The 115,343-nt window shown below is 50.9% G+C and carries 111 protein-coding genes, 1 rRNA gene, 2 pseudogenes and 1 riboswitch (1 of these 115 running past the window's edge); of the genes and pseudogenes, 27 read left to right on the forward strand and 87 right to left on the reverse strand.

The window, feature by feature from the left end:
- The 5 genes from ACLB09_RS06650 to ACLB09_RS06670 form a co-directional block, all read right to left on the reverse strand.
- Positions 1 to 125: ribosomal RNA gene (locus tag ACLB09_RS06650) — 16S ribosomal RNA — on the reverse strand; the annotation flags it as partial.
- Positions 126 to 704: 579 nt separating this feature from the next.
- Positions 705 to 1,673 (reverse strand): NAD-dependent epimerase/dehydratase family protein, encoded by a 969-nt coding sequence (locus ACLB09_RS06655; protein ID WP_410769021.1) that lies wholly within the window; start codon positions 1,671 to 1,673, stop codon positions 705 to 707.
- Between the two features lie 72 nt (positions 1,674 to 1,745).
- The gene (locus ACLB09_RS06660) at positions 1,746 to 2,267 is read right to left on the reverse strand and encodes a TetR/AcrR family transcriptional regulator (RefSeq protein WP_410769022.1); all 522 of its coding nucleotides are present in this window, start codon (positions 2,265 to 2,267) and stop codon (positions 1,746 to 1,748) included.
- A 179-nt stretch (positions 2,268 to 2,446) separates the two neighbouring features.
- Complete coding sequence (locus ACLB09_RS06665; protein WP_410769023.1) at positions 2,447 to 2,872, reverse strand: VOC family protein; 426 nt, start codon at positions 2,870 to 2,872, stop codon at positions 2,447 to 2,449.
- Positions 2,873 to 2,922: 50 nt separating this feature from the next.
- Positions 2,923 to 3,189: a hypothetical protein gene (locus ACLB09_RS06670; RefSeq protein WP_410769024.1), complete on the reverse strand. Its 267-nt coding sequence runs from the start codon at positions 3,187 to 3,189 to the stop codon at positions 2,923 to 2,925.
- Between the two features lie 206 nt (positions 3,190 to 3,395).
- Between ACLB09_RS06670 and ACLB09_RS06675 the strand changes: the two genes are divergently transcribed.
- Together ACLB09_RS06675 and ACLB09_RS06680 are read left to right on the forward strand one after the other, a co-directional pair.
- A complete protein-coding gene (locus ACLB09_RS06675) occupies positions 3,396 to 4,625 on the forward strand; it encodes an aminopeptidase (RefSeq protein ID WP_410769025.1) in 1,230 nt (409 codons plus the stop codon).
- A 152-nt stretch (positions 4,626 to 4,777) separates the two neighbouring features.
- Positions 4,778 to 6,094, forward strand: coding sequence for a glycosyltransferase family 2 protein (locus ACLB09_RS06680; RefSeq protein ID WP_410769026.1), 1,317 nt, complete (start codon positions 4,778 to 4,780; stop codon positions 6,092 to 6,094).
- Position 6,095: 1 nt separating this feature from the next.
- On the opposite strand, the gene ACLB09_RS06685 is transcribed toward ACLB09_RS06680, so the two are convergent.
- Together ACLB09_RS06685 and ACLB09_RS06690 are read right to left on the reverse strand one after the other, a co-directional pair.
- Positions 6,096 to 6,299, reverse strand: coding sequence for a hypothetical protein (locus tag ACLB09_RS06685; protein ID WP_410769027.1), 204 nt, complete (start codon positions 6,297 to 6,299; stop codon positions 6,096 to 6,098).
- Between the two features lie 32 nt (positions 6,300 to 6,331).
- Positions 6,332 to 7,093 (reverse strand): hypothetical protein, encoded by a 762-nt coding sequence (locus ACLB09_RS06690; protein WP_410769028.1) that lies wholly within the window; start codon positions 7,091 to 7,093, stop codon positions 6,332 to 6,334.
- Between the two features lie 201 nt (positions 7,094 to 7,294).
- Between ACLB09_RS06690 and ACLB09_RS06695 the strand changes: the two genes are divergently transcribed.
- A complete protein-coding gene (locus ACLB09_RS06695; protein WP_410769029.1) occupies positions 7,295 to 9,925 on the forward strand; it encodes a glycosyltransferase in 2,631 nt (876 codons plus the stop codon).
- 111 nt (positions 9,926 to 10,036) lie between these two features.
- Here ACLB09_RS06695 and ACLB09_RS06700 read toward each other — a convergent pair whose 3' ends face one another.
- The 8 genes from ACLB09_RS06700 to ACLB09_RS06735 all read right to left on the reverse strand — a co-directional run bounded on the left by ACLB09_RS06700 (position 10,037) and on the right by ACLB09_RS06735 (position 18,691).
- A complete protein-coding gene (locus ACLB09_RS06700) occupies positions 10,037 to 10,786 on the reverse strand; it encodes a glycosyltransferase (protein ID WP_410769030.1) in 750 nt (249 codons plus the stop codon).
- Positions 10,787 to 10,808: 22 nt separating this feature from the next.
- Positions 10,809 to 11,504: a galactosyltransferase-related protein gene (locus ACLB09_RS06705; RefSeq protein ID WP_410769031.1), complete on the reverse strand. Its 696-nt coding sequence runs from the start codon at positions 11,502 to 11,504 to the stop codon at positions 10,809 to 10,811.
- A gap of 33 nt (positions 11,505 to 11,537) precedes the next feature.
- Positions 11,538 to 12,659, reverse strand: a complete 1,122-nt coding sequence (locus tag ACLB09_RS06710; RefSeq protein ID WP_410769033.1) for a class I SAM-dependent methyltransferase — start codon at positions 12,657 to 12,659, stop codon at positions 11,538 to 11,540.
- 3 nt (positions 12,660 to 12,662) lie between these two features.
- Entirely contained in the window at positions 12,663 to 13,247 is a 585-nt protein-coding gene (locus ACLB09_RS06715; protein ID WP_410769034.1) for a class I SAM-dependent methyltransferase, read from the reverse strand.
- 25 nt (positions 13,248 to 13,272) lie between these two features.
- Positions 13,273 to 14,229, reverse strand: a complete 957-nt coding sequence (locus ACLB09_RS06720; RefSeq protein ID WP_410769035.1) for a glycosyltransferase family 4 protein — start codon at positions 14,227 to 14,229, stop codon at positions 13,273 to 13,275.
- 373 nt (positions 14,230 to 14,602) lie between these two features.
- Positions 14,603 to 15,991, reverse strand: a complete 1,389-nt coding sequence (gene hemG / locus ACLB09_RS06725) for a protoporphyrinogen oxidase (RefSeq protein ID WP_410769036.1) — start codon at positions 15,989 to 15,991, stop codon at positions 14,603 to 14,605.
- 140 nt (positions 15,992 to 16,131) lie between these two features.
- Positions 16,132 to 16,899 (reverse strand): MerR family transcriptional regulator, encoded by a 768-nt coding sequence (locus tag ACLB09_RS06730; RefSeq protein WP_410769037.1) that lies wholly within the window; start codon positions 16,897 to 16,899, stop codon positions 16,132 to 16,134.
- 811 nt (positions 16,900 to 17,710) lie between these two features.
- Positions 17,711 to 18,691 carry an aldo/keto reductase gene (locus tag ACLB09_RS06735; protein ID WP_410769038.1) on the reverse strand — a complete coding sequence of 327 codons (981 nt, stop codon included), beginning with the start codon at positions 18,689 to 18,691 and terminating at the stop codon, positions 17,711 to 17,713.
- Between the two features lie 252 nt (positions 18,692 to 18,943).
- Here ACLB09_RS06735 and ACLB09_RS06740 point away from each other — a divergent pair, with 252 nt between their 5' ends.
- Complete coding sequence (locus ACLB09_RS06740; protein WP_410769039.1) at positions 18,944 to 22,303, forward strand: DEAD/DEAH box helicase; 3,360 nt, start codon at positions 18,944 to 18,946, stop codon at positions 22,301 to 22,303.
- Positions 22,304 to 22,504: 201 nt separating this feature from the next.
- Positions 22,505 to 23,308 carry a helix-turn-helix domain-containing protein gene (locus ACLB09_RS06745; RefSeq protein WP_410769040.1) on the forward strand — a complete coding sequence of 268 codons (804 nt, stop codon included), beginning with the start codon at positions 22,505 to 22,507 and terminating at the stop codon, positions 23,306 to 23,308.
- A 75-nt stretch (positions 23,309 to 23,383) separates the two neighbouring features.
- Here ACLB09_RS06745 and ACLB09_RS06750 read toward each other — a convergent pair whose 3' ends face one another.
- Both ACLB09_RS06750 and ACLB09_RS06755 read right to left on the reverse strand, forming a co-directional pair.
- Complete coding sequence (locus tag ACLB09_RS06750; protein ID WP_410770043.1) at positions 23,384 to 23,788, reverse strand: discoidin domain-containing protein; 405 nt, start codon at positions 23,786 to 23,788, stop codon at positions 23,384 to 23,386.
- Positions 23,789 to 23,809: 21 nt separating this feature from the next.
- Positions 23,810 to 25,117, reverse strand: a pseudogene (locus tag ACLB09_RS06755) (glycosyl hydrolase family 8); the annotation flags it as partial.
- A 203-nt stretch (positions 25,118 to 25,320) separates the two neighbouring features.
- Here ACLB09_RS06755 and ACLB09_RS06760 point away from each other — a divergent pair.
- Positions 25,321 to 25,503, forward strand: coding sequence for a hypothetical protein (locus tag ACLB09_RS06760; protein WP_410769041.1), 183 nt, complete (start codon positions 25,321 to 25,323; stop codon positions 25,501 to 25,503).
- Between the two features lie 136 nt (positions 25,504 to 25,639).
- Positions 25,640 to 26,506 carry an SDR family oxidoreductase gene (locus ACLB09_RS06765; protein WP_410769042.1) on the forward strand — a complete coding sequence of 289 codons (867 nt, stop codon included), beginning with the start codon at positions 25,640 to 25,642 and terminating at the stop codon, positions 26,504 to 26,506.
- 14 nt (positions 26,507 to 26,520) lie between these two features.
- Here ACLB09_RS06765 and ACLB09_RS06770 read toward each other — a convergent pair whose 3' ends face one another.
- From ACLB09_RS06770 to ACLB09_RS06835, 14 genes are all read right to left on the reverse strand, one after another.
- On the reverse strand, positions 26,521 to 27,201 hold the full coding sequence (locus ACLB09_RS06770) for a M14 family metallopeptidase (RefSeq protein WP_410769043.1): 681 nt from the start codon (positions 27,199 to 27,201) through the stop codon (positions 26,521 to 26,523).
- Between the two features lie 731 nt (positions 27,202 to 27,932).
- The gene (locus ACLB09_RS06775; protein WP_410769044.1) at positions 27,933 to 28,586 is read right to left on the reverse strand and encodes a phosphatase PAP2 family protein; all 654 of its coding nucleotides are present in this window, start codon (positions 28,584 to 28,586) and stop codon (positions 27,933 to 27,935) included.
- Between the two features lie 200 nt (positions 28,587 to 28,786).
- The gene (locus tag ACLB09_RS06780) at positions 28,787 to 30,076 is read right to left on the reverse strand and encodes an MFS transporter (RefSeq protein WP_410769045.1); all 1,290 of its coding nucleotides are present in this window, start codon (positions 30,074 to 30,076) and stop codon (positions 28,787 to 28,789) included.
- A gap of 33 nt (positions 30,077 to 30,109) precedes the next feature.
- On the reverse strand, positions 30,110 to 30,568 hold the full coding sequence (locus tag ACLB09_RS06785; RefSeq protein WP_410769046.1) for a MarR family winged helix-turn-helix transcriptional regulator: 459 nt from the start codon (positions 30,566 to 30,568) through the stop codon (positions 30,110 to 30,112).
- A gap of 90 nt (positions 30,569 to 30,658) precedes the next feature.
- Positions 30,659 to 31,756, reverse strand: a complete 1,098-nt coding sequence (locus ACLB09_RS06790) for a GerAB/ArcD/ProY family transporter (RefSeq protein ID WP_410769047.1) — start codon at positions 31,754 to 31,756, stop codon at positions 30,659 to 30,661.
- Positions 31,757 to 31,773: 17 nt separating this feature from the next.
- Positions 31,774 to 31,995 (reverse strand): hypothetical protein, encoded by a 222-nt coding sequence (locus ACLB09_RS06795; protein ID WP_410769048.1) that lies wholly within the window; start codon positions 31,993 to 31,995, stop codon positions 31,774 to 31,776.
- A gap of 15 nt (positions 31,996 to 32,010) precedes the next feature.
- Positions 32,011 to 33,228 (reverse strand): Ger(x)C family spore germination protein, encoded by a 1,218-nt coding sequence (locus ACLB09_RS06800; RefSeq protein ID WP_410769049.1) that lies wholly within the window; start codon positions 33,226 to 33,228, stop codon positions 32,011 to 32,013.
- On the reverse strand, positions 33,225 to 34,682 hold the full coding sequence (locus ACLB09_RS06805; RefSeq protein WP_410769050.1) for a spore germination protein: 1,458 nt from the start codon (positions 34,680 to 34,682) through the stop codon (positions 33,225 to 33,227). The genes ACLB09_RS06800 and ACLB09_RS06805 overlap by 4 nt, the downstream gene beginning before the upstream one ends.
- Before the next feature lie 121 nt (positions 34,683 to 34,803).
- Complete coding sequence (locus ACLB09_RS06810; RefSeq protein ID WP_410769052.1) at positions 34,804 to 35,220, reverse strand: PaaI family thioesterase; 417 nt, start codon at positions 35,218 to 35,220, stop codon at positions 34,804 to 34,806.
- Positions 35,221 to 35,280: 60 nt separating this feature from the next.
- Entirely contained in the window at positions 35,281 to 36,972 is a 1,692-nt protein-coding gene (locus ACLB09_RS06815) for a long-chain-fatty-acid--CoA ligase (protein ID WP_410769053.1), read from the reverse strand.
- A 31-nt stretch (positions 36,973 to 37,003) separates the two neighbouring features.
- Positions 37,004 to 38,773: an acyl-CoA dehydrogenase family protein gene (locus ACLB09_RS06820; protein WP_410770044.1), complete on the reverse strand. Its 1,770-nt coding sequence runs from the start codon at positions 38,771 to 38,773 to the stop codon at positions 37,004 to 37,006.
- A 102-nt stretch (positions 38,774 to 38,875) separates the two neighbouring features.
- Positions 38,876 to 40,057 carry an acetyl-CoA C-acetyltransferase gene (locus ACLB09_RS06825; RefSeq protein ID WP_410769054.1) on the reverse strand — a complete coding sequence of 394 codons (1,182 nt, stop codon included), beginning with the start codon at positions 40,055 to 40,057 and terminating at the stop codon, positions 38,876 to 38,878.
- A gap of 19 nt (positions 40,058 to 40,076) precedes the next feature.
- Positions 40,077 to 42,473: a 3-hydroxyacyl-CoA dehydrogenase/enoyl-CoA hydratase family protein gene (locus ACLB09_RS06830; RefSeq protein WP_410769055.1), complete on the reverse strand. Its 2,397-nt coding sequence runs from the start codon at positions 42,471 to 42,473 to the stop codon at positions 40,077 to 40,079.
- Positions 42,474 to 42,542: 69 nt separating this feature from the next.
- Positions 42,543 to 44,720 carry a (Fe-S)-binding protein gene (locus ACLB09_RS06835; protein WP_410769056.1) on the reverse strand — a complete coding sequence of 726 codons (2,178 nt, stop codon included), beginning with the start codon at positions 44,718 to 44,720 and terminating at the stop codon, positions 42,543 to 42,545.
- Between the two features lie 183 nt (positions 44,721 to 44,903).
- On the opposite strand from ACLB09_RS06835, the gene ACLB09_RS06840 reads away from it, so the two are divergent.
- The 4 genes from ACLB09_RS06840 to ACLB09_RS06855 all read left to right on the forward strand — a co-directional run bounded on the left by ACLB09_RS06840 (position 44,904) and on the right by ACLB09_RS06855 (position 49,498).
- Positions 44,904 to 45,485, forward strand: a complete 582-nt coding sequence (locus ACLB09_RS06840) for a TetR/AcrR family transcriptional regulator (RefSeq protein WP_114498120.1) — start codon at positions 44,904 to 44,906, stop codon at positions 45,483 to 45,485.
- Between the two features lie 45 nt (positions 45,486 to 45,530).
- Positions 45,531 to 46,301, forward strand: a complete 771-nt coding sequence (locus ACLB09_RS06845; protein ID WP_410769057.1) for an electron transfer flavoprotein subunit beta/FixA family protein — start codon at positions 45,531 to 45,533, stop codon at positions 46,299 to 46,301.
- Between the two features lie 34 nt (positions 46,302 to 46,335).
- On the forward strand, positions 46,336 to 47,310 hold the full coding sequence (locus ACLB09_RS06850; RefSeq protein ID WP_410769058.1) for an electron transfer flavoprotein subunit alpha/FixB family protein: 975 nt from the start codon (positions 46,336 to 46,338) through the stop codon (positions 47,308 to 47,310).
- 349 nt (positions 47,311 to 47,659) lie between these two features.
- The gene (locus ACLB09_RS06855; RefSeq protein WP_410769059.1) at positions 47,660 to 49,498 is read left to right on the forward strand and encodes an SgrR family transcriptional regulator; all 1,839 of its coding nucleotides are present in this window, start codon (positions 47,660 to 47,662) and stop codon (positions 49,496 to 49,498) included.
- 39 nt (positions 49,499 to 49,537) lie between these two features.
- Here ACLB09_RS06855 and ACLB09_RS06860 read toward each other — a convergent pair whose 3' ends face one another.
- The gene (locus tag ACLB09_RS06860) at positions 49,538 to 50,134 is read right to left on the reverse strand and encodes a nitroreductase family protein (RefSeq protein ID WP_410769060.1); all 597 of its coding nucleotides are present in this window, start codon (positions 50,132 to 50,134) and stop codon (positions 49,538 to 49,540) included.
- A gap of 229 nt (positions 50,135 to 50,363) precedes the next feature.
- Here ACLB09_RS06860 and ACLB09_RS06865 point away from each other — a divergent pair, with 229 nt between their 5' ends.
- Positions 50,364 to 51,518 (forward strand): DUF4062 domain-containing protein, encoded by a 1,155-nt coding sequence (locus tag ACLB09_RS06865; RefSeq protein WP_410769061.1) that lies wholly within the window; start codon positions 50,364 to 50,366, stop codon positions 51,516 to 51,518.
- Positions 51,515 to 51,706, forward strand: coding sequence for a hypothetical protein (locus ACLB09_RS06870; RefSeq protein ID WP_114498127.1), 192 nt, complete (start codon positions 51,515 to 51,517; stop codon positions 51,704 to 51,706). Before ACLB09_RS06865 ends, ACLB09_RS06870 begins: the two co-directional genes overlap by 4 nt.
- A gap of 140 nt (positions 51,707 to 51,846) precedes the next feature.
- Here ACLB09_RS06870 and ACLB09_RS06875 read toward each other — a convergent pair whose 3' ends face one another.
- Complete coding sequence (locus tag ACLB09_RS06875; protein WP_410769062.1) at positions 51,847 to 52,161, reverse strand: DMT family transporter; 315 nt, start codon at positions 52,159 to 52,161, stop codon at positions 51,847 to 51,849.
- A gap of 3 nt (positions 52,162 to 52,164) precedes the next feature.
- Complete coding sequence (locus ACLB09_RS06880; protein ID WP_410769063.1) at positions 52,165 to 52,500, reverse strand: DMT family transporter; 336 nt, start codon at positions 52,498 to 52,500, stop codon at positions 52,165 to 52,167.
- A gap of 99 nt (positions 52,501 to 52,599) precedes the next feature.
- Positions 52,600 to 52,703, reverse strand: a riboswitch (guanidine-I (ykkC/yxkD leader).
- A gap of 178 nt (positions 52,704 to 52,881) precedes the next feature.
- Between ACLB09_RS06880 and namA the strand changes: the two genes are divergently transcribed.
- Genes namA through ACLB09_RS06895 form a run of 3 tightly spaced genes read left to right on the forward strand, consistent with a single transcriptional unit; the run spans position 52,882 to position 55,485 of the window.
- Entirely contained in the window at positions 52,882 to 53,892 is a 1,011-nt protein-coding gene (gene namA / locus ACLB09_RS06885) for an NADPH dehydrogenase NamA (RefSeq protein WP_410769064.1), read from the forward strand.
- 49 nt (positions 53,893 to 53,941) lie between these two features.
- Positions 53,942 to 54,655, forward strand: coding sequence for a futalosine hydrolase (locus ACLB09_RS06890; protein ID WP_410769065.1), 714 nt, complete (start codon positions 53,942 to 53,944; stop codon positions 54,653 to 54,655).
- Positions 54,652 to 55,485 carry a 1,4-dihydroxy-6-naphthoate synthase gene (locus ACLB09_RS06895; RefSeq protein ID WP_410769066.1) on the forward strand — a complete coding sequence of 278 codons (834 nt, stop codon included), beginning with the start codon at positions 54,652 to 54,654 and terminating at the stop codon, positions 55,483 to 55,485. Before ACLB09_RS06890 ends, ACLB09_RS06895 begins: the two co-directional genes overlap by 4 nt.
- A 470-nt stretch (positions 55,486 to 55,955) precedes the next feature.
- Here ACLB09_RS06895 and ACLB09_RS06900 read toward each other — a convergent pair whose 3' ends face one another.
- The 3 genes from ACLB09_RS06900 to ACLB09_RS06910 all read right to left on the reverse strand — a co-directional run bounded on the left by ACLB09_RS06900 (position 55,956) and on the right by ACLB09_RS06910 (position 58,347).
- Positions 55,956 to 56,840 carry a radical SAM/SPASM domain-containing protein gene (locus ACLB09_RS06900; RefSeq protein WP_410769067.1) on the reverse strand — a complete coding sequence of 295 codons (885 nt, stop codon included), beginning with the start codon at positions 56,838 to 56,840 and terminating at the stop codon, positions 55,956 to 55,958.
- A gap of 123 nt (positions 56,841 to 56,963) precedes the next feature.
- Complete coding sequence (fosB, locus tag ACLB09_RS06905; RefSeq protein WP_410769068.1) at positions 56,964 to 57,383, reverse strand: metallothiol transferase FosB; 420 nt, start codon at positions 57,381 to 57,383, stop codon at positions 56,964 to 56,966.
- A gap of 115 nt (positions 57,384 to 57,498) precedes the next feature.
- Positions 57,499 to 58,347 (reverse strand): DUF4183 domain-containing protein, encoded by an 849-nt coding sequence (locus ACLB09_RS06910; RefSeq protein WP_410770045.1) that lies wholly within the window; start codon positions 58,345 to 58,347, stop codon positions 57,499 to 57,501.
- Positions 58,348 to 58,785: 438 nt separating this feature from the next.
- Between ACLB09_RS06910 and ACLB09_RS06915 the strand changes: the two genes are divergently transcribed.
- Together ACLB09_RS06915 and ACLB09_RS06920 are read left to right on the forward strand one after the other, a co-directional pair.
- On the forward strand, positions 58,786 to 59,199 hold the full coding sequence (locus ACLB09_RS06915) for a DUF4183 domain-containing protein (RefSeq protein WP_410769069.1): 414 nt from the start codon (positions 58,786 to 58,788) through the stop codon (positions 59,197 to 59,199).
- Positions 59,200 to 59,317: 118 nt separating this feature from the next.
- Complete coding sequence (locus ACLB09_RS06920; protein ID WP_410769070.1) at positions 59,318 to 60,409, forward strand: chymotrypsin family serine protease; 1,092 nt, start codon at positions 59,318 to 59,320, stop codon at positions 60,407 to 60,409.
- Positions 60,410 to 60,506: 97 nt separating this feature from the next.
- Here ACLB09_RS06920 and rpoD read toward each other — a convergent pair.
- The 3 genes and pseudogenes from rpoD to ACLB09_RS06935 all read right to left on the reverse strand — a co-directional run.
- Positions 60,507 to 61,367: pseudogene (gene rpoD / locus ACLB09_RS06925) on the reverse strand (RNA polymerase sigma factor RpoD); the annotation flags it as partial.
- Between the two features lie 292 nt (positions 61,368 to 61,659).
- Positions 61,660 to 62,310 carry a DsbA family oxidoreductase gene (locus tag ACLB09_RS06930; protein ID WP_410769071.1) on the reverse strand — a complete coding sequence of 217 codons (651 nt, stop codon included), beginning with the start codon at positions 62,308 to 62,310 and terminating at the stop codon, positions 61,660 to 61,662.
- Positions 62,311 to 62,347: 37 nt separating this feature from the next.
- Complete coding sequence (locus tag ACLB09_RS06935; RefSeq protein ID WP_410769073.1) at positions 62,348 to 62,503, reverse strand: hypothetical protein; 156 nt, start codon at positions 62,501 to 62,503, stop codon at positions 62,348 to 62,350.
- Between the two features lie 451 nt (positions 62,504 to 62,954).
- Between ACLB09_RS06935 and ACLB09_RS06940 the strand changes: the two genes are divergently transcribed.
- Positions 62,955 to 63,872: a hypothetical protein gene (locus tag ACLB09_RS06940; protein WP_410769074.1), complete on the forward strand. Its 918-nt coding sequence runs from the start codon at positions 62,955 to 62,957 to the stop codon at positions 63,870 to 63,872.
- Between the two features lie 130 nt (positions 63,873 to 64,002).
- Here the strand turns inward: ACLB09_RS06940 and ACLB09_RS06945 are convergent, their stop codons facing one another.
- Entirely contained in the window at positions 64,003 to 64,656 is a 654-nt protein-coding gene (locus ACLB09_RS06945; protein ID WP_410769075.1) for a bifunctional 4-hydroxy-2-oxoglutarate aldolase/2-dehydro-3-deoxy-phosphogluconate aldolase, read from the reverse strand.
- Positions 64,657 to 64,776: 120 nt separating this feature from the next.
- Here ACLB09_RS06945 and ACLB09_RS06950 point away from each other — a divergent pair, with 120 nt between their 5' ends.
- Complete coding sequence (locus ACLB09_RS06950; protein ID WP_410769077.1) at positions 64,777 to 65,475, forward strand: metal-dependent hydrolase; 699 nt, start codon at positions 64,777 to 64,779, stop codon at positions 65,473 to 65,475.
- A gap of 88 nt (positions 65,476 to 65,563) precedes the next feature.
- Here ACLB09_RS06950 and ACLB09_RS06955 read toward each other — a convergent pair whose 3' ends face one another.
- The 6 genes from ACLB09_RS06955 to ACLB09_RS06980 form a co-directional block, all read right to left on the reverse strand.
- Positions 65,564 to 66,778: an MFS transporter gene (locus tag ACLB09_RS06955; RefSeq protein ID WP_410769079.1), complete on the reverse strand. Its 1,215-nt coding sequence runs from the start codon at positions 66,776 to 66,778 to the stop codon at positions 65,564 to 65,566.
- 120 nt (positions 66,779 to 66,898) lie between these two features.
- Entirely contained in the window at positions 66,899 to 68,869 is a 1,971-nt protein-coding gene (pulA, locus tag ACLB09_RS06960) for a type I pullulanase (protein WP_410769081.1), read from the reverse strand.
- A gap of 112 nt (positions 68,870 to 68,981) precedes the next feature.
- Positions 68,982 to 69,590 carry a TVP38/TMEM64 family protein gene (locus tag ACLB09_RS06965; RefSeq protein ID WP_410769082.1) on the reverse strand — a complete coding sequence of 203 codons (609 nt, stop codon included), beginning with the start codon at positions 69,588 to 69,590 and terminating at the stop codon, positions 68,982 to 68,984.
- Positions 69,587 to 70,132 (reverse strand): GNAT family N-acetyltransferase, encoded by a 546-nt coding sequence (locus ACLB09_RS06970; RefSeq protein ID WP_410769083.1) that lies wholly within the window; start codon positions 70,130 to 70,132, stop codon positions 69,587 to 69,589. Before ACLB09_RS06970 ends, ACLB09_RS06965 begins: the two co-directional genes overlap by 4 nt.
- A complete protein-coding gene (locus ACLB09_RS06975) occupies positions 70,113 to 70,406 on the reverse strand; it encodes an antibiotic biosynthesis monooxygenase family protein (protein WP_410769084.1) in 294 nt (97 codons plus the stop codon). Before ACLB09_RS06975 ends, ACLB09_RS06970 begins: the two co-directional genes overlap by 20 nt.
- Before the next feature lie 17 nt (positions 70,407 to 70,423).
- On the reverse strand, positions 70,424 to 71,344 hold the full coding sequence (locus ACLB09_RS06980) for an NAD(P)/FAD-dependent oxidoreductase (RefSeq protein WP_410769085.1): 921 nt from the start codon (positions 71,342 to 71,344) through the stop codon (positions 70,424 to 70,426).
- 151 nt (positions 71,345 to 71,495) lie between these two features.
- On the opposite strand from ACLB09_RS06980, the gene ACLB09_RS06985 reads away from it, so the two are divergent.
- Positions 71,496 to 71,852, forward strand: coding sequence for a DUF2512 family protein (locus ACLB09_RS06985; RefSeq protein ID WP_410769086.1), 357 nt, complete (start codon positions 71,496 to 71,498; stop codon positions 71,850 to 71,852).
- A 102-nt stretch (positions 71,853 to 71,954) separates the two neighbouring features.
- On the opposite strand, the gene ACLB09_RS06990 is transcribed toward ACLB09_RS06985, so the two are convergent.
- The 6 genes from ACLB09_RS06990 to ACLB09_RS07015 form a co-directional block, all read right to left on the reverse strand.
- Positions 71,955 to 72,752, reverse strand: a complete 798-nt coding sequence (locus tag ACLB09_RS06990; protein ID WP_410769087.1) for an ABC transporter ATP-binding protein — start codon at positions 72,750 to 72,752, stop codon at positions 71,955 to 71,957.
- A complete protein-coding gene (locus ACLB09_RS06995) occupies positions 72,752 to 73,666 on the reverse strand; it encodes an ABC transporter permease (protein ID WP_410769088.1) in 915 nt (304 codons plus the stop codon). Before ACLB09_RS06995 ends, ACLB09_RS06990 begins: the two co-directional genes overlap by 1 nt.
- Before the next feature lie 47 nt (positions 73,667 to 73,713).
- Positions 73,714 to 74,787, reverse strand: coding sequence for an ABC transporter substrate-binding protein (locus ACLB09_RS07000; RefSeq protein ID WP_410770046.1), 1,074 nt, complete (start codon positions 74,785 to 74,787; stop codon positions 73,714 to 73,716).
- A gap of 297 nt (positions 74,788 to 75,084) precedes the next feature.
- Positions 75,085 to 75,597 (reverse strand): metallophosphoesterase family protein, encoded by a 513-nt coding sequence (locus ACLB09_RS07005; protein WP_410769089.1) that lies wholly within the window; start codon positions 75,595 to 75,597, stop codon positions 75,085 to 75,087.
- Positions 75,598 to 75,602: 5 nt separating this feature from the next.
- Positions 75,603 to 76,532 carry a DUF7916 family protein gene (locus tag ACLB09_RS07010; RefSeq protein WP_410769090.1) on the reverse strand — a complete coding sequence of 310 codons (930 nt, stop codon included), beginning with the start codon at positions 76,530 to 76,532 and terminating at the stop codon, positions 75,603 to 75,605.
- Positions 76,533 to 76,722: 190 nt separating this feature from the next.
- Entirely contained in the window at positions 76,723 to 78,411 is a 1,689-nt protein-coding gene (locus ACLB09_RS07015; RefSeq protein WP_410769091.1) for a glycoside hydrolase family 13 protein, read from the reverse strand.
- Between the two features lie 146 nt (positions 78,412 to 78,557).
- On the opposite strand from ACLB09_RS07015, the gene ACLB09_RS07020 reads away from it, so the two are divergent.
- The 4 genes from ACLB09_RS07020 (at position 78,558) to ACLB09_RS07035 (ending at position 83,142) form a co-directional block, all read left to right on the forward strand.
- The gene (locus ACLB09_RS07020; RefSeq protein WP_410769092.1) at positions 78,558 to 79,790 is read left to right on the forward strand and encodes a multidrug effflux MFS transporter; all 1,233 of its coding nucleotides are present in this window, start codon (positions 78,558 to 78,560) and stop codon (positions 79,788 to 79,790) included.
- A 42-nt stretch (positions 79,791 to 79,832) separates the two neighbouring features.
- On the forward strand, positions 79,833 to 80,156 hold the full coding sequence (locus ACLB09_RS07025) for a hypothetical protein (protein ID WP_410769093.1): 324 nt from the start codon (positions 79,833 to 79,835) through the stop codon (positions 80,154 to 80,156).
- Between the two features lie 50 nt (positions 80,157 to 80,206).
- A complete protein-coding gene (locus ACLB09_RS07030; RefSeq protein WP_410769094.1) occupies positions 80,207 to 81,889 on the forward strand; it encodes an RNA polymerase sigma factor in 1,683 nt (560 codons plus the stop codon).
- A 65-nt stretch (positions 81,890 to 81,954) separates the two neighbouring features.
- Positions 81,955 to 83,142 (forward strand): outer membrane protein assembly factor BamB family protein, encoded by a 1,188-nt coding sequence (locus ACLB09_RS07035; RefSeq protein WP_410769095.1) that lies wholly within the window; start codon positions 81,955 to 81,957, stop codon positions 83,140 to 83,142.
- Positions 83,143 to 83,246: 104 nt separating this feature from the next.
- Here the strand turns inward: ACLB09_RS07035 and ACLB09_RS07040 are convergent, their stop codons facing one another.
- The 8 genes from ACLB09_RS07040 to ACLB09_RS07075 all read right to left on the reverse strand — a co-directional run bounded on the left by ACLB09_RS07040 (position 83,247) and on the right by ACLB09_RS07075 (position 90,835).
- Positions 83,247 to 84,179, reverse strand: a complete 933-nt coding sequence (locus ACLB09_RS07040) for a hypothetical protein (protein WP_410769096.1) — start codon at positions 84,177 to 84,179, stop codon at positions 83,247 to 83,249.
- Positions 84,180 to 84,270: 91 nt separating this feature from the next.
- Complete coding sequence (locus ACLB09_RS07045) at positions 84,271 to 84,831, reverse strand: hypothetical protein (RefSeq protein ID WP_410769097.1); 561 nt, start codon at positions 84,829 to 84,831, stop codon at positions 84,271 to 84,273.
- Complete coding sequence (locus ACLB09_RS07050) at positions 84,828 to 85,724, reverse strand: hypothetical protein (protein WP_410769098.1); 897 nt, start codon at positions 85,722 to 85,724, stop codon at positions 84,828 to 84,830. The genes ACLB09_RS07045 and ACLB09_RS07050 overlap by 4 nt, the downstream gene beginning before the upstream one ends.
- 120 nt (positions 85,725 to 85,844) lie before the next feature.
- Positions 85,845 to 86,777, reverse strand: coding sequence for a Gfo/Idh/MocA family protein (locus ACLB09_RS07055; RefSeq protein WP_410769099.1), 933 nt, complete (start codon positions 86,775 to 86,777; stop codon positions 85,845 to 85,847).
- 175 nt (positions 86,778 to 86,952) lie between these two features.
- On the reverse strand, positions 86,953 to 87,375 hold the full coding sequence (gene arsC / locus ACLB09_RS07060) for an arsenate reductase (thioredoxin) (RefSeq protein WP_410769100.1): 423 nt from the start codon (positions 87,373 to 87,375) through the stop codon (positions 86,953 to 86,955).
- Positions 87,376 to 87,414: 39 nt separating this feature from the next.
- The gene (locus ACLB09_RS07065; RefSeq protein ID WP_410769101.1) at positions 87,415 to 88,707 is read right to left on the reverse strand and encodes an arsenic transporter; all 1,293 of its coding nucleotides are present in this window, start codon (positions 88,705 to 88,707) and stop codon (positions 87,415 to 87,417) included.
- 19 nt (positions 88,708 to 88,726) lie between these two features.
- Positions 88,727 to 89,044, reverse strand: coding sequence for an ArsR/SmtB family transcription factor (locus ACLB09_RS07070; protein WP_410769102.1), 318 nt, complete (start codon positions 89,042 to 89,044; stop codon positions 88,727 to 88,729).
- Between the two features lie 474 nt (positions 89,045 to 89,518).
- Positions 89,519 to 90,835, reverse strand: a complete 1,317-nt coding sequence (locus tag ACLB09_RS07075; RefSeq protein ID WP_410769103.1) for an MFS transporter — start codon at positions 90,833 to 90,835, stop codon at positions 89,519 to 89,521.
- Between the two features lie 279 nt (positions 90,836 to 91,114).
- Here ACLB09_RS07075 and chrA point away from each other — a divergent pair, with 279 nt between their 5' ends.
- Positions 91,115 to 92,365 carry a chromate efflux transporter gene (gene chrA / locus ACLB09_RS07080; RefSeq protein WP_410770047.1) on the forward strand — a complete coding sequence of 417 codons (1,251 nt, stop codon included), beginning with the start codon at positions 91,115 to 91,117 and terminating at the stop codon, positions 92,363 to 92,365.
- A 16-nt stretch (positions 92,366 to 92,381) separates the two neighbouring features.
- Here the strand turns inward: chrA and ACLB09_RS07085 are convergent, their stop codons facing one another.
- The 24 genes from ACLB09_RS07085 to ACLB09_RS07200 form a co-directional block, all read right to left on the reverse strand.
- Positions 92,382 to 93,137: an SDR family NAD(P)-dependent oxidoreductase gene (locus ACLB09_RS07085; protein ID WP_410769104.1), complete on the reverse strand. Its 756-nt coding sequence runs from the start codon at positions 93,135 to 93,137 to the stop codon at positions 92,382 to 92,384.
- A gap of 19 nt (positions 93,138 to 93,156) precedes the next feature.
- Entirely contained in the window at positions 93,157 to 94,047 is an 891-nt protein-coding gene (locus ACLB09_RS07090; RefSeq protein ID WP_410769105.1) for an NAD-dependent epimerase/dehydratase family protein, read from the reverse strand.
- Positions 94,048 to 94,163: 116 nt separating this feature from the next.
- Positions 94,164 to 94,562, reverse strand: a complete 399-nt coding sequence (locus ACLB09_RS07095; protein WP_410769106.1) for a hypothetical protein — start codon at positions 94,560 to 94,562, stop codon at positions 94,164 to 94,166.
- A 34-nt stretch (positions 94,563 to 94,596) separates the two neighbouring features.
- Positions 94,597 to 95,394, reverse strand: a complete 798-nt coding sequence (locus tag ACLB09_RS07100) for a DUF817 domain-containing protein (protein ID WP_410769107.1) — start codon at positions 95,392 to 95,394, stop codon at positions 94,597 to 94,599.
- Between the two features lie 155 nt (positions 95,395 to 95,549).
- Complete coding sequence (locus tag ACLB09_RS07105; RefSeq protein WP_410770048.1) at positions 95,550 to 96,053, reverse strand: nucleotidyltransferase family protein; 504 nt, start codon at positions 96,051 to 96,053, stop codon at positions 95,550 to 95,552.
- A gap of 477 nt (positions 96,054 to 96,530) precedes the next feature.
- Positions 96,531 to 97,751: an MFS transporter gene (locus ACLB09_RS07110; protein WP_410769108.1), complete on the reverse strand. Its 1,221-nt coding sequence runs from the start codon at positions 97,749 to 97,751 to the stop codon at positions 96,531 to 96,533.
- Positions 97,752 to 97,787: 36 nt separating this feature from the next.
- Positions 97,788 to 98,630, reverse strand: coding sequence for an aldo/keto reductase (locus ACLB09_RS07115; protein WP_410769109.1), 843 nt, complete (start codon positions 98,628 to 98,630; stop codon positions 97,788 to 97,790).
- A 415-nt stretch (positions 98,631 to 99,045) separates the two neighbouring features.
- Positions 99,046 to 99,495: a VOC family protein gene (locus ACLB09_RS07120; RefSeq protein ID WP_410769110.1), complete on the reverse strand. Its 450-nt coding sequence runs from the start codon at positions 99,493 to 99,495 to the stop codon at positions 99,046 to 99,048.
- 102 nt (positions 99,496 to 99,597) lie between these two features.
- The gene (locus tag ACLB09_RS07125) at positions 99,598 to 100,089 is read right to left on the reverse strand and encodes a sigma-70 family RNA polymerase sigma factor (RefSeq protein WP_410769111.1); all 492 of its coding nucleotides are present in this window, start codon (positions 100,087 to 100,089) and stop codon (positions 99,598 to 99,600) included.
- 11 nt (positions 100,090 to 100,100) lie between these two features.
- Positions 100,101 to 101,033, reverse strand: a complete 933-nt coding sequence (locus tag ACLB09_RS07130) for a D-alanyl-D-alanine carboxypeptidase family protein (RefSeq protein ID WP_410769112.1) — start codon at positions 101,031 to 101,033, stop codon at positions 100,101 to 100,103.
- 223 nt (positions 101,034 to 101,256) lie between these two features.
- Positions 101,257 to 102,237, reverse strand: coding sequence for a sensor histidine kinase (locus ACLB09_RS07135; RefSeq protein WP_410769113.1), 981 nt, complete (start codon positions 102,235 to 102,237; stop codon positions 101,257 to 101,259).
- A gap of 118 nt (positions 102,238 to 102,355) precedes the next feature.
- Positions 102,356 to 103,051 (reverse strand): response regulator transcription factor, encoded by a 696-nt coding sequence (locus tag ACLB09_RS07140; protein ID WP_410769114.1) that lies wholly within the window; start codon positions 103,049 to 103,051, stop codon positions 102,356 to 102,358.
- A 105-nt stretch (positions 103,052 to 103,156) separates the two neighbouring features.
- The gene (locus tag ACLB09_RS07145) at positions 103,157 to 104,239 is read right to left on the reverse strand and encodes a HAMP domain-containing sensor histidine kinase (RefSeq protein WP_410769115.1); all 1,083 of its coding nucleotides are present in this window, start codon (positions 104,237 to 104,239) and stop codon (positions 103,157 to 103,159) included.
- Positions 104,236 to 104,913: a response regulator transcription factor gene (locus tag ACLB09_RS07150; RefSeq protein ID WP_410769116.1), complete on the reverse strand. Its 678-nt coding sequence runs from the start codon at positions 104,911 to 104,913 to the stop codon at positions 104,236 to 104,238. The genes ACLB09_RS07145 and ACLB09_RS07150 overlap by 4 nt, the downstream gene beginning before the upstream one ends.
- Positions 104,914 to 104,919: 6 nt before the next feature.
- On the reverse strand, positions 104,920 to 106,683 hold the full coding sequence (locus ACLB09_RS07155) for an ABC transporter ATP-binding protein (RefSeq protein ID WP_410769117.1): 1,764 nt from the start codon (positions 106,681 to 106,683) through the stop codon (positions 104,920 to 104,922).
- A gap of 104 nt (positions 106,684 to 106,787) precedes the next feature.
- Positions 106,788 to 107,504, reverse strand: a complete 717-nt coding sequence (locus ACLB09_RS07160) for an MgtC/SapB family protein (RefSeq protein ID WP_410769118.1) — start codon at positions 107,502 to 107,504, stop codon at positions 106,788 to 106,790.
- Between the two features lie 105 nt (positions 107,505 to 107,609).
- Positions 107,610 to 108,626 (reverse strand): potassium channel family protein, encoded by a 1,017-nt coding sequence (locus tag ACLB09_RS07165; protein WP_410769119.1) that lies wholly within the window; start codon positions 108,624 to 108,626, stop codon positions 107,610 to 107,612.
- Between the two features lie 27 nt (positions 108,627 to 108,653).
- Positions 108,654 to 109,046: a DUF350 domain-containing protein gene (locus tag ACLB09_RS07170; protein ID WP_410769120.1), complete on the reverse strand. Its 393-nt coding sequence runs from the start codon at positions 109,044 to 109,046 to the stop codon at positions 108,654 to 108,656.
- Positions 109,043 to 109,666 (reverse strand): signal peptide protein, encoded by a 624-nt coding sequence (locus tag ACLB09_RS07175; protein ID WP_410769121.1) that lies wholly within the window; start codon positions 109,664 to 109,666, stop codon positions 109,043 to 109,045. Before ACLB09_RS07175 ends, ACLB09_RS07170 begins: the two co-directional genes overlap by 4 nt.
- Complete coding sequence (locus ACLB09_RS07180) at positions 109,667 to 110,860, reverse strand: glutathionylspermidine synthase family protein (RefSeq protein ID WP_410769122.1); 1,194 nt, start codon at positions 110,858 to 110,860, stop codon at positions 109,667 to 109,669. It abuts the gene before it with no gap.
- On the reverse strand, positions 110,857 to 111,576 hold the full coding sequence (locus tag ACLB09_RS07185; protein WP_410770049.1) for a hypothetical protein: 720 nt from the start codon (positions 111,574 to 111,576) through the stop codon (positions 110,857 to 110,859). Before ACLB09_RS07185 ends, ACLB09_RS07180 begins: the two co-directional genes overlap by 4 nt.
- Before the next feature lie 29 nt (positions 111,577 to 111,605).
- Positions 111,606 to 111,821, reverse strand: coding sequence for a hypothetical protein (locus ACLB09_RS07190; protein WP_410769123.1), 216 nt, complete (start codon positions 111,819 to 111,821; stop codon positions 111,606 to 111,608).
- A gap of 95 nt (positions 111,822 to 111,916) precedes the next feature.
- Entirely contained in the window at positions 111,917 to 113,602 is a 1,686-nt protein-coding gene (locus ACLB09_RS07195; RefSeq protein WP_410769124.1) for a M20/M25/M40 family metallo-hydrolase, read from the reverse strand.
- Between the two features lie 92 nt (positions 113,603 to 113,694).
- Complete coding sequence (locus ACLB09_RS07200; protein WP_410769125.1) at positions 113,695 to 114,195, reverse strand: metal-dependent hydrolase; 501 nt, start codon at positions 114,193 to 114,195, stop codon at positions 113,695 to 113,697.
- Positions 114,196 to 114,510: 315 nt separating this feature from the next.
- Here ACLB09_RS07200 and ACLB09_RS07205 point away from each other — a divergent pair, with 315 nt between their 5' ends.
- Positions 114,511 to 114,837 carry a hypothetical protein gene (locus ACLB09_RS07205; RefSeq protein WP_410769126.1) on the forward strand — a complete coding sequence of 109 codons (327 nt, stop codon included), beginning with the start codon at positions 114,511 to 114,513 and terminating at the stop codon, positions 114,835 to 114,837.
- A gap of 60 nt (positions 114,838 to 114,897) precedes the next feature.
- Here the strand turns inward: ACLB09_RS07205 and ACLB09_RS07210 are convergent, their stop codons facing one another.
- Positions 114,898 to 114,993 (reverse strand): YjcZ family sporulation protein, encoded by a 96-nt coding sequence (locus ACLB09_RS07210; RefSeq protein ID WP_410769127.1) that lies wholly within the window; start codon positions 114,991 to 114,993, stop codon positions 114,898 to 114,900.
- Positions 114,994 to 115,168: 175 nt separating this feature from the next.
- On the reverse strand, positions 115,169 to 115,343 hold the end of the coding sequence (locus ACLB09_RS07215) for an FMN-dependent NADH-azoreductase (RefSeq protein ID WP_410769128.1). 452 nt of this gene lie beyond the right edge of the window; the window shows 175 of its 627 coding nt (coding positions 453-627); its start codon lies beyond the right edge, outside the window; its stop codon occupies positions 115,169 to 115,171.

Genomic DNA, 115,343 nt, shown 5'->3' on the forward strand with positions numbered 1-115,343 from the left:
ACGTGTTACTCACCCGTCCGCCGCTAACCAACGGATTCCCGAAGGAATCCATTAGTCCGCTCGACTTGCATGTATTAGGCACGCCGCCAGCGTTCGTCCTGAGCCAGGATCAAACTCTCCAATAAAGGATGAACAAATCATTCGATCAGAGACCGAAGGATTTTTCATCCGAGATGGAAGGATCTACTCTCCCGAAGGGGAGTGGCTTTCCATCAAAGTGTTTGACTTGCTCATTTAGAAAAACTGACGAGAAAATTAATTCTCATTTAATACTCACTCGTTGTTCAGTTTTCAAAGATCAACTTCGTTTTCGTTCATCACTGCGTTTCAGCGACAACTCTTATAATATATCACATTCAATTGCATCTTGGCAAGAAGAATTTCTTTCCAAGTTATTCAGCAACCCGCCGTTTTTGCGGCCGGAATAATAATTTACCACGGATACTCCCGAATAACAAGTGATAATTATTTCCAGTCCGGTTCGCTCAAGCATGAAGTCGATAGAATCAAATGGTATTATGCCTGTTCATCTATCGAATTAGCTCAACCGGACATTCATCATACCACCCCTACGTACAAATGGCTACTTGTAATAAAAACCACCTTCAAACTCGAATCCTAGGGAGAAATAAATGCAATTGTAAAAAAACCAGTGCCCCGGGCACTTATTCCTCCGGGGCAACTTCATGATCTTCAATGCACCCTCAGCCCTTCAACTCGTCATTCGTTCTTTTCAGTGCGGAAATCGTAGCTCCTATCGCTTGTTCATGTGGCGTCCAGACTAACGGTCCGATGCAACGCTCATATTTTTCCCCGCTGAGTACGAAGGGATCTTCAGTCAAGTAGAGCATTTCGACGACTTCTTTCATAACCGGGTTAAACCATCCGGCCATGGTTAGGCCGATCCGCCCCATCGGAAAGACCGCTTTGCGTTTTCCGCTGGCTTCCTGGGCAAAGCGTACCAAATCGCGTCCGGAAATCAAGTCCGGTCCCGGGATATGCCAGTTTTGCCGGTATGAATCTTCCCGTTCGGCAATATTCACGATCATGCGTGCCGCATCCGGCAAATAAACGTATTCGCGCGGTATCGTCATGTTTCCGATGAAAGCCGTACTTTTTCCTGCCGCAATCGCCTCCATCGTGAGTGACAAATACGAAGCTTGCGCCGAAGGACCATAGTAATCAGGGAGCCTGACGATGAGCGGCTTCGCCTTTTGCCAACGGCTGCTAAAAATCAGTTCCTCATAAGCAAGGCGCGTTTTTCCTTTCCGGGTGTGGGGCAACTTGGGATGATCCTCGGTAGCTCTGTCCATGGTCCTTCTTCCGTAAGGATAAATTCCGTCCACAACCACGACCTTTACTCCCATTTTCTCGGCGGCTGTCATTACGGATTCCCCTAACGGCAGTAGCCGGGATTCCATTTCATGATAGGGGATATTGGCACTGTGAAAAATTACATCCGCTCCGTCCGCCGCCTTGATGATATCCTTTGCAGAAAACGCGTCCCCTAATTCCAGCCGAAGCAAGTCTTGACGCCCGATTTCATTGGCCAAAGCCTTCAATTTATCCTCCGACCTGCCGAAGGCCACGGTTTGAACGCCTCTGCTTACCAACTCGGCCGTCAATGGATTTCCTACGCCACCTGTAGCCCCCAATACGATTGCTTTTTTCATAAAAACCACTCCTATCCAATTTGTTAGTGATTGATCAATTACATTGAATGAAAAAAATTTAGCTTACTCTCTCTATTTGTTTTTCTTCATCAACTCCGGCAACTCCAGCGCCATAGACACATTACACAGCAAACCTCTGGCCAGGAAAACCTCGCTTCTACCCTGCGGGTCGCCAATCTCCGCTGCCCGGAACGCCTCATACACCATTTGATGAATTTCCTGCATTCCTTTTTGCATCGCTTTCCGGATCGGTTCTTCCCGAATCGTCTGGGCTTGCATCTGGAGCAAAATCTCGCTGCGGTGCTGATCCATTATCGTTTCGTATTCCCGGATCAACCCGGTCTCCAGTTGTTCCTTCCCGGTTGTCTCGATCACATTCCGAAAAGCCCGTAAAATCCGCTGGAAGGACACTTCCAATGCTTCGACCATCAATGATTCCTTTGTGAAAAAGCGAAATACGTAAGGCTGCGAAATTTCCGCACGCTCTGCAACCTGGGCAGTTGTAGCCCGGTAATAGCCAATTTCCGCAAATACTTCGATGGCCGAGTTGACGATATCGGTGCGCCGATTAACGGAAGCAGTCCCTTTTGCCATAGCCAATTACTCCTTCTGCTTTCAAATCAGTTAGTGATTGACCAATCACTAACATGGATTCATTCTATATCATTTTCACCGGTTCCGCAACAAGATTATTTAAAATTTTGGATTTCGCTGCAACTGACCATAAAAAAATCCGCGCGTTCCGCGGATTAAGGGATGATATCCGGCTCTGTTTAATGCTGCCCTTTAGTGAAGACTTGAAACACCACGCCGAATTTGTCAGCTACGATTCCGTAATTGGGACTGAAGAAGGTTTCCTGTAAAGGCATCTCGACTTTACCGCCCTGCTTCAAGGCTTCGAAATATCGGCCTGCTTGTTCCGGGCTGTCCGTCGTAACGCAAATGGACAACAGATTCCCGCTTTGGGGAGATTGGCCGGGAAATGAGTCGGAAAACATCAGTTCTGACTCCCCTATTTGTAAAGTGGCGTGCGAGATGCGGCCTTTCATTTCGGGAGATAACGGGAACTCGGGGTTTTCCGGCATTTCCTCAAACGTTTGTATAAAGAGTATTTTAGCTTCCAACGCTTGCTGATAAAACTCGATGGCTTCCTTTGCATTTCCATCCATGGTTAAATAAGGGGTCAGATGCACGGCCAATGAATTCCACTCTCCTGGTCGAATAAGATTTTGTGCACGGTATCACCGTATTAAGTTAAATGATTTTCCACTTGGGACAAATTCATACGATCTTCTTCCAGGCTTTCTTTTGCCCGTTCAATCGGCTCCGGGTTCATGCGTCCTTCGGCTTGGGAAATCGCCTTTTCAGCTTTATGCAGCGCGTTGCGTGCATTTTGCACCGTTTCTTCGCTAGGATGAGACTGCGCTTGCTTCACGGCCCGGTGGACATTCTCCACGGATTGCTGAGCAAGTGAAATCGGATTTTGGGATTGCATGCTGGAAAATGGATTCTGCACGGTCATGGCCTCCTTGATGAGTCATTCATTTTTCGTTCCTACGGTTCTAATTTGTGGCTAAGCCCCGGATATTATTCTTTAAGTATCGTTGACTGAATACTGACCGCTGTCGGACTCCTCGCTGCAAGTGCTCGTTGTCTTTGCTCCCGTATTCTCTTTCCATGTATAATCTTTAGATAAACCATTTTGTCAGGGAGGACATTACGTTGAAAGATTTCGATGTTTTATTGGAAAAATACGCTGAACTGGTCGTAAAAGTGGGCGTAAACATACAACCCGGCCAGGTGCTGATCGTTCAATCCCCTTTGGAAACCGTGGAGTTCACGCGGCTGATCGTTGCCAAAGCTTATGAAGCCGGAGCGAAATATGTACAAGTCGAGTGGGATGATGAGATGATCTCACGCATCCGTTACGAAAAAGCTCCGGATGACTCTTTCGGATATTATCCGAAATGGCAAGCGGATATGATGGAGCAACTGGCTGAGGGCGGCGGCGCTCTGCTACATATCAAGGTACCCGATCCGTTGCTGTTAAAAGGCGTGGATGGAACGAAGGTCTCCACCGCCATCAAGGCGGCGGCTGTCGCCCGCGAGAAATTCCAGGGTTACGTCCGCACCAATAAGGTAAGTTGGTCTCTGATCAAAGCACCGACCCGGGCCTGGGCGAACACCGTTTTTGCGGATCTGCCGGAGGAGGAACGGATTGAAGCCATGTGGGAGGCTGTATTTTCAATGAACCGGGTAGGCAATAACGATCCCGTTGCCGCCTGGCATGATCATATCCGCGACCTCAAACAAAGACAGGAATACATGAACAACAAGCGCTATAAGAGTCTTCACTACCGCGCTCCGGGCACGGATCTGAAAGTGGAACTTCCTGAAGGCCACCTATGGCTTGGCGGTGGCGATAACAATGAGGCTGGCATTTATTTCGTCGCCAATATGCCGACCGAAGAAATCTATTCTATGCCTCATCGGTCGGGTGTTAATGGAACTGTGACAAGCACGTTGCCGCTCAATTTGAACGGACGGCTGGTGGAGGGCATTCAGCTTACGTTCAAAGACGGAAAAGTGACGGACTATGCGGCAAAATCCGGCCGAGAGCACCTCACCTCACTGTTCGCTACCGATGAGGGCGCTTCTTATCTTGGCGAAGTTGCGCTAGTTCCGCATAACTCGCCGATATCGCAAATGAATCGCATCTTTTACAATACAGGTATCGATGAGAACGCCTCCTGCCATTTTGCATTAGGCAGCTCTTATCCTGTCAATATCGAGGGAGGTACGAAGCTTTCCAAAGAGGAGCTTTTGGCGAAGGGAGCCAACGTCAGCTTAACTCATGTCGATTTCATGATCGGCTCTGCGGAACTGGACATTGACGGAGAACTGCTAGACGGTACGATCGAGCCGGTATTTCGGAATGGAAACTGGGTGTAATTCACACTCCCGAACATTAAAAGATCATTGTCATTCCTGATCCAAGAGATCGATGGAGACAATGATCTTTTTTACTTCCAAACAAAGGGACCACTTAGGCCATAGCCGCATATACTTAAGCGTAAACTCCAACCATTCAAGGGTGATGCTTGATGATCGCGTTTATCCTTTCCAGACATGCCCCGCCGCACCTTAAGCAGCTTACCGAACATTCACTGCTCATGTCCTTTCCGGATCTTGATATCGTTCATGTCCAACCGAGGGAAATGGCCGAGCAGATGAATTCCATTCTGAGCATAACCTGGGACCCCTGGTTCCTTACGCTTGAGGCTGGAGAAATAGTAGGCCAGGAATTGCACGAAGAATTAATCTCTCTGCTTCAAGATCATACGGAAACCGTTGCGGGAGTAACCATCCAATCCAACAACTTGCCGTTCCCGAAACCCGGGGCATCGCCGATACCCCGCGGTCCGCTGCTTTGGTCCAGAGACGCCGTCATGGCTAGTCCAAATGCAGGATTTCGGGAAGCAGATTGCTTCCCGTTTGAAAGATATCTGTTGCTTGAAAAAATGTATGAACTGGCTGGCTGCTACAAATGGCTGGTAATCGGAAGCGAGTTCTTAATCTCAAGCCCCGTCCAGACACCTTTTTGGAAAAAAGAATCGGAAGAATGGAAATTCCTTTTTCCTTTGTTACAAGCGGCATCATCCTCTGCATCCGGTGCCGGCACGGATGCCTTGCCGGAGGAACCAATTGTCACTATCGTCATTTGTTCGCATAATGATAGCGTTTATCTGCCTTGGGCCGTACGTTCCGTAATGGCACAGTCTTTTCACCGCTGGGAACTCATTGTGATCGATGACGGTTCCACCGATGATACGAAAAGCGTCATTCAAGAGCTGCCTCAAGACCTGAGAGTCCGTACTTATCTGCTTGAGCGGAATTTCGGAAAAGCCCTCGCCTTGAACTATGCTCTCGACAAGGCGCGCGGCCATTGGCTTCTTGAACTGGATGCGGACGATTGGCTTGCCCCTGCGTGCGTGGGCACATTGCTCGAAGCCACTCAAAACCGGCCGGACGCCGTAGCCGTCTGCGCCGGCCATGTGGAATGGACCGAACGGATGAACAAGCAATTGCTTTATAAAGGAATCAAGCTGCCTGTTCCCCCGCTTTCCCCCAGAAGCCTAATCGATGAAGCTATGCCGGTCGCCCCGCGGATGTTCAAAATCTCCACCTTGCGGGAACATTCCGGCTGGAATGTGGAGGCACCTTATGAAGGACGCTTATATGAGGATCTTGAGATTCTGACCCGATTGGCGCTTCACCATGAAATTCATTTCGTTTCCGAACCGCTGTACCACCGGCGGATCCGAAGCACCAGTATTACTCACCGTCAGCAATTCGAAACTTACCGTCATTGGCGGAGCTGGATGCTGGATCAGCTGGCGAAATCCGGTTTAGCTCCATAAATTATCCTGGCGGAATCCTTACGAATGTTACGTTCTCCGTGAATATCGTAACCTCTCTGGGCTCAGGGATATAGTTGGAACTTTCCGCTTGTACTGCAAATACTCCATTGGCTACCCGAAGCAGTCTGCCTTGTATAAATTGATTCGAATATACGACCTCTATGACTCTCCCGACAAATGCGCCGAGCCTTTCCTCAAAATTCATAGTAAATCATCCCTCCCTTATTTTCAGTCAGATTATGATACGGATTGTATCTGGCTAAACGGAATCAGAACGATGCTTCCGTCGGGTTCAAGTATTTCAATATAATCCTCTCCCACAGCCACCAAAGTGCCAAATACGGGGCCAGCGGCGGTATCTATCGTTATGTTGGTATTTAATCGCGGCGTTAAGGATTCAATTAGTGCGTCCCACTCTTCCGTATAGGAACCTCCGACTTGCTGCAATTGTTGTCTAAGCGCGCTGATATTGCCTAATGCATCATCAATCTGCTGTTGTTGCGAGTTAATGCGTCTGAGAATGCTGTCCACCAATTGATGCAACGAGCTGATACGCGCGTTTACGGCCTCAATCGTATCCTGAGGCACGCTTCCGCCTCGCGGGGAAGTTTCGGTCACGGACTGCTGGACCGTCGTCGAGTTCGTTGTGTTCGAGTTTTGTTGAATCGTCGTATTGGCGGGCCCCGTCGGCGGATTCAGAGGTGGCGGGCTTGGAATGACCTGTACGGGCGGGGGGGGTTGCTGGTTAGTGCCAATGCGGGCGGTAACCGTGTCCACCTGTTTTTGCAGATTATTTACTTGCGATGTTAAATGATTCACGCTTCCGCTGAGACGGCCAATCTGCAGCTTTAGGCGTACAAACTTTTTCTGCCAACTATGCCGCAAAATGCTGAGCTTCACTGACCACAATTTCGTTCTTTTTACTCCGGATCCTCTTTTTTTCTTATACGCAGGTTTCGGGCAGTCCGGGACCCGTTCTTTTTCCCACAAGGTCGTCACTTAACCTACCTCCTTCTATTGATACTGGTAACATATGTCATCCGCCTCCCAGCGGTAACCCAGCCAAGCTAAAGTTAATAAAATGGCCTACTGACACCCTGTTCAAATTCATTTACATAGGTGTTAGGCATTCTACCCAAGCGGAACTCCTATTTGAATCATATTTTGTAGATAGACAATAGCATAGGGAGGAGAGCACAGTTGAAAAAAGCCAAAAACCGGCCCCGGAAAAAAAACGCGGCTAAAGGAAACTCAATATTTCTAAAGCCGCTTAAAAGCAATACGTTGTACCGGGCGGACCATGCTCCATTAAAAGAGGCTGATCCGTTGGAATTCGAGCTGCAGGCTGGGGCCTGCGAACTGATTCCGTCGGTTGCTGCCCCCTTGGACTCTTCCACACTGCAAATCGCGGAGCCACGTCCTCTCAGCGCCAACCGCCCCCTGGTTGGCGACACGGGCGAATATCCCGCCAAGCCCGGAGTGTATGATATTTTCCGGTTTCCGGTGATTGACTGGGATTTCAGATGGCAACGGCCGCAACAAATCTCCACGCAATTTGCGTTACACGGACAGCGCGTTTTTTATATTACAACCGATATGACCGCCGTTTCGAAGGAAACGTTAACGAAAGATGAAGTGGCCCGTTATGTAAGAATCAAAAAAGCAGCCCCGGGCGTTTGGCTCGTCACTCTCTGCACAAACCGCAGGCTGAACCTGTATCAGGATGAAGTGAGTGCCCAGGATATAACCTTTCTGCGTTGGTCCATCGAGCACGTGAAGGCCAAGTTCAACGTATCCCAGATGATTTCGATCGTCGATCTTCCCTTCTGGACTCCATTGGTCGAGAACCTGGAACAAAATAAAATCATTTACGACTGCATGGATGACCATTCCGGATTCTCTACGAACTCGCCTTCCATGCTGCTTCAAGAAGATCGGCTGATCCGAAGTTCCGACCTGGTTCTGGCATCGTCGCAGTTGCTTTACGATAAATTGAGCGCCATTCATTCATCCGTATTTCTGTTGCGCAATGCGGCGGACGTTCAGCACTTCAACGCGATCGGCGTCGCGCCTGCTTCCGAACTGGAGGGGGTAAAAGGGCCGGTCATCGGATATTACGGCGCGATCTCGGACTGGTTTGATATCCACTTGATTCAAGAACTTGCTTTGAGACGCCCAGACTGGAATTTTGTGCTAATCGGCCATACCTTTGGCTGTGACATTTCGCTTGTGGAAGGAATGGACAATGTAATGCTGCTCGGTGAACAGCCTTATCACCGACTTCCCTCTTTTCTGTGCCGTTTTGATGCCGCCCTGATTCCTTTTAAGGAAAACGCGCTGACCAAGGCAACCAATCCCGTTAAGTTGTACGAATATTTGGCTGCCGGTAAACCGGTGATTTCGAGCTATCTGCCTGAACTTACCGCTGTTGCTCCCCATCTTGTCAGTATGGTTTCCGGACCTGATGCTTTCGAACAGGCCATCGGGAAAGCTCTGGAGCTTAACGAACCGGAACAACCGGCGTTAAAAAGACAATTTGCTCAGCTTCATTCCTGGGAACATCGCTACGAAGAACTCCAGACTGCGATCCAGCTCCATCTTTTCCCCAAAGTCAGCATCATCTTGGTAACGTACAATAATTGGCCATACACCCAACAATGCCTTCGCAGCCTGCTTCGCCCCGGGCATTACCCGAATCTGGAGATTGTCATCGTCGACAATGCTTCAACCGACCAGACGCCAAACCGACTTCAAAGCATCCGCGATGAAAGGATCCAAGTAATCACCTCCGAGAGCAATCTGGGGTTTGCCGCCGGGAATTCCCTGGGCTGCCAGCATGCCACCGGAGATTACTTCATTCTGCTCAACAACGATACGATCATTCCGGACGGAAGCTGGGTATCCAGACTTCTTCGGCCGCTTATGGAACATCCCGACGTCGGCATGTCCGGACCGATGTCCAACTTTGTCGGCAACGACCAGGCACTTGATCATTTTGTCGGAGATCCCGTCACGGGCGCCCATCCGAACTGGCTGCAGGATTACTATTTATTCCATAAGGGCGTATCCCGTGAAACCGATCTGCTCGGATTTTTCTGCGTCGCCATGAAAAAAGAAGTGTGGGAAGCCGTTGGACCGCTCGACACCGGGTACGGGATCGGCATGTTTGAGGACGACGATTACTGCGAACGGGTCAAAGCAGCCGGATACCGTCTGATGATCGCGGAAGATGCGTTTGTTTATCATCACGGCAGTGCAACGATCAGGAAATTGGAGCCGGAAGTGTACAGATCATTATGGGACAAAAACAAAGCTTATTTTGAACAAAAATGGAATAAACCTTGGAGAGATCCCAAACGACCGGAAAATTGGTTTCATGGGGTCGAGACTCCGGAGAAAGTCGCTACCCGGCTGAAGGAATCCGGTCAACGAAGCATTTTAGTGCTTGGAGGGAAAAACTGGACGGCTAACGCGTCGCATTGGCAATCCATCGTAAGGGAATTGGCCTCCCGCCAATGCTGCATGCTGTTTGTCTTTGCCCAGCGTCATTATAACCACCCTATCGTAGGTATCCGAAAAGCGGGGCCGCAGATGTATTTAACGAATGTGGTCGATCTGTTTAGTCAAGCTTATTTCGATACCGTAATCTACTGCGGGGAGCAGTTGGCATACCCCATCCACGCCGGAAGGCAAATCGCCTTTTCCCTTGCCTATTCCCCGGATCAACTCGACGCACTCGGCAACGCATTGCCGGGTCTGGAATATTGTGTTGATTCCGATCCCGCCTCCATAATCGACATGATCATGAATCCGGCTCCCATTTTGAGATGAGTCCATTCACTCGTCGTCCAATATAGCTGTTCAAAAGAATAATGAAGCCCTCACCGGATCAGGCATCTATAACGCCTGGACGATGAGGGCTTAGTTGATTTTTCTCATTTCTTAATTGGATTGCTGCTGTAAATACCGCTGAATAACCGCCGGATGCTCCCCAACAAACGTTGCGGTCGAGATCGCGTATTCGGAATGGGTGAAATTCCAATCCGCATCGCCATCATTTTGAAATAGATTCACGTCTCCACGCCGGTTATCATTGAACTTGATTCTTTTTCCGATCGCATAATGGTAATGGTATACCTTTACATCGCTTCTCGCCCGCGGGACATTCCAGATGTTAACGCCTCCCGGCCCCTGCAAAGTGCAGTGATGCTTCTCGTCACGATACCGGATTCCCCGACCGGCCCGCCACATTCTCGTAATATCGTTAGACCAGCGCTCATCCCCCGGACTGTTTATCCGCAGGGTCCACGGATCCTTCCAGAAGTTGACGAACGGGAACTGATAGACGTCCACGTCTCCCCTGTTCATGAGCTCCGGCAACACTTCCCGGAAACGGTCTTCCATCAATTCATCGATATCGAGATTCATGATCCAGTCCCCGCTTGCCTGATCGATCAGGAAATTACGTACCAAGGACTCGTTCCAGTCATCGGTATAAGGAAGTCCGGTTTGCCGCATGGTAAAGAGCTTCAAGGGATATTGACGCTGCAAGTCAACTATCAGTTCCGCCGTACCGTCCGTGCTGCCCCCGTCCACCATAATGATTTCGTCGGCAAATGCAGCTACGCTCTCCAGATACAATGGAACGAACGTGATCTCATTCAAAACAGGTACGATGACCGACAACTTCATCTGTATTTGCCCCTCCTCCGGATTAATTGATGTCGTTTTTTTCCTGGATAAGCCGGCTCATTTCCATGATATTCCCAAGCGCGGCCTTATACCGCTGATAAAGTAGATAATTATCATGATAATGGGGATTCCCGCCGGGTCCGACGAAGGGGTGCCAAAAATGAATCAACTCCCCGTCAAGCCGGACATGCTTACCCACAAGTGTATCCAAAGCGTAGGCAAACGCCTCATCCTCACCGCCCCACCCGCTAAACCGCTCATCATACCCGCCGACTTTTTCAAAGGATTCCCGCAGCAGCACATTCATTCCGCCGACAAAATAAGACGCATTCGCAGGCTTCGTTTCAGGCTTGGTTTGCAACGGCCAGGGATGTTCTCCTCCCCTGATAAGTCGTTCCGAATAAGTCTGAGACAACCTGTTAATTTGTGAAAAAGGGATTACCCAGCAATCGTCATCCAACCGTTTTAACGACTGGGCGATTAATTCCGGGTCATAAATAATATCATTGTCCGCGATGACGAATACGCGGCCCCGGGCCTTCCCCGCCGCCCTGTTGATGGCCCGCGATCTGCTGAAAGGCTCCTCGGCTACTTCCCCGATACATAATTCCGCTTCCGGCATCATCTTTTCGTAGAACCGCCTTATATAACGGAAAGCTTGATCTCTAGGCCCGTCGTCCGGTTTGTATGGTATCAGTACGGATATCTCATGAAACATAAGGTCCCATCCCTCCAGACTGACTTCGAATGGTTACTTTAAAAAAACGCCAAGTTCCCGGTATTTTCCGGTTCCGAATGTATCCGCCAGCTTCACGTAACTTTTAAAACTCGTAGCGTTAAGAATCATATTCTTTTCCTCCGCAACGTTATCGCCCGATTCCCAAAACAGCATACTGCGAACGCTCCGGTCCACGGCAGCCAGAAACGGTTCCCGTTTCTCGGGATCCCGCATCAAATGGTAAAAAACGGTCAGTAACAAGCCGATTTCATATTCATTACTCAATTGCGATCTTTCCAAAGGTTCGGTGAGCAGTTCGAAAGAAGTGTTTTCCAGACGGTTCAACTTCTCCAAGAGCTCGAAATGATACGAATCCGGTTCAATGCCTGTCACTTTTGCTCCTTCACGAGTGAAATGACGGGAATAGTAACCGGTATTGCAACCAATGTCCAACACGCTCTTGTCCCGCAAATTTCGCGGACCGATATATTCCAGGATGTAATCCAAGCGGGTTCTATACACTTCATCCCGTTCACTTCGCACGTTATAAAACTGCGGATGAAGAATCGGAGTATAAAACAGCTTCCTTTGCTGGCGGGCTATCGTCGCTTCGGTTTCCGATAAAGCGTTATCGTTTAACCAGCGTTCGTAATCCGGTTCCGGCATTCTGACCGGAATTCTCCGCAATCCCGAGCAATACAGGAATGAGGCACGATGATGTCCGTCATGGATATTGAAACGGCCTGGCGTTCGATAACTGACCTGAACCGGATGATCGCCGAAAAAAGAGGATCCGGTTTGAAGATAATCCCTCATATTGATAAATTCCATCCGCCGCTGCATCAGCAGCTCCTTATTGTCAAGTTCCGGGCTTTGTCCCCGGAGCTCGTGGATTTTGGCGTACCAGTCCAAATAAGGCTCGGCCGTTGCCGCGGGGTCGCCCATCAAATAACGAAACAGCACCCGATGCGGTTCTAATCGGATGATCGAGATATCCGAGAACAATAAGTGATGAGCGTACCATGCTTCGGTGAAATCCGGAATTAAATGTTCCTTGTGCGCCGTTCGGACATCCACATCCGTAAATATAAGTTCAACGGGGACTACGGCCGTAACGTTTTTTTGCGAGAATTGTTCGTGTTCCAAATGGTCCATGCCTTATCCCCCCTGGTTCGAAATCCGGGGACGACCCTGAAACAGATACGTGGCAAACTCACGATTGATATAGTCATTGAATTTCCGCTTTGCCGTGACCGGGAACTGATCCAGCTCAGTCATAGTCCATTCGCTGCGGTGGGTTTCGTATTCATTGCCGTATTCGCTGCCTTGAGGCCAATCATTGCCGATCGGAATGTTGAGCAAGACATATCGCCCGGTTCGAAGACAGGCTTCGAGCAGCGAGACGGCCCGTTGTTTATCGAAATGTTCCAGCACGTCGCCAAGAATAATTAAATCGAAACCGGCAAGTTTTTGTAGTGTTAATAGTTCATAAGCATCGGCGATATGAATTTCGTTATAAAAGTAAGAATGATATTCTTCTACATTTTTCGGAAATATTTCGATGCCCTCGATCACGGTCAACCATTGCTCCCTATGCACCCTGCCCTGCCACACGTCCAGAAATTCCCGGCAAATCATCCCCCATCGCCCGAACCCGATGCCTACATCGAGTACGCGGGACGGCGAAACCTGCCTGATCAGATCGACGCAATAGGATAGATTTTGCCAATTCGATGTCCCCATACTTTCCGTCCTCCCGTATGCAGCATTATATTCCGAACAGCACCTTTAACCAACGTCCCGCCGCTTTTTCAATCGTCCAATGCGCTTGGATCGTTTCTCTGCATTTGAAGCCGAGTTCTTGCAAATCCGGACGCCGGTCTTTCTCTTTATAGAAATTAATGACGTTCATAAAATCCACCGGATCGTCGCTGCGGAGAATAAGCCCATGAGCATCTCGATGCGCCGCTTCTCTTACGTAGCCGACATCGGTAGACAGCACCGGCTTGCCGCAAGCGAAAGCTTCCAGTGCCGGCGCCCCGCCGCCCTCACTCGCCGACGTGATCAGCAGCAAATCAATCGAATGATAGAACAAAGGCATCTGCTCATAAGCATAGAGACCTGACGTATCCTTGAACTCCACCTCGGGATCGGACTCAAAATGATTTCGCAGCGGTTCATACAGGGAGAAATAGTTTTTGGACTTTTTGGCCTTGTCACCGGCCCATCCAATGGTTAGTGGTCTTTGATCCTGGGGCTTACCTATGTTGTCATCGGGGCAAAATAAACGATGATCCACGAAATGGCCGATATATTCAACCGAGGCGGATGGCGCGACCTGTTTTATCTTTTCCGTTAGCTTCCGGTTCATGCCCCCGATCCTTCCGATCCGGGGAATGACCAGCCTTAAAAACTCGGGATCCGGAATGAGGGTATCGCTCCACTCCCGGAACGTTTCATAGTTCCGGCTGAAATAATAATAGGATACGGCCGCGCAGGAATCGATGCGGACGTTCCTGAACAGGGCATAAGCCGCCATTCCCAGGCACATCGCCGAGATCACTCGATATTTCGAGTTCAATGATTCGCTTCCATAGGTCTGTAAATAATCGTCCAATTCGCGGGCGGATATAATATCCAACGCGGGATGATGCTGTTGAAGTATTTTTGCGTGCTTGCCCAAGATCCACCAGTCCACATCATAAATCATCAGATCTTTTTTCATTGCGTAGCTTCACCTCCGGCTGAACCCTCTCTATCGCCTTATTTGATCATATTCGAGCATTCCTCCCCAAGTTACGGGAGCGGCGAAATTGATGAATTTGTCCATTTGCGCAAAAAAGAAGGCCCCGCGGTTTGGAAACCGCGTGAGCCCTCTGTTTGTGGGAAGCGATATTTAAGGTTAAGCAATTTTCCAATTGCTAGGGTACTCTACCTGATAAGAAACGAAGCAATTTCTTTCGTCTCTTTCTTTTTCCAAGAGAGTTCATGGTGAATCAACTGCCTTTCCGGATCCATGCATCATGACATCCGTTTTTGCTGTATGATCATTACCACTTCCCACTTATCTTATATATACCCGTCTGTATGGCGGTGAATCACAATTTTCCGGCAATCCGCGCCGCCGTTTTTTCCCCGTTCGCGATGCAGTCAGGAATGCCGACGCCGTAATAGGAGCAGCCCGCCAAATAAACGCCCGGATAAGAAGCAGCCATTTTCTGTTCCAAAGACTTAACCAGTTCATGGTGCTTGATATGGTAATTCGGCATTTCATCCAGCCACTTGGTCACGAGATGCGTAACCGGGGCAGCCTCGATTCCGAGACTGTTTCGGATATCATCAAGCGCAACCTGCATCAGTTCTTCCTTGGACATGTCCTTTAGCTTGGCAAAAGACGGCCCCGAGCTCTTATAAAATAACCGCACCAACAGACGGCTTTCCGCCGAGGTGTGCTTCCACTTCCGGCTGGTCCAGGTGCAAGCGTCGCAAACGACGTTATCCGACTGCGAGACGATGAATCCGGTTCCGTCTACCGGCAGTTTTTCGTCGGGAATGTCAAACCCGAGGTATACGCTGATCATCGAACTGTTTTTCAACTCGTTGAAATCTTCGTTCAGTTCATGGTCGCCGAGGATGGACTGGGCCGCAGAATGGGACGTGGCCAGTACAACGAAGTCCGCGGTTAGCTCTCTTTGATCGGATAGAACAATATTATATTGCTTTCCGGTCTTGGTGATCGTTTCGGCCCCGATGCCAATGATAAATTCCGCCTTGGGAAGCTCGCTATGCATCTTGTCGACCAAAGCCGAAACCCCGTTTCGGAAGGAGAAAAACTTGCGGTCTCCTTTTCCTTTAAAGACTTGCCGGTTTTCAGCCAGCCCCTTTATAATACTGCCGTATTTGTTTTTATAGTCCAGCAGATAGGGCAGCGTTGAGGCGATCGTCAGCTCATTCAATTTGCCGGAATAAACTCCCGACAGAACCGGAGCGATTTGCTTTTCCACGATTTCCGTACCGAGAAACGCTTCAAGAAACAAGCCGACCGAATCGTTTTTCGTGAATTTCCCATCGTTTGGCGTATAAAAATCTTTCAGCGCTTCAACCTTGCCTTCGGCCGAGATAAGCTCGCTGCCCGCTAACGATTCCAGACTGAGCGGAATCCCGAATACAGCCTCTTCAGGAATCAGTTTTAGCTTGCCTTCCGTATATATGTACGATTTGCCTGTCGCATTATAGACAACTTCCTCACGCAAGCCCAGTTCATCAACAAGTTGATCCATGTTGGGTTTTCTTGTCACCATGGAGTCGGCACCAGCTTCCATGAAGAATCCGTCCCGTGATATAGTATTGATTTTTCCGCCTAAATTCCCGTAAGATTCCACAACCACGATGCGGGCATCCAGCTTCCGCTCCTCAATCTGGCGATTTAAGTAATAGGCCGCGGAAAGACCCGTAATTCCCCCGCCAACAATAACGACTGTTTTCAATACCCTTCCACCTCGATTAGAGAACTGTTTCACATACTAATTAATATGATACCCTAATTGCCTATGCGGAAACAATGACACGTGAAGGAATGTCATTGAAAAGAAAACCCGGCCTGATATAGCCGGGTTTTTCGGATGGATTAATTTTCAGCTCCGGTATAGATCAAAATGGCATCGCGCAGAAATTCAGCCGCTCCCGGCCGGGCCCGGTCATCATAGTAAGCTTTGAAACGCTCATCGGCCACGTACATCTGCGCCAAACCCGCGTGCGCGTCCTTGGAGTATTGATCCCAGTAAAACGTTAGCCATTGGCGATGCAGATCTGCGGCCTTTTGGGCTGAGGCTCCGGCCGGATCGCCGGTTTGCATCCCTTCCTCCAGGGCGGCAAACATCTCTTTTTCCAGCGCCTGCACTTCCTCATACTCCGCCTTGGTCATATTTTTTAACTTGTCATTCGATTTGTCGACCGTCTCATTGCCGTATTTCTCGCGGATTTCTGCTCCGTACTTCTCTTCGTTCTCGTCGATCAGCTTCTGCTTGAAGCCATCAAATTTTTCTTTATCCGACATAGTTATTCTCCCTTCATTCATAGCGATCGTTTTATCCACATTCGCAATTAGTGCATCCAGTTGCTTTTTCCTGTCCAGGAGCCGCTCACGGTGTTCGATTAGCGCCCGGGTTCCGTCAAAGCGGGGATCGGTGACGATGGCCTTAATTTGTTCCAAGGGAAAATCAAGTTCCCGGTAGAACAAAATTTGCTGCAGCCGGTCCACCTCCGCCTGACCATAGATCCGGTACCCGGATGAACTCATCCTCGCCGGCTTGAGAATGCCAATTTCATCGTAGTACCGCAACGTTCTGGTGCTAATTCCCGCAAGACGTCCCAGCTTCTGAACCGTATATTCCATGTCTTCGCCTCCTGACATCCCCAATGTACACCTTGCCGCAACGTTAAGGTCAACCCTTTTTATAAATTTACCCTTAAACAATGTTATTTTCGCACCAAGTTCAGATTCCGGCGATAATATACACTTTTCTCCGGCGTACGAGGGAAATGAATACGCATTGGTTCTTTAGGCGTTTAGTTACTCTGGTGTGGCTAAGTTGCATTGGGGCAGTCAGTTACATGGATGTACTGTTGTAGCTTAGGCAGGCTTAGTTGCTTCGTTTGGATACTTACTCTAGTGCGGTTTATTACACTGATGCGCTTTGTTGCTCTGATGCGGCTAGTTACTTTGGTGGGCTTTATTTACTCCGATGCACTTTATTGCTCCTGTCGGATTTATCGTTCACTAATCCCGGATGCATCCAGTCTCCGGGCTAACGGACATGAGAGACCTTAAAGTACCCAAAAACGCATATTTGAAAATCTAACGGACACAGGAGACCTTAATTGCTTGCTATGCGTCCAAAAAGGATAGTTCTCACCCTTTTTAGGTCTCTGGTGTCCGTTAGATTTCAAAAAGGGCGATTAAACACGATTTAACGTCTCTCATGTCCGTTAGAATTCCTAACTACCAAGAAACAGCCGATGTTGATGATAATCGGCCCCATATTAAAGAAATCCCATCCCGTTTGACCAGGATAGGATTCCCAAAGTGATATAAACCTGCTGCAAGCTAGGCAAGCAAGGATCCCGCAAAATTTTTGCGATGACCCTTCGATGAACTTGCGACGATCCAGCGATGATCACCCATCAGCCTGTGCTATTAAAGCGGCTTACCAGGCGTACGCTTGAGGGGCCTCTCCGCCGGGCCCGGGGAAGATCTCGTCCAGCTTCTTCAGCTCGGCCTCTCCGAGCTTGATGTCGACGACGCGCAGCGCGGTTTCCAGCTGCTCCAGGGTGCGCGGCCCGATAATCGGCGCGGTCATCGCCGGACGCGTCAGCGTCCACGCCAGCGCGACGTTCGCTTCGCTTTCGCCGAGTTCGCGGCACAGCTGCTCGAACGCTTCCAGCTGGGCGCGGTGACTCTCGACGCGCGCCGGATTATTCGCCCGCTTCGAACCCGGAAGCGGGTTCAGCGCATGGCCGCCCAGCAGGCCGCCGTCCAGCGGGCTCCAGGCGATGACGCCGATGCCGTGCTCTTCGGCGGCCGGGAGCACTTCCAGCTCCGGCAGTCTGCAGAGCAGGCTGAATTTATGCTGCTCGGAGATCAGGCCGAGCATCCCTTTTGCTTTCGCTTCATACTGCGCTTTCACTAAATCGCGTCCGGCGAAATTGCTGGAGCCGACATACCCGATTTTGCCTTGATAGAGCGCAATGTTAAATCCTTCCCATAACTCGTCCCACGACACGTTCCGGTCCACATGGTGCATTTGATAAAGCTCGATGTGGTCGGTTTGAAGCCGGCGGAGCGAACCTTCCAAATGCCGTCGCATCTTGTAGGAAGATAGGCCTGCCGCATTGTTCGGTCCATCGTTTTCATCGTTCATCTCTCCGTTAAACTTCGTCGCCAAAACAACCTTTTCCCGGCGTCCGCCACCTTGAGCAAACCATTTACCAATGATTTCTTCCGTTCTGCCGGCATTTTCTCCCCATCCGTAAATGTTGGCGGTATCGAAAAAATTGATCCCCGCATCGAGGGCGGCGTCCATGATTTTAAACGCTTCGCTCTCTTCCGTATCCACACCGAAATTCATCGTCCCCAGGCACAATTTGCTCACTTTTAATCCGGATCTTCCCAAATAACTGTATTGCATCCGTTCGTCACTCCTTCATCTATTTAGGTGCTTAATAGCGGCTCTAGCGTTACTATCGTTCATGTGTAAAATCTTCCGTTGTCTTCACTTTAGCAAAGCTTGTCCTTCACCCTAATCCCAGCCTGCACTTAACTTCTAGTAAACAGCTTTCATAACTTCTCGATTTTACGAATACATCACCACCCTTCCATCTCGCTCACATTCTGGTATCATGAAATATAGCCAAAATTTTTGTATTCAGGAAGGTAAACCATGAGTTCAACCTTAACGCAGCGGATTATTAAATTGCTTTGCGGCCGAATTTCTTATGACCGGGGCGAAGCTTATTTCCGTCAAAAAAAAGTTCGCTTTACGCATACCGATCCGGAATCCGGCCAATATCAGGCTGTGGTGCACGGAACCGATTTTTACCGCGTATATGTACACATAGATCTCAACGGAGACGTTACCGCGGAGTGCAACTGTCCGGCATTCGTGTCCTATAACAACTACTGCCAGCATATTGCCGCCGCCTTACTAGGCATTCACGAAATGCAGAACGGCTCCTTCGATCCCGTACATTCCGTATCTTTACTGCATCCGGAACCTAGGCCCTCAGCTCCTTCGTTCTTGGCAAGCACCCAAACCAACCTGACCGGCCAACCCGCCGATTCGAAGTCCGGCGACTCATTTTCGCGCAAGGCAGGCGGTTCAACCCGCGACGTCTGGCTGACCCGGGATATGATGGGGCTCTTCGACCCCAAAACTTCGCGGCGGCTCCGCAGGGAAACCCGGTTCGATTCCCGCACCCGTCTGCAAACGGAGTTTATTTTAAAGCCGGTTCCTTATGGTGTAGGCAAGCATTTACTCGGACTTGAGCTGAAAATCGGTAACAAACGACTTTATATCGTTAAACAGATCCGGGAATTTCTCGAAAAAATGGATGCAGGTCAGCCGTATCTCTTTTCCGAACATTTCTCGTATGACCCTGACCTTCATAGCTTTGAAATAAACGATGATGACATCATCCGTCAGTTGGTCACCATCTCGCGCAATGAACAGCTTTATCGGGAGAGTTCCCCTAAGCACGGATACCCGGGAAGACGATCCGGCGACGACCGGATGCTAACCCTTCCCCCTTATGCCTGGGGTGCGCTGTTGCATAAACTAATGGCTGCCTCCTCCGTGAAACTTGATCTAGGACCTGGACGGACATGGAACATGACCTTGTCCGATGAGCCGCTTCCTGTTCATTACTGCTTCGATCCATCCGAGGAGGATGGTTACCGGCTCGGCATACAGGGTTTGGACGAGCTAACGATTCTCGAAGCGTACGGACTGGTTCTTTCCGGAGGAGTCCTGTTGAAGCTGCCGGAAGACGGCTGCCGTCGGCTGGCCGAGATGAAGAGCATGCTGGATGCTTCGCGCAGACATCATATTCATATTGCTGCAGAGCAAATCGAACCGTTTATGCAAAAAGTGCTGCCCGGCCTCATGAAGCTTGGCAACGTAACGATTGCGGAGTCGGTGGCCGACCGCATGGTGCGGACGCCGCTGAAAGCCCGGTTGTACCTGGACCGGTTACGCAACAGATTGCTGGCCGGCCTTGAATTCCAATACGGGGATATTGTGCTTAATCCCCTGGAGGAAGGCGTCGTGCGCGGTACCGATTTGATCCTGCTGCGCGATGACGATCAGGAACGCAGCATTCTGGATTTGATGGACGAAAGTTCCTTTACGAAAACAGAAAGCGGTTATTTTCTGGATGATGAAGACGCCGAATACGATTTTCTGATGCATGTCGTCCCCAGACTGGAGAGAATGCTTGATGTTTACGCCACATCGGCGGTCAAAGTCAGAATCCGCCCGGTCTCCTCGCCGCCGAAAGTTTCAGTCCAAATGGACGAACGGACAGACTGGCTGGAAATAAAATTCGACTTGGGCGGCATTTCCGAGCAGGACATCCGTGGAATTGTGCAGGCATTGGAAGTCAAACGAAAATACTACCGGTTGCCCGAAGGTGCGCTGATGCCGCTGGAGAGCGAAGAGTTCAAGCAGATCATCAATTTCATGAACGATATCGGGCCGCATCGCTTAATCGAAGACGGGACGGGCTTTCGCGTACCGGTGACCCGCGGGCTGCATCTGTTGGATGAACAGCGTTACGGCAATGTCATCAAGCTGGGAAAAAGCTTCCGCCAACTCCTGCATCATATTAAAAATCCGGACAATCTGGATTTTCCGGTTCCAGACCGGTTAGTGCCAGTGCTGCGCGATTATCAAACCTATGGCTTCCAATGGATGAAAATGCTCGCAAAGTACCGGTTCGGAGGGATTTTGGCCGACGACATGGGGCTCGGCAAAACGCTCCAAAGCATTGCGTTTCTTGTTTCCGTATTGCCGGAAATCCGCGCCCAGAAGCTGCCGGCCATCATCGTAGCCCCTGCTTCGCTGGTATACAACTGGCGCAACGAGCTTAAAAAGTTCGCACCGGAAATCCGCAGCATCATTGCCGACGGCAGCAAGTCAGACCGTCTCCGCATCATTAACAACTCGGAGAATGCGGATGTAGTGATCACCTCTTACCCGCTGCTGCGCATGGACGTCGAACAGTTTGCCGCCAAATCGTTTCATACGCTTTTTCTGGATGAAGCCCAAACCTTCAAGAACCATACGACACAGACGGCGCAAGCGGTCAAAGCGCTTCAGGCCAAACATCGTTTCGCCCTGACCGGTACGCCGATCGAGAATACACTGGAAGAATTATGGTCGATTTTTGATGCGGTATTCCCGGCTTTATTTCAAAACCGCAGACAGTTCAACGAATTAAGCCGGGAGCAAGTCGCCAAGATGATCACACCGTTCCTGCTTCGCCGCTTAAAAACCGACGTGCTGAAGGAGCTTCCCGAAAAGATTGAATCCGTGCAGGCTTCCGAGCTGCTCCCGGATCAAAAGAAGCTGTACGCCGCATATCTGGCCAAGTTGCAGCAAGATACGCTCAAACATTTGAACGAGGAGGACGGCTTCCAGAGGAACCGCATCCGTATTTTGGCCGGACTAACCCGGCTGCGCCAATTGTGCTGCCATCCGGCTCTTTTTGTTGAGAACTACGAGGGCAGCTCCGCCAAATTTGAGCAATTGCTGGAAGTCGTCGAGGAGGCTCTTAGCGCCGGAAAACGACTGCTGATTTTCTCGCAGTTCACCGAAATGCTCGGTCTGATCGGCAGAGAACTTGGTTATAAAGGCGTACCCTTCTTCTATCTTGACGGCAAAACCCACTCCGCCGAGCGCGTGGAATTGTGCAACAGATTTAACGACGGGGAACGCGATTTGTTCCTGATTTCCTTGAAGGCCGGAGGAACCGGTCTGAACCTGACCGGAGCGGACACCGTCATTCTTTACGATCTGTGGTGGAATCCTGCAGTCGAGCAGCAAGCGGCTGACCGGGCCCATCGGATCGGGCAAAAAAATATCGTCCACGTCATTCGTCTTGTAACCGAAGATACCGTCGAAGAAAAAATGTTTGAGCTTCAGCAAAAAAAGAAAGATCTGATCGATGAAATCATCCAGCCGGGACGGGAATCCGTATCGACGCTGACGGAACAGGAAATCCGCGACATTCTGATGATTTGAAGCCTGCCCTCTTCGGAGGGCTTTTTTGTCCTGAATGAAATCATTGCCTTTCACATTGCCCTGAACAATTACATGTTACAATAATGGACAAATCAATGAACCTTCTTTCCGATTATACTTCCTGATGATAGAATTATTGAATGTCGGGATGTTTGTTCTTCATGTCATTATGTAATATTTCACGGGATAAAGGAGCTCCACATGGAAGCACAATACCAGATTTCTTACTGCTATCACGGAAAAATGCATTGCGAACCGGCCTACTTCTGGGGACCCGGAATCAAGGAGCAGTACAAGTTGCTTTTTATTCACGAAGGACGAGGCGAATATCACTTTAACGGGCAAATTTACTGTTTGGAAAAGGGACAAGGTTTTGCAGTCTACCCCGAGATGATTTGTTTTATGAAGGCGGATGACAACGATCCCTGGGTGTACTCCTGGATTGCATTTGAAGGCCGTGATGCCGAAACCTTGCTGGAGAATGCCCGTTTGGACAGAGACAACCCCGTGTTCGAATTTTCCCAGCCGTCCTGGTTCGATACCTATCTGCACGAATTTGATACAGCTTGCAGGAAGAAGAATCTTCATGGACTGGCCCTTCAAAGTACTCTTTACCGTTTTTTTTCCGATTGGCTGGATAATATGATGGTCCCTCATAGACCGGAGAACTCGTCTTCTTCCAAAGAACGCTACGTGAATCAATCGATCGAATATATCCGCATGAACTATTACAACCCGGTTAGCATTTCTGAAATCGCCCGGATCGTCGGTATAGACCGCGTTTATCTTTCTACCCTGTTCAAAGAGAAAATGAGCGTGTCACCGCAAAAATATTTGCTGCAATTCCGGATGAACAAAGCCTGCGAGCTGCTGGGTAACCGCAGCCTATCCATAGCGGATGTTTCCCGTTCCGTCGGATATGGCGATCCATTGCTTTTTTCCAAAATGTTCAAAAAAGTTACGGGGCTATCCCCTTCTCATTTTCGCGGAGGCCTTCAGGTCTGATTGATCGATGACTTCATATCAAAATAAAGAAAAGCCGGATCGTCAGACGACCCGGCTTCTTCTATTAATAAGCAATCATGGTGTCGCCGTAGAATATACCTCAAACTCGTACAACGAGTAACCGTAAGGCGTTCCCCTTACTGTTCCGAACATTCTGACGAAACGCGCATTTTGCGGAGCGAAAGTGATGTTATCCTCGCCCCCGTCCCCGTTCGTCGTCGTATTCACATCGGTCCAGTTGACCGGACTTGACCCTGTATCGCTTGAAACTTGGATTTTATACTGTATGGCGTAAGCCGCCTCCCACCGCAGTTTAACCGCCGAAATATTTTGAACGCTGCCCAGATCGACATAAATCCATTCCGGATCGCTTCCTTCATTGCTGGCCCATCGTGACATGAGATTTCCGTCAAAAGCTTTGTCCGCTTCAAATCCGGTCCCTTCGATCGAACTGGAAACGGCCGGCTTATTCAAGGCCAAATTAGTGACCGGGGGTTGCGTTTCGGCTGTTGGAACCCACCAGTTCCCGGATATAAACAACATATTCAGCAAATTGTAAGTATCGCTGAAATAGTCCTCTTTTTTGTTCTTCATCCAATCCCAACCTGCATTCACCCATGCCTGGTTGGGACTGTTCGCAGCAGATGCGGAAATAAACGGAGATACAAAAACCGCGGTGGCATAGTCGCCGATGGCGGTGCCGTTCATTTTATACCCGTTTTTAATATTAGCCGGCGAGCCGTTGGCCTTGGTTTTGATCCATGCCGACAACTTATCGGCCGCAGTCTTGCCTCTCGAATCACCGTAAAATGCATAATCCATTACGATTCTTAACGGAAAGCGGCCGGCGTTATAGTAATACTGATTTGTCTCTTTGAATTCATCGAGATACCACTCCGGTGCCGGTTTGGGCGGGTTGTCGACCACAAAATCGGAGATTAGTCCGGTCGAAGAAGAATAGGCGGCCGTGAACTGATCATACACCGAGTAAAGATTATCGATGACTTGAATCCAGGCCGGATCTCCCGTCACTTCATAAAACGCACGAAAATGACTCAGCATCCAATCCGAAGGCCGCGTATTCAGCGCATCTTTGGAATCCCAATCACCAAGATTCAGTCTGTAGTTCGTGGTTACGTAACTCGCCTTGATCCCGTCCGTAATCATTTTCTTGGCTTCAGCCAAATAATTGACGGCTCCATCCGATCCCCATTGCTGATGCGCCAAAATTAAAGAGTAGGCGATGTCCAGATCGCCATCGGTAGCCGAACCGAAATGGCCTTGAGCTTGTACGTTATCCGCAACGACCCAACCCATCAGATTATGATTGCCCGAACTTTTGTAAGCCCTTGCTGTTTTAAACAAGCCGTTGAAAATCGTTTGGGCATTCGGATCATGTCCAGCCATCAAGACCGTTATGATCATTCCATAACCTTGTCCTTCCGAAGAGCCTAAAGCGGTAAAACCGTCAGGGTCGCCCGTAATGTCGCCCTTCACGTAATATCCGCCAGGCAGAGACGTCAGATTGTTTTTAAGATAAGTCGATTTCCAATAGTCATAATAAGAGGAAACGGATTGGTTCATGGCGCTCTGGGTGACATGGCTGGGCTTGATCATTCCGGGGTAATTGACTTGCTGGGGAAAAGGTTTGCCGGTTCCGGCAGCATAAGCGTCTTGAGCGGGAATTATGGAACCCGTCGGGGACAAAAGCGCGAGTACGGTCAACATTAGAAGCAGTTTCGATCTAAGGCGCGGTTTTTTACGGCGATTTCCGGCGATACTTGTTTTCGTCCTTGTTAAATGCATGATCATTCCTCCTTGAGTAGTAAATAATTGAACTACACTAGCGGAACATGTGTTAGCAAGGATGTCCTATAAAGGTATCTTATTACAATTATTGAAAAATAAAAACACCTAATGTTCACGTTCATCCGGAATGTTTGTAAATTGCGGTATCGGGTAACTATAAATAAGGAATTACCACAGAACAGTCTCAGAAGGAGGAATTTAACATGCCGCATCAAGATAACGAGCAGTTTCGCGATGAAGCCGAACTCCGGAATAAACCGGATCATGAAGGGGATTCACTGGCCGAGAAGAAAAAAATGGAGAACGGCGTGGATATCGAGCCGGAAGCCGACGAGTGGGTTGCCAAACCGGTAGCTTACACGGAATCGGATTCGGAAAAACAATAAAATGACTAGCAAAAACCGCTACGGGAAACCGGGCGGTTTTTTGTCGTTTCAATGTTAGTATCATCCGAAAGGGTTAAATCGTTGCCGGGGCGAATACTTGTTTATTAATTAATTTTTTTTGGAGGGGGCGGGACGAATGGGCGTATTTTCGGAAAATTTATTAAGAGGCAAAGTCATCTTAATTACCGGGGGAGGTACCGGGCTGGGCCGTGAAATGGGCAGACGGTTTCTGGAATTGGGCGCGAAGCTCGCCATTTGCGGGCGGCGTGAGGAGGTACTGAAGCAAACTGTCGATGAATTCGCCCAAGGCGTTAACCCAGACAAAAATGCTGTCTTTTATAAAACATGCGATGTCCGGGATCCTGAGCAGGTCACGAACCTGGTTTCAGCCGTTGAGGAGCGGTTCGGCAAAATCGATGTGCTTATCAACAACGCCGCCGGCAATTTCATCAGTCCGACGGAAAGGTTGTCCCCCCGCGCCGTAGACGCCGTGCTGAACATTGTCCTGCACGGCACCTTTTATATGACCCTGGAAGTGGGCAAGCGCTGGATTGACCGGAAGCAAACCGGGACGATGCTCAATATAGTCACGACCTATGCCGCCACCGGTTCCGGCTACGTCGTCCCGTCAGCGGCAGCCAAGGCCGGTGTACTGGCGTTAACCCGTTCGCTGGCTGTCGAATGGGCGCCTTATGGCATCCGCCAGGTGGCGATTGCCCCCGGCCCGTTCCCCACGGACGGAGCCTGGTCCCGTCTATCCCCCACGCCGGCGCTGGAAGAAAAAATGATATCGCGGATTCCCCTCGGGAGAACCGGATCACCGGATGAACTTGCGAACTTGGCCGCCTTCCTCATATCGGATGCAGCCGGATATATCAATGGGGAAGTCGTGACGATTGATGGAGGGGAATGGCTTCGGGGAGCCGGCCAGTTTAATGATCTTGCCGAACTCACCGCCGAGGAATGGGATGATATTGCCAAACTGACCCGGAAAGAAAAATAAACGGGATAGCTGAGCTATTTCAGTAGCCCGGCTACCCGTAACAAACCGCTAACCACATCAACCTGATAACGGACGCGCTCCGCCTTGTCCAGACTCCAGCACGTTTCAACCGTCACCGCCCGCGACTTCAGGACTCGGGCGACTGCGGTCCGGGATGAGCCGGGCAGTTCATGCAGCCTCAAATTGAAATGCCGCGATTTTATCGGGATCGTGTGATTAAGGCTGCGGATCAACTTTCGCAAAGCCGGCACGGCCCGGCTTCCCGGTTGGGTGATCAGCGTCTGCCCCAATCTTTTGGGATTGATCTGTGACAATCCGTTCGCTTCGTGCAAATCCAGATACCAGGCCGGCCCCAGGCGTACAGCCAGCTGATAAAGGGCAGCTGACAGTGGATGGCCGGCTTTTTTACCGGATCCGCGAGGAAACGTCCGGTTCAAATCGGGAATCCCGCGGATTCTTTTGCGGTAAGCGGTTTGATGGACGACCGGGACGATCACCAGCCTCCCTTTTTTTAGCGCTAGTTCTTGGGAAGATAACCTGTCAACCAGCTGTTTCGCGGCCTGAATGCTCGCTGTTTCGTTCCCGTGAATCCCGGCTACCACCATCACCGCCGGCCCCTTCCGCCTGGTTTGGAAATCATAATAAGGAGTAGCGTAAGACGACCCGGACGCCAACCACTTTTTCTGATTCGGCACGAACCTCACCTCCGCTGATTTTACGGCCCCCTCGATTTTTCTTTGTTTTTCTATCCTATTCGATTTTGCGTTCCACAGCTTGGACCTCTACCCGGTCCTGTCCAAAAAGAGCCGATAAAAGAGCGTATTAGTTCATCTTATTTCTACTATGACTCTTCTCCTTGTTACTTATCAAAGTCCTCGAGTACCTCATATCACGAACCATAGTTAAAGTGTACTGATGCCTCATTTTACAGTAGATATTGCCTCATATTTGATCATTATTGCTCAGTAGGAGTGAGACCTCGTGAATTCCGCCTCAGCATGTCAGATACGCCGCTAATGTAGGTTGCTTCTCAATTTTCGGTTACTCTTTGGTATCACGCTCGGCAATTCCTCATACTTGCACCTGCTCATCTGTACCAAACTCATCGGAACCTTACTTCTTAATAGAATTAACTGGATTTCCTCCAGTTAATTAGCCAGCATCCCTCCCTTTGTCCGAATCAACAGGAAAAACTACATCTATTTCCGTAAAATTTCGGCTTCACAAGCAAAATGGCCGAATTAACTGGAGGTTTTACAGCTAATTCGCGAAAAACACGCTTAATCAGAAAATTAGCTGTAGGTTTTACAGTTAATAATTATCGTTCAATAGTATATCTGCCTATCAACAAAGAAAGCCACCGGAGATATTTCTCCGATGGCAGTTTTGTTTAAATGGCGTCCAAGTTGCGTCTCAGGATTTACAATTACACTATATAGCGTTTATACAACCAAATGGAGCATGAAAGCCAGAAGCATCCTGCAAAGTACGCCCCCAGCACATCGCTCGGGTAATGAACGCCTAGGTAAATTCTGCTCAGGCCGATGCAGACTATAAATATGATGCTGACCAATATAAGCACAAACCGGCTTTTTCTGCCGGGAAGATGGCGCCAAAGCAAATAGGCGAGCGTTCCGTAGAGACAAAATGCGGCCATGGAATGTCCGCTTGGAAAGCTGTAGCCGGTCACTTCAATCAAACGGTGAAACGTAGGGCGTTCCCGGATAAAACTTAATTTGAGCAAGCTGTTAAGCGCCGTAGAACCGATCATCACACAGCAAAGTAGCAGCAGTTCTCTGCGATGCCCTAAAACTCCGTATAAAAAAATCATCGCAACAATGGTAATTAAGGCCACCGACGTTCCGTTACCGATGCTGGTGAAAAACTCCATGACCCCGGTAAGCCCCGGTGCTTCCCTTCCTTGAACGAAATCGATCAGAGTCCGGTCAAACCGGTTTATCCGGCCGCTTTGTACCGCAGCAGCTATGACGATAAATACCGCGGCACAGATCGCCCCGGTAATCGTAGTAATCGAGATGGGGCGACTAGATTTCATCTGCTGATCATCATGCTGAAACATTTTTTAAAATCCTCTCTGCTATGTAGACAAGTATTCGTCACTATGAGTATAACCCTATGAAAGCTCGCTTTCCAAATTTTTGGACTGGCTTCAACTCCTGCAGTGACTTTGTGACCGCTGTGAATTCTAAAACCCTGAAGCGGATTGAACGAAACACGAAAAAATAAGGCTTACGGCGCCATAGCACCGCAGCCTTATAGTCACATCTCAGTCGATACGGATGAATTGCCAAGAGCCTCGGAGGATAGATCCGCCTCTGTCTTTCCCTTATCCTTATTGCGGGAAATCAGATAGATGGTCAAATATAATACGATAAACAGCACCATAAAACCTGCGGAATATAAATACATCTTCGCATAGTTCGTGGCGGATGCGATGCCACCCAGAATTATTGCTCCGATGGCAACACCAAAGTCGGTGGAATTATAAAACATGCTGTTTGCTGCTCCGTATTGCTCCGTTGTGGATGTGCGCAGCATCCATGCCTGAATCGTCGGCTGGATCGCTCCGAAACCAAGTCCGTACAACAAAGCTGAAACCACAAGTAGCGGTAGCGTAGTGGCAAAGGAAAGCACCGTCATGCTGACGACAACCAGCAGCGCTGCGGGAATCAGTACCGCGGCATGTCCCCGCCGGTCGAACACACGTCCGGATATCGGTCGGATAATAATGATCGTTACTGCATTGAAAAGGAAAAACAAACCGACCTGTTCCAAATGAACGAATTCGCCGAACAGAGCGATGAAACTGAGCAGGCCGCTGTACGTGATCGATAATACCACGTTTAACAAGGCCGGGAACAACAGCTTGCGGTTGAAGGGGGTGCGTGGGACCGCATTTGACGCTCCACCCTTCGAGTTTTTCCGAGAAACCGCCTTATTCGCTCCCTCTCCACTATTGATTCGCGGTGCGGGCGGTATAGAGCGTGTCAGTATAAGTATCGGAAGAATCACAATGACAGTGACCGTCCCGATTACGGTAAGCGTACTGAAACCGGATTGCTTCATCACATTCAGTCCGATCATCGGGCCGATCGACATGGCCAGACTTGAAGACAGGCCAAAGTACCCGATACCTTCCCCCATACGGCGAAGAGGGATGATTTGCGATGCAAGGGTCGGAAGGATCGTACTCGCGATCCCGAAACCGACGCCGTATCCTGCCCGCATAATTAACAGCGTTCCAACCGATCCGGCAAAAACGTAAATACCTGTCGTTAAGGCCGCAATGATCAATCCGGCGAATAACAGCGCGTTACGCGACCATTTCTTCAATAATGCCGCGGTCAGAAAACGGGTTAGTATGGCCGAGATGGCAAAGACGCTCGTAACCAGACTGACTTGCAGATCTCCGGCTTGAAACTGATTTTTGACATAGGCCGGAAAAGACGACAACAACATTTGCAAATTTAAAAACAATAAAAACGAACAAAGCGTTAATGAAATAAACGACTTTGTCCAAAGCGCTCCCTGATGTTCTTCTTGATGCATAATTTCTCTCCCATCCCTGTCTGTTCTTAGCTATTATTTATCTTTATTTTCTATGACTTGACTAACGTGATCGTTAATCCGCAAGAGCAATTCCGTAAGCATGACATACTCCTCCGCGGATAAACAAGCTTTAACTTCTTCGGTCACTCCCTCTTCGATCCGCAGCGTATCGCGAATCAACGCTTTTCCCCGTTCCGTACTGTAGACAAGAAAAGATCTCCGGTCTTGCTGACCCGTTTGCTTGTATACCAGGCCTTTGTTTTCCAGATGATCCAGAATCCGCGTCGTGGTCGGCTTGTCTTTACCGGTCCGTGCCGCTATTTCGCGTTGTATCATGCCTTCGGAACGGTCAATCTGATGCAATACCGACCATTGTTCGGGCGTAATGTCGTACGCTTTTAATTCTTTTTGTAAAAGAGATGCGATTTTCCGGTAAGTTACTCCCATAATAAACCCGATGGCTAAACTCCCGTTTTGGTCTTCTGTCGTCATGAACCAAAATCCTCTCCATAAATATAGTTGCATAAACAACTATATATAAAGCAACCAAATTTGTCAAGACAGTGAAGACAATCACCCATTTCAAGACGGCTTGTTTATCCTTTTGATTTTTCCGACTACCCATAGTAAGAAAGCTACGACCAAACCGAAAAACATCGGATAAAACGAAAAGAGTCTAAAATCATTTTGCGAGGCTGAGGTATTCGGCCAAAGATCGCTTTGATAAGCAAGGGCAATAAGGCATAGCGGGAGTATTAACGGCCTGTGGTCCGAAAGCCGGAAAACGCCGGCAAGGCCCTCTGCCGTGATATGAAGAAGCAGCGACAAACGAAAAAATATGGTCACATAATACAACATCGAAACCAAAATCTCGAAACGTTCAAAAAAATCACCCAAGGTGATCGTTCGGATGACAAAATAACTCGGATAGGTTACATTAGCTGTTACTTCGGCTCCAAGCACTCCGATGTTAACAACCGTCACTCCTAAAAAATAAATACCGCTGCCGATATTGCCGAATATCAGCGACTTCTTCCACTTCTTCATCTCCATATTCTTCAAGAAAAACAGGAATAAAAAACTTTCCATAAACGGATATCCCAAGAGCAGTATAGAACCGTGCATAATCGGTTTTATCCCATTTTCCATGACAGGCAGCAAGTTATTAATATGGAAAGTAGGCATGAGCGAGACGATACACAGTAAAAAAATCACGATCAACAGTATGAATAAAGCCTCTGCCGATCTGCCGATGGTCGTAACGCCTGATCTGACCACACTGATCACCGCAATCAGCATCAATACGGAGATGGAATCGGCTGGCGTAGCGGGAATCACGGAGGTAGTCAGGAAATCGGCTAAAAACCAAAGCGAGAGAGTGAAGGCGAAAAAAGGAAATACAAAGCAAAAAACGCACATGAAAATTTTACCGCCATATTTTCCGAATAATGACTCTACATAATCTCCAAATCCGCGCCCTTTCGTTTGCTTACTAATGGAGACATATAACGGAATAACGAGAACCAGCTGAATGAATATCGTAATCAAAATGCTTATCCAAGCATCTTGCTTCGCAATAGCCGCAAGAAAACCCGGCAGAGTCAAATAGGCACTACCCAATTGAAACATAATAAACCACAGGGTTGCTTGTCGGGCGGTTAATTTTTCCGATGAGTTCATTTTCGCCCCCTCCCAGTTCATGAAACCAAGATCAGCATTACTTGGTTGAGCGAATGCTCGATTAGACGAATAAGCAGATGAGGACTGGGCATTTTCATGCCTGAAATACGAATGGCTGAAATAATCAGTCCAATTCCGAGCAGGCTTGCGCTTATCACAATTTCCCGGATGTTACCTCGCTTTTTCAGTTGCTTATACTCCATAAAAGCGAATATTAATGCAACCGTCATAATTATCAAGAACATGCTTGCCCCTCACTCTCTCCGATCCGTCTTGTTTTGAAAAGGATTGTTGATTTTTCCATGTTGCTTTAATTGATACTCAATTTCAAATTCAAAAGTTAGCTCCTCCCGGAATTTTTGATTCCAGTTTGTTTTCCATTGGTTCCAGTGTTTCGGATATTTCCGGTGAAATGCCTCTCCGAATCCGAATACATCGACACCATATTTCTGAACTTTTGCCACGCCAAGGTTTAAAATATGTTTAAGCCCTTCTTCTCCGGCTATATCCAGGGCGGCAAACTCTCTGGGGTCCAATAGATTAACATGGCACTGTACCTCGCCCACGTTGCCTTCGACTTTCCCTTTCAATTTCATGTGCGGTTTATCATTTTTTAGCATGGGGATCATTTTGAAGGAAGAATCCGTAAGTTCTACCGCAAACCAGCCATCTCCATTCGGGCATTTTACTTTCCCGACGGAACTGTGAATTTGATTGGTAAGATAGCTGAATGTCTTGCTTTCGTCCTCATTCAGCCAGCCGACCAGCCGATCGTGCCGAAATACCCCGATTCCCATAAATTCGAATTCCGCTGGAGAGATCGGGTTCTTAACATTCTCCGCGGTCTTTCCCCGTTCGATATCCCCCTTCAGGGTTAGTCCTGTTAAAACCGGCTCGACGCCGTCCTTTGAAAGCTTGGCCATAATATCTTTCACATTGACGGCCGAAGTGGGTGACCACTCCTTTGCGGATGTTTTCAACGCTCTGTACATGTCGATACCCGGCAGGATTTCCGTAGCACTGACAAACCCGATAATATCCTTGGCGTTGCAGTTTTTTGCTATGGCCATATAAAAATCCGGCCTGATTTCATGATCGCGAAACAAGAAATCCAGACACGGCAAAATCCCTTCCTTGGCAATTTCTTCATTGAATACGATAAAACGCAAATGAGCTTCATACATTCTACGGGATGCTTTTGTCGTAGTTTTACGAAGCGCCTCAAATAAGGTATTCGCTTTCTGCGAAAAAACGGCGCTTGGAGAGCGGTTGGAGATTTTGTTCCGGGAAACGGCAGACGGGTCGATATATTGCAAGCTGACTTCATACTCATCACCGGCCCGGTCAATGCCAAGAGCAAGTACGATCGCTAAACTATTCAGTTCCTGACGGCTCCAGCAGCCGGAGAGGCAGACCGCGAAAAGCGGAAGGATCAACAAGCAATTCATGATTCTAATGTACCGTTCCATCATTGGGTTCCCTGTCCTTGCCGTTTATTTACTTTTGAATCGCGAAACGGAAAGCGAACCAAGGCATCCTTCATTTGAGACCGATGATAGGGTGCGACCGGGCTGAAATACGGCATACCGAAAGAACGCAAATGACAGAGATGGACGATTAGCAGAATCAACCCGATGGTAAGTCCGTATACGCCAAAAGAGGCCGCCAGGCCCATCATGCCGAAACGGATCATTCGGACCGGGATCGCCATACTGTAAGCCGGAATCACGAAGCTGGATATCGCCGTAATCGACACGACGATAACCATGACCGCCGAAACGATGCCGGCTTCGACAGCAGCCTGTCCGATCACGATCGTGCCGACGATGGAAACCGCTTGCCCGATCGTTCGCGGCATCCGGATGCCCGCTTCCCGCAAAATTTCAAACGTAATTTCCATTAACATCGCTTCAACGAACGAAGGAAACGGCGTCCCTTCCCTTTGCCCGGCTATGCTGATAAGCAATTGCGTCGGGATCATGTCCTGATGGAAAGTGGTTAAAGCGATATACAGAGCGGGAGCGAATAAACAAATAAATAAAGAACAGTACCGTAAAAGTCGTATGGCGCTACTGTATAAAGAAGGTTGATAGTAATCCTCTGCCGATTGGAGGAAATCGTTAAACAAGGTCGGGGCCAGCAGTACAAACGGCGTCCCGTCAATAAAGACGGCAATCCTTCCCTCCATAATGCCCGCAGCGATCGTATCCGGCCGGTCGGTGTTATAAAACCTTGGAAAGATCGAAAATTGCTTGTTCCCCAGAAGGATTTCCTCCAGGTATTCGCCTTCAAGAATTCGGTCCACGGAAATATTGTTCATGCTGCCGATCAGTTTGGCGACAAGTTGGTCGCTTGCGATCCCTTCGAGATACATGATGGCAACATCGGTTTTGGACAACTTGCCGACGCGCAATCCGGCTACCCGTACCTTGTCGTGCTTGACTCTGCGCCGGACCAGCGTCGTATTAGTCCGAATATTTTCCGTAAAAGCATTCTGCGGGCCTTTAACCACCGGCTGCGTTTTCGATTCGTCCACGCTGCGTTCTTCCCATTTCGCAATGGAAATGAGCAATCCGCTGGCTTCTCCTTCAAGCAGCATGAGCAGGTCCCCCGCTAAAATCTGTTCTACGGCTTCTTTCAAATCCATAGCCCAATAAACCTCGCTGGCCTGTATTACATGATCCGCCAGCATGGACAGCGAGATATCCTCCTGCCCGGACAATTCCAAAAGCGGGGAAATAATATATCCTTGAATCGTCTGGACATCCGCCATTCCGTCCAGGTAAATCAATGCCGTCCGCAAACGTCCGCCAATCGTCAGTTCGCGAACATTCAGATCGGAACTGTGACCCAGGATGGAACGAATGCTTCCGATATTCTGCTGCAAATCTGTAGCTAACCCGGAGATTCGCTCTTCAACGGTCATGACCTATCCCTCCTGTTCCCTTACTATTTCCAAAAAGCCAAGAAATAATGAGGAAATCAGGAGAATATTAACATGAATAGCCCGCCACGGCTCCATCGCCGGGCGGGCATATCCAAAATATTCAGAGCACTCTAAACGTTCCCGTTCCGAAGGCGCATAGAGTTCCATCCTCCAGGCGGGCGAATGCTTGGGCGGTAATCGACTTGTGGGAGAGGTGAACAAGTTCTGCCGTCACTAAGAGACGGCCCTGACTAGCTTTGGTGACATAATTCAAGTTCAGGTTCGTCGTCACCACGCTTGCTTCCGGCTTTGCGATCATCGCCAGCAGCCCCATGGTCGAATCGATGATCGTCGCATGCACGCCGCCATGCAAAATACCGATCAAGTTCAAATGAAGTGGTTGGATTTCTAGGGAGACAACGACCTGGCGATCGCTCACCGATTCAATAGTACAGCCCAGTACATCCCAGAAGGTTCCCTTCGCCGCTTCATTCCACTGCTCCCACTTTGGATGCATTTCAAATGAATCCGCTTCCATAATTTCAACCTCCTTACCGGTTACTCTCTTGGTGCAGGAAATTTCATTGCCAGCATCAGATTATGATCCCGTCTCGTTAGAGCTGCGACCGTTTTCTTCTTCAATCAACTTCCGGCGCAGCACTTTGCCCGCGAGGGTTTTAGGAAGGCTAGCCCGAAATTCATATACTTTTGGAACTTTATAAGCAGCGAGCTTCTCCTTGCACCAGCGTTTCAAATCCTCGGCATCCGGCTTGGACCCCGCTCTCGGCACAATATAAGCTTTCACCGTTTCCCCGCGGTAAGGATCGAAAATCCCTGCCACAATAGCCTCCTCCACATCGGGATGCTCAAAGAGCACCTCCTCCACTTCCCGCGGATATATGTTATAGCCCCCTGCGATGATGAGATCTTTTCTCCGGTCCAAAATGTAAAAGTACCCGTCCTCATCCATTCTCCCAAGATCCCCCGTCAGAAGCCAGCCCTCTTTCAGACATTTGTAGGTCTCTTCAGGCTGGTTCCAATAGCCCCTCATCACCTGCGGGCCTTTTACCGCAAGCTCGCCGATTTCGCCGATCGGAACCTCCTCCAAAGTATCCGGCTGTACTATTTTCGCCTCGGTATCCGGAAACGGAATGCCGATCGAACCGGTTTTCCGCTTCTCCCAAATATTGTTGGCGTGCGTCACCGGAGAGGCTTCGGTAAGTCCATACCCTTCGATCAGCTTGCCGCCGGTCAGCGACTCAAACCGGGTCTGAACCTCCAGGGGTAGAGATGCCGCCCCGCTGATGCACACATTAATGGAAGACAGATCGTACCCGCTGATTTCGGGATGGTTGATAATCGCTACATACATGGTCGGGGCTCCCGGAAAAACGGTAGGCCGCTTCTTATGGATCGTCTTCAGCACCTGATTGATTTCAAACCGGGGAACGAGGATCAGCGTACCTCCCAGCGCAACCGCCTGATTGAGTAGAACGGTCAGCCCGAATACGTGGAAAAAGGGCAGAGCCGCCATGTACCGCTCATTGCCAATACGTGAGCGGTAGAACCAAAGCTTCGTTTGCAGCGTGTTGGCGACCAGGTTACTATGAGTCAGCATAACTCCCTTGGCAAAACCGGTCGTACCTCCGGTATATTGCAGCAGCGCAAGATCCTCGTCCGGGTCCACCGGAACCTGAATAGGTGCCGCAGAGGAACGCTTCAGCAAATCCAGAAATGAAAGCACCCGTTCCGTATAAGTCACTTTTGCGGCCATGCCGTCTTTTTTAGCCTTTATGGGATACAACAGATTTTTCGGAAACGGCAACGCATCCTTAATTGAAGTAACGATGATGAATTCCAAGGGCTGCGAGCCCATGGATTGTTGCACCCTTTGCACAAGTGCGTCCAGCGTAATAACTAGCCGGGCCCCCGCATCCTTCAGTTGATGCTCGATTTCCCGCGGCATGTAAAGCGGATTGGTCATCACCACGATCCCGCCCATCAGCAAGGTGCCATAGTAAGCGATCACCGCCTGGGGACAATTTGGCAGCATGATCGCCACCCGGTCTCCCTTACCTATTCCGAGCCGATGCAACGCATCGGCGAACCGGTAACTCTTTTCCAGGAGCTCGGCATAAGTCGTCTTTTTTCCCAAAAAATCAAGCGCCTCCGCCTCCGGATATTGCGCTGTGGTTTGAACGAGAAACTGGGCTAAATTTTGCTTCGGATAATCATGGGTCGGTGGTACTTCGGCAGGATAGTGTTTTAACCATGGCTTGTTGGATAACATCGCCTTTCCTCCCATCCGATCAACTACTTCACTACACCACGTATTTCTCTCCTTCAATCACTTTGGCCGCGATTTGACGCTTTAATTCCAGCGTATTGACGGCAGAGCGTTTCGCTAGCTTTTTAAGTACCGACAACTGCGTGCGCAGCGTATCTCCGGTTTCCATCGTCGCCAGCACCTCTTTCGCCCACGATTCGATCAAGCCGAACTGCTCATGGATGAACGACGTCGTCATCGCAATCGCGGTCCCGGCTTTGCCTTCTCCCGAACGGTCAATCATTTTCCGGGTACGGAAGAGAGCGCTTTCCATCGCAAAAATCGAAATCATGATATCGGCCAGATGGCTCAATACTTCCTGTTCCCGCTCCAGATTCAACTGATATTTCTGTACGGCCTGCGCGCCGGCCATCAGGAAAATTTTCTTTGCCATGTCCAGCAGATGGGCCTCTTGTTCCAGCGTGCCCTCGAAATCCTTCGACGGCATTGGTTCCATGAGCTGCGATTGCAGCTTCATCGCCTTTTGCATCAGCGGCAGCTCGCCCTTCATCGCCCGCTTGACCAACGTACCGGGAATCAGCAGCCGGTTTATCTCATTCGTGCCTTCAAAAATCCGGTTAATTCGCGAATCACGGTAGATCCGTTCGATCCGGTACTCCTGAATAAAACCGTAACCGCCATGGATTTGAACGCCTTCATCCACCACGAAATCCAAAGCCTCCGAACCGAATACCTTGTTGATCGAGCATTCCAATTGGTATTCCGCGATCGCTTTGGCCGACCGGTATCCGACATCCGCACCGCCGTGATCCACCTCGGCGAGACCGACGTCAAACAGGCCCGCAGTCCGGTAAACCATACTTTCCAGCACAAAGGTACGGATGTTCATCTCCGCCAGTTTCTTGCCAATCAGCGGGAACGATGAAATTTTACGGCCGAATTGGGTCCGTTCATTAGCATATGCAGCGCTCAGTTCAATGGCGTCCTTCGCCGCCCCGACGCATCCGGCAGCCAATTTGAAGCGTCCGATGTTCAGGATATTGAAGGCAATCAAATGTCCTTTGCCGACTTCCCATAACAAGTTCCCGACAGGCACATGGACTTCCTCCAGAATCAGCGGACAAGTGGAAGAGCCTTTGATCCCCATTTTTTTCTCCTCCGGTCCGATGCTGACGCCCTGCATCTCACGCTCGACAATAAACGTGCTGAAATCTTTGCCGTCCACCTTGGCATACACGATAAAAATGTCGGCAAAACCCGCATTCGTTATAAATTGCTTCGTGCCGTTCAACACATAGTGGGTGCCGTCTACCGATAGCTTTGCCGTTGTTTTGGCACCGAGAGCATCCGAACCGGAAGAAGGTTCGGTCAGGCAATAAGCCGCGATTTTTTCTCCCGTAGAGAGGCTCGGCAAATATTTTTGCTTCTGCTCCCCGGTGCCGAAATAGACGATCGGCAGCGTTCCGATTCCGACATGGGCGCCGAAAGAGAGCGCAAACGAGGAGGCTTTCGTCAGCTTCTCGTTTATGAGCGTCGTGCTTACTTTGTCGAGTCCCATCCCGCCGTAAGCTTCGGGAACATCGGCTCCCAGCAGTCCCAGCTCGCCGGCTTTCCGCAGCAGGTCCACGGTCAAGCCGTAATCCAGCTTCTCCACCTCTTCGTCCCGGGGAGCCACTTCGCCCTCCACGAACTGCTCCGTCGTCTCCGCGATCATCCGCTGTTCTTCGCTAAAATCCTCCGGGGTCACGATCCCCCGGTAATCCGCGTCCTCAATCACAAAACTTCCGCCCGGCACTTTATTCATCGTTTCATGACTCACTTGTGATCCTCTCCTTTTTCGATTATTCAATAACACCACGCGCCATGGACAAAGCCAATGACAGTCAACGGTTAAGTTCGATGCACTTTACGAGTGGACCTCGAACACGCCGGCGGCACCCATGCCGCCGCCGATGCACATGGACACGACGCCGTAACCGCCCCCGCGGCGGCGCAGCTCCTGGATGAGCGAGATGGAGAGCTTCGTCCCGGTGCAGCCGAGCGGATGGCCGAGCGCAATCGCGCCGCCGTTAACATTGACCTTGTCTTCGTCGATGCCCAGCTCGCGGATGATGTGCAGGCATTGCGAGGCGAAAGCCTCGTTAATTTCGAACAGCGAGACATCATTCAGGGTTATCCCCGCCAGTTCGAGCGCTTTCGGAATTGCCTTAACCGGTCCGACGCCCATCAGCTCGGGTTCCACGCCCGATAACGCGAAGGATCGGAACGTCGCAAGCGGCTGCAAGCCCAATTCTTCGGCCCGCTCCCGGCTCATCACGACGACCGCGGCCGCGCCGTCGCTCATCTGCGACGTATTGCCCGCCGTTACCGTGCCTCCCGCCTTAAAGCCCGGCTTCAATTGAGCCAGCGCTTCCAAGGTCGTATCCGCTCGCACGCCTTCGTCGGTATCGAAAATTACCGTCTTCCTTTCAAGCTTCCCCTGAGCGCCGATTTGAGAAAGCTCTGCGGTGACCGGAACGATCTCGTCCTTGAATTTCCCCTCCGCGATCGCTGCCGCCGCCCTCTGATGCGAACGGAGCGCAAATCCGTCCTGATCTTGACGGGAGATACCGAACTTCTCCGCTACTCGTTCCGCGGTATGGCCCATCGCCATATAGACTTCCGGCATCTCATCTACGATCCTCGGATTCGGCGACACCTTGAAGCCCGTCATCGGCACATGGCTCATGCTTTCGACGCCGCCGGCGATCAGAATCTCCGCATGACCAAGCATGATCCGTTCCGCCGCAAAAGCAATGGATTGCAGCCCGGACGAACAAAATCGGTTGATCGTAATGGCCGGTACCGTCACCGGAAATCCGGCATACAACGACATGATCCGGGCGAAATTCAGGCCTTGCTCCCCTTCCGGCATCGCGCAGCCGATGATAATGTCCTCCACGTCTTCCTTCTTCAATCCCGGCGCCCGCTGCACCACGGCTTCCAGCACAACTTTGCCCAGATCATCACTGCGGGTTTGAACCAGGCTCCCCCGCTTCGCCTTGCCAACTGCCGTGCGCGCCAAAGAAACAAGTACGGCTTCTTTCATGGATTCAGCCTCCTTTTCATTAATTCCGCAGCGGCTTGCCCTTGGTGAGCATATGCTGCATCCGCTGTCTCGTTTTCTGCTCTCCGCACAGGCTCAGGAAAGCTTCCCGCTCCAAATCCAGCATGTGCCGTTCCGTCACCAGCGAGCCGGCCGGAACGTCTCCTCCCGCCAGCACATGAGCCAGCTTGTTTGCAATCAGCAAATCATGGTCGCTGATATAACCGCTCTCCCTCATGCCGAGCGCACCGAGCCGAAGCACCGCTTTGCCCTCACTGCCGACAACGCGCAATTTGCTTTCGGGCATCGGCTCGTAGCCGGATGCGGCTAGGCGAAGTACCGCCTGTTTCGCCTCAAAAATCGTATGATCCGGATTCAGTACAATCCGGTCGGTCGGTCTTAGATAGCCCAGCTTCTTGGCATCATGTCCGCTGGAAGACACTTTTGCGGTCCCGACCGTTTCGAAGATCCGGTTCAAGTAAGGCTGGAGATCGGCCTCGGGCATTCCGGCCTGCTGGCTGGCCCGAAGGGCGAGTTCCTTGCAGCCGCCTCCGGCTGGAATCAGGCCGACGCCGACCTCCACCAGCCCATAGTAGGTTTCGGCAGCCGCAATGACCTGGTCGGCAGGCATGCAGGCTTCCACGCCGCCGCCCAAGGTCATCCGGTGCGGCGCTGCAATCACCGGTTTTTCAAACCTCTTCAATTGAAGCATCGTGTTTTGGAATAACCGGATGATGTCATCAACTTCGTCCCATTCCTCATCTTGGGCTTCCATGAGCAGCAGCATCAAATTCGCTCCGACGCAGAAGTTTTTGCCTTGATTGGCGATCACAAGTCCGGCGAAATTCCTGCGGACTTCTTCGACGCTTTGCGAAATCATCGACAATATATCGCCGCCGATCGCATTGTTCGGAGAGTGGAACTCCAGGCAGGCTACGCCATCGCCGAGATCGATCAGGCTTGCGCCGCTGTTTCCCTTCACCACCCGGTTCTGCGCCTTCAAATCCTTCAGCGATATTACCTCCGGCGGAAGTTCCACGTCCTTATAACGTCCTTCGAAAACATGGAACAGCTTGCCGTCCTCTTTCCGGTAGAAGGACGTGTTGCCTGCCGCGATCCATTCCTTCACCCAGGACGGAACGGTCAGCCCCTCGGCCTCCAGCTTCGACACGGACCTGACCAACCCGATGGCATCCCAGGTTTCAAACGGCCCCAGTTCCCAGTTGAATCCCCATTTCATCGCTTCATCGATTTCCCGCACGCTATCCGCGATTTCGCCCAGTTTTTCGGCGGCATAAACCAGTACCTGCTTCAGCACGTTCCAGGCCAAATCCGAATACCGGTCGCCGCCGGCCAGCAAGGCGGCGGTTTTCGCCTTGGCGCCTTTCGCCAGCTTGGCGGCTTCCAGAGAGCCGGATGCCGGCTTCTTCTGCGGCCGGTACTCCATACTCTGCAAATCGAGCGCGAGAATCTGGCTTCCTTCCGGTCCTTTCACCTTTCGGTAAAAGCCTTGACCGGATTTTTCCCCGAGCCGTCCTTGCGCTACCATCTGCTTTAACACTTCGGGCGCAGCGAACACCTCCTGCTCCGCTTCATTCGAAACGTTCGAGTACACGTTATCCGCCACGTGAATAAACGTATCGAGCCCGACCAGATCCAGCGTGCGGAAGGTTGCGCTCTTAGGCCGCCCCATCACCGGACCCGTGACCGCATCCACTTCTTCTACCGTATACCCCTTGTCGATCATCTCATTCAGCGTGACGAGAAGGCCATAAGTTCCGATCCGGTTGGCAATAAAGTTCGGCGTATCCTTGGCGAGCACGACCGTTTTACCGAGCGTTCGCTCGCAAAACGAACTTAACCCTGCCACAAGCTCCGGGTTCGTCGTTTCTCCCGGAATGATCTCCAACAGCTTCATGTACCGGGGAGGATTGAAAAAATGGGTTCCGAGAAAATGGCTCCTAAACTCCTGCGACCTGCCCTCCGCCATGGCATTCACGGAAATCCCGGACGTATTTGTACTGACGATCGTACCGGGTTTCCAATATGGCTCCACTTTGGCCAAGAGCTCTTTCTTGATTTCAAGATTCTCGACAACGACTTCGATCACCCAATCGGCCTCACCGATTTGCGAGAGGTGATCCTCAAGGTTACCCGGTGTGATGCGCTCCGCAAAATCATGGTCATATAGCGGCGCTGGCTTCGTCTTCTTCAAATTCTCAATCGCCGAAACGGCCAGCCGGTTACGCACCGCCGGATGCTCCAACGTATAACCTTTTGCCGCTTCCGCAGAGTTAAGCAGTTTCGGTACCATATCCAGCAGCAGGCAGGGAATGCCCGCATTGGCCAATTGGGCGGCGATTCCCGAGCCCATGATACCTGAGCCGATGACGGCTGCTTTTCTAATCGGTTTATACATATTCCTGATACCTCCGTTCAGATGAATATAAATGATGTTGGACAATTCGTAAGTCGTAGGTCTGGCGTGTCAGGCTCCTTGCCTTGCAGGCGATGCTGATTCGCCGAAAACGGAGAGTTCCAGCAGCTCCGCAATATCTCTGGCTAACACCCGTCCCTCGACCTCCTTCATTTTCGTACCGTCCTCCAGCATGGTCAGGCAATACGGGCAAGCGCTGCTGATAACGGTCGGCTGTACCTCCAGCGCCTGCTCCGTCCGGGCCAGATTGATCCGCTTTCCGCTGCTTTCCTCCATCCACATCATTCCGCCACCGGCCCCGCAGCACATCGCGTTCTCCCGCGCACGCTCCATTTCCACAAGCTCCACGCCGGGGATCGCCTTCAACACATCCCGGGGCTGGTCGTAAACCTCGTTGTACCGCCCCAAATAGCAGGAATCATGATAGGTGATCACTTCCTTCACTTCATGTTTTGGCGCCAGTCTGCCTTCCCGGATCAACCGGTCCAGCAGCTGCGAATGATGCAGTACCTCCACCCCCTCCATCCCGAATTCCGGATACTCGTTTTTGAACGTATTGAACGTGTGCGGGCAGGCCGTAACGATTTTGCGGACCCTATACTTTTGGAAAAGAGCGATATTCTCCTGGCAAAGCTGCTGGAACAGCAGCTCGTTGCCCATCCGGCGCGGCGTGTCGCCCGAATTTTTCTCCTCATTGCCGAGAATCGCAAAGCTTATGCCGGATTGTTTGAGTAGCCGGACGAACGCGCGGGAGACTTTGCGGCTGCGGAGATCGTAGGAGCCCATCGATCCGACGAAGAACAATACCTCGAAATCCGGATTTTCTTTCACCGTCGGTACGGAGATGCCCTCCACCTCGCCGGTCCACTCCGCCCGATCATTCCGGCTGATGCCCCACGGATTGCCCTGGCGCTCGATATTGGTGAGCGCACGCTGTCCTTCCTGCGGCACGCTACCTTGCATCAGGACGAGATGGCGGCGGAGATCGATGATCTTGTCGACATGTTCGTTGCCCACCGGGCACTGGTCTTCGCAATTCCGACAGGTCGTGCAGGACCAGATTTCCTCCCCGGTCATGACATCTCCAATCAGTTCCATTGCGGTCGGGTCGGTACCCTGTTCCCGTTCTTTCCACGTCTTCTTTTGCCAATCCAGGGTTGGCGTGATGTTCGTTATTCCCGCGGAATCGTTCCAGGCCACTTCGTTGTCTTCCCCCGTCACCCCGTGCGTGACCGGGCCGGAGGCCGAACCGAACGCAAATTCCGGTGCCCATGGAGATTTCCCTGTAATAACAGTGCCTTTCTCCGTCAGATGATCCCGAAGCTTGGTGATCAAATGCATCGGAGACAGACTTTTTCCGGTGTTGGAGGCGGGGCAAACATTGGTACAGCGCCCGCATTCCACGCAGGCATAAAAGTCCAGCATTTGCTTTTGGCTGAAATCCTCGATTTTTCCGGCCCCGAAGCTTTCGGCTTCTTCGTCTTCCAGATCGAGCGATTTCAATCGGCCGACCGGTTCTCTGCGCCGCAGCCAAATGTTAAGAGGAGCCGTAATGAGATGAAAGTGCTTGGATTGAGGTACATACACGAGAAAAGAGAGCAGAATCAGCAGATGCAGCCACCAGAACACATAAAATGTTATTTTCGCTCCGATGGCGGGAAGGCCGTCAAAGACTGCGGCGATTAGTGAGGAAATCGGGGCAAGCGCCGATGATTCAAGACCGAGCCATAAACGCTCGAATCCCAGCGACAGCAGCACCGAAAGCATAAGCGAATATATGAAGAACACGACGAGGCTGGGCTTCCACCCTTTTTTCAGCCGGGGAAGCTTCTCCCCGTAACGACGATAAGCTGCATACCCCATGGCAATGAGGATCAGCAGAACCGTCACTTCCTGCAGCAATCCGAACACTTCATAGGCTGGGAAGGGAAGATGACCGCCTTCCGACAACCCTTTGACTATCAGATCCACGGCACCGAACTGCAAAATAATAAATCCGTAAAAAACGGCGACGTGCATGACTCCGCTTTTTTTGTCCTTCAGCAGCTTCTTCTGTCCAAACACCTGGGCCATGAACTCGCCCCATCCGCCTTTCGGCCGCCAGGAGAAATCCGCCTTCCGACCGAGCTTTACATACAAAAACCGGTGATAGACAGCCCTGTAGAACAAATAAATCCCGTATCCCGTCACTGCCAAAAACAGACCCAAATGAAGCAACTGCCACACCATCTCTGCTCCCACCCTTTCTACCGGATTGATTGAATCAGATCAGGCCAAGCCTGGGTAAGCGTTTACATTATGAGATTTTAAAAATGCGCCTCTATTGACAAAGCGCTTTCACTATCCTAAGATTAATAAAAAATGAATGAGTATTCATTCAGTTGTTTTAAATTTTAGCATTGAGGTGTCGTTATGACAAGTAGGAAACAGGAAAAATTTGAGATGATTTTGGATGCCGCAGAAAAAGTCATCGCCGAAAACGGGTTTCACGGTTCCCAGGTGTCCAAAATCGCCAAGGAGGCTGGGGTCGCCGACGGTACGATTTATTTATACTTTAAGAAAAAGGAAGATATCCTGATCTCTTTATTCGAAGATCGGCTGGGCAAGCTGGTCGCCCTGTTCAATGCGAGCATGCTTGAATCAGGCACCGCTGCCGAAGCGCTGTACAAAGTGTGCGAGATTCATTTCACCCAGCTCGAACAAAATGTGAATTTGGCTTATGTAACGCAAATCGAACTGCGCCAGAGTTCCCTTGAATTACGCAAAGCGATCGGATTGTCGGTAAAGCCCTATATCCAGTTGATCGAGCATATTTTAAAAAGGGGGATCGAAGAACAATCCTTTCGCTCCGATCTGGATACGAAGCTGACGCGCCAGCTTATTTTCGGAGCCATGGACGAAGTGGTCACTTCGTGGCTGATCTCAGGGCGGAAATACTCCTTGTCTGCCCAGGTTGACAGGACGGTTGATTTTTTCTTGCGCGGTTTGAAATAAGAGGTTGGCTCAAAAAAGTGGATTTTGAGAGAGGAGACGTACCTGATGAACATTTACGTAATCCTGAAACAAACCTTTGATACGGAGGAAAAAATACTCATTCATGACGGTGAGATTAGCGATGACGGCGTGAAATATATCATCAATCCCTATGACGAATACGCCGTTGAGGAAGCCTTACGGCTTAAGGAGCAGCACGGAGGGAATGTGAAGCTCGTCTCCGTAGGCCCCGAGCGTACCGCCGAAGCGTTGCGGACCGCGCTGGCGATGGGCGCCGACGAGGCCGTGCTCATCTCGGACGACGAGATCGGGACCGATGAATCCGGGATCGCCGCCCTGCTTGCCGCCTATTTCAAGGGGCAAACGTACGACCTGATCCTCGGCGGCTACTTTTCGGTCGATAACGGAGCGGGACAGGTAGCGGTCCGACTGGCACAACTGCTGGAGATACCTCACACCTCGGCCATTGTAAAGCTGGAGATTAACGGCGATGTCCGGGCTCTGGCGATCCGCGACGCCGAAGGGGACACCGAAACGATTGAAATTTCTCTCCCGGCCCTCTTCACCGCACAGCAAGGCCTCAACGATCCGCGCTACCCTTCCCTGCCCGGAATTATGAAGGCAAAGAAGAAGCCGTTCCAGCAGCTTGGGCTAGATGATCTCGGACTTAGCGAAGCCGAAATCGCCCCAAAAAGCCAGCGCACCAACCTTTTCAATCCGCCGGCCCGTAAAGCCGGGGTGGTTCTGCAAGGCGTACTGTCCGAACAGGCTGCAGAGCTTGTCCGGTTATTGAAGACCGAAGCGAAGGTGCTTTAAATCCAATCGCCTATATTACAAGGAGGGATATTCTATGGGTAAAACGTATGCTGTCGTAGCCGAATCCCGTGACGGTAAATTGCGGCAGGTTTCTTTGGAAGTGCTTCAAGCAGCGGCTATGGCAAAAGAAAACGACGATCAAGTGACCGCCGTGCTGCTCGGATACGAGCTTTCCGGACCGGCTAAAGAACTGGCCGGCCGCTTTCAGGGCCAGGTGCTTGTGATCGACCACCCGGATTTAAAAACATACCTCGCGGAAGCGTATATCGCCGCACTTTCACAAGCCCTTGACACCATTCATCCCGATATCGTCGTATTCGGCCATACGGCGGTTGGACGGGATCTCGCTCCTCACATCGCTTCCCGTTTGCAGGCCGGTCAAATTTCCGACGTGACGGCGATCGAGAAAACCGGCGGCGAAGTCCTTTATACCCGCCCTGTCTATGCGGGTAAAGCTTTTGAAACCAAACGGCTTATCGGCGGGAACGGAGTCATTACCCTTCGTCCAAACAATATTCACCCTGCAGAGCCGGTTCCTACGCCCGCCGAAATCATAGCTATTGACTATAAGCCGCAGCCGTCTTTGCGCTCGCTCGTTAAAGAAGTCGTTCGCAAAGCAACCGGCAAAATTGATTTGACCGAGGCACGGGTTGTCGTCTCCGGCGGCCGCGGAGTCAAAAGTCCCGAAGGCTTTAAACCTCTGGAAGAACTGGCCGAAGTGCTGCAAGGCGCTGTCGGCGCCTCCCGCGGCGCATGCGATGCGGGCTACTGCGATTATGCCCTCCAAATCGGGCAAACCGGCAAGGTCGTGACGCCCGAAGTTTATATCGCTTGCGGTATTAGCGGGGCCATTCAGCATCTCGCCGGAATGAGCCAATCCCGGGTCATCATCGCCATTAACAAGGATCCCGAGGCTCCGATTTTCAAAGTGGCCGACTACGGGATCGTCGGCGATTTGTTTGAAGTCGTTCCCCTCTTGACGCAGGAATTCAAGCAAATGCTGGTTTGATCTTATTCACTTCTTGAAACCGTCATCCCACTCATAAACCTGGTCAGCCAGGTTTTCTTTTTTTTCCGGGTGCGGTAGGTCATTCTCTGCACTCTGCATTCATTCCGGATCTGGCGGATATAACTGCAAGGGTTGTGAAATGTTTTCAGTTCCAATTCCTTTCTGTACAGCTCCTCGTAGTTCATTTTAAAACCTCTCCCCTTCCTTCTTCACCGATTGCCGATGTCATCTTGCTCTCATTATCTGCTTTAAAATCAGGAAGAAAAAGTGTACACTATGGAAAATGCATTTCCCCTTTTCTGAATAATCGCTTTCTTTGGGGAGCCACTTGTCTTGGGAGGTGTTTTCTATGCTCACAGCAGAGCGTTATATCACCCTTTTGAACCATTATGCCGGGCCGGTAACGGGTGAACAGGAAGAATATGAAGTGGCGCTCGAAGATTTAACGGCGTTGTTTCACTGTACGGAACGGAATGTCAAACTGATCGTCCGCAAGCTTCAGGAAGAGGAATTAATCAGCTGGATTCCCGGCCGGGGCCGGGGAAACCGTTCTCGCATTCAATTTCTCGTCAAACGCGAGTTTTTTCTGCTGGAGTTTGCCAAGCGGCTGGCGCAAAAAGGGGAATACCGCTACGCTTTTGAGTTCCTGCATCAGTATGAAGAAGACAAATTGATTCTCGAGCAGTTCATCAAATGGTTGAACAACCAATTCGGGATGGAGAAATTGAGCGATGACTTCCAGGGCAGGGACGTGTTCCGCCTCCCGGTTTACAAGGCTCCGCTTTCGCTGGATCCTGCAAAGCTGTACTATGGGTTTGACTCCCATCTGGTCCGGCAGTTGTTTGACCGCCTCGTCCAATATGATTCGGAACAGGAAGCCATAGTGCCATTGATCGCCCACCATTGGGAAAGCAATGAAACCGGAACGGAATGGACTTTCTTTTTACGCAAAGGGATCCGTTTTCACCATGGTAAATTATTGACCGCAGAGGACGTCGTTTTTACTTTGGAGCGCCTTTGCGCAGGCACGATGAACGCCTGGCTGCTGTCTACGATGGAGCGGGCGGAAGCGTTGGACGCAAGAACGGTGAAAATTCGGCTGAGGCAGCCCAATTGGCTGTTCCCCCGCCTGATGTGTTCCTCCTGCGCCTCCATCCTTCCCTCCGATCTCGGCGGCCTGGATGAATCCAACTATTGGACGCTCCCCAGCGGCACCGGTCCCTTCCGAATGGCGACATGGAACAGCAACCGGTTGGAACTGACGGTAAATGACGAATATTTTCTGGGCAGACCTTATCTGGATGGGGTTAAGCTGATTTTCTTACCAGATAACATCCCGAATATATCCAAATTGAAATGGGAGCAGCTTATCGCCAATGATTCTCGTATTCCCGCCAAAGCCGGTGAGGATTGGCAGCGCATCGAAACGCTAAGCAAAGGCTGCAGCCTGATGACGTGGAACCGTAACAAAAAAGGGCCTCAGCAATCCTTATCCTTCCGCCAAGCCGTGAATCTCATCATCGACCGGATCGGGTTGATCCAGCATTCAAGCAAATCCGGTTATCCCGCCCGAAGTTTCATGCCTCATGAAGGAAGCGAGTTGGGCATAAACTGGTATGACCTCGATGCTGCCAAGCAACTGCTAGAGCAATCGGGATATGACGGTTCCCCTTTCCTGCTTGTGGCCAGGGACACGGACGCCGATGAAGCCGAATGGATTCAGAAGCAATGCGCGAAAATCGGAATTACGATGCATTTGCGTTATGAAGAAAGATTCGCGTTTACCCGGGTGGAAACGATTCAGGAAGCGGACGCGATGCTGACCTGCCTCGTATTTGCGGATGATGAGGTTTGTGAACTGGAGAATTATCTTCAAGCGAACAGCTCGATCTATCAGCACTTGGATCCGGGACTCAGAAAGTGGATCTTCCAGCTTACGGATCAAATTCTCGCCACTAAGCCAAAAGAAAAACGGCGTGCGTTATTGCGGCAAATTGAATACCGACTCCAGGACGAAGCCCAGGTGCTATTCCTGATTCACCAAAAATTAAGCACCTATGTTCATCCTTCTGTGCGCGGCCTGGTCATCAACAATTTGGGCTGGATGGATTTTAAGGATATTTGGCTTACTTCGGCAGACGATCGCCAATTGGAGAGTCCGGTGCTGAAAATGGAAAAAAGCGTTTGACAGGTTTACTGTCAAACGCTTTTTTATAAATGCCGAAACTTATTTAAAAACCTTGAGACGGGTATCAATCGGCGCGAATTCTTTTTCGCCCGGTTCTGCGGCAATTCCGCCGAACGGCAATTGCGCGATCAACTTCCAGCTTGCAGGCAAGTTCCATTCTTTGGCCACTTGTTCGTCGACAAGAGGATTATAGTGTTGAAGCGATGCACCCACTCCTTCATTCGCCAGTGCAGTCCAAACGACGAATTGCAGCATTCCGGAGGATTGGTTGGACCAAACCGGGAAGTTGTCGGCATACAAGGCAAACTGCTTTTGCAGTCCTTCTACAACCGCTTGATCTTCAAAAAACAATACCGTACCGCGGCCGCTGCGGAAAGCTCCCATTTTTTCTTCGGTGGAAGCAAAGCCTTCAGCCGGAACGATTTTACGCAATGTTTCCTTGGTCAAGTCCCAGAACTTGTCGTGCTGTTCCCCAAACAATACTACTACTCTTGCGCTTTGCGAGTTAAATGAAGATGGAGTATAAAGTACGGCTTCCTTTACGATTTCCTCGATCCGGGACTCCGATACCGGAATTTCTTTGTTGATTCCATATACGCTGCGTCTTGTTTTGATTTCATTTAAAAATTGACTCATGTTAATAACCTCTCCTTATCCAATTTAAGAATATTGTACCCTGGTCGCCGAAATTCCAACCGGATGGACTGAACAAATCAACTTGCTTACATTTATTCAGTGACTATGGATAGTATATTACATGAAAATATTTTTGTTTGCAAGATCTTCTTTAAAAATATTTTGAGCATATTCTTTTCTGTTAAGTCTGGGTTATAATGGAAACAAACTGGCTCGGGAGGTGACTTTCGTGGCAAGAACGAAAATTTTCATCAGCTCCGTCAACGAGGACGGGCTAAAGCCGCTTCGACGAAGTGTATACCGGGAGCTCGAATCCTTGGGACATAAACCTGTGATGTGGGAGGAAAACCTCGGTCCCTGGCCCGCTCATGTCGATCCTGTGGTTCGTTGCCTGGAAGCCGTGGAGCAATGCGATATTTATCTGCTATTCATCGGGGGCAAAGCCGGTACATATCATGATAAAGCGTCAAGAACGATAACTCACATGGAATTCATCAAGGCGCACGAAGAGGAAAAAACGATTCTCGTGTTTGGCGATATAGAGATCAAGGCGGCATTTTTCGGAACGGTCAGGCCGCTCCTTGAACAGTTCATCGATGGTTACATATCCAAAGAAGACCGTTTTCCGTCCCCGGCTCATATGATGGAAATGTTAAGGAACGACGACCGGGTGCCAAAAGGCGTCGAGCCGTATGTCTGGTTCCTTCTGTATGACATGATGTTGCGTAAAGTGTACATCGATGACCTGTCGATCGGGGTAATGATTAATTGGAAGACTTATTTCAGCGACCTGCTTCGCCGGGGTTCCCTGCTGCTTCCGTTGGAAGAATCCATTGAGCAAAATGCCGAACGGCTTGACCAGTTTGACGAAGCCTTCGAGCTTTTGACCGGCCTCCTGCCCCAATTGCAAATTACCGGTTTTCGCCAGGCGGATAAATTTCTGGAACTGATGATAAGCCGGCTGCCCGGCGGCATGATCGAACAGCAATACGGACAATATATGAGCGAATCCGTTGGGCAATATGGGGATTGTTGCGCGGCCACGTTGTACGAACTGCGGGATAACGGCCTGAATTTCGTGGCAAAAGCGGGTCGGGCGACCTCGGTACCGATCTTTTCGCTGGATGATAAGAGCTCTTACGCCGTACTTACCCTCGAATTGGGGGACCCCGGGGAGCAGGTATTTTTTAAAGAAGCCAAAAGCATGATCTATCACTGCATCCGGTCCGGCAATTATGTCATCACTTTACACTACCCGGCCGACCCCGACTGGAATTATAAGAAATTCATCCACTACAAAGAGAGTATCAATCATGCTATAATGAGTAAAAATCCGCTCATCATCGAATTTATCAAATTATGCTTGGGGGGAATGCGCCCATGAGTTCCGGAGTCTTCGTATCCAAAAACGGACGGGTAAGCAAAGCTGTCGGAAGCCAGCCTAAAGAAGCGTTACTGTTTGCTCCGCTGTCCAAAAATTCCTCGCAAATCTTGCGCGAGCAGCGTACGGCAATGAAACGCAACAACAAGCAAATCAAAGACCGATTTGCCCAGGCCACCAAACGGGCATAAATAAAAACCGCTCTACCGGTTTCTTTAACCGAATAGAGCGGTTTTTTTGTGTGTTGGAATTAAGCCATTAGGCCATCAATTTCAAACCGATGGCGGCGGACAGAACCCTCGCGATGAAGATGATCCGCCTGAAATTTTTGTTAGCTGACCAACTTCAAGCCGACAGCCGATCCAAGCACCATGGCAATAAATAAAATTCTCGGCACATTTTTGGGTTCGCCGTAAAAGATCATTCCGAGAATAGCTCCTCCGGATGCTCCAATTCCTGTCCATACGGCATACGCAGTTCCCATAGGCAGGGTTCTCATGGCCAAGGACAAGAACAAAAAGCTTAATCCAAAGCCAGCAATCAACAAGAGGAAGGATGCCGCGTTACGGTCCTTGTTCACCTTATTGATCGTCAAGACTCCAAACATTTCACATACCCCCGCTAAAACAAGAAATACCCAATCCATAGGTTACGCTGCCTCCTTTTTCTTTTCATTGCTTACCATTTTTAGCCCAATAACACCCAATAGCAGCACTGCAATGAATATGATCTTTTCAATCTTAACGGGAGAATCGAATAAAATAATTTCAGCCAATACAGTGCCTGCCGTACCCAAACCTACGAAAACAGCGTACACGGTGCCCACCGGAAGGAATCTGGATGCCCTGATCATCAAGGTAAAACTTACAATGATGGCAATCACCGTACCTCCCCATTCTAAAAATCCGCCGGCATGTTTTAATCCGATAACCCAAGCCACCTCAAATACCGCAGCTATAACTACGGACAACCACGTTTTGTTCATTGCTCTCATCCTCCTCTTTGGAATTACGCCACATGAAGTTTTGATCTATTGTGGCGGAAATATACAAAAGCCCGGGAAACAAACTGTTTATCACAGTTTATCTCCCAGGCTTTTATCCCTCCGTGTTCGCAGAGTATGCTCTGCGCGTCCCCTCTCGGACCATGACCGGCAAGAAACGCCGCGGAACCCTAGGGGACAAAGTGACACTTATGATACACGATGTTGAAGTTCGGGTCAAGGGTTATCGAGAAATCTTTGAACCAGTCTCCGATGGATATAACTAGGGCCTGACTTGTGTCGGGAAATGGTTTGATCTAACATAGACAACAGAGGAATCGGTGTCTAAATCCAGATAAACTATTGTGAAAGGATGAGAAAAACATGGGCAGTAAGCTGTTTTCTCCGTATACCATAAAAGAGGTAACCCTCAAGAATAGGATCGTCATGGCTCCAATGTGCATGTATTCCGCCCCGAATGAGGATGGAAAAATCGGGGACTGGCACCGGATTCACTATGCTACCCGGGCCGTTGGCGGCGTAGGATTAATCATCGTGGAAGCGACGGCCGTCCTGCCGGAAGGCCGGATCTCTTATCGCGACCTCGGGATCTGGAGCGATGAGCATATCGCCGGGTTGAAAGAAATTACGGATCTCATTCACCAGCAAGGTGCCAAGGCAGCCATTCAGTTAGCCCACGCGGGACGGAAAGCCGAACTGAACGAGGACATTTTTGCCCCTTCCGCCCTTCCCTTCCCCGGGATGAAAACGCCGTTGGAAGCCAATGAGGATGTTCTTCGCCGCGTTGTCGAGGCTTTCTCGCAATCGGCTCGCCGGGCGAAGGAAGCCGGATTTGATATCATCGAGCTCCACGGTGCCCATGGCTATCTGATCAATCAGTTCCTTTCCCCGCTAGCCAATCATCGGCAGGATGCCTACGGCGGTACCGCCGAAAATCGTTATCGGCTGCTGGGAGAAATCATCGATGCCGTTAAAACCGAATGGGACGGGCCGATCTTCGTCCGGGTCTCCGCGAACGAATACGATGAGAACGGGAATTCCCTGGAGCAGTATATTAAATACGCCCGCAACATGAAGGCTCAAGGCGTGGACCTGATCGATTGCAGCTCCGGCGGCGTAATTCCGGCCAAAATCGATATTTACCCGGGCTATCAAGTCAATCTGTCCGAAGTAATCCGGCGGGAAGCCGGAATTGCAACCGGCGCTGTCGGTCTCATTACAAGTGCTGTACAAGCCGAAGAAATCCTTGGCAATGAACGCGCCGATCTCGTATTTCTCGGACGGGAGCTGCTTCGCAATCCGTACTGGGCTCTTAACGCCGCCAAAGAGCTTGGTTCCGAGATCGACCGCCCCCAACAGTATGGAAGAGCCTAAGACATACCCGAATTTACAGGAACTTGTGTAAGGAGTTGGCAACTGGAAGATGACAGATCAGAAGAATCAACCTAGCCCGCGTTCGGCTTATGCGCGGGTGCTTATCATGACCGCGGTCGACGCGGAGCGGGAGGCCGTGCTTCGCGGCCTGGGCCGGGCGGCGTCAATGGCTGGCGCGGTTAAAGCGCCGGCCATTGACGTGCGGCTGGCCGGGGTCGGGCCGGCGCTCGCCGCGGCGTCCACGGCGAGCGAGCTGGCCGGCGGCGCGTACGACCTCGTCGTGAGCGCCGGCATCGGCGGCGGCTTCGAAGGCCGCGCACCGGTCGGCTCGCTCGTGGTGGCGAGCGAGATCGTCGCGGCCGATCTCGGCGCGGAGACGCCGGACGGCTTCGCCAGCGTGGACGAGCTCGGCTTCGGCTCGGCCGCCGTGCCGGTCGCCGGCCGCCTGGCCTCCGGCTGGACGGCGGCGCTTCAGGCAGCCGGGCTTACGGCCTGCCACGGGCCGGTACTGACGCTGTCCACCGTCACGGGCACGGCGGCTACGGCCGAACTGCTGGCCGAGCGTATACCTGGCGCGGCCGCCGAAGCGATGGAAGGCTTCGGCGTGGCCGCGGCTGCACACCGGCTGGGAATCCCCGTGTTGGAAATCCGCGCGATTTCCAACAAGATCGGTCCCCGCCAGCGCGAACTGTGGAAAATCGGCGAAGCCTTGCAAGCCTTGGAAAAGGCCTGCTCATTACTACCGGAGGTGCTGCAATCATGAATATCGCTTTTTCGCCTTGTCCCAACGATACATTTGTATTTCATGCCCTGGTGCATGGTTTTATCCCCGGTGCACCGGACTTTGACGTCACTTATGCGGATATTGACATTACGAACGGCCTCGCGGCCGGCGGCAACGGTCCCGATATCCTGAAAATCTCATACGCCGCCCTCCCTTGGGTGCTGGACGAATACGCCCTGCTGCCCTGTGGCGGAGCGCTTGGGCGCGGCTGCGGCCCGCTCGTCCTGACGGCGGACGGCCAGCACAGCCCGGCGGACCTGGCGGGCCGTCGTGTCGCCGTGCCGAGTGAGCGCTCAACCGCCTACCTGCTGTTCCGGCTATGGGCCGCGCAAAACGTGCCGGGCGGCATCGGCAAGATCGTCGTCCTGCCGTTCGACGAGATCATGCCTGCGGTGCAAAACGGCACGATCGATGCCGGGCTCGTCATTCATGAAGCCCGGTTCACGTATCAAACCTATGGGCTCCACATGCTCGCCGATCTCGGCAACTGGTGGGAATCCGACACCGGGCTTCCCATCCCGCTTGGGGCCATCATCGCCCGCCGGTCGTTGGACCTGGAAGCCATCTCCGGCTGGATTCGTGCATCCGTGGAATATGCCTGGGCACATCCGGAGGCTTCCGCCGATTACGTTCTTGAGCATGCCCAAGAGATGTCCCCGGACGTCACCAAGGCTCACATCAACCTTTATGTCAACGACTACACGGCCAATCTCGGCGACGACGGCTTTGCGGCTGTCACGGCCCTGCTTGACCGGGCCGCCCGCGAAGGCCTTGTCCCCCAAGTGGACCTGTCATTATTGAAGAAGTAACAACAAAACAGCCTGGGGCGAGATGCTGACGTCCCAGGCTGTTTTCATCAATTTTACGGATCTGAATGTACTGAGTTTCCGGGGTTTCCGGGGTTTCCGGGGTTTCCGGGGTTTCCGGGGTTTCCGGGGTTTCCGGGGTTTCCGGGGTTTCCGGGGTTTCCGGATCTCTAACGGACACAGGAGACGTTATCGGCCCTGTAATCCTGCTTTTTTTGCGCTAACGGACACAGCGGCCCTTAAATGACCTACTGTAGGTCAAAAATCGATAAAACCACTCGATTAACGGCTCTGGTGTCCGTTAGATTCTAAAATACGCGAATTCTCGGACTTTAACGTCCCTCATGTCCGTTAGATTTCCTAATACGGGTTTCTCTCAAGTTTATCTCCGCGTGCGCACGGTTCATGGCGCATCACTTTCAGTGAACCGGCTTACCTTACCCGGTCTCCAACCCCGTTTGCTGTCAACGCGCTTAAGCTTCGCCCCCGAACCGCTGGCGGTATCCGCATTTTCGGCATAATTCTTCAACCGCGACGCGACGCGAAAATCCATCATACAGCCGGTTCGCCCGTTCGCCCTCAACAATTTCCGAAAACGGGGTCTTGTAGACGTTGCCCAAGTTGATGACGCCTTCGCCATCCAGGCAACAGGGAATGACCGTGCCGTCGACAAGTATTCCGGCCTGATTGCGAAGCGCATGGCAGAATCCCCGGCCATCGTCTTCCTTGGCTTTTAAATCGGGCCAGTCGAACTCATGATCTTGATTCAGGTATATGCGGTCGGCCAATTTAATGCCGGTGCCCGGCTGAACTTTTTCCTCGATCCGGTAATCCAGTCCGAATTCCTTCTCGATCAGTTCCAGCGTGGACCGATTGCGGCTGCGTTCCAAATTGGTTTCATTGTCCTTCGTCAGATTCCAGAGCCGAAACGACACGATCAGATCGGAGACCGCAGTCGCCTCTCTTACGAAAGACAAAACGTTCGTAATGTATCCTTCCCGGTCCGTCGATCCCTCATGACCATCGAAACTGTGCAGGGAAAAGTTCATCTGCCGCAGCGCCGGTTTGCCCAGAAGCTTGGGTGCATTTTTACGGATTAAGGTGCCGTTGGTCGTAATATTGACTTTAAAGCCCTTCTCATGGCTGATGTCCAGCAGTTGATCGATTTTGGGATGCAGCAGCGGCTCCCCTTTAACGTGAAAATAAATATAATCGGTGTGCGGCTTGATCTCGTCAAGGATTTTGACAAAGTCATCGATTCCGATAAATTGGGCCTGCCGGTGAGTCGGCGGACAAAAACTGCAGGCCAGATTACAAATGCTGGTTGTTTCGATATAAAACTTTTTGAACTTTTTCATGATGGCCTTTAACCTGCTTCTCTCCGGTATTTGTATGATTTCTGTCACATTAAAATATATTCTATCTCAATTTGGCCGAAGTCCCAACTGTAAATTTCCTAAGCACGGTCTCTCGCCAGTCCCTTAATCGAAAAACTGCATATGCGGCTTGTCCGTTTTATAATACTCCATTCTGTCCGCCAAAGTTCCCGTATGGAATTCAAACATATGCCCATCGGGATCCAAAAAATAGACCGAACGATGATCCCGCTCATCCCGTGCGCGTCCCGGTAATACCTCGGCTCCCGCTTGCTCCAGCTTGTCCATCCAATTATTCCAATCTCCCTCCTCAATCGTAAAAGCGATATGCGTATATGTACGAGTATACCGACTACGATCCGCTTCTTCCTGGTTCAAGGCAAGCCAAAGCCCGTTCAGATCAAAATATGCCAAAGATCTTCCGGTAACCAGTAATTTGGCGTCAAACGCCTTTTGGTAAAAATCAACCGATTTTGCCAAATCGGATACCGAAAAACATAAGTGATTAATTCCTTGAAGCTTCATCTCTTATTTCTCCTCCGTTCCAAGAATCCTGACCAGCGGAGCCGGATAGCCCGGCCCCGCTCGCTAAATCCCATTTGGTCAACCTTTGCGATGCAAGGCAAGGCGAAAGGATGGATTACGCAATATTCGATAATACGTTCAACTCTACATTTTCTATAATTATCGGAGTCCCTGCAAGTATAATATCCGAGCCTAGATCGAGCGTCAAAGCAGCCTTTTGAATGGAGTACAATCTGCCTTCTTGCAATACACCATTCAGATACAAGTTGGAATAGCTATTTAAGGATAACCCTTCGAAAAGTTCAACGGGCTCTCCCAGGTCGTTCGTGAACTGTATCGCCTCAATAACAGTCAATTCCGTCAGATTGGCATCGGGAAAATAAAAATACCTGTATACGGTCGGCACAATCGTAATGTCAGCCGTGCCCGGTGGACCTTGGGGGCCTTCCGGTCCCTGCAATCCCTGTACACCTTGAGGGCCCTGCTCCCCTTGGGGTCCTTGAAGGCCCCGTGCTCCCTGAGGTCCTTCCGGACCTTGCAACCCCTGTTCTCCTTGAGGCCCTTGCGATCCTTGTGCTCCAGTATCCCCTCGAGGCCCTGCCGGTCCCATCACTCCTTGCGCTCCTTGAGGACCTCTAGCCCCTTCCGCTCCCGGTGGTCCCGGGATGCCTGACGAGCCCTGAGCCCCTTGCGGTCCCGGTGGGCCCGCGATTCCCGGCATCCTGTGAAATCCTTGGTGTCCTTGCGGCCCTGGAGCACCCGGGACCCCTTGTAATCCCTGGATTCCGGGATCGCCTTGCTGTCCTTGTGTTCCCTGCTGACCCGGCATCCCCTGCAATCCCTGCAATCCCTGCGGGCCATGCGCTCCCTGCAACCCTTGCTGACCAGGCACCCCTTGAAATCCTTGAGGCCCAAGCTCGCCAGGAATACCCTGCTGCCCGTCGCTTCCTTTCGGGCCCTGCATTCCTGGCAATCCAACGATTCCTTGGCCACCCCGGCTGCCTTCCGGTCCCGGTAGCCCCGGAATGCCCGTTGCATCAGTCGGGTTCCTGCGTTTCTTTAATCCCCGCGCGCCAGTCCGGCCTGCGGGTTTTTTGGGACAGCATAAGGAATGACGACCCCTTTTTTTACGAGGTTTTCGCCGTGGACTTCGGCGCAAGCAGGGGTTCAATCGTTTTCGGGATTTTCGCTTTCTGCCTTTTAGCACTTTTACACCTCCAATCGCCACCATCGTCTCCAATATCATATGTCAGTCAAACGGCTATGAAACAAAGGAACCGCCTTATTTCCGGAACAAAGTCTCCAATAGGGAAGAAACGCCGTTTCAACCGAAGAAAATAATCATTATATGTTATAGAATCGAGAATTGCCTCGATATCCTGATGCAGGAGGTGAAATAAACATGCCAGTTATAAAACCCGTTTTTACTGCCGTTTCCACGGCCCCGGTAGCTACCGGCGGTGTGATCACGACGGCCATTACGCCTACTACTTCCCGTTATTTTGTAACGCTCACGGCAGGTATGATCGGAGCCACTGAAACGACGATTCCCGCCGCAAGTTTTGTAGATGATGCTGACGGACCGGTAGCAGCCCTGCCGGCCCTGGCCACAAGCGATTATTTTAATGTCTATATTAACGGAGTTCTTCAACAAGCATCCCTCTCGACGCTGACTACCGCAAGCCTGGTGCTGGATACCGTTGATTTGACTGCTGGAGTACCGATTCAATTGGAAGTCGCTAGCTTCTCCACGGTCGCCTCGGATATAACGACCCAGCCTACTATATCCGCACCTACGATCACGATCATTACTTGATTATCTACAATAAACCCGGCCCATAGGCCGGGTGTTTTTTACATATCCAATTGACCTGAATCCGCCATACCTCCTTGCCATGCGTTGCATAGTATAGAACAAATATGAAGAAAAGGTGATGCTATTGGTCAGTTTTCGAAAAGCTTATTTGCTAAAAGAGCGTTACTCTGCTCGTATGCTGAAGCAGCGAGGTGTTCATGGCGTCGGTGTAGGCTTCAAAGAACCTGCCAGTCCCCGTAAAGGGGCGGCGATTATTGTATATGCCGATACCGTATCTGCGGCAGCCGCCAAAAACAAGAGAGGCAAAACCAAAGCTCGACCCGTGTCCGTTCCGCCAAAACTGAAGTCCGAGGTTCCGATCCGCATTGTACGCTCCTCCAGATTTCACAAAAACGGTTCATCTTCCTCCCGCTTTCAGAAACGCATCAGGCCCGTCATTGCCGGATATAGCGTAGGCACGCCGGATGTCTCCGGAACCGCCGGGCTGATTATTAGTGATAAATGCAAGCCCCATAGCCGCTATATCTTGAGCAATAATCACGTCTTGGTCAATGAAAATTCCAACCGGAAATCAGAGACACTGCAACCTGGCGGAGCCGACGGAGGAACGGTTCGACGGGACAAAATCGGCTTCATGGACCGCTTCGTCAAGCTGCGCAAGAAGGGTCCGAATTTCCTCGATGCAGCAACATCGAAACCGCTCCGTCGCAACCTGTTATCACCCGAGTATGCCGTGTTTGGAACCGTCCCCGGCTTTATCCGCACTTACAAGATCGGCGACCGGTTTAAAAAGGTAGGCCGTACAACCGGAGTCGTAACGGGTACCGTGGAATCGATTCACACCGATGTCCAGGTCAACTACGGCGATTACGGAAATCTCGGTACGATCACTTTCAAAGACCAGAGCGTCATCCGTGGTAAGCGCCCCATATCCTTAAGCGGGGATTCCGGTTCCGTCTGGCTGACCAAACGAGGCAACCTGGCCGCGGCGGTCAACTTTGCCGGATCGGACGAAGGGCATCTCTCCATCGCTTATCCGGTCGACTGGTTCATGAAAGTGTTCGGTACCCGTGTCGCCCGCAGCTGCAAGCGGACGATCACGACTCCCGGCAGGGGAAGCAGACATAATTACATGTGCGTACGGCCGCTTGATTCCAAGATGGGAAAAAAACTACGGCCCCAAAAATGTCGTTCCAAAGGTAATCACTAAATAAAAAAGAGGAAAGCTTCCGCATCAGAATGGCCGTAGCCAAAAGGCCATCTGCGAAATGCTTTCCTCTTATTATTTCAATCGTCGAGATCCGTGCTTATTCCATGAAATCCTTCAAGCGTTTGCTGCGGCTAGGATGTCTCAACTTCCGCAGCGCTTTGGCTTCGATCTGCCGGATGCGTTCCCGGGTTACGCCGAATTCCTTGCCCACTTCTTCCAAAGTCCGGGTCCGTCCATCATCCATGCCGAAGCGCAGGCGGAGCACGTTTTCTTCCCGTTCGGTGAGCGTATCCAGCACTTCCTCCAGTTGCTCCTTCAGCAGCTCGTATGCAGCCGCCTCCGCAGGAGCCGGTGCATCATGGTCTTCGATGAAATCACCCAGATTCGAATCGTTCTCTTCGCCGATCGGCGTCTCCAGGGACACCGGTTCTTGAGCGATTTTCATAATTTCGCGTACTTTTTCCGGGGTAAGATCCATTTCCTTGGCGATCTCTTCCGGCGTCGGCTCCCGGCCGATCTCCTGAAGCAGCTGTCTGGAAACCCGGATCAGCTTATTTATCGTCTCCACCATGTGAACGGGAATCCGGATCGTTCTCGCCTGATCCGCAATGGCTCTCGTTATGGCTTGGCGAATCCACCATGTCGCATAAGTACTGAATTTAAATCCTTTGGAATAATCAAATTTCTCCACCGCTTTGATCAGGCCCATATTTCCTTCCTGAATCAAGTCGAGGAATACCATACCGCGTCCTACATAACGGCGGGCGATGCTTACAACAAGGCGCAGATTCGCTTCGGCCAGACGGCGCTTGGCTTCCTCATCCCCTTGTTCAATGCGTTGCGCCAGCTTGATTTCTTCATCGGCGGACAAGAGCGGCACCCGCCCGATTTCTTTTAAATACATGCGAACCGGATCATCAATTTTAACGCCTGGCGGCAGCGTCAGGTCATCTGTAAAATCAAGTTCATTGCCCTTTGTCAAATCCTCTGTCATGGCTCAGACCCCCACCCTAATAAATGGAAAACAATAACATGATTTTTCTCTAACAACGGTATACTCTATTTGACAAATTAGTGCTATTATGCTATTATATAAGCAATATTGAATTGATTAGCCCATTGATTTGACTATCCGTCATTTTAACATGTTTTTTATGTTTTTACAAGATCATTTTTTCTAATGGAAATGAACGCTGGTCCATCCGGATCAGCGTTTTTGTTGTTTTCCTTTATTATCGGTATCGGCGGATCTAATCCTGCTTTTCACTCCGCTTTTCCCAAACCTGCTGCAATGCGTTGCGGAATGCTTCAAGAGGTTGAGCCCCGGAAATGGCATACTTCTCATCCAATACGAAGAAGGGTACCCCACGGATTCCAATTTCACCGGCCATCCGTTCATCGCTTCGAACATCATCGGAATACGACGCGGATGCCAGCATTTTTCCGGCTTCCTCCCCGTTCAGTCCGATGCCCTGCGCCAGAAAAACAAGGGTATCCAGGTCCCCGATGTTCAACGAATCGGTAAAATAAGCTTTAAACAGCCGCTCTGATATCTCCTTCATTTTCCCCTGCTCTCCAGCATAGTGGGTCAAGCGATGAGCATCAAACGTATTTGTCGGGATCATCGTATCGAACCGGTAAACGAGACCCTCATCGGCAGCTTGCTCCGCTACCCGGTCATTTGCGGCCTTTGCCTCTTCCAAGGACATGCCGTACTTTGCAGCCAAAATTTCCTGCATGCTGGATCCGGTTTCTTTCGGCGCGTTAGGGTCCAGTTCAAAGCTGCGGAAAATTACTTCAACCTCATCTTTATGAGGAAACTGCTCCAACGCTTTTTCGAATCTTCTTTTTCCGATATAACAAAATGGACAACCGTAATCCGACCAGATTTCTACCTTCATGATGCCATTTCCTCCAATTCACAATCGTTTAGCTTATTCAGCGGATCAGACCCAGTTCCTTCGCCTGTTCTTCCGTTAGAATAAATTGCTCACTATCCCAGATCTCATCGGTATCCGAAATGCCGAACATGATCATAATTTTTGTCCAGATGCCTTTTTCCACAGCTTCACTCTGCGTAATTATGATTTTCATGATCGATCTTCCTCCTTTAATCCGTTCACTCTTTACCTTATTTCCTGTTTAACCGGATACCCGGAATTTGAAGCTAAAGAAGGTCTACGTTATAAAAAGGACAAATATTCCAATGAAGTATACCGAACTTGCGTCACTTCCTCCTGAAGTACATTATTTAACATACCTTGGTTAAAAATTCAAATTTGAACGACAAGTTAATCCTAAAGACCTATGACGATTCGTGATAATTATGACGAATATAAAAACATACCCCTTTCTATGGTCGCAAAGCATCCTCGATTTTCAGGGATTTCGGCCCAAGGTAAGGAAACTCCGTTTTTAATTCTGCGTGGGAGGTAAGGCCTGGAATTGTCATTGCAATCTACCCTACATTGCTTTTTTGTCGTTCGCCGCTCCTATTTTCCGCCAAGAACTTACTAACTTATTCCATAAAGGAGTGTACTTCTTCGTGAAAACAGACACCTTCCCCCGCAGATTGGCCTTGCTTATCGCTTGCATTTTAGTGTTTACTATGTTCGGATACCATGTCCAAACCGCCCAGGCCGAAGATAATCCGGTCCCGAGAGCAAAAACAACCTGGCTGTGGCATACACAACTGATCAAAACTTCATCCGCCGAAATTCTTGATTTTTCCGAATCGCAACATGTCGGAATCATCTATCTTCAAATCAGTTCGAAAGTTGACCTTGCCTCTTATAAAAACTTCATCCGTCAGGCCCATGCCAAACAGATCGAAGTTCATGCCCTGAACGGCGCTCCGGATTGGGCATTATCCACCAGTCGGCCGAAACTGGATTCATTCATGAAATGGATTGTTGACTATCAGAAGACCGCCGCTCCGGAAGAGATGCTGGCAGGAATTCATGTCGATATTGAGCCCTATCTCCTTCCTGAATGGAAAGCCGATTGGGCAGGGCTCGTCACGCAGTGGCAAGAAAATGTAGACGCGCTCGTTCAACAAGCGGAAGCCGCAAAATTGCCGATTTCAGCCGCATTGCCTTTCTGGCTCGACAACTACAAAGTGCCGGGAAGCGACCAAACCTTAAGCTCCTGGATGATCTCCAGATTCGAATCGGTTACGCTTATGTCCTACCGCGATCAAGCCAAAGCCATCTATGACACGGCCAAGAATGAACTCTTAGAAGGTGAACGGTTAAACAAAAACGTGTACACGGGCGTTGAAACGAAACCCTCTTCCGAAGGCAACTTTATTACATTCTACGAAGAAGGTAATGCTGTATTGAACGAACAACTATTGCAGTTGGAACAACTCGCCTCTGCCCACGCTTCCTTTGAAGGGATTGCCGTACATGACTTAGTAGGCTGGATGGATCTCGTCAAACGGGACGAGTCCCCGGCACAATAAATAACAAAGAACCCGGTTCGTTTAACCGCCTGTCGGCGTTGATGGACCGGGTTTTTCTATTATGACTTACGCTTGATCGAAGTGAAATTTGTACCAAGCAAACTTCCAATCACTCAAAAAGGTAGCGTTTTCAATCGATTCCGCCCGATTTCCAAGACTTTACGGCTCGTACCAGATCGACCGCATTTTGCCTTATGGTCTCGTATCTTCCTTCTCTCACGAGGGCCGAATGGACCAAATACCCTCCAGTGCCGACAGCCGTTGCTCCCGCTTCCATGAATCCGTGAATATTGTCAAGCCTTACGCCGCCTGTCGCGATCATGGGGATATGATTCAGCGAAGCCCGGATCTCCTTCAAATAGCCAACCCCAAGCGTAGCCATCGGAAACACCTTCACCGCCGTTGCCCCAGCCTTCCAGGCTCTTACGATTTCCGTCGGCGTCATGGCTCCCGGAAAAACGCCGATGTCGTTACTCCGCGCAAAGTCCACTACCCTCTCGTCCAGATTCGGCGAGACCAAATATTCCGCTCCGGCCCGGACGGCTTCTTTGGCCTCTTCCAGATCCAACACCGTGCCTGCCCCGATCTTCATCCGTTCGCCGAATTTTTCCCTCCAGCCGGAAATCATATCGATCGCACCTTCGGTATTCATGGTTACTTCCGTAAATACGATACCGCCGCAACACAGCGCTTCAGCTATGTTGCACGCTTTTTCTTTCGGTACACCACGCAAAATGGCGACGATCTTTTCTTCCTTTAGCCGTTCCAATAATGCTGTTGTCATACCGTTCCTCCTTAGTATGTACTTCTTTTCACTTACATTCTAACTCATAAACATATGACTTGTAGAGCCCAAAAAGTTATAATGATTTATAACGCATAAATTTCCAAAGGAGTGACATTTATGAAGTTTACATTTTTGGGACATTCATCAGTATTTATCGATACCGGCGAGTACAAACTGATCGTCGATCCATTCCTGACGGGCAACCCGGCGGCAGCGGCCCGGGCCGATGAAATCCAGGCGGATTACGTACTGCTGACCCATGGGCATTCCGATCATATCGGTGACGCGGAGAATATCGCCAGGGCAACCGGAGCCACGATCGTCGGGATCGTTGAACTGGCGGATTTTTTTAATGCAAAGGGGTTGAAAACCGTCGGCATGAATCTGGGCGGATCTTTTGAGTTTCCTTTCGGAAAATTAACCTTTACCCCCGCCCTGCACAGTTCTTCCGTTCAAGTTGACGGAACAAATGTCTATCTCGGCGTAGCGGCAGGAATTTTACTGGATCTGGACGGCTTCATCATTTACCACGCCGGAGATACCGCCTTGTTCAGCGATTTGAAGCTGATCGGGGATCGCCGTGACATCGATCTCGCCTTTTTGCCGATCGGCGATTATTTTACCATGGGGCCTGAAGATGCGCTCATCGCAGCCCAATGGCTTCATCCCAAGCATATCGTCCCGGTTCACTACAATACGTTTGGCCTCATCGCCCAAGACGGAAACCATTTTGTCGAGGAATTGAAAAAGAGAGAGATTCACGGGCATGCACTGAAACCGGGGGAGAGTTTGGAAACTTCTCAATTGGACAAGTAAACATGCAATAAACGCAAAACTCCACAGTCTTTCGGCATAAAGATCTGTGGAGTCTACGTTTACCCATTTAATTAATGTAATTAATCATTCAATCCGTTAATTCTTTTCCTTTCGTCTCGGTCCCGAGCAGGAATACGGCTAATGCGCCAATCAGGATCGTGACGAAGAAAATCCAGAAAATCGATCCGATCGAGAATTGCCGGGCAACCAGCATGCCTACGAGATACGGCCCGATAATGCCCCCCACCCGGCCGAAGGAAGCGGCCATGCCTACCCCGGTAGAACGGACCCGGGTCGGGTACAGCTCCGGCGTATAGGCATACATGCCTCCCCATGCTCCCAGGTTGAAAAAGGACAGGCAAATGCCCGCTGCGATAAGCATCCCTTCGCTTGTTGCATTTCCGAACCAGGCAGCGCTCGCCGCCGTCAGCAGCAGATAGACCACCAGAACGAATTTGCGGCCGAATTTCTCGATAAAATAAGCGGCCGTGAAATAACCCGGCAGTTGGGCAAGCGTCATGATCAGCACATATTCAAAGCTTTTCACAAGACTGAAGCCTTTAAGCATCATCACATTCGGGAGCCATAGAAACATGCCGTAATACGAGAAAACCACCGTAAACCACAAGATCCACAGCATGATCGTGGAACGTCTGTGAGGGCCTGTCCAGACCGAAACGAAACGTTCCCTAACGGAAAGCCTGCGCTCCTTGACTTCCGCGAATCGCGGCGGGTCCTGAATCGATTTGCGCAGATAGAGTGCATATAACGCCGGAATGGCTCCTATAAGAAAAGCGGTTTGCCAGCCGTATTCCGGAATGACAAAATAGGCGATCAATGCGGATAAAATCCAACCGGCAGCCCAAAAGCTTTCCAGCAAGACCACCATTTTTCCACGATCTTTTGCCGCAACCGACTCCGATACCAGCGTGGACGCAACGGGCAGTTCACCCCCCAGCCCAAAGCCTGCGATAAAGCGCAACACGCATAACACGGCAAAACCGGTGGCAGCCGCAGACAATCCGCTGGCAATCGAAAAAATGAGCAGCGTCCAAAGCAGCACAGCCTTGCGGCCGTACTTATCGGCCATGATCCCGGCAATCGCCGCGCCAAAAGCCATGCCGACCGAATTGATGCTCGTAAAGAATCCGGTCTGCTGGGGCGTAAGGCTCCATTCCGCGGCCAGCGCCGCGGCGATGAACGAAATGATTCCGACATCCATTGCGTCGAACATCCAGCTTAGCCCCGCGCTCATCAGCAACTTCCGTTGCTTAGGCTTGGGAGCCGTTTCTGCAATATTCATTTGTATTCCCCCACTCATCCTTGAATCAATTTTCTATATCTTTTAGCTTGCATCTTATTTTAGCAAAAAATGCTATTCTTTTCACAAAAAAATCACAGGTCTTGAAGACCTGTGACAAACTTAATGAACCGCGAGTACAACCATGCCGATTCCGGCTGCATTCAAATAGCCTTGTTCAATGTTTCGAACGGTCTCATCCCCAAAAATAACTTCCCAATGTCCAAGCTCCGGTAATCGGTATTTCCCCCTATCGGGAAAGGCATGGTACAAAACATAAAGATGTCTTGCCGGATCACTTCCGGCATGATCGCGTAACGTAAATGCTATCGCGGAATCCTGAGCGTGTTCGACATGAAGATGCCTCACCACTTCTACCGCCGTTCTTAACCGGAAAGCGGGATGCTGCTTTCTTAATCGGATCAGTATGCGCACATGCTCCACTTCATCCCAGTGTGCCGCACAACGGGCCCAATCCAACCGATTGATCTCTGCCGGAGCCTCAAAGCTGTTCTCAAGCCCTCCCTTTGAACGGAGGAACTCCTGGCCGGCATGAAGAAACGGAATCCCTTGGGAAGTCATAATGATCCCCGTAGCCAGTCGTTGCATGCACTTTCGTGCTTTTTCGTCGGCGTTCGTCACCGAGCGGCACAGCTTGTCCCACAACGTGTGATTGTCATGGCATTCGGCAAAATTAACGCTCTGCGAAGGCTCTGACGCGAAACCGCGTAAATCGGCGTTATACTGAATGGCACCACAGACTCCTCTAAGAATCTGCACCGCCTGCCCCGTCCCGCCGTTCACAAAGCCAGGCTGTTCAGGTTTGAAGATATCACCTTTAATCGCATTGCGAAATTCCCCGTTAAAATGGGCTATTCCCGGCATCCGGGAAGCATGTGATAGATTCGCTCTCCGATTAGGATCAAGCTCCGTTTCCATCATCCAACCTTCACCGATCAGCAAGATGCTTGGATCGAGTTCATTCAGGCGACGGCGGATCTCATTCATCGTCTCCACGTCAAGCAAGCCCATCAAATCAAAGCGGAACCCGTCCACACGATACTCGGTCGCCCAATAACTAACGGAATCAACAATGAATTTCGACATCATCCGGCGCTCGGAAGCGCAGTCGTTTCCGCAGCCCGATCCGTTCGAGAAGCTCCCGTCTTTCTTGTAGCGCAAATAATATCCCGGAACCAGCTTCGTGAAATGAGCGATATATCCATCATAAATATGGTTGTACACCACGTCCATAATCACCCGTAGACCCTGATCATGCAGCGCTTGAACGGCTTGCTTCAATTCACGGATCCGGAGGCCCGGCCGAAAAGGATCGGTAGCATAGCTACCTTCCGGCGCATTGAAATTTTTTGGATCATAACCCCAATTGTACTGCTGCCGTTCCAAACCCCCTGCCCCGGACCTCGCTTCATCCACGCTAGCTTTGGCGAAATCTTGGAGCGGCATCAGTTGAACATGGGTGACCCCCAGATGCTTCAAATAATCCAGACCGGTATGAATGCCTCCGGGCCCCTGCGTTCCCGTTTCCGTAAATCCGAGATACTTCCCTTTGTGCTTGATGCCACTCTCCGGATGAAGCGAAAAATCGCCAATATGCACTTCATAGATTACGGCATCGGTGAAATAGTCAAACGGCGGTTTGTCCACGATCCACCGGTCCGGATTGGTCTTTTGCAAATCGAGAATAACGCCTTTGTCCCCGTTCACCCCAACCGCCTTCGCATAAGGATCCACCGCTTCATTCCAGTTTTGGCCTACCCGCACGAAATAAGTGTAATAAACTAGTTCCAAGTTGCGGTTCACGGTTAACGCCCAAGTTCCGTGCATATCCCTGGACATCACCAAATCCTCAAAATCCTTGCTGTCCCAGGAGGAATACAATCTCAGTTTTGCCTCCGAAGCCGTAGGGGCCCAAAGCCGAAACACCGTCAATTCCGGTGTATACTCCGCGCCCAAATCATTCCCTTCGTATTGGAACGCTTCATCAAAATCGCGCGAAAAAACAGAGATCCCCCCGGTTACGGTGAGATCTCCATAATCTGTTACCATGTTACGTTGCTGCTGAACCGCCAAATCGGTCCCTCCCTAAGCATAAGATCACTAATAAGTTCCCGTGATCATAATTTGTTCTTTGCGCAGCCCAAATATACGGCTTTTGAAGAATTCATTGGGAAGAACAACTCGCTTAAGCGGTCATGCCGCGGTCTTTTTTCGTCATCATCCGTTGTCTTATAAAAAAGATTCCCAACAGCACCAGCAAGAATCCGGCATAGGACAGAATCAACAACCGGAGATCCATGCCCGGAAAAACAATCGATGCGCTCAAAATTCCGAACAACCAAATGCTCGATAAATTACCGACAATGTTGGACCAGGTATAGGAGACCGTCTTCAAATTGGATACGGCGGACATAAATGAAATGAGGTTATTAGGCATGATCGGTATCGTACGCAAAAAAATAACGGCCCAAACCCCGTACCGGTCCAGGCTTTTTTGCCAGCGTTCATATTTTTGCAGCTTGGACAGCCATTTTCGGTTAAACCAGTCGGAAAACATGAACTTGCTGATTAAATAAACGGCCATTCCGGCCACCGAACCGGCGATCCAACTGGCCAACAGTCCATTAGCTACGCCAAGTACGGAAATATGCAACATGACGAGGGTCGCGAAAGGAAATACCCCGACAATGCCCTGAAGCAATGCAAGCGGAAGCGTGATCAGAAGAATCCAGAATCCGTCGATCTGGGTAACTTCAAGCAGCCACCCGGTTATTTGTTCAATCCAGTCGTTCAATGCAGTTCTTCTCCATTCTCATCTTCCGGTTCTACTCTCTTCCCTAAAATCACCAGGTCGCGTTCCACCCCGTCCAGATTCGCTACCCGGGGCAAAAATGCCCACTCTTCAAATCCGAATTTGCGGAGTAAAGAAAGACTTGGCTCATTATGGGCAAACACAAAGCCGAGCAGCGTCTTTACCGAGATAAACGGGCAGTGCTCGACCGCCTTCTTCAACAGGATGCTTCCAATGCCTTTGGAGCGGTAAGCCCCTGAAATATAGATGCTGATCTCAGCGGTCGCTTGATAGGCCGGTCTTCCGTAAAAAGATTGAAAGCTGAGCCAGGCAACGACCTCTCCCCGTGATTTCATGACCCATAATGGTCTTGAATCCGGAGTATGCTCTTCAAACCAGCGCAACCGGCTTTCCACCGTGACCGGTTCGAGGTCGGCCGTTACCATCCGTCCCGCAATCGTCTCGTTGTAGATCGCCACGATGGCGTCCAAATCGGCAATTGCCGCATCTTCAATCGTGTAATCATCAATCTCGGATTTGAACATAATGTTCCACCTTCGGGAAAGGATCATAAAAATGATGCAACAATGCCTTCCACTCTTCATATTGCGGCGACTTTCTAAAGCCTACTTCATGGTCTTTAATCGTGTCCCATTTGACGAGTAAAATATATTTATCCGCCGTTTCCACGCACTTGTGCAGCTCATGGTCTATGTACCCGCGCATTTGAGAAATGATTTTGGAAGCTTTGCGGAAATTACTTTCAAAATCATTGATCATTCCGGGCTTTACCTGCAGCTCGGCTACCTCCAATATCATTTCATCATCCCCTTCGTTTACTGATTATAGCACGGACCAAGCGCTTTATGAATCCATATCGCAGCTAGGGAACCTTCGCCCATGGCAACGGTAACCTGTTCTGCATGAATTCCTATATCTCCTGCCGCGAACAGGCCTTTTACATTGCTTTCTTTGCTGCGCGGATCGGTTTCGATATGCTTGTTATGACTAAGGCGGACACCAAGCTGTCTAGCCAAATCGGAATGAACCCGGTTGCCCCCAAAAGCGACAAATCCCCGTTCGGCCTCAAAGATGCGGCCATCCGCCATCACAATTCCCTCTATAGTCCCGGTTTGATCGTCTCCGCGTACTTCGGCAATGGCCCCGGATTCATAACGCACTCCTGACGATTTTAACTTTTCCCTATTTTCCGCCGACATGGATGCCGATTCGTGATTTACATAAATCAAATCCTTTGTCCGATCTATCAAAATCATCGCCATCTCCGCGCCTGTATCGCCAGCTCCCATAAGTACGGTCCGTTTGCCTTGTATTTCGTGGCCGTCGCAATCCGGACAAATATACACCGTAGAGCCTAAAAGGGCCTGAAGCCCGGGAAGCTCGGGGATACGATCGGTCACTCCGGTTGCAAGCAGCATGATTCTGGCATAATACTCGATCCCGTCTTTGCCCGTTAATTTAAAGTTCCCGTCCTCTGAGGTCCGCTCTGCCGTCATGATTTTGTCTTGTTGAAAAATAATCCCCAGCGATTCGGCCTGCCGCCTTCCCCGCTCTCTCAAATCAGGTCCGGAAATACCGTCGGGAAACCCGAGAACATTCCGGTAATTGCGACAGACCGCTGATCTCCCACTCCCCGCATCGATGACCAGTACTTTATGACAATCATATCTGCCTAATTGAATTGCTGCCTGCAGTCCGGCGATCCCTCCGCCGACAATGATACAATCATAGACCATCTCATTTACTCCTCTCGTTGAATTCACTACGCCTTGCTCTTACTATTCATCCCGGTTATAGGGTTTCATACATCGGGAATACGAGGTAATGAACCGGGAGAGCCTACGTGTATATTAAACACAAAGCGGCAAATTCAAAGGAGGTGAAATCATGGATAAAATATTGGTGAAGCTGCTCGGCAACGGAGTCATTATTATGGCCATGATGATGATTCTCAGCAACGCCACTTTTATCGGTTCGCTTCTTACCGCAGTGGCCTTGTCGGCCTTGGCTTACTTGTTAGGAGATCTGTTTGTCCTGCCGCGAACCAATAATCTGGCCGCAACACTTACCGACGGGGTACTTGCCTTTGCCTTCATATGGGCTATCGCGGCAAACGGTGCCTGGAGTCTTTCACTGGGCGAAATCTTGTCCATCGCCGTGGTTCTGATGTTGTTCGAATACGTGTTCCATAATTGGCTGCTGAAGGATGGAATCCGCCGGGATCGCAGCGTACGTGTTCGATGAAAGGGAAGGTTTTGGTTAGCCCTTTGTATAGAAGCAAAAAAGCCTATCGGTAAACGGAAGCTTCCGTTTACCGATAGGCTTATTGAATATTTTGTGCTCTGGCTACGAACCAAGGACCACGCGGTCATCGGCAAACTTGTGCCCGCTGATGCGCTCAAATTCGCCGATCAACGTTTCCATCGTCAGATCGCGTTTCCGCTTCTCATCCACGTCGAGGATAATGCGGCCGCCGTCCATCATAATGAGACGGTTACCCAGGCGGATCGCCTGCTCCATATTGTGCGTAACCATGAGCGTCGTCAGCTTCAGTTCGCTGACGATATTTTGCGTTAGCCGGGTTACGAGCTCCGCGCGGGCGGGATCCAACGCTGCCGTATGTTCGTCGAGCAGCAGAATTTGCGGCTCCGTGAACGTCGCCATGAGCAGGCTGAGCGCCTGACGTTCCCCGCCCGACAAGGTTCCGACCTTGGCCTTGAGGCGCCCTTCCAACCCGATGCCGAGCCGGCCCAACTCCTCGCGGAACATAGCGCGTCGCTTCGAGGTGACGCCGATGTTAAAACCGCGGGATTTGCCGCGGGAATACGCCATGGCGAGGTTCTCCTCGATCGTCATGTGCGGCGCGGTCCCGGCCATCGGATCCTGAAATACCCGGCCGATCCAGCGGCTGCGCCGGTATTCGGGCAGATGGCTGATTTCATGACCGTCGATGCGGATTTCACCGGTGTCGGGTTTGATCACACCGGAGATCATGTTCATCAAGGTCGATTTTCCCGCCCCGTTGCTGCCGATCACAGTCACGAAATCGCCCGGCCGCAAATGTAGATTCACGTCGATCAGCGCGATTTTCTCATCGGGGGAACCGGGATGAAACAACTTGGATACATGGCTAAGCTGCAGCATCAGAGTCCACCCCCTACTTGCTTGCTATCGGTCAACGCACTGATTTCCATGGAACGCTTCTTGGCTACGTTTTTCTGTTTCCACGTTCTCCGCACGGAAGGCAGCACCAGCGCAATCACGACAATGACGGCCGTAATCAGCTTCAAATCGGTTTGTTCCAGCCATTCGATGCGCAGTGCCAAAGCTACGACAATACGGTAAACGATTGAGCCCAAAACTGCGGCCAGCGTGGCGAAGAACACGGTTCTCGCCCCGAATATAGCCTCCCCGATGATGACCGAGGCCAGGCCAATGACGATCATCCCGATCCCCGAGGAAATATCGGCAAAGCCCGATTGCTGAGCAATTAGCGCGCCGGAAAGCGCGACAAGCCCGTTAGACAGGCTGAGCCCCAGGATAATGGTATTGTCGGTGTGCGTGCCGAAGCTGCGGATCATCCGTTGGTTATCCCCGGTGGCACGCAACGCCAGCCCTAACTCCGTGCGCAGAAACAAATCCAGCAGCAGCTTCACGATTACTACGATAAACGGCATCAGCAAAAGCGGAGAAATCGAATTGAATACCGTCGTTTCCCCAAGGAGTCCGACGTTCGGTTTCCCCATGATCCGCATATTGACGGAGTATAGCGCAATCATCATCAATATTCCGGACAAGAGTCCATTAATTTTTCCCTTCGTATGAAGCAGTCCTGTAACCGCTCCGGCAACCATGCCGCCGATCATGGCGACGATGGTCGCCAGCCAAGGGGATGATCCGCCCGTGATCATGACGGCGGCGATAGCGCCGCCGGTTGTAAAACTCCCGTCCACGGTCAGATCCGGAAAGTCCAGAATCCGGAAGGTGATATATACACCCAGCGCCATCAGCGCGTACAACAAACCGGATTCGAGAGCACCGAGTAACGAGTTCATCATGATGATTACCTCCTAAAATTAAGCCCGAAAGGCCGCTAACCTCATGACTACTCGATCAGATTGTTTTCCTTGTCCTGAACCTGATCTTTCATCGCGTCGGTCACTTCAATCCCTTGCTCGGCGGCAGCCTTCAAATTGAGGATAAAGTCCAGTTTGTCCGGTACCGTTACCTTCATATCTCCGACATTTTTCCCGTTCTTCAGGGCTTCGACCGCCATTTGTCCGACTTGATAGCCATGGTCATAATATTTGAAACCTACAGTAGCAAATGCCCCGTGCTCTACGGTATCCCGGTCGCTGGAGAAGAAAGGAATGTCGTTATCATTAGCGACTTTAATGACCGTATTGACGGCCTCTACCACCGTGTTGTCTAAAGTAATATAAATCGCATCAACCCGGCCGACGAGGGATTCGGCAGCCTGTTTCACTTCCGAAGTATTCGTCACCGAGGCTTTCACCAGCTTGATGCCGTGCTTTTCGAGCGCTTTTTCGGCGTGCTCCGTCATAATGACGGCGTTCGGCTCGCCTTGGTTAATGACGACGCCGACATTCTTTACATCCTTGAAATTGCCGGCGATAAAGTCCATCAGCTTCGTAATCGCCTCCGGATTCGTATCGGAAGCGCCCGACACATTGCCGCCCGGCTTGTCGAGATTGTCGACCAGCTTCGCGTCAAGCGGATCCGTTACCGCCGCGAAAAGGATGGGCGAATTTTTTACTTGTCCTACAATCGCTTGAGCGGGAGGTGTCGCAATCGCCAGTACGAGATCGTATTTTTCGCCGGCGATTTTTTGCGCGATCGACATATTGTTGGTAGGGTCAGCTTGCGCATTGCTATAATCGACGGTCAGATTTTCCTTCTCGATCAGGCCCGCATCCTTGAGGGCTGCCATGAAACCTTCACGCGTGGCATCCAGGGACGGGTGCTCAACATACTGCGAAATCGCGATTTTGTAGGATTCCTTCGGAGTGTTCTCGGTCGTTCCCGCATTCGAGGCACTTGTTTTGTCTCCCCCGTTGCCGGCATCGGAATTCGCCGTTTTGGCCGAATTGTTGCCGCATCCGACCACGCCGACCAATAAAGCCGTTACCGCCAAAAACATGCTTAGCTTTTTCTTCATTTTCATTTCTAAAAACCCCTCTCCCTTTGAATAGGCGGCCCATAAATTTTAGGCCATGAAAGCATGATCCTGTTACCGCTTTTATCGATGAAAGTATTAAAGCAAGAAGGTGCAAAGATATGCTTCTCCCTCTTAGCGATGTATTATTCCTATATTAAATGGTGGTCAATTATCCGTCAATCGCTTTCTTGCGGTTTCGGACTACCCTCACAATACGTGTTAAATATTCAAATCAAAAAGGGTTCCGTTATGGAACCCTGTACATTGGATATGAAAACAGAAGCGCTTTTTCGCGCCCTACACTTTGGAATCAAAAAAATGGTGCTTCGCTTTAATCCCCGTCGCCGTTAGTTCGAGGATTCCGAAAGAGTACTTCGGTTGTCTCCGTTTATCGGTCGGCGAACCCGGGTTGAATAACAAGAGGCCATCCTTCCGTTCCAACAGCGGCTGGTGGGAATGTCCGAACAAAATTCCGTCCAGCGTCTTGCCCGCAAAAGTCCGCAGCGCCTTCTCCTTGGCGGTTCCCCTTCCCTCAGGCAAAAAACCGTGGGTCAGCCCGAGCTTCAGCGATCCTGTGCCCAACGTGATTATTTTATGATAGCCGAACCTTCGGACCACCTCGGCGGGATCATTGTTGCCGGCAACTCCCTCGACGGGGGCCAGCGCGGAAAGTTGTTCCAGCACCTCGAGCGAGGTCCAGTCCCCCAGATGAATGATTAAATCGGTCCGCCGAAAATACTTCACCAGCAACGGCGGCAGGTTCTTTGCTTTTCGCGGCATGTGCGTATCCGACACGACTCCGATCCGCATCCTCGCTACCTCAACGGCGAAGCGGCCATGCGGATATAGGTATGCCTGCGGCCGCGGATCGCCATGGACAAGGCCATAATGTTCTCCGGCGCCGCCATGCCGGCAAATCCGGCATCGCCGATATGCTGGATGTCGGCACCCGCCCGCTTGGAGCTTAGCGCAATGGAACGTACGGTGCCTTCATCGGCGCCTTCCTGGCTGGTGCCGATCGCCGTCAACGCCAAAGCGCCTCTTTCTTTCACTTCGGCGATGATCTCCGCCAGTTCCTCCTCGCGGAGTCCCGGCACGGTTCCCGGAGCCGGGAACAACACGATGTCCGCGCCCGCCTCGGCAAAAGCGACGGCGGCCTCCCGGTCGATGACGCGGCCGCGCGTGCCGGCGCCATGCATTTTCCCGGCGATGATTAGTCCGCCGAATTGCTGCTGTGCGGTTGCGATCGCTTGCAAAATCTGCGCGTTGGTAACCCCGGTCTTCGGGTTACCCGTCAAGCAGACGAAGTCGCAACCAAGCTCCTTCGCTTTCGCCAAGCTGCGGGCGGTTGCACGGCGACCTTCCGGGAGCTTGTTCAAAGATTCCACCGCGTCCGCCGATTCATCCACCGGCTCGAGATTGATCCCGACCGGCAGCCCGGTCAACCGTTTGATCTCCGCAACGGGGTTGCCTTCGAATCCCGCACCGCCGGACGGAGAGAACATATCGAACGGAACGATGCCTTTCACTTCCGGCCGGAACACATCAAACACGTTGAGCAAAATCAGATCCGCGCCGAACGCCTTGGCCAGTTCGGCATTCGTGATCTCCGGCAGCAACGGCTGCGAGACGACGACCGTCTCCGCCATGACCGTTCTTCCTTCCGCGGCCAGAATCGCTCCTTTCAATTCCTCGCGGCCCATCTGCCGGAAATCCGATGCCCGGCAGTCCAGCACTCTTTTCATTGGCTCACCTCACCTTTTTGTTTGTTTACATCCATTTGCTTCAATTCTATACTCCAATTGTCGTTCAAATTCCAGTACCTTCAGTTTATCACCGGCCAATGCCGGTGACCATGGAAAGAGTGACTGGACTTCGTTGGATATTTCCAATGAGAGGCCCGGCTCGCCGACACCCAGCCCTATCCGGTCAGACCTACAGTCGCTTCAGATATACCCGCGCCTCGTATGGGCGCAGCTTCAAGCGGGTAAGGTCCTCTCCTTTTTTTGGATCGAAATTGGAGATCAGCAGTTCCATTCCTTGCGGATCCATTTCCTCAGGCATTTCGAACACCGGCTCACGACCGAAAAAATTCAAAATGACCAGCAACTGCTCATTTTCCAGTGTGCGGGTATACGCATAAATCTCCTCATGGAGCGGGAGCAGCAGCTTGTATTCGCCGTAGACGATGACTTTGTGCTTTTTTCGCAGCTGGATCAGTTTCTTATAGTAATGAAAGATCGAATCCGGGTCTTTGACTGCCCGGACGACGTTAATCTCCATATAGTTGGAGTTGACGCTCAGCCAGGGATCTCCGGTCGTAAATCCCGCATTCTCGGTAGCGTCCCACTGCATCGGCGTCCGCGCATTGTCCCGGCTCTTTTTGTGGACCGCCCTCATGATCTCCTCTTCGGGGACTCCCAGCATCCGCTTTTCCTCATAATAGTTCAGCGTTTCGACATCCCGGTATTCATCGATGGAGTCGAAGGCGACATTCGTCATGCCGATCTCCTCGCCCTGATAAATGTAAGGCGTCCCTTCCAGCGTATGGATGAATGTTGCGAGCATTTTGGCGGACGGAACCCGGCACACCACATCATCGCCGAATCGGGAAACCGAGCGCGGCTGATCATGATTGCATAAATAATTGGCATTCCAACCCCGGTTATGAAGCACGACCTGCCAATTGCTCATGATCTTCTTAAGTTCGATCAGGTTCCAGGGTACGACATCCCATTTCCCGCTGCCTGCGGATGCGGCATCCAGGAACATATGCTCGAACTGGAACGTCATGTTCAACTCGCGGCGGCCGTCCCCCACATAATCCAGCGCCTGTTCCGGCCCGAGCCCGGAGGTCTCGCCAACCGTCATGATGTCGTAAAAATACAACACTTTGTCATACAGATTCTGAAGTAATGTGTGAACGTCATCCAAATTCGAGAACATCTCGTAGGCGCGGACGGTAGGCGTTTTATGCGGGTTTTCGGCGTCGGGGAGCCCCTGCTGCTTGGCGATATGGGCAATGGCATCGAAGCGAAAACCGTCAACGCCCTTTTTTAGCCACCACGCCACCATCTCGTGCAGCTTCTCGATGACCTGCGGATTTTCCCAATTGAGATCGGGTTGATATTTGGAATATAAATGAAGGTAGTATTCATCGGTCTCTTGATCGTATTCCCACACCGATCCGCTGAAGTAGGATTCCCAGTTATTTGGAGGACCTCCGTTTTTCCCTTTACGCCATATGTAGAAGTCCCGCTTGGGATCGTCCTTGGATCGTCTGGAATCGAGAAACCAGGCATGCTTATGCGAAGTATGATTCAAGACCAGGTCCATCATCAGTTTCATGCCCCGTAGATGAATCTCCTTCAGCATCAAATCAAAATCCGCCATCGTGCCGAATTCATCCATAATGTCACAATAATCGCTGATATCGTATCCATTGTCGTGATTGGGGGATTTGTAGATCGGACATACCCAGATCACGTCGACGCCCAGGTCCTGCAAATAATCCAACTTGGAAATGATGCCTTGAAGATCTCCAATGCCGTCGCCATTCGAGTCCATAAAGCTGATCGGATAGATTTGATATACCACGCTCTCTTTCCACCATTTCGGGTTCATCTGCTATGCCTCCTTTTTTCCATATCTATAACATACCCGAATCAGCAAGGATTTCCGCACGTTTCGCAAATTCTAAACCCCGCTGCCCGTTTTCTCGTGCTTGTAGTATAATTGAAAAATCTATTCAAGAAAGGATCACAACAATCATGAGTCTTACCGCAGATAAAATCACAGCATCACAAACCCCAAAATCCCGCGCAAACCGCACAAAGGCTGCGCTAATTCTCGGCAGCTTGTCCGCCTTCGGCCCGCTTTCGCTGGATATGTACTTGCCCGCCCTGCCCAAAATGGCGGACGACCTGAACACGAGCGCCCCGATGGTCCAGCTTAGCCTCACGGCCTGCCTGCTGGGACTGGCGCTCGGGCAGCTCATCGTCGGCCCGCTCAGCGACACGCGGGGGCGCCGCTCTCCGCTGATCGTGTCGATGGCCGCCTACGCCATCAGCTCGGTGCTCTGCGTCTTCGCCCCGAATGCGGCCATCCTGAATTTGCTTCGCTTCATTCAGGGGCTGTCCGGCTCCGCCGGCATCGTTCTGTCCCGCGCGGTCGTTCGGGACATGTATTCCGGCTCCGAGCTGACCAAATTCTTTTCGCTGCTCATGCTGATCAACGGCGCGGCTCCGATTCTTGCCCCGATCTTCGGCGGTCAGCTCCTGACCTTCACCTCTTGGCGGGGCGTATTCGCCGTTCTCACCGTAATCGGCGTCCTGATGCTTCTCTCCGTCCTGTTCGGACTGCCGGAGACGTTGCCCAAGGAACGACGCCAAAGCGGCGGCTTTCACGAAACGTTGTCCACCTTCTCCCGGCTGACCCGCGACCGTCTCTTTATCGGTTATTGCTTGTGCCAAGGTCTCATTTCGGCGGCGATGTTCGGCTATATTTCAGGTTCGTCCTTCGTGCTCCAAAATCTGTTCCATGTTTCGGAGCAGACATTCAGCCTGATCTTCGCCATGAACGGGCTCGGCATTATATTCGCCAGCCAGATTACCGGGCGGCTTGCGGGAAGAATTAGTGAATCTTCCCTGCTCCGGTTCGGCATCGGACTCGCCGCGCTGGCCTCGCTCGTGCTGCTTGGCGGCATTTTGCTGGACGGCGGGCTGGCCGCGGTGTTGATTCCGCTATTTTTTGTCGTGTCCTGCGTCGGAATCGTCGGCACCGCCAGCTTTACGCTGGCCATGCAAAATCAGCAGGACTCCGCGGGCAGCGCCTCCGCGCTTCTCGGCCTGCTGCCGTATATTCTTGGCGCGGCGGTCGCCCCGCTGGTCGGCCTCGGCGGCGATCAAACCGCATTGCCGATGGCCTTAGTTATCGCCATCGCCGATGTCGGCGCCGTCCTGTGTTATGTCTTCCTTGTTATGCCTGTGCGCCGTCGTGGTTAATAGGTATAAATCACTTAACCTGAATCGAAGTGAGGGATGGCTTTGTCAAAATTGCTCAATTGGATCGGTATATTATCGATCGCCGGAGGTTTACTTGCCGTCGTGATCCTTGGCATATTTGAAGGTGCTTGGGGAGCCGGATTTCTGTTGTTCCTTGAATGTTTTTTGATCGGAGTCGTATTTCTGGCCCTGACCTTGATCCTCGATCGCGTTGACGAAAACCGTTACTACCTGGAGGTTCTGCTTCAAAGAACCGAAGAACTGATGCCGGAGAAACCTTCTCCCCAGCGACCGGCTTATGCCAAGCCCAAAACCAAATCGGCACTGGAATCTTTAAAAGATTTTAAAATGAACGCGAAAGACTGACTTCGAGGTTGACTACATCTTCATAGGTTATGGGAAAAGGCGGTGACCTCGTGTCGCATTCAAAAAAATCCGATAATTCGCCTTCCGATCAGGAATTGGTGGCGCTAGCGCGTTCCGGGCAGCAGGATGCTTTCAACAAGCTGATGGAACGGCATCGCCGCCAAGCGCTGAACTGGGCGCGCAAAATCGCTGACGACCCTCACCTGGCCGAAGACATCGTTCAGGAAGGGTTGATCAGCGCCTTTTCTTACTTAGCTTCACTGGAGCATATCGAAAAGTTCGTTCCCTGGTTCCGCCGTATCATTACGAATCAGGCACTGATGCAGGTCAGGCGGGGAGGTCCTTACGCCAAAGAGCGCCCCTTCTCTTCCTACGTCAGCGAGACCGGGGATAATGATGGCAAGGATTTTCAACATATCGAATTTATTCTCGGCACGCTGGCCAAAAATGCAGCCAAAGAGCTGCAGCAAAACTTAGACCCCGCAAGGGAGATTCTCCGGCTGGATACCTACGATATGCTTCGAGAAATGCTTCAGGGCCTTAGCACCAAAGAGCGCGAAGTGTTCGAAGCCCATTTTTTCAAGCATTATTCTCCCCAAGAAATCGCAGCCATCTATTCTACCTCCTCCAGCAACATTTACACCATTTTGTCCCGGACACGAAAAAAAATCAGTCAGGCCCGCTATGAAAGCAACCTGCAAAATTACCTGCAAAGTCGGGGCGCAAGCCCGTCTTCCCGCATCCGATATCAGCTGCCGGAACAAGGCGTTTTTATCGGGGAAATCTGGGACACCTACGCGCTAAGCGTCCAACATGCGCTGCAATATACGGACTTCAACCATTACACGATGACCGAAATCATGGGCCTTACCGGTCAGGCTTTCCGGCTCCAGGTTCACCGGGACCGGGTTGACCTTGCCGGTGTTACGGCTTTTCATTGGCGAAACGTTTTCGGAAGAGGGTTGCTGAACCTTGGCTTTGCCAGTCGTTCTATCGGTGACGGAAGCCGAGTTCCGCAATCCCATGAATTGCTGGTCGAGGCGTTTTCGTTCATTCATCAAAGTATCGATCATGGTCAGCCGGTCATTGTTTGGGGAGTGCAACTGCCTTTTTTTGCACTCATCCACGGCTATGATGATGAGCAGCGACTCTTTCGTGTCACGGGTCTGTTTGAGCAGACTCAGCTCGGATATGAACAGCTCGGCCGCGAATGGAGTACCGATTTGTTCGCTATATCGTTAGGCACGCCCTTTGCCGTGAACGCGCAGGAAGCGCTGCGTGGAGCCCTGGGTATGATCCTCACGCATGCCGAAGGACGGGAGCGCACTCCGTATGCCGATTATATTCAGGGATTGGCTGCTTACGATTCATGGGCCTCTATATTATCTTCGGGCCATCTCGATCCCCTTGCCCACGCTTATACGGTTTGGTGTACGGCTAACGCCAGGTCCTTCGCCGCTCGATTTCTTGAGCTGGTTGCTGGCCGGCCGGAGGTTTATGGGCTCGAGGTTTGCAGTCTGGCAGGCGAAGCTACTGAATTTTACAAAAGGAGTGCCGACGCGCTCCGCCAAATGTGCAAGCTCTTTCCCTTTCCGGGCGGAGGATATCCGGAAGAGCCTAAAGTCAAGGAAGCCGGACTCCAGTTTCTTGAACAAGCTAAGGCGAATGAGGTACGAGGACTGCAAATTCTGAAATCCATATTTTTATTATTGTGCGATTCGGAAATGGTGTAAGATTCTTCCCCTCCATGGCATCAGATTGTATGTAAGAGGATTCTATTCCATGGAGGGGTTAAAAAATGAAAAGAAAAGCAATGATGATGTGCCGGTGTGCGATACTTCTGTTGACTGCGGCGGCCGTCGGCGGCTGCGACTTTGAAAAGACACCAAAATTTCAAGGCTCTTCCCCCTTTCGGGGAGATGCGGCAAATACAGGAGTTTATGCAACGAAAGGTTTGCCCAAATTGAACGGGGAAAAATGGAGTCTCAAGCTGGAAGCGCATATTCAGAGTTCACCGGTACTGGCGGAGGGTACTCTGTATTTCGGCTCCGAGGAAGGCCGGTTTTATGCGGTGGATGCCAACGACGGAAAAATTACCTGGGAAGCCGAATTCCCCGGAAAAATCAGATCATCCGCGGCCGTCGTGGAGGATGAACTATACTTTACCGATACAACCTCCACTTTGTATGCCTTGGAACGGGAGACCGGTAAGCTGAAATGGGCTCAAAAACTGGATGACAGCCTCAAAGATGAAGGTTTGCCGGACTTATGGGATTATTATATCGGATCTCCGGCAGTGGACGGGGATTACATCTATATCGGCGGCGAAGGTCCGCGATTTTACGCTATTCAGCGGCAAGACGGTTCTATCGTCTGGGAAACCGAGACGGCTTCTTTCGTGCACGGCAAAGCGGCTATTGCAGGCGGAACCATTTATATCGCGGATATGAGCGGCGAAGTCGCAGCCCTGGACCAGCAATCCGGGACCAAGCTATGGAGTGCCAAGTTCGGTCCGGTACAATCCAGCATGACTTATAAAGATGGAACGGTTTATTTCGGCTCCCGCGATCAGTACGTCTATGCCCTCGATGCCAAATCCGGCGATATCCAGTGGACCCTTCTTTCCCCGGGCGGTTCCTGGGTCGTCTCCTCCGCGGCTGCCAGCGACAAGCATGTCGTCATCGGAGCTTCCGACTCGAAGGTAGTGCATGTCTTTGATCGGGCGGCAGGCAAGCACAAATTTGATTTCAAACTGGACAGCCGCGTGTTCGCCTCCCCTGTAATTACGGATCAGATCATGTACTTTGGTTCCGCTTATACCGATGGCGGCAAGGCGAGAGATGCCTTCTATGCGGTCGACCTGGATAGCGGAAAAGAACTGTGGCGGTTTGAGGGTACGAAATCTCCGATCCTTTCCACACCGATCGTCGCGGACGGAGTCGTCTTTTTTGCCACCCTTGACGGTTACTTGTACGCGCTGCATTGAATTAACAAATTACTAAAAATCCGCTGTCCAATAAAATAGATAAAAAAATGACGGTGCCAAGGAGTTGATCCTCGCGCCGTCATTTCGTTCTAAGCCTCCGTCCGTTACTGGTACATTTCTACCGTCTGTACATATTTCCTCCGAACCGTGTCCAGTTCGCCCTCCGTCCGCCGCTGGGCGGATTGCAGCTCGGAAACGAGAGAATTTATCTCGTGTTGCCTTCCTTGAACCTGGTCGAGAGCATCCTTAATCCGGCCCTGAACGAGCCAGTCGGTGATCAGTCCGTCGAAGAAGTAGTCCGAGAATTTCAGCAGTCCCCCCACTTCCAATCCGGAGCCGGAGAAACTTCCGCCTACATCCTTCAGTTCTTTTTCAAACCGCCGCAGATTGTTCTGTGCCGCATAGATATGATCCATCGCTTCATCCAGACGGTTATGTTTAATATGCGTAGATAACATGCCGCCGCCCAGCATATCGTAAGTGCCCCAATTGCGCGCCGACTGAAGCCCCTCTTCCGCACGCGCCAGGTCGTCCTGCACCGACTGTCCTGCCCGGACGGCTTCCTCCAGTTCCTTGACCTCTACGGTCAGTACCGCCTGCCGCTCCGCCAAATCCATCAGTTCCTCATTTTCTTGAAGGATCTGCTTCTCTTTATCCTGGAAGATCCGGTCATAATCATTTTTCCAATACTTTACTTCCTGTAATTGCCGTTCCAGCTGACCGATCTGCTGAATCCCGTCCTGTAACGCCCGATCCGCTTCTTCATACTTAATCCGGGCCGCAACCGCCTCCCGCTGCTCCTCGTCCAGCTTCTCCATTTTTTTGCCGAGCATCGTATACAGCATGTTGGACAATGACATCCCGGTGAGCCGGTCGACGTCCTTCTCTTCCGCCGCAAGCCTGTTCCTCGCAATTTCTTTGGAATGCTCCAGCGAGGCAACCTCCTGCTTCAGCTGTTTCAGCCGCTGTTCCCATTTTTCTTTTTGGCGTCCTTTTTCCTTCAATTCGGCCATTCGTTCATTCAGGTTTTCGAACAACTAAGTTTCCTCCCTTTTTCGGCTTATGACTAGCTGTCGGATACCCCGCCGCAGACAACATTCCCGTTTATGCCATGCCATGTAATGGCACTTACGCACTTATTTCAAAAGGAACCGCCAATTCCCGACCGACCCGCCGGATGACGAGGAGAATCATCAAGAAAGCGATCGCGGTGGCCAAGCTGCTGATCAAAATCAACCCGGTCACTTCCGCGTTTAGTACGAACGGATAGGAAAACATGTATAGTGCCGAGCACCCGAAATAAAAATACCACCGGAATCGTACGGATGCGGCCAATTCGCCTTTTCCGCGAATCGCGGCGAGCTTGAAGCTTCCTGCGCAAATGCTGTACAAGAGCACCCACTGCAGTACCGCTTCGGCCAAATTCAACACCAGATCGACATTCAGGGACAACACCGGATTGCTCAAATGCAGTTCATGTGCGCGAAAAAACTGCGGAATCGAGATGATGCTTAGCGCAACGGAAGCCCAAACGCCCATTCTGAAGCTCTTTTCCTGCTTACGTAATCCGGAAAGCGCCGACAGAATCATCAGATAACCGATCACATTGGGCATCAGATCGATGACCACCCGGATATTGATTATGACAAAAGCCATTCCGTAACCGATGCGGTAAAATAGGGTTTTCATGATCCCGACCTCCTGGCCTTCACAATTGCGGCGACTTCGCGCTGTGATAAATAGGGGTCACTCTGGACAAAAATCGGATATGCGGCCTCTTTGCCGTTATCCAGCTTGAGTTCCATTCTAAGCAGAAACCGATAAACTTCACTTTTGACCATGGCGTCAACATTCGATGGAAGATCGAACTTATAAGTTAAGGTTGCCGTATCCCCCTTTTTAAAATTTAACGGAAAAGGTACTTGAGGCAGAGCTACGCCGCTATAAGTCGTTTCGCTCCCGAACTGGATCTCACTTTGGTCCAGATGCTTGATGCTTGGAGCTTCCAGAATCACCGTTATACGATCACCCAAACCAGGCAAAAAGGCGGAGAATATCCCGGTTATTACGGTATCCTTAGTAAACTTCACCCGCGTATATCCCGTACTTTCCGATGAAGATCCACTGGACATACTTTCGAGCGGGAGCTCCCCTTGCTGAAAATCGTTATAGACCCGAATCTCGCCGATCTCCATCTCTTTGGCCGAATTATCGTCAAAAACTACCTCGACCCGGTGAATCACCAGCGGTCCGTTTTCGGGAAACGTCGGCTGCAAGAGATCATAATCCATGATCTGCACCCGCATCGTCCCCTGGTTTTGATGAGCGTAGCTGTTTTGCACGAGAATCGGCGTCACTACCGCATTTGGAAGCTCCGGAATCCGGATCGACTGAATCTTCACTTTCGCTGATTTGTTTTCCAGATAGTTCAGGTCGAAGGTGTAGCCCGGCGAATTTTCCACTTCAATGTAATGCTTAAAAAACAGGGGCTCCGGAAGCTGGGAGTTATAATAAACCCACAGATTTCCTCCCCAGCTTCCCGCGATCAATACCAGCACAACGATAAAAACAATTCGTTTCATTGCATGTCCTTTCATGATTTGGAAGTCTCGCTTCGAACAAACGAACGAAGGCTACGCACTATAAACGCTTTCAGCATTATAAAAGTTGCCTGTTCTTCCGCTAAAACGAACGCCCAGACCCTACCGTTTCTCCCATGGGAATGCGCCGTTTTCTTCCGCTTGAGCAATCACCAATTCGCATAAACGGTGGCTTTCCAGCGCGTCCCTCGGCGAAATGGACGGCTGTTTGTTTTCCCGGACGCAGGTCAGGAAGTGGTCGATGATTTGCACGAACCCGCGGCGGTACAGCACCGGATCCCAATCGTTGAATTTCAACACCGTTTCTTTTCCGCCCGCAAAATGAGCAGTCGTATTCAATCCGTCAACGACCCATTTATTCCCCGGGTTCATCACATCAAGAATTTCATCGTTAGCCCCCGAATCCCGGTTCATCACTCCGGTGCAAAAAAAGCCGTTCCCTTGCAGCTGCAACTGAGCGTGAAATAACTTCCCTTCCTGAGAGAAAGTTATGATCTGCGGCGTTTCCGCAACTTCGGCGGGAGCCAGAAAACGAATCGTATCGATCACATGAATGAAATCGTCATACACAAACCGGCGCGCAAAATCCGGTGAGAAAAGACGGTTTTTTTGCAGCATAACCACCCGGCGGTCATTCTTTTCTTTCATGGCCGCCACCATCGGGGCGAACCGCCGGTTGAAGCCCACCATCAAAATAACGCCAAGTTCTTCCGCCAGCAGCGTAAGCCGCTCCGCTTCCTCATAATGATAGGAAATCGGCTTGTCCACGTACACATGCACCCCGCTGCGCATCAACTGCTCCGCAATGCCGGCATGCGATTCCGTCGACGTATGGATAAACGCCGCCTCGATGCCCGACGCGATCAACTCGTCCACGGTCCGCACCGCTTCCCGAACCCGATACTTATCGGACAACCTACCTAACGTCTCCCGGTTCCGGGTACAAAACCCAAGCTCAACATCCTCCCGCGCCGTAATCACCGGCAAATATGCCTTTTGCGCGATATCTCCAAGACCGATTATCCCGATTCTCATCGTATTTCCTCCCTATTGCTTAAGTTATATATGAAGCGCTTTAAATGACAATTCTTCATTTGCTGATTCCATTGTGGCATAAGGGGAGGGTGGGTGTAAACTTTGGGGGATTATGATGACAATAAAAACAAAAAAGACGCTAATCTGAATCAGATAAACGTCTGCAATATACCTACTACTTCCCCTCCGCCACAAACTTCTCCATCCGCTCCCGAATCTGGTCGCGCACCCGGCGGAACTCCGCCATAATCTCCTCTTCATTGCCTGTCGCTTTGGCGGGATCGTCGAAGCCCCAGTGCCAGCGGGTGGCGGTCGGGTTGGAAACGGCCGGGCAGTGTTCATCCGCATGGCCGCAGAGTGTAATGATATAATCGGCGCGGTTCAGGATCGCGGGGTCAATGACCTCCGAGCGGTGCTCGCTAATATCGATTCCAGCTTCGCCCATGACTTGCACCGCCCGGGGGTTCAAGCCATGTGCTTCGAGTCCTGCGCTAAGCACCTCAAAGCGGTCGCCGCCCAGCTGTTTCAGGAATCCGTCCGCCATTTGACTGCGGCAGGAGTTGCCTGTGCAAAGAAAGTATACGGTCTTCTTGTTCATATATATGTTCTCCTCTCACTATCTCATCTAATGGTTTGCTTAAGAAATAATCATCAACCACACATAAAGTCCGGTTAACGTAATGAACAACGTAGGTACGGTCAATAGAATTCCTGTTTTAAAATAGCGTCCCCAGGTGATTTTGATCCCTTTCCGGGACAGAACATGTAGCCACAGCAAAGTTGCCAGCGAACCGATCGGCGTGATTTTCGGACCAAGGTCGGAACCGATGACGTTCGCGTAAACCAACGCTTCCCGCACCAGGCCTTCTGTGTTTGTACTATGAATAGCCAGCGCATCGATCATCACGGTAGGCAGATTGTTCATAACCGACGATAGAATCGCGGCGATAAAGCCCATTCCGACGGTGGCGGCATAAACGCCCTGATCGGCCAGCCACTGAATCACGTCTCCCAGATGATCGGTAAATCCGACATTACGCAAACCGTACACTACTACGTACATCCCGATGGAAAAAACGACGATCGACCAAGGCGCTTCCTTGATCACTCGCCGGGTTTCGACGGCCGGACTGCGGCGGGTCGCGATGATAAAGAATATCGCCACGACTCCGGCAGCCAACGATACCGGAATACCGATGAATTCGGCGGACAGATAAGCTACCAGCAACAGACCGAGAATGAGCCAGGACAACCGGAACATGCGCGGGTCCCGGATGGCGTCTTCCGGTTTTTTTAGCTGTGTCAGATCATAATTCCCCGGGATCTGCTTACGGAAGAACAAGTACAATACCAGCATACTCGCGCCAAGCGAGACTAGGTTCGGTACAAACATTCGGATTACATATTCGAGGAATCCGATGCCAAAAAAATCGGCCGAGACGATGTTGACCAGATTGCTCACCACAAGCGGCAGAGAAGTCGTATCCGCGATAAAACCGCTCGCCATAATAAACGGCAACACCATCCGGTCATCGAATCGTAGCGCCCGGACCATCGCCAGCACGATTGGCGTCAAGATCAAGGCCGCACCGTCATTCGCAAACAAAGCGGACACAGCCGCGCCAAGCAAAATCACGTAAACGAACATGCGCTTGCCGCTCCCACCGGCCAATCGGGCCATATGCAGCGCCGACCACTCAAAAAAGCCGATTTCATCAAGCAAAATCGAAATGATGATAATCGCCACGAAAGCTAGTGTAGCGTTCCAGACAATGGCCGTTACATCCCCCACATCGCCAAAGCTCACTACGCCAAATGCCAGAGCCAGCACCGCACCGCCCATGGCGGACCACCCGATGCCGAGCCCTTTGGGCTGCCAGATGACAAATACCAAAGTAAGTAGAAAAATAAATCCCGCAACGTACTCCAACTTCAAAACTCCTCTTCCGTCAATTGCAACAATCGCCGTCAGCACAGGTACTGATCGGCTTCAAAGCTTCTGCAGGGACGGGCACCGCGTCCATCACGGCTTGAACATAAGGCTTGTCTTCTACCGTGAGCAGATAGTAAGACCACTGTCCGCGCCGGGATTCCTTGACGAGTCCCGCTTCCCGCAGCTTGCGCAGATGCTGGCTGATATTCGGCTGCGTCGTTTGCAAAGCGTCTACGAGATCGCAAACGCAGCGTTCCCCGTCTTTTAAAATCGCCAGAATCGTAAGCCTTGTCTTATCCGCCAACAGCTTCAAAATCGTAATCATTTCATCCATGCCTGCACGCCCCTTTCTGAAAATTATTATAAAATCACATCTAAATATAATCAACCACTTATATAAATCCATTTTTAAACATTGACTCCATTTCATTTGTACACCATAAATGGACAAAAACAAGAAATTGTCCACCTAAAAGTGGACATCGGGAATATTTGACTCAAGTCGAGAAAAAATCTATATTCAGGCAAAGCAACGTATCAACTCACTATATATAGATGATTCAATTCATTATAAATCATAAATCTTCAACAAAGATTGTCCACGCTCTGGTGGACATTTCTTTAAATAATCCATCCATTAAGGACAAAACACATTCGCGATACTCCTCTGAACCTCAACGAAGCCCATTAAAAAAAGCATCCCTTAGGATACGCGGCCCGGGAGCAACCCGGACCACGACCCCAAGATGATGCGATTAACGATTAATGTTCAACCCCGACCTCAACGCGTTCCAAAGATTAGTCAAAATTACTCTGCTTCACTAAGCTCGTTTCCGCTCTCTTCCGCCGCAAATGCTCTCCGGTTCAACCAACCTACCCCAGCTGCCAACACGCTGATGGCTGCGGCGAACAGGTACATATTGACGATCCCGAACCACTCGGCCACCCCGCTCATGAACAGCAGCGAAAGTCCGAATACCGTATTCAGAAGCGTAGCTTGCGCCGAGAACACTTTTGGCAGCAAATCCGGACCCGCACTCCGCTGAATCAAGGTCCGTCTGGAGACTGCGGCAAGCTCCGTAAACGGGCCGGTTAGTAGGACGATCAGCAAGGTTAGAGGCGCAAAATCGTTCAGTGCGAACCAAACCGTCAAGACAGCATACCCAAGCATGCCGAGTAGCATCGCCGGGAAGATTCTTTTTTCCAACCGCTCCACCAGTGCTACGACAAGTATTCCGCCTATAACGGCACCGGCAAAATAACTGGCGTTGATATATCCCCACCACTGTTCGTCTTTGAGCAGAACCTCGTTCACGAAGACCAGCATGAAAGCCCCGGCCCAAACGGACCCGCCCAGCATATCGGTCATATCCATCAGCGTCAGCGAACGCAGGCGCGGGGACCGCCATAAAGCGACCCAACCTTCCTTCAAAGTATCCCAACGGGATGGTGGGTTAAACGTCCCGGCCGGATTCAATTCATCAGCTTCTCCAACCTCTGCTACTGTAATTGGAGCCAAACCGGTACGCACATCCCGAAGGCTGCGTCGCTTCGGCTCGGTCGGGTCCTCGATCAGCAACGTGATCGCCATGGCTAAACCATAACCTACCGCAACGGCGACCAGAACCGGAAAAGATCCGAACGTCGCCACAAGTAAGCCGCTGATAGCCCAGCCCGCAAACTGGACGATCTGATCGGTCGTTGCGATCAGGCCGTTCGCCTTCATCAGTGCCTGATCGGATACGAGTCGCGGCACCAGCGCATTCCGGGCCGGCGTCGTCCAGCCGTCGAGGAATGAAATGCAGACGATGAGCCCATAGACAGGCAAGAGTTCATCCCCGCCGAACATCGGCGACAGATAACCGGCCAGCAGCACAAATAGCAGAAACTGTCCGAACTGCGACAAAGTTAGAAGGAAAGGCAGCCGATACCGTGCAATCATGAGCGGAGCAATCAGACCGCTAAACAATTGTGAAGCCACCCGCAAAAATGGTACCAGCGTGGCAAAAACGACGGAACCCGTCACTTTAAGCACATACGTGGTTAGCGCAACAATATAGAGCACGTCGACGGTGTTGGACAACGTCTGCGAACCCCATAAATAATAGAAAGACCGTTTGAACATCACTTTGTTCGCTCCTTATTCAATTGTATAAGTCCCTTTGTAGACGGGATTAGGAAGTGAAAGCAAAGTTCAAACTCAGATCGGTCTCATAACGGCTCCTTTATTTAAAGTAATTAATTTAACGGTGAACAAACTCTACTTTAATAATCTCATGATAAAATATCAGTGATTTAATGTACCTTTTTAGTTTAAATCGCCTGAAAAGGAGTGCTCCATTTGAACACGGACCTTGATCATGAAATAAACCAACCTAAACAATCAAAGTCAAGCAGAGATTCAATCTCGTCATCTTCACCGGCTCCAGGCTCACGCCCCAGGCAACTGCTCGAGATATTTTCGGTTTCCGCCAAACTGGGCCTCACCTCGTTCGGCGGCCCGATCGCACATCTCGGTTACTTTCACAATGAATATGTAAAAAATCGCAAATGGCTCGATGAAAAAAACTACGCCGAGCTTGTGGCGCTGTGCCAGTTCCTCCCCGGCCCGGCAAGCAGCCAGGTCGGCATCGGCATCGGCCTCTCCCGGGGCGGCCTGCTCGGCGCCGTCGCCGCCTGGATCGGCTTCACGTTGCCGTCGGCCGCGGCGATGACGCTGTTCGCACTTACGCTGCGCGGCAGCGACGTCAGCGGCGCGGCCTGGCTGCACGGCCTGAAGCTCACCGCCGTGGCGGTCGTCGCCCAGGCCGTGTGGAGCATGGGCCGCAAGCTGGCGGCCGGCCCCAGCCGCGCCGCGATCGCCGTGCTCGCCGCGGTGCTCACGCTGCTATGGCCGGGCGCGTTCGGCCAAGTGGCGGCGATCGCCGCCGCGGCCCTAGCCGGGCTGTGGCTCTATCGCCGGGAGGCGGAAGCTCCGCCCGGCTTGCCAAGCCGCGAGCCCGACATCCCGGCTGCCAGGCCGCCGCTGCCAGCGCTCCGCCGCAGGGGCGCCGCGATCAGCCTGACGCTGTTCGCCGCCTTGCTCATCCTGCTGCCGCTAATCGCGCAGCGGTTTCCCGAGGCGGGCGGCGGCGCGCTGCCGCTGATCGACAGCTTCTACCGCGCGGGCTCGCTCGTCTTCGGCGGCGGGCATGTGGTTCTGCCGCTGCTGCAGAGCGAAGTCGTCCCGCCGGGCTGGGTCGGCGAGTCCGACTTCCTCGCCGGCTACGGCTTCGTCCAGGCCATGCCCGGCCCTTTGTTTACATTCGCGGCTTATCTCGGAGCGGTCAAAGACGGCCTATCCGGCGCTTTGGTCGCGATAGTGGCCATCTTCCTGCCCGCTTTCCTGCTAATCGTCGGTGCGCTGCCCTTCTGGAGCCGCCTCTGCCGGAACGCCAACATCCAAAGGGCTCTCCAAGGCGTCAATGCCGCCGTCGTTGGAATTCTGCTCGCGGCGCTGTACAACCCGGTTTGGACGAGTTCCGTCCGGACCGTCGGCGATTTCACGCTCGCCTTGCTGTTGTTCGCCATGCTGGCCTGGTGGAAGCTGCCGCCTTGGACGACGGTGCTTGCCGGTGCCGCAGGCGGGATGCTCTTACCGCAATTAGGCGCGTAATATAATCCGGTTACGGTTATTCCTCGTAGATCATTTTCCGCGTCATCCCGCCGTCAACGACGAGGTGCGCCCCGGTCACGAACGTATTGTCCGGATGGCTCAAATACAGGCACGCCTGGGCGATATCCTCCGGCGTTCCGACCCGGCCGGCCGGATGCTGCCGGTGATCGGCTTCCTTCAGCGCCCCGTAATCGCCCGTCTCGATCCAGCCCGGGCTGATGCAGTTGACGCGGATGCCATCCCCGCCCAGCGAGACCGCAAGCGCGTGGCTGATCGAGACGATCGCGCCCTTGGAGGCCGCATAAGCCTCCGAATTCGGCTCCGACATCAGCGAGCGCGTCGAGGAAATATTGACAATGGCGCCGCCCTCCGGCTGGCGATTCATCACCTTCGCCGCTTCCCGCGATGCCAAAAAAGTGCTGCGGACGTTCGTATTCAGCACGTCGTCCCACTCGTCCACCGTCAATTCGTACGGCGATTTAAAGCGGGATACGCCGGCATTGTTAATCAGCACATCGATTCGTCCAAATTCCGTTACCGTCTCGGCCATCAACATCAATACGTCCGCTTCTTTCCGAACGTCACAGCGGATAAAGCGCCCCTGTCCGCCTTTCTCAGAAAGAGATGCCGCCGTCGAAGCCCCGGCCTCCTCGTTCATTTCGGCTACAATCACGATCGCGCCTTCCCGGGCATAAGCCTCCGCCACCCCGCGGCCGATGCCTTGCCCGGCTCCCGTTACGATTACAACCCGATCTTTAAAAGGTTTGCTCACTACCTTGCGCCTCCTTGTCTCAAGCTTGACCCGCCGCGATGTTACCGATCAAATCCGGCATCCAGTCCATAACCGATCCAAAAGAATACCCTGCCGCTTTGGCTTTGGAAATATCCAGCACCCAGTCCGAAGGGATGCCGAACGGCGATTCGTTCCCTTTGCCCGCTTCATTTTCCGGCAAGACCAGCGGTTGTTTGCCGGTTGCCCTTTCGATTAATTCAAGCAAGCCCGCTATCGTCAACTCCCCATCCGAGCTTGCATTGACCGGACCAGTCAGCGTGGAGCTTCCCAACCATTTGAGGAAAGCAGCGGTTTCCGCTGAGGAAATGTAAGACATTGCCGCTTCCGCATTCGGAAATCCGATCGGCGCTTCGTTCATGACCCGCTCGACGTGAAAATGTAGTCTGCGGGTATAATCGTCCTGTCCCAACACGATCGGAATCCGCATGGCCGCAACCGGAAAAGGCGCCTGCTGGAAGAAGACCGCTTCCGCCTGTCTTTTTCCTTCCCCGTAATCCATATCTTCCCGGTCCCCGGTGCTCCATTTGTAGGTATAAGGATTGAACTCTTCTTCAGACAACGGGGATTTGCCGAATTCATAAACCGACAATGTCGAGGTCAGCACATAACGTCCCACAAGCCCGTCAAAAGCACGGACAGCAGCCAGCGCCTCATTCGGCGAATAACAGATGTTGTCATAGATGACGTCCCACGGCCCGGCTTCAGCTGCTTTGACGAGCGCTGCCTCATCCGTTCGATCAATGGTCATCCGCTTCACGGGGCCTTCAAATTCGACTTCCGTCAAACCGCGCGTAGCTACGGAAATTTCGTGACCGCCTTCCTGAAGAAGCAGGTCCACCAGCCTTTTGCCGAAATATCTCGTTCCGCCAAGCACTAACACCTTTGCCATTCAACACACCCCGTTCGAACCGTATTTTTCACGCAAGTTTCTTATCCTGGTTCCACAATAATGGAAGCTTCTTGCCGATTCGGACCCTGCTCCTCTTCTTGTTCCATCTCCCTATGCTAACGGCTGCCGAACAGACTTTTCATTAAACTCAACCCGCACAACAGAGAGAAGTAGAAGTGGCCTTCATTCGCCGCTACATCTTTATATAACGAGTAATAGGGCAGGTTTAGATACAGGCTCAACACCGGGTACAGCATAAGAATTAAACTTGGGATGAAAACGAAAAAGAACAAAGGACGGTAAAACTTCTTCCGGTTCGGAAGGCCGCCAAGCAGACTGGCATACGCTCCCAATACCAGGCCGTACAATATATTTCCTAACATGCCGTAACCGATTTTCAGCAATCTCTCCGGATTCTGCTCCATCATCGCGACAAAACGGTTACCGTAATAAACCAGTACCAACGCGCCGAGAATCCACAGCAAATAATAAAAGTATCCCTTGGATTTGTTCATGGGCCGACTCTCCTATGTATCGATTTGACAATCCTTATTCGGCAGCATCCTTCGGCGGCATCTCGGTGTCCGTCATTCCTGCCTTGACCCGCTTCAATTGCGCAACAATGATGATGCTGATCACGACGAGCAGAAACCAGGAGCTGATTTTGCCGATATGCACCAGCCGCCATACTTTCTCCTGATCCGGGTAACTCCAGGCTCCGAGAAAGGTGGATATATTTTCCGCTACCCAAATAAAGAAGCCGATCAGTAAAAAAGATAAGGTCAATGGCATCCAGTACGCTTTGCCGAGCAGCGTAAAATGAACCCGGGACCTGATGAATACGATGACCAGCAGTCCCGTAAGCACCCAGCGATAATCGCCGATAAAATGATGCGTGAAAAAATTAAAATAGATCGCCGCGCACAGCGGTACAACATATATAGCTTTCGGCCAACCGGTCATTTGCAGGTTCATCCTGCGCCAGGCCTGGCAAATGTAGCTTGCAACGCTGGCGTACATAAATCCGCTATAAAGCGGAACGCCGAATACTTTGCTCCATCCCGCTTCCGGGTAAGACCAGGAGCCCATATGCACTTTAAACAGCTCCAGACCGAGCCCGATCAGATGAAATACGCAAATGACTTTCAGTTCATCCATCGTCTCCAGCTTGAAAACGACCATTCCCGCCTGAGCAAGCAAACAGATCAACAAGATCAAATCGTACCGGGGAATGCCGGGAATTTCGACCACCTTGGTCAGTGCGAGCGTTCCGAATATGATGACCGGAAAAATGCAGCACAACGCCTGTAACCAAGCGAACTGAAGCAAGTTACGGATAAAAGTCATAATTTCTCTCCTGTCCCTGCCCATAAAGAACATCGGGCTCTAGGCTTTAAAAACTCGACTAAAGATTTCAAGCCAAACGGAAATAAGTTCAATAAACAAATTTTAGCATACATGCGCCACATGCGCCCATGAAGCATTCGTCCGGATCGCACTTCTCAAGTTGTCACCACGGTAAGCTGCGGCCAGATCCTGAGCCATTCTTTCTCCCGAATCCTTTGCTCAAAAATACTCCTGTCGCGAAAATATGGACTTTGCCGCACTAGCAAACCAAGTAAATCATCGAGGCCGAAAGGGGCTACAATTTCGATGTCCCCTCCTTCATTAAGGCTCGCGCCTACGGCCGTTGCGGTTTCGGGCCAGTGTAACATGGCATCGGCCACCGATCGGTAAGGCGGCTCGTCGTTTTTCCGATGCATGCGGGCCTGATTTTTGACGGACCAGTCCCGATTCGGAATCCTTTCCTTTAACTGGGCGTCCAGCCTTTTTTCCATGCCTTCGTCCAGACATTCCGGGTCGAAATAAAGCACATCCACATCGTGAAGCGGCGTTCTGTCCGCATATCCATGCATGACGTCCCAGACAAAGTTGCGAAAATATCCCGCCGCGATGCACCCCTGCGGCAATCCCAGGGAAGCAACGGCTTTCAGATCAGCCATCATTTCGGCTTGCTTTCCGATCGCAGCCCTTAATCCTTCTGAATCGGTAATCCGCGAGACTTTATTCGCATCCAGCACAAAATCCCTACCTTTCAAGGATCAAACGTTCCTTCATTATACAACAGAAAAACCGGGCGCTGATACATAAAACGCGCTTCATTATGTTCTAACGGACATAGGAGACCTTAAAAAGTGCGCAAACTCCGCTATTGCGAATTAACGGTCACAGGAGACCTTATTTCCAAGGAATCGACGGAAAAACGGTTAAATTCCTTCGATTAGCGGCTCTCATGTCCGTTAGGATTCCATAGCCAGCTAAAATCTTCATTTAACGTCCGCCATGTCCGTTAGAATCGGTACAATCAATCGCATCTTGCCTCCCCGCCCTACTTCCATGCATACGCAAAATGCGGCTAAATCCCCATAGGGATCTAGCCGCATCTCATATCAAACCGCTTTTACCAAGCGCGCTAACCAGGCTTATGCCGACCGCAGCGCCTCATCTTTCGGCAGCAGCACGGTCAATAACCCGATCAGCGGCAAGAAGGAGCAGAGCTGCATGATGAAGAAAATGCCCCACTGGTCGGCGAAATGACCGAGCACCGCCGAGCCAAGTCCGCCCAGCCCGAAGGAAAGGCCGAAAAACAGGCCGGACACCAGTCCCACCTTACCCGGCAGCAATTCCTGGGCATAGACGACGATGATCGAAAAGGACGACGACATGATGAACCCGGCTAACACGACGAGCACACCGGACCAGAACAGGTTTGCATAAGGAAGCAGCAAGGAAAACGGTGCAGCTCCGAGAATGGACAACCAGATGATGTTTTTGCGTCCGTACCGGTCGGCCATCGGGCCGCCGAAGAACGTGCCGACGGCGGCCGCGGCAAGGAACGCGAACACGTACCATTGCGCAGCGCTTTTGCCTACCCCGAAATGGTCCATCATGAAGAAGGCATAGAAGCTGGAAATGCTGATGGAATACACGTTTTTGGAAAACAGCAGCAACACCAGCACCGATATGGCGAGCCCTACTTTTCCCTTGCTTAGCCCGGATTTTTTCGTTTCTTCCCCGCTCTGGGCAGTGCGGCGCGGTCGGGGTTGTACGTTCAAAGAAGTGTACCAGCGGGCGACGAAGAACTGGATAATAATCGCCGCTATCGCCGCAAAAGCGAACCAGACCACGCTGCGCTGGCCAAGCGGAATAAAGATGAGCGCCGTCATCAGCGGGCCGAGCGAGGTGCCGATGTTGCCGCCGACCTGAAAGATCGACTGCGCCAGGCCGCGCCGGTTCCCGGCCGCCAGGTAAGCGACTCTGGAAGATTCAGGGTGGAACACCGATGATCCGAGTCCGATACAGGCTACGGCCAGCAGGATGATGCTGTACGCGGGGGCATACGCCAGCATGACGACGCCGACCAGCGTGAAGCATACGCCGAGCGGCAGTATGTACGGCCGAGGACGAATATCCGAGTACAGGCCGACCAGCGGCTGAAACACCGAAGCCGTAATATTCATGGCGAACGAAATCCAGCCGATCTGTCCGTAGCTTAACGCCAGCGAATCCCTCAGAATCGGGAACAAGGCCGGTATGGCCGATTGCATCGTATCGTTCAACAAATGAACCATACTGATCGCAAACAGGATCGGGTACACCGTTAACGCCTGCGCAGTGGGCTTGATTGCTGCGACTTTATTCATTCAAATCTCTCCATCCGACCACTTTGTCCGTATTATTTAGAAATTAAAATTGTCCGGATCCGATCCGAACCGTTTGTTTAGGTTCAATCCATCGATGGCGGCGATATCCTCCGAACTCAGCTCAAAATCAAAGATATCGGCATTCTCGGTAATCCGCCCTTCGTTGACCGATTTCGGAATCGTGATCACGCCAACCTGCAGATCCCAGCGCAAAATGACCTGAGCCGCGGTTTTGCCGTATTTTTTGCCGATGGAAACCAGGGTATCGTTCGTGAGCAAATTGCCTTGACCGAGCGGAGACCAGGCTTCAAGAAGAATGCCCTTTTCCGTCGCGTATTTCAGCAGTTCTTTCTGGGTCAGTTGCGGGTGGAGCTCTACCTGATTCACGGCCGGAACGACTTCGGCGTCAGCCAGCAAATCCTCCAAGTGATGAATTTGGAAATTACTCACGCCGATCGCGCGGACTTTGCCTTCTTTATAGACTTTTTCCAGTGCACGATAGGTATCTTTATACTTGCCCTTAACCGGCCAATGCACCAGGAACAGGTCGATATAGTCCAGGTTCAATTTGCTCAGGCTGGTCTCGAACGCTTGCAGCGTCGTCTCGTAGCCCTGATTGGAATTCCATACTTTCGAAGTAATGAACAACTGATCCCGAGTCAGTCCGTTCTCTTCCATCGCTTCCCGGACTGCTTGTCCGACGCCTTCTTCATTATTGTAAGCAGCAGCGGTATCGATGCTGCGGTAACCGGCGCGGATCGCCGATTTGACGGCCTGGATAACTTCCTCGCCTTCCTGGGCTTTATATACCCCCAAACCAAACCACGGCATGTTCACTCCGTTATTGAGCTTTACAGTTTCCTGCAAATTGTTAGGCATGATTTTTTCCTCCTTAGGTTGGGTTATGATGAGAAAAATATTCCAAAGTATATTATGACCTACCTCGGCCAAAATTTAAAGCCGCATCGAAAATGACAGCCCTCCCCCATCGCATCATATTAACTGGAAAACCTACAGCTAAATTAGGGTAGATTAGCTTTTAACCACATTTAGATGGAAAAACTACAGTTATTTCACCTCAAATCAATGACATTGGCTTATATCAGCCAAAATAGCTACAGGTTTTCCAGTTAATTTCACGATAAGCACCAGATCCGTAAATTTAACTGTAGGTTTTCCAGTTATTTTTTTTCGCACCCCGGAAAGATGGTAACCGAAACGCAAAAAAGCCGGGACGCGATCTCCCGGCCTACGATATGGAACGAAAATAGGATGGCTAAGGCTTCTTTTTTCGCTAAAATGATATCATTGCGCCCGTCTCGTCGAAAATGGCCGACGGATTCCAGGCGACTTCCCATACATTGAACTCGGGATCGGCAAAATACGCGGACCGTCCGCCCCAAAACGCCTCCTCCGGTTCCTTCAATATCACCGCTCCGGCTTGCCGGGCTTTTTCGATCGCCGCGTCAACCTGTTCGGGTTCTTCCACATTGACCGCCAGCGACATCCCTCTGTAACCAGGCTTTTGCTTTTCCGCGCCTTCGGGAACCAAGCCTTCCAAATGGGCGTCCTTCAACAATTCTCGGTAAGGGAAAATGCTCAGCAGTACTCCGGCCGTTGTGAAAACACAGTAATCGTCAGAACTGGTCGGGGTGTCTTCCCATCCTAATCTGGTGTAAAAGGCTCTGAGCGAAGGAAGATCTTGTGCGCCAAAAGTGATCAAAGTAATCCTCTGCGGTAACATTTCTATCCCTCCCAATCGTATTTTGTTTTGATGGACATTTCACCCCAAAAATAATTAACTTTTTCTGGTATTCTATATCCTACATCAAAACAGCACGATTGACTAGGCCGTCTCTTGCCCTTTCCGCAATTTTTGTCTGGCGCGGTACAGCACGATTTTGAAATGGGACAGCGCGATCCCCATCAGATTAGCCGACTCCTGATAGGAAAATCCGTGCACATCGTAAAGCAGCACCGCGTGCTGTTGATTCGGGGGAAGCATGGACAGCATGGCGAACAGCTCCTCCCGGCTTTCCACGGACAATACGCTGGCTTCCGGCGTTTCTTCGCTCGGCATATTATGAAAGAACTCGTTCTCGTAAGCCGAGGAACGGCTCTCTTTGCGTAATCTGTCAATATACGCGTTATGGGCTACGCGAAGCAGCCAGGCTTTCGTTTTTTTGCCTTCCAGATCCTCGATCCGGCTGCATGCCCGGTAAAATGTTTCTTGCATCAGATCCTCGGCATTATGGTGGTTACGGCATAAATAAAACAAATATCGGTAAACATCGTTTTTATATTCACGGTAGATCATATCCATCGATGACTTTTTCATATGGACCCTCCTCAGATTCTAAACCCGTAGTCGAGCAACTTGACCGTGTCGGACCAGACACCCTGCTCGGTGGAATGAAGCACTACGGTGATCAGTTCTCTCTCTTCTCTTACGGCCGAGCCTACAAGGCAGTATCCGGCTTTTTCCGTGTATCCGGTTTTCACTCCGTTAGCCCCTTGAAAATACCATTCCCCGCTACTGTTCAGCAGCTTGTTCCGGTTTTGGAACACGTGATCTTCTTGACCCTCCAGATCCGCGGCGTATTCGGTTTCCCCGACAAGCTCATTAAACACTTCAAGATTCATGGCTTCCCGGGCGATCAGCGCCATGTCATAGGCGGTTGAATAATGATCGGGATCGTGCAATCCGTGCGGATTGACAAAATGGCTGTTTACGGTCCCGAGCTCCTTCGCCTTCTCATTCATTAACTTGGCAAAATAAGCGATAGCCTGTTCCGGGCTTTGGCGTTCCCCTGTTTCCAGTTCGGCTATGTAAGCCGCCGCCGTTCTGGCTGCATCATTTCCCGAAGGCAACATCATCGCCGCCGTCAAATCCCTGACGGTCAATTTCTCCCCGGGAACGAGTCCGGCCGAGCTTTCGTCCGCCGTTCGCAAGAGTACCTCGTCACCAACCGTTACCAGGTCATCCGGCTCACTTTTCTCCAGCAGAATGAGCGCGGTTAATATTTTCGTGGTACTGGCCGGGTACATTTTTTTCTTTCCGTGATCACTGTATAAAATCTCCCCGTTACCCCGGTCCATAATCAAGACCGCTTGCCCTTCTACTCCGGCAAGTTCGGGAGTCCGTATCCCGCGCCAGGTTTGCTCCACTCGGTCGATCAAGGCGTTCCCGTGTTTCTGCACGTTTTGAAACGATAACTTGTCATAAAACAGAAAAACGAGAATGATAAGCAACAGTAAAATAAAACGTTTCTTTCTAAACAAAACCGCCAACCCCTCTTAATTTCCCAAACATGGTTTCCTGTCTACTATTATGTCTCCCAGAGTTTGCGCGACGGATAAGAAATTCTTAAGATTCCCTTAAGATTTCTCTGCGAATTCCTTAAACTGGTATAATAATCCAGTTCCGTCCAAGAAGAAGCAATTTTCTATGAAAAAAACGGCTGACCAAGGCGCAGCCCCGATCAGCCGTTTCAATAATTCCAATCTAGTATTGGCGCCGCTCCACATCGTCTTGAGACAACCGGACCGAGAACACGGTCCGATCCTCATCGCTTTCCGCCGATATGACACCCCCGTGCAGGTCAACGATATGCTTGGCGATAGCGAGCCCGATGCCCGAGCCTCCGGTGTGCGCGGCCCGCGATTTCTCCACCCGGTAGAACCGGTCGAATAAATGCGGCAAATCCGATTCCGGAATAGGTTCTCCGTAATTGATTACTTCCGTAATCACTTCGTTTCCCTCAATCCGTCCCCGAATATCCAGCAACCTGCCGTCGCTGCCGTAACGGATGGCGTTCGTAATCAAATTCTCGTAAACCCGGCGGAGCTTGTCCCCGTCGGCGATCACGAACAGCGGCTGCTGGCTCATGAACAAGCGGCACTCCATTTTGTTTTCCTGCAGCTGCCATCCGAAATGGGCCGTAATCTGGTACAGCATTTCCGCCAGGTTAATCCTGCTTTTGTGCAGCTTCATTTCCTTATTTTGCAGCCGCGTGTATTCGAACAAGTCTTGAAGCAGCTGCTTCAAACGCAAAGACTCTTCATAAGCCATATTGACGTAATGGCGAAGCTCCACTTCATCGCGGTACCGGTCCTGGTCAATCAAGCCCAAATAACCGGTAATCGAAGTTAGCGGCGTCCGCAGGTCGTGCGACACATTCGTAATCAGCTCGTTTTTCGTTTGCTCGGCTCTTCGTTCTTCTTCCATAGATGTACGCAGCCGTTCAACCATCCGGTTGATGTCCGTCGCGAGTTGCCCCAACTGTCCAACATTATCCACCGGAATTTTAGCCGCAGAGCCTTCTTCGATCCGGTGAACTTCCTCGATCAACAGCTTGAGGTATTTCTGCTCGTGGCGGCGGACGCTCCTACGGTAGAAGTAAAGGGCAAACAACAGCATAATCGGCACGCCCGACAGATAATAGGCTTCAGGAAACCCGATATTGCGTCCGATCCATAAGATCACCCTATTGAAGGTGATTCCCGGATAAATCAAATAAAACAACTTTGCTAAATAAACAAGTATTAGCAAAGATAACAGCGAGGTAACTAGAGTCCAGAATATCCAAACAAGGAATCTTAAGCTAGCCTTCAATTTTGTAGCCGACCCCCCATACCGTCCGGATCAGCTTTTCCCCATCCATTTCCTTCTCCAGCTTGTCCCGCAGCCGGCTGATATGGACCGTTACGGAATTGTTGCTTTCGAAATATTTATCTTTCCAGATCAGCTCGAAAATCTCCTCCGACCCGAACACCCGGCCGGGATGACTGGCCAGCAGAAACAAAATGCCGAATTCGATCGGCGTTAACTTGACCGGCCTTCCGTCCACCATGGCGGTGTGCGTCTCCTTGTCGATTTGCAGGGAACCCAGCTTGATCAGATGATCCTGGGGCGGCTGCGGCGGCTGAACCGCATAAGAGGATCGGCGCAGCAGCGATTTCACCCGGGCGACCAGTTCCAGCGGATTAAACGGCTTAACCATGTAATCGTCGGCCCCGGTCATCAGTCCGGTGATTTTATCCATATCTCCGTCTTTGGCGCTTAACATCAGGATCGGAGTGGTGCGGGTTTCCCGGATTTTCAGGCACACCGAAATACCGTCCATGCCCGGCATCATTATATCAAGCACAACCAGATCGATCTCTTCCCGCTCCATCATCTCGAGAGCCAAAAGTCCGTTATCCGCCCGATGAACGGCAAACCCTTCATTAAGCAGATAGATTTCGATCAGCTTGGCTATTTTTTCGTCGTCGTCCACAATCAGAATTTGTTTGCTCATTGTTTTACTCATCCTTTATTTGACCTGGCTTGACTCACAATACCATCATACCATGACGCCCTATGCGGAAAAGAAACAAAAGGTTAAAAAAGGATTACGAAGTTATTAAGATTTCTCCCAGACGCAGGGAATCCTGGTTATGAAAATCGTTCCTTGACCCGGAGTCGATTGAACCGTAATGTCTCCACGATGGATATCCACGATCTTTTTGACAATGGACAGTCCCAGCCCGCTCCCTCCTACGCTTCTGTTCCGTGAACGATCCGCTTTATAAAAACGCTCGAACAGTCGCGGCACGTCGCTTTCGTCAATGCCGATACCCGTGTCCGATATCGTGATTTCCGCTTCATTCTCCCGCTTAACAAGCGAAATTACAACCTGTCCGCCCGGCGGCGTAAACTTGATGCTGTTATGCAGCAGATTTACCCACACCTGTCTCAGCAAATCCTCGGCCGCGACGATTTCCGCTTCCTGCAGGTCCAACTCGACAAAAATGTTTTTGGCGATCCACTGCGGCTCGCTGGCAAGCACCACAGCCTGCAATTGACGGTCCAATCTATAGCGGCTGGTTTCGAATTCGGCCGGATCGCTCTCAAGCGAAGACAGCTTAAGCAAGTTATCGCTCATTTGGGACAATCTCAGGCTCTCGCGCTCAATGATGTCCAAATAATGCGCACGTTTCTCCTCGGACAATCCCGGATTTCGCAGCGCTTCGGCAAATCCCTGGATTGAAGTTAGCGGAGACTGGATTTCATGCGAAACGTTGGAGATGAAATCTTGCCGCATCGTTTCCATTCTGCCCAGTTCACCCGCCATCTCATTAATGCTTTGGGCTATCTTCTCAAACTCCCGCTGATTGCTGCGATATTCCAGTTTGACCGAGAAGTCGCCCTTCGAGATCCGCCGCATAGCATCGATGATAGCCTTCAACATCGCCATTTCTTTACGGTGAAAATAAATGCTGAGGAACAGCATGCAGCATATAAACAAGATAATCCCTAAAATAAAATTAATAAGCTGGACAAGATAATCCGAGTGAGGGCTCCCCGTATAGACATAAAGCGCCTTGGTGATATATACAGCCCCCGTCCAGCAAACAGCCAAAAGCACAAAGAGGGCAATCAACTGCAAGATATGTTTCGCAATATTCCAGGTGACCTTTAAAACTTTTTTCGTCCCGGACTTCAATTTCCACCCACCTCCAACCGATACCCAAGGCCGCGGATCGTCCGGATTCTGAACCCGTATTTCTCCTCGGAAAAGCGTTCGCGCAGCCGGTTGATATGAACGTCCAACGTCCGCTCGTTGCCTTCATAATCGTAGCCCCAAATCTCCTCGATTAGTTGCTCTCGGGTCAAGGTTCTTCCCGGGTTGCTGCCCAGCCGGAACAACAACTCGAATTCTTTCAAAGGGAGCGTTAAAACTTCCTCATCGGTTTCCGCTTCAAATGTGCGGCGGTTCATACGGATACTGCCGATTGTCACGGTCTGGGAAATAATCACCTGATACCGCTTCAGCAGCGCTTTGACCCGAACGACCAACTCCGCCGGCTGAAACGGCTTGACGAGGTAGTCATCGGTGCCAAGATCGAAGCCTTTCACGATCTGCTTCGTTTCTCCTTTGGCGGTCAGCATCAGCACTGGCATTTCATACAGCCGCCGAAGCTCCCGGCACAGTTCCCAGCCATCCATGTTCGGCATCATCACATCAAGGATGACCAAGTCAGCCTTTTCTTGCTCCAGGAAGGACAGAGCTTTCACCCCGTCCTCCGCTTCGGCCGCTTCCATTCCCGCTTCCTCCAAAAAGACCCGCACAAGCTCGCGGATGTGCGGATCGTCGTCTACAATGAGTATTTTAGCCATACCTTCTCATTCCCCTGCTTCTTCTAAAAGCCCTTCGGCAATTTGCAACTGTTGGGCCGCAAACTCCCGGTACATCGCATGGTCATGCAGTAATTCTTCATGCGTTCCTCGACCGGTCACGGCCCCTTTCTCCACGAAAATGATTTGATCGGCTCCAACCACAGTCGACAACCTATGCGCTATCACTATCGTCGTCCGGCCCGCCATCAGGTTATTCAGCGCCTGCTGGACGACTTGCTCCGAGCGGCTGTCCAGGCTGGATGTCGCTTCATCAAGCATCAGGATTTTCGGATCCCGCAGTAGGGCACGGGCAATCGCGATCCGCTGCCGCTGACCGCCGGACAGCTTAACGCCCCGCTCGCCCACATCGGTGTCATATCCGTTCGGCAGCTCGTCGATAAAGCCGTCGGCGTACGCCATAGCTGCCGCTTGCCGAAGTTCGTCATCGCTCACGGTACGTTCGACCCCGTAGCACAGATTCTCCCGGATCGTACCCGCAATCATCGGACTGTCCTGGGACACATATCCGATGATAGAACGCCACGACCGTAACGAGAAGCTATCGATCGGCTCATCCCCAAGCAGTATCTGCCCCTGCTGCGGAAGATAGAACCGCTCCAGCATAGAAAACAGCGTCGTTTTCCCGCCCCCGCTAGGACCGACTACCGCCGTAACGGTTCCGGGATCCATGCGGAAGCTGACATCTTTAAGAACGGATTCATCCTCTTTGTAGCCAAAAGAAAGATTTTCGATTTTAACCGGACGATTGCCATAATCGACCTCTTTGCCGGCATCAAAAGATTCCTCTTCCGCATCCAGCGTCTCCATAATCCGCTCGGTCGCTCCCTTTGCTTTTTGCAATTGGGTAAAGAAGGTTGTCAATTGCGTCATCGGCATGACGATCTGGATCAGATACAAAATAAACGCGACCAGTTCCCCGGCTGTCAATGCGCCCGAGGACACCTGCATGCCGCCATAGCCGATGACGACGACCAACAGCATCATCATCACGACTGAAATGAGCGGACTGATCCAAGCCATCACGAGTCCTTCCCGGATGCCGAATTTCAACAAATTGGATATGCCCTTGCTTCCGGTTGCATATTCTCTTCGTTCCGCGTTCGAGGCTTTGACGAGCCGGATTTCCGAGAGCACCTGGCTAAGCGTGGCCGTAAAGGTAGCCGTTTCGTCCTGCATTCCCAGCGAAATCTTGTACATTTTTCTGCCTAACGGATACAGGACCAGCGCGGCCAGAGGAATAACAATGAACATAATCAGCGTCATTTTCCAGTTTAAATATAGAAGCACAATGACGGAACCCACAATGGAGATGATGCCGCTGAAGAAGCCGGCCACATGTTCCGAAATCAGCGTTTTAATTACGCCCGTATCGTTCGTCATCCGGCTGACGGATTCCCCCGTCCGGTTGTTGTCGAAATACGAAACCGGGAGAACCAATTGCTTCTTCCACAAACGATCCCGCAAAGCCGCCACCATATTCTGTCCGATATAATTCAGTAAAAAAATCCCGATCCCGGAAGCAAGCGTCTGACCGGCAAATGCCGCGACCAGCGAGATGATTTGCTTTCTTTCCATTGCGGCCAGCGAAAACCCGTCCACCAGATTTTTCGTAAACATCGGGATCACCAATCCGACAAGTGTAGATACCACGCTGAGCAAAATCGCCGTTACCAACAATCCCATCGACGGCTTGGTTTCGCGCATCAGGCGAAAGAAGGATCCCTTTTTTTGTTTTTCTGTAACTTCCATTATTCTTCCCCTCTCCTAATGCTCTTACTTCTGTTTAAGTTCAGGAAAAGAATACCTCAGCTATATAAACTGAGTTTAAACTGGTTTCGCTAGTCCGAGCATAATTATAAATTCTCCACCTCGACGCTGATCACATAATCGATATGCCGCACAAAGTGATAAATCTCGGTGGTATACTCTTTTTCCGAAGCGGCGATAACCATATCCACCCGCTGTCTGCCTTCTTCGAGATCCTTGATTTTCAGCCGGCGGATCCGATGCTGGTTTTTTTTCGCTCCGGGCCCCTTCTCGTCCTTTCGTTCGATAATCCGGATCAACTCCGCTACATCTCCCTGATTTCCCATCACGACCTTGATGGACACGTCGCGTTGATTCAGCTTGTAAGGCCCGATCCATTTGATCAGGTACGGTACGAAATTGACGGCCAGAATCAGCAAAATAACCGCCAGCGCGGCTTCCAGATAAAAGCCGGTGCCGATTGCGATCCCGATCCCTGAAGCGGCCCAGATCATTGCGGCGGAAGTTAGTCCGGAAATCCCTTCATTGCTTCTGCGGAGTATCGCCCCGGCCCCGAGAAAACCGATCCCGCTGACGATTTGCGCGGCAAGGCGCATCGGATCCATATTCGGATGCTCCGGTCCGGAGAATTTCTCAAACGCTTCGATCGAAACGATCGTGACCAGGCAGCTGGCAATACAAATAACCATGCTTGTCTTGATACCCAGCGGTTTTTGCTTCAACTGACGGTCAATCCCGATAAACAGACCGAATAATAATGCCATGCATAATTTAAAAATCATTTCAAGATCGACCTGTTCCATAATTTCTCTCCTTAAACATTATAGAGTGAGTATAAGTGTATTCTGCCATTTCGCGCAAATAACCCCCGAATATTTACCCGGGGGTTAGCTTAATTCAAACAGGACTTATAGTCCGGCAATACGCCGATAGGTTGCTTCATCCGATACGATGTATAACCGTGCATCCGGAGGTATGGTTTCATCCAGCTTGCGGTTGATACCCAAATCGCTGCGGTCCGCAAGCAAGGTCGCTCCCTGGTTCAGCAAGTCCTGGAAGGCGTCTTTATAGGTTTTCCAGGATTTTGAAACCGGAACCTCATAGATGTCGTCTCCGTGCTGGCGGCTGAGCAGTTGCCGAATCACATCCGGGTTCCCCTCCTGCAGTGCCGCCCGAACCGCCAATCTGGAAATGGCATCATGCGACAGGACGAATTCGTTGACCTGAACATGCCGGAAGTTCTGGATATGCTTTTCTTGCGTAATCTCCACCGTAGTACGTACATGAGGAGCCAGACGTTCGATGCTGGAAGCGATTAGCAGAGATTTACCGTCGATCAATGACGTTTCTTCGATCCGTGAATCCGCAAAAATGATTGCCGCTTTGCTCTTCATCAGATTCGCCCTGGTCAGCACATCATCTGCCGCCGGATCCCCGCTTACAAAATGAATCTGATGCAAGTGAATGAGCGGGTGCGAATTGCTTTCATCGATAATAACAATCTGGCTTTTTGGCGAGTAGCACAAAATTTCATCTACCGCCGCCTGCGCCTTTTTACTCCAATTAATGATCAAGATATGATCCTCGCCCCGAAAATTCAAGGTTCCCGCTCCTCTCTGCCTTTGAATGCTGCCCAGTGAATCGATCACTTTACCGATGACCAAGCTGAGCAGGCCGATCCCGAAAACGTATAGAAATATCGTGAACACCTTGCCCGGATCGCTTTTGGCAAAATAATCGCCATAGCCCACCGTCGCCATCGTCGTCATGACCCAGTACAGGGCGTTAAACCAATTTCCGAACGTTCCCGGTTCCAGCAGAAAGGCGACGGTCGCACTAACGACTATAAAACCGAGGATAATCAAAGTGATGGACGTTTTGCGCAGACGCATTAGTTTCGTAGTGATCCTGAGGAAAAAATGCACGGCTTTTGCCCCTTCCCCGCCTGCTTTTTAAATAATGAGACTGCTAACGGCAAATGCGGTGCCGATAAACACCAGGCACAGCAAAATACCTACGGCCACATTGCCCTGCTGTAAATGATCCGAGATTTTGAAGCCTGGCGTAACCAGTTCAAAAATCCAATACACCGCAATCAGGCATACGTAACCGACGGCAAACCACAAGATCATGAACCAGATGGACGTATTCGTATAAGCGGATACCCCCAGAATGATCGCTGTGCCGATAAATTTTCCGCCCATGGCCAGCGCGGCGGCTTTGTTGCCTTTTTTTAGTTCCTCCATATCTTTATACGGAGTCATCCAGCTGAAAATCACCATGCCAAGCAATTGAAGCCCGATAATGACAACTACGCTCACTAGAATATTAATAATTACCGTCATTTCGCCCACCCCCTAAATTTCGCAAAGGCCGAATCATAATCGGCAAAATCATGCACTTCCTCAAGTACGACGGAAGCGGTTTTCTTTTTTTCCAATTCCTTGTACCGTGCATCATCAATCGGCTGTTTGATCCGGTTACCGGTCGGGAGTTCCAGCACGGCGAAATTTCTCGTTTTTTCTTTATACTCGGTCTTGTAGACCCCAACCAAATCAACATCCGTCGTGATGGAGACTTTCAACTCGGCCATGTCTTTATCCGCCGTCGCCTTATCGGCATACGATTTGATTGTATTCCAGGCTGATAAACGGACTTCGTTCTTCTGATTTTCATCCGTAGTCAGTTCGGCATCCATAAACTGCAAAATCCAGATTTTGTCCCCTGTCCCGTAATTGCCGTCGTTCGGCAGCAGCTCATTGTCCGGCAACACCGTCATATCGCTGCCGATCAAGTCCCCGACGGTCGCCTCCTGAATCCGGTAATCCCATGGCACCCGTACGGAATTAAGGGTGGTTTCAGTGCCGGAATCCGTATGGAACACGCTGCTCTGTCCGCCGCAAGCGCTCAGCACCAGCAAGGACAACGCGGTCAAGGTTAGCCAAAACATACGTTTCATTCGCATTTATTTCACTCCCATCGCAATAAAATGACTGGCATTGCCGGTAATCGGACCGCCCGCTCTGCCAAGCAGGCCGCAAGGAATCCCGTTGATCACAAACATACCGGTCAAAAGATGCAGTTCTCCTTCTGCCGTATCAATCTTCGCAAGCTCAGCCCGCTTCTGATATACCGAAGGGAAAAGCACGCTGCTATCGAATCCTTCCTCATCTTCAAGTTCCAGTTGCCCTTCGGCGTCAAATAGCCGCACCGAACCGCCCTCACGTCCAAACATCGACTTGGACACGAAGCTTCCCGAAAAAACCGGCTTGTTATAAGTCGGCAGCACGTAGGCCGAAATGGCTTCCTTTTCCTGCTCATCGAACAGCAAACCAAGTTCGTGAAGGCCCCACACGGCCGCCAATAAGCCTTTCGATTGCAGCAAAAGGCTGTGCGGCGGATTGAACAAGGTCAACCGGCCGGTCTCAATCGCGAACGCCATCGCTTCACCGGCATCGTCTACGGCCATCCATTCTTTTGGATACAGGGCAAACATCCGTTCAATGACTTCCCCGTTCTTATTCTTTAAATAGCCTTCGTCAAACCATAGCTCCAGGCAATCCTCGCAGGTCATTTCGCGGCCGCTATGGCGGACAAGCGCATCGATCGTTCCGGAATCTTCAAGATGCTGACCGTAAGCAACGCAAGCTGCCGTATCCGGCTGCTCCACCGCCCAAGCCGCCGCGACGAGATCCTTCATCACCGCATTAGGCGATGCCAGACCGGCCTGTTCCAGTACCCAGGGCGTAGCGATCGAAGACTCTACATAACCGGTCGGAGTGTCCGCGTTCAATTCGAGAAGCTTGATGCTGCCGTCGTTCGATATCGCAAAATCAAATCTCGCATATCGGCTGATCAGCCCTTGTTCCGCCAGAGGCGTTTCATCCAGCAATGTCCACAACACCGGCGGTATTCCGAGCAGCTCGTAAAGATCCGGCTTTCGGTGAATATAGCGGACCGTTTTGTCCAGGATGCTCCATAGCATCCGGGAGGCATGCTCCAACTCCTTATATTTGGATGACTCCATTAATACGATCTGGTCGATCCAGTAAGCTTCATCCTCCAGATCCGCCCAGGTAAAGCCCAACTCATAGAGCTGTTGCACTCGGGATGCCCGATCAGGATCCGGTACACCAACAACTTCGAATACATGGGTCATCCGCCGAAAAATCCTTTGCTTGAACTGGATTTAGAGCTGGACGAACCCGAAACGGAACTCTTCGTGCTCGATTTACTGCTGGACGACGTTGAACCTAAGCCGCTGGATTTCCCGCCGATGCCCCCCGGACTGGATGACGTGGAACGTCTAACGATCGAGCCCTTCGTCGAAGTCGAAGTTTTCGGAGGTACCACCGAACCCGCAACTTGCTTGTTCTGGAAAGATCCGCTGGAATAGGTGCGCGGCTTATAAGGGGTACTCGTTCCCGTATAGTAACCGCCATGATTTTTGTGCCAGCTGCTTGAAGAATAATTGGATCCGCTGTTGAACAGCAGATGATACAGCAGCATGTCATCCCAACCGAAGCCTGTTCCGTAGCCTCCGTAGTTGTTAACAACGGTCGTCCCGCCCGATGCGGCTCCCGTTTCCCCCGTGCCTTCGGTTTGCTGCCCTTCTTCTTCCGTGATCGGCAAAGGGAGATTCCAATCGACATTTTTATCAAAATACTGTTTCACTTCATCATTAGACCATGATACTAGTTTAGGTTCATCTCCGGAGGCCGCATTACTGCCCGAAGCCGTAGCCGCTCCTCCCGGAATCAGAAACGCGTTGGCCAGAAGGGCTATGCCCAACGAGGTCGACAATACCTTCAGCGGCTTTCCATCCGGCGTAAAAAGTTTCGAACCGCCCGCTTCTTTTACCTTATTTTCTTCCATTGTCAAAACGATTTCCTCCTTTCGGAGCTTTACTCATTCCGTACCGGAACGAGCAGGAGCTCCAGTATTCCCTCATCCACATTCAAACGGCCTTCCACCGCTTCGAATTCGCGGCCGCCAACGACGATGTAGTTCGCGTGCTCTAGCGCCGTGATCATCGCCGGATTCCACTTCCGCTCGTCAATCTGACTGATATTGCCGTCCGGCGTTTTCTCAAACATCTTGACGTTCATGCTGTTCTCCACTCTGACACCCCATCCTTTCGAAATAAACGACTATTTAATGATACGATGTTTTAACACGATAGTTTCATATCCGGCCGAAATCGTCGTACCCAACATTATGGAAATCGCTTTTTGATGGCCGACCGCCCTTTGCGTCGTTGTTCAACCGTGCAACAAGCCGGGAATACCAACGAAAAAGCAAGCGTCGCCATGACCATCAACTCTCCCGCCATCATGATCGTCATGAGGACAAACACAAGGTAGCAGATCGGTGAGAAGAGAATCAGTCCTGGCATCGCGAAGAGAGCCGAAGACCAACCGGTGCTTCCCTCCCGGACAAACACCGACACATTCAAACCGACCAGACTAAAGATCAGCGGCCACACAAACAAATAACTGCCTCCCGGCAGGTAAAAGCAAGTTCCGGCACTTAGCAGGAGCCAGAGCAGCATCGTGCCTGACCAGATATTTTCCGCCCGGATGTAGCGTGAACCCCAGCGAACCAGCAGATAAACGATGCCGAGTGTAACCGCCAGAAATCCGATAAACCAGTACAGGCTAATCTGCGGGTCTAGCCCGATCACGCGTAACTGCTCTCTACTGACAGAGTTTTGCACCAGATTCCACGCTAGCTTAGACATCCCGTACACAGCTCCCAAAAGCAAAACCAATAACACAAAGCCGGCGGCCATGCCTTTCAAGGTTATTCGCCGTGCATACAAGCCGTGCCCTATCGTTAATACGAACAACAAGATCGCAACGCCCAATAGCCAACCTGCCCAGGACTGAGGATAATGGACCATATTCCAGCCGAATACGTTGAAATAGATCTCATCTTCCTGCTTGACCTGCGTCAAATCCAAATTGCCAAAATGACGGGTTAGGCTGAGCATATACTCGCCGTGATGCTGAAGGCTGGACTCGTCCAGATTTTCCGGGGTATCGATCTCGTCATGATAAGCATTAACTCCCATCCCGAAGGCAAAATTCAGCCCGGCCAGTCCTCCCGCTTTAAACTCCGTCAAATCCGTATCATTTGGCATTAGCTTATAGACGTTATAAATTAAAGAATAACCTATAGGATACGGTGCTGCCTTCGTAAATTCCTGAATCAGCCATCCATTCAAGTCGCTCGTTTCGAACATAAACGAAGGTCCGCGATTTCCTCTAGCTTCAAAATTCAATACCAGCCCGGGCTCCTTGGCCCACGGGTGGCTGTTCATGAATGCCCTGGCTCCGGCAAGCCCCAATTCCTCGCCGTCCGTCATCAGCAAGATCAGATCGTTCTTCATGGTTCCCGAAGCCTGCAAAGCATGTACCGTTTCAAGCATGGCTGCGATTGCCGCACCGTCATCGGCCGCTCCCGGCCCATCCGGCACCGAATCATAATGCGCCGCGATCATAACCGGCTTGCTGTTGTCACTCCCGGGGATTCGCGTCACGATATTCTCTACAAACACGTTTTGTCCATTGTACAACATGACTTTACTTTCATGTACTTCCGGCAACAAGCCGAGGAGCTTCAATTCCGACAGTAAGTAATCCCTTACGCGATCATGAGCTGCAGATCCTAATGGGTGGGGTTCCCGGGCAATGTTCTCCAGGTACTTCATCGCACGGGACGAAGAAAACTCTTCAGGCGAAACATTCGAATCGGCCGGCTTTGGCGCAGATATTTGCAGTAAACCGGTAAGTATGGCCCCGGCAATGCACAGAATTATTAATGTCCTGCGTATCCATTTCACCGGTCCGCCCGCTGTCGCTTGCCGCGTCTTGATCACTGACGCAGGTAAGTTGTTCAAGGTATCCCTCCTTCGTAATCGATAACGGAATCCAGATGGAAAAATATTCTTTTCTCATCATAGACAACAACGCGGTAGATGCCAAGGACTTTCTACATATGATGCAATTCATTCATTACCGGATACACGATCACTGCAACCGTCAAAATTAACCGAAAGATTCCTTCGGAAAACGATCCCGTGTCAATAGCCAGAAATTTCGGAAGAAGCCGGATTTTGACTTTCCACGGCCAGAACAAGGCTACGCCCTGATCATTAAACATATCGATTAAGGTATGCGAGGCATAGGCGAGTATTGCGGTCCAGTAAAATAATTCCGGTAAAGCCGACAGCAGGCTGGCCAGCGCCAGAATAAAGATGAGCGAGTGCGTCAAGGTCCTGTGTTTGACCTTCAGCAAGTGCAAACCCCACGATATCGGTAATAGAATCTTTGCCATAGTCGACCCTTTCTTGTCGATATCGGCAAGAGGGCCAGCCACGCACCCGATCAAGAGGGCTACTCCTCCCTCCCAAGTCAATAGGGGCTGATGGAAATAAGACAGTACGCATTCGGCCGTCAACAAACCGGCCAGGCTGTGAGTTTTCTGAAGCATATGTAATCCTCCAAGTTTCTTCATGATGTCTCAGGTCATTATAGCAAACAAAAGTCTTCTGGCTTCCCGATATTAATCAAACCAATCTCTCAATATATTCATAGATTCACCCAATGAACACGAACGTTTGTTTGTATTATATGCTAATTGATGTTTGAAAATCAATGTATTTCCATCCTCAAAAAACAGTGGCAGTACAGACTCGTGCTTCGGGTCTGCTGCCACTGTCTTAACTTATTCTTTCTTAAAATAACGAACGTTGAAATGCTATAAAGCATAGTATGAATTACTTATATAAAGGAGGAATCGCTGATTATGAGTCTTCAGCATGGAAGTTATCAACAGAACGTGCTTTATCAGGCGGACAAACACCTAGTCCAAAACTTAAAGGACGCAAGAAATCATGTACATCATATTTGTAGTCTGCATAAAAACAAGGTCGTGAAAATTGAAACATTAGACGGCCAAACGTTCGTGGGTAGAATAATTAATTGCAATAAGGGCTTGCTGTATTTGGCAGTACGCAACCCCCATCACGGAACGCAACGGGCGTTTTTTGGTAATCCTTACTACAACGATGATGAGCTTATTCTGACTCTCGTGCTTTACGAATTGCTCGTTATTACCTTGTTATCCACGTAACTTGCATTATTGAGTCTTCCTTGCGTTGTTGATTTCAGTTAATGTGATCGGATCACATCATTAGAACGTTCTGAGAACAATGACCAACAGAATGTAAAGAACCAAGATCGTTGCAGTAGAAGTGAATCCACCAAAAGCTCCTTTGCAATCGCCCATTTATTTCCCCTCCTTGAATGTAATCAGTTTACACAACCATACTATGTAACTGAACCTATCCCTGTATGGACTATAACCTAAATGACATTAAATAAAAAAAATGGGCTATTCTGCAGGTGATGACCTCTCACCTTGTCAGAATAGCCCATTGACTCTAATTGCCTGCGAAATCTAATTAGAACTTGGCAGCCAGGTCCGCAGCGCGTTTCACGCCGTCCTGTACGATGGCTTCAGCGCGGTCCGGGAATTGGTTATGCCCTTCAACAACCACGGTTTCGGGATTGGTAATTCCCCAGAATGCCAGCGAAGTAGCCATGTATTTCATAGACATTTCTACGTCCGCCATCGGA

This window comes from Fontibacillus forbon (assembly GCF_046559655.1).
Lineage (GTDB): Bacteria > Bacillota > Bacilli > Paenibacillales > Paenibacillaceae > Fontibacillus.

Coding starts and splice junctions, on each gene's coding strand:
- ACLB09_RS07170 (WP_410769120.1), bottom strand. CDS start 109,046: ATGACGGTAATTATTAATATTCTAGTGAGCGTAGTTGTCATTATCGGG.
- ACLB09_RS07020 (WP_410769092.1), top strand. CDS start 78,558: ATGAGTCTTACCGCAGATAAAATCACAGCATCACAAACCCCAAAATCC.
- ACLB09_RS07185 (WP_410770049.1), bottom strand. CDS start 111,576: ATGGAAGAAAATAAGGTAAAAGAAGCGGGCGGTTCGAAACTTTTTACG.
- ACLB09_RS07205 (WP_410769126.1), top strand. CDS start 114,511: ATGAGTCTTCAGCATGGAAGTTATCAACAGAACGTGCTTTATCAGGCG.
- ACLB09_RS06745 (WP_410769040.1), top strand. CDS start 22,505: ATGGAAGCACAATACCAGATTTCTTACTGCTATCACGGAAAAATGCAT.
- ACLB09_RS06805 (WP_410769050.1), bottom strand. CDS start 34,682: ATGACCGTTGAAGAGCGAATCTCCGGGTTAGCTACAGATTTGCAGCAG.
- ACLB09_RS06920 (WP_410769070.1), top strand. CDS start 59,318: ATGCTATTGGTCAGTTTTCGAAAAGCTTATTTGCTAAAAGAGCGTTAC.
- ACLB09_RS06890 (WP_410769065.1), top strand. CDS start 53,942: ATGACAGATCAGAAGAATCAACCTAGCCCGCGTTCGGCTTATGCGCGG.
- ACLB09_RS06820 (WP_410770044.1), bottom strand. CDS start 38,773: ATGAATAAAGTGCCGGGCGGAAGTTTTGTGATTGAGGACGCGGATTAC.
- ACLB09_RS06995 (WP_410769088.1), bottom strand. CDS start 73,666: ATGATGAACTCGTTACTCGGTGCTCTCGAATCCGGTTTGTTGTACGCG.
- ACLB09_RS06945 (WP_410769075.1), bottom strand. CDS start 64,656: ATGACAACAGCATTATTGGAACGGCTAAAGGAAGAAAAGATCGTCGCC.
- ACLB09_RS06685 (WP_410769027.1), bottom strand. CDS start 6,299: ATGAATTTTGAGGAAAGGCTCGGCGCATTTGTCGGGAGAGTCATAGAG.
- ACLB09_RS06735 (WP_410769038.1), bottom strand. CDS start 18,691: ATGCAATACAGTTATTTGGGAAGATCCGGATTAAAAGTGAGCAAATTG.
- fosB (WP_410769068.1), bottom strand. CDS start 57,383: ATGAAGCTTCAAGGAATTAATCACTTATGTTTTTCGGTATCCGATTTG.
- ACLB09_RS06715 (WP_410769034.1), bottom strand. CDS start 13,247: ATGGGGACATCGAATTGGCAAAATCTATCCTATTGCGTCGATCTGATC.
- ACLB09_RS07070 (WP_410769102.1), bottom strand. CDS start 89,044: ATGGATGAAATGATTACGATTTTGAAGCTGTTGGCGGATAAGACAAGG.
- ACLB09_RS06850 (WP_410769058.1), top strand. CDS start 46,336: ATGGGTAAAACGTATGCTGTCGTAGCCGAATCCCGTGACGGTAAATTG.
- ACLB09_RS06760 (WP_410769041.1), top strand. CDS start 25,321: ATGCCGCATCAAGATAACGAGCAGTTTCGCGATGAAGCCGAACTCCGG.
- ACLB09_RS07090 (WP_410769105.1), bottom strand. CDS start 94,047: ATGGCAAAGGTGTTAGTGCTTGGCGGAACGAGATATTTCGGCAAAAGG.
- namA (WP_410769064.1), top strand. CDS start 52,882: ATGGGCAGTAAGCTGTTTTCTCCGTATACCATAAAAGAGGTAACCCTC.
- ACLB09_RS07155 (WP_410769117.1), bottom strand. CDS start 106,683: ATGGAAGTTACAGAAAAACAAAAAAAGGGATCCTTCTTTCGCCTGATG.
- ACLB09_RS07115 (WP_410769109.1), bottom strand. CDS start 98,630: ATGCCTAACAATTTGCAGGAAACTGTAAAGCTCAATAACGGAGTGAAC.
- ACLB09_RS07210 (WP_410769127.1), bottom strand. CDS start 114,993: ATGGGCGATTGCAAAGGAGCTTTTGGTGGATTCACTTCTACTGCAACG.
- ACLB09_RS06915 (WP_410769069.1), top strand. CDS start 58,786: ATGCCAGTTATAAAACCCGTTTTTACTGCCGTTTCCACGGCCCCGGTA.
- ACLB09_RS06930 (WP_410769071.1), bottom strand. CDS start 62,310: ATGAAGGTAGAAATCTGGTCGGATTACGGTTGTCCATTTTGTTATATC.
- ACLB09_RS07010 (WP_410769090.1), bottom strand. CDS start 76,532: ATGAAAAGAGTGCTGGACTGCCGGGCATCGGATTTCCGGCAGATGGGC.
- ACLB09_RS06790 (WP_410769047.1), bottom strand. CDS start 31,756: ATGAACTCATCGGAAAAATTAACCGCCCGACAAGCAACCCTGTGGTTT.
- ACLB09_RS06730 (WP_410769037.1), bottom strand. CDS start 16,899: ATGGAATATACGGTTCAGAAGCTGGGACGTCTTGCGGGAATTAGCACC.
- ACLB09_RS07140 (WP_410769114.1), bottom strand. CDS start 103,051: ATGAGCAAACAAATTCTGATTGTGGACGACGACGAAAAAATAGCCAAG.
- ACLB09_RS06765 (WP_410769042.1), top strand. CDS start 25,640: ATGGGCGTATTTTCGGAAAATTTATTAAGAGGCAAAGTCATCTTAATT.
- ACLB09_RS06680 (WP_410769026.1), top strand. CDS start 4,778: ATGATCGCGTTTATCCTTTCCAGACATGCCCCGCCGCACCTTAAGCAG.
- ACLB09_RS07050 (WP_410769098.1), bottom strand. CDS start 85,724: ATGAAACGAATTGTTTTTATCGTTGTGCTGGTATTGATCGCGGGAAGC.
- ACLB09_RS06810 (WP_410769052.1), bottom strand. CDS start 35,220: ATGGAAGCGGATTCATTTGAAATGCATCCAAAGTGGGAGCAGTGGAAT.
- ACLB09_RS07075 (WP_410769103.1), bottom strand. CDS start 90,835: ATGTTCAAACGGTCTTTCTATTATTTATGGGGTTCGCAGACGTTGTCC.
- ACLB09_RS06830 (WP_410769055.1), bottom strand. CDS start 42,473: ATGTATAAACCGATTAGAAAAGCAGCCGTCATCGGCTCAGGTATCATG.
- ACLB09_RS07095 (WP_410769106.1), bottom strand. CDS start 94,562: ATGAACAAATCCAAGGGATACTTTTATTATTTGCTGTGGATTCTCGGC.
- ACLB09_RS06870 (WP_114498127.1), top strand. CDS start 51,515: ATGAGTTCCGGAGTCTTCGTATCCAAAAACGGACGGGTAAGCAAAGCT.
- ACLB09_RS06815 (WP_410769053.1), bottom strand. CDS start 36,972: ATGTTATCCAACAAGCCATGGTTAAAACACTATCCTGCCGAAGTACCA.
- ACLB09_RS06955 (WP_410769079.1), bottom strand. CDS start 66,778: ATGAATATTGCAGAAACGGCTCCCAAGCCTAAGCAACGGAAGTTGCTG.
- ACLB09_RS07055 (WP_410769099.1), bottom strand. CDS start 86,777: ATGAGAATCGGGATAATCGGTCTTGGAGATATCGCGCAAAAGGCATAT.
- ACLB09_RS06910 (WP_410770045.1), bottom strand. CDS start 58,347: ATGCAGGGCCCGAAAGGAAGCGACGGGCAGCAGGGTATTCCTGGCGAG.
- ACLB09_RS07015 (WP_410769091.1), bottom strand. CDS start 78,411: ATGAACCCGAAATGGTGGAAAGAGAGCGTGGTATATCAAATCTATCCG.
- ACLB09_RS07035 (WP_410769095.1), top strand. CDS start 81,955: ATGAAAAGAAAAGCAATGATGATGTGCCGGTGTGCGATACTTCTGTTG.
- ACLB09_RS07160 (WP_410769118.1), bottom strand. CDS start 107,504: ATGGAACAGGTCGATCTTGAAATGATTTTTAAATTATGCATGGCATTA.
- ACLB09_RS06705 (WP_410769031.1), bottom strand. CDS start 11,504: ATGTTTCATGAGATATCCGTACTGATACCATACAAACCGGACGACGGG.
- ACLB09_RS07045 (WP_410769097.1), bottom strand. CDS start 84,831: ATGAAAACCCTATTTTACCGCATCGGTTACGGAATGGCTTTTGTCATA.
- ACLB09_RS06800 (WP_410769049.1), bottom strand. CDS start 33,228: ATGATGGAACGGTACATTAGAATCATGAATTGCTTGTTGATCCTTCCG.
- ACLB09_RS06985 (WP_410769086.1), top strand. CDS start 71,496: ATGGATAAAATATTGGTGAAGCTGCTCGGCAACGGAGTCATTATTATG.
- ACLB09_RS06780 (WP_410769045.1), bottom strand. CDS start 30,076: ATGCATCAAGAAGAACATCAGGGAGCGCTTTGGACAAAGTCGTTTATT.
- ACLB09_RS06990 (WP_410769087.1), bottom strand. CDS start 72,752: ATGCTGCAGCTTAGCCATGTATCCAAGTTGTTTCATCCCGGTTCCCCC.
- ACLB09_RS06950 (WP_410769077.1), top strand. CDS start 64,777: ATGAAGTTTACATTTTTGGGACATTCATCAGTATTTATCGATACCGGC.
- ACLB09_RS06970 (WP_410769083.1), bottom strand. CDS start 70,132: ATGTTCAAATCCGAGATTGATGATTACACGATTGAAGATGCGGCAATT.
- ACLB09_RS07000 (WP_410770046.1), bottom strand. CDS start 74,787: ATGAAGAAAAAGCTAAGCATGTTTTTGGCGGTAACGGCTTTATTGGTC.
- ACLB09_RS06785 (WP_410769046.1), bottom strand. CDS start 30,568: ATGACGACAGAAGACCAAAACGGGAGTTTAGCCATCGGGTTTATTATG.
- ACLB09_RS06710 (WP_410769033.1), bottom strand. CDS start 12,659: ATGGACCATTTGGAACACGAACAATTCTCGCAAAAAAACGTTACGGCC.
- ACLB09_RS07105 (WP_410770048.1), bottom strand. CDS start 96,053: ATGATGGCTGATCTGAAAGCCGTTGCTTCCCTGGGATTGCCGCAGGGG.
- ACLB09_RS06935 (WP_410769073.1), bottom strand. CDS start 62,503: ATGAAAATCATAATTACGCAGAGTGAAGCTGTGGAAAAAGGCATCTGG.
- ACLB09_RS07005 (WP_410769089.1), bottom strand. CDS start 75,597: ATGCGGATCGGAGTCGTGTCGGATACGCACATGCCGCGAAAAGCAAAG.
- ACLB09_RS07200 (WP_410769125.1), bottom strand. CDS start 114,195: ATGCTTCAGAAAACTCACAGCCTGGCCGGTTTGTTGACGGCCGAATGC.
- ACLB09_RS06875 (WP_410769062.1), bottom strand. CDS start 52,161: ATGGATTGGGTATTTCTTGTTTTAGCGGGGGTATGTGAAATGTTTGGA.
- ACLB09_RS06980 (WP_410769085.1), bottom strand. CDS start 71,344: ATGGTCTATGATTGTATCATTGTCGGCGGAGGGATCGCCGGACTGCAG.
- ACLB09_RS06720 (WP_410769035.1), bottom strand. CDS start 14,229: ATGAAAAAAGATCTGATGATTTATGATGTGGACTGGTGGATCTTGGGC.
- arsC (WP_410769100.1), bottom strand. CDS start 87,375: ATGAACAAGAAGACCGTATACTTTCTTTGCACAGGCAACTCCTGCCGC.
- ACLB09_RS06835 (WP_410769056.1), bottom strand. CDS start 44,720: ATGGTGTGGCAGTTGCTTCATTTGGGTCTGTTTTTGGCAGTGACGGGA.
- ACLB09_RS07150 (WP_410769116.1), bottom strand. CDS start 104,913: ATGGCTAAAATACTCATTGTAGACGACGATCCGCACATCCGCGAGCTT.
- ACLB09_RS06975 (WP_410769084.1), bottom strand. CDS start 70,406: ATGATATTGGAGGTAGCCGAGCTGCAGGTAAAGCCCGGAATGATCAAT.
- ACLB09_RS07110 (WP_410769108.1), bottom strand. CDS start 97,751: ATGAATAAAGTCGCAGCAATCAAGCCCACTGCGCAGGCGTTAACGGTG.
- ACLB09_RS06845 (WP_410769057.1), top strand. CDS start 45,531: ATGAACATTTACGTAATCCTGAAACAAACCTTTGATACGGAGGAAAAA.
- ACLB09_RS06700 (WP_410769030.1), bottom strand. CDS start 10,786: ATGAAGTTGTCGGTCATCGTACCTGTTTTGAATGAGATCACGTTCGTT.
- ACLB09_RS06740 (WP_410769039.1), top strand. CDS start 18,944: ATGAGTTCAACCTTAACGCAGCGGATTATTAAATTGCTTTGCGGCCGA.
- ACLB09_RS06860 (WP_410769060.1), bottom strand. CDS start 50,134: ATGAGTCAATTTTTAAATGAAATCAAAACAAGACGCAGCGTATATGGA.
- ACLB09_RS06840 (WP_114498120.1), top strand. CDS start 44,904: ATGACAAGTAGGAAACAGGAAAAATTTGAGATGATTTTGGATGCCGCA.
- ACLB09_RS06895 (WP_410769066.1), top strand. CDS start 54,652: ATGAATATCGCTTTTTCGCCTTGTCCCAACGATACATTTGTATTTCAT.
- ACLB09_RS07100 (WP_410769107.1), bottom strand. CDS start 95,394: ATGACTTTTATCCGTAACTTGCTTCAGTTCGCTTGGTTACAGGCGTTG.
- ACLB09_RS06660 (WP_410769022.1), bottom strand. CDS start 2,267: ATGGCAAAAGGGACTGCTTCCGTTAATCGGCGCACCGATATCGTCAAC.
- ACLB09_RS06655 (WP_410769021.1), bottom strand. CDS start 1,673: ATGAAAAAAGCAATCGTATTGGGGGCTACAGGTGGCGTAGGAAATCCA.
- ACLB09_RS06825 (WP_410769054.1), bottom strand. CDS start 40,057: ATGAAAGAAGCCGTACTTGTTTCTTTGGCGCGCACGGCAGTTGGCAAG.
- ACLB09_RS07180 (WP_410769122.1), bottom strand. CDS start 110,860: ATGACCCATGTATTCGAAGTTGTTGGTGTACCGGATCCTGATCGGGCA.
- ACLB09_RS07120 (WP_410769110.1), bottom strand. CDS start 99,495: ATGTTACCGCAGAGGATTACTTTGATCACTTTTGGCGCACAAGATCTT.
- ACLB09_RS06900 (WP_410769067.1), bottom strand. CDS start 56,840: ATGAAAAAGTTCAAAAAGTTTTATATCGAAACAACCAGCATTTGTAAT.
- ACLB09_RS06775 (WP_410769044.1), bottom strand. CDS start 28,586: ATGTTTCAGCATGATGATCAGCAGATGAAATCTAGTCGCCCCATCTCG.
- ACLB09_RS07125 (WP_410769111.1), bottom strand. CDS start 100,089: ATGAAAAAGTCATCGATGGATATGATCTACCGTGAATATAAAAACGAT.
- ACLB09_RS06855 (WP_410769059.1), top strand. CDS start 47,660: ATGCTCACAGCAGAGCGTTATATCACCCTTTTGAACCATTATGCCGGG.
- ACLB09_RS07175 (WP_410769121.1), bottom strand. CDS start 109,666: ATGCGAATGAAACGTATGTTTTGGCTAACCTTGACCGCGTTGTCCTTG.
- ACLB09_RS06880 (WP_410769063.1), bottom strand. CDS start 52,500: ATGAACAAAACGTGGTTGTCCGTAGTTATAGCTGCGGTATTTGAGGTG.